Here is a 112,841-nt window from a genome sequence, read left to right as displayed (position 1 = left end):
TATCCCTTGACGGGCGTGCTGCTGCCGGAGACGCCGCATTTCAGCACGGAAGGCCATTTGACAGGCACCCTGGCGCCGCGCGGCGGCGAGTGGGTGTACGACAAATTCAGCGGCAAGGTGGGCTCCAGCGACATCAGTGGCAAGCTGGCCTTTTCCGCCAGCACGCCGCGCAAGCGCCTGACGGGTGAAGTCCATTCGCGCCTGCTGCAATTTTCCGACCTCGGCCCGCTGGTGGGCGCCGATTCCAGCGCCAGCAAGAAGGAGCGGGGCGTGCCGTCGACGCAGCCGGCCGGCCGCGTGCTGCCGGTGGAAACCTTCAAGACGGAACGCTGGACCAGCCTGGACGCCGACGTGCGCTACACGGCCGACAAGATCACGCGCGATGCCGAGCTGCCGATCAGCAAGCTCGACACGCATGTGGTGCTGACGGACGGCGTGCTCTCGCTCACGCCCCTGAATTTCAACGTGGCGGGCGGCACCCTGACGTCGCAAATCAAGCTCGACGGCAGCGGCAAAGTCATCGCCAACGGCATCGCGGCCGAACTCAAGGCCAGCGCCCGCCATCTGCACATCCAGCAACTGTTTCCCCGCCTGCCCGCCCTGCAAGCGAGCGTGGGCGAGATCAATGGCGACGCCTCGCTGTCGGCCACGGGCAATTCCGTCGCCACCCTGCTGGGCAGCTCGAACGGCGAAGTGCGCGCGCTGATCAACCGGGGCAGCATCAGCAAACTGTTGCTGGAAGAAATGGGCTTGAATATCGGCAGTGTCGTGCTGGCCAAACTGTCTGGCGACAAGCAGGTCAGGCTGAACTGCATGGCCGCCGACTTCGCCGTCACCAAGGGCTTGATGCGCACACGCCAGTTCATCGTCGACACGGATGACGCCGTCCTGAATATCGATGGCACGGTGAATCTGGCCGATGAACGGCTGGACCTGACCCTGCGGCCGGACAGCAAGGGCTTGCGCGTCTTTTCGCTGCGTTCGCCCCTGTACGTGCATGGCACGTTCAGCAAACCCGACGTGAGCGTGGACAAGGGCGTGCTGGCCCTGCGCGCCGGTGGCGCACTGGCGCTGGCCGTGGTGGCGCCCGTGGCGGCGCTGCTGCCGCTGGTGAATACAGGCCCCGTCGAAGATAGCGAATGCGCGGCCTTGCTGGCCCAGGCGCGCGTGAAACCGGTGGCGCCGAAACCGGGCAAGGCGCCGCGCAAAAGCAATTGAGAAATACGCAGCCGTGCACGATTACAATTGTTACACCCCTATGTGCGTTGCCGAACAGACCCTGCCTTGCCACAATCCTATTCTGTAATCGTGCCTGAAACACCCAAGACGTGGCGATACGAAGTCTCACCGGCCCATACCATGCCGGCGCCACGAGGTCCGAATTCATAGGAGAACTATCATGCAAATCATTAAAAAAATCGCCGCTACCACTTCCGTTGCCGCTCTGCTGCTGAGCTTGACTGCTTGCGCCAACATGTCCGGCCAGGATAAAAACACCGCCATCGGCGCTGGCGTCGGCGCCGTTGCCGGCTCCGTGCTGACGGGCGGCAGCGCTGTCGGCGCAGTCGGCGGCGCTGCCGTCGGCGGCGTGATCGGTAACCAGGTCAAGCCGAAGTAATCGTTATCTGAAAAGCGGGGTGGGTGCGCAGGCGCCCGCCCCGCTTTTTTGCGTCCGGCTTCCGTTGATGAAATTGAAAAATTATTCTGAGGAAATCAGACGAAGACGTTGGCCATGCCGATGGCGCCGCTATCCTTGACCAGCTCGTAACAGCGGCAGGAAACGGCTTCGAGGCCGGCAGAATCGAGAATCTCGATATTGCCGCGGCTGTAGGTGATGAGTTTTTGCTGTTGCAGCGCGCTGGCCGCCTTGGTCACGCCGACCCGCCGCACGCCGAGGGTGTGGGCGAGAAATTCATGCGTGAGGTGAAATTTTTCGGACTGCAGGCGGTCGCGCGTGATCAGCAGCGAACGGGCCAGGCGCGCTTCGAGCACGTGGAAGCGGCTGCATACGGCAATCTGGATGGCTTGCGCCAGCAGGGTGTCCGTGTAGCGGTACAGCAAACGCTGCAGGGACTCGAGCTGGGCGAACTCGGCGCAGAAGTCGGCCCGCGCGATACGGCTGGCCGTGCCGGAACGCTGCACCACGGCACGCACTTGCGCCAGGTCATGGCCGAGCGCGACGGACGCGCCCAGCACGCCTTCGCGGCCGACGGAGCCCACTTCCAGCGTCATGCGCCCTTCCGCCACGGCCAGCAGCGAAATCAGGCAATCGCCGGGGAAATAGATGTGGCCGATAGGCTGGCCCGGTTCGTACAGCACCTCGCCCACCTCGACCGTGACGCTATCGAACAGCGCCGTTAGGTGCCGCAAGTCGTGCTCGGGCAGGCTGGCCAACAAGCGATTGCCGGCGTCAGGCGCGCCCACGGGCGACCCCAGGCCGGATCGGCCTGCATCGCGGGAAAGGGTCATGCTGGCAGTCGTTGGTGGCATTGCTTTTCCTTGGTGTCGTTACAACTCGACATAATTTTTACTTAGCCTACGGTGCAGTACCGGCCCTGTATGTACGGTGACGCACGGAAGCGGAGCAAGCGGCACAGCACACTGGCAACAGACGCAAATAACACGCAGAACACGCATCACCCTTTTTATTATTTTAAAAAAACCAAGGAGCCTTCCATGACCACCACCACCAAATCCCTTCATCCGCTGGTGCTTGCCGCCGCCGTCGCCGTCCTGCTGTTTTGCGGCGTCGGCACGGCTGCCCTGATGGGCTGGCTGCCTTCCTCCCAGGGCGATAGCCAGCCGCTGGCGGCCAGCACCTCGGCCGAGCAAATGGCCAACCTGCAGGCGAACCAGCCGCAAGCGAACTTGCAGCCGTCCGGCGCGCAGCCGCTGGCCGCCCTGCCGCCACAGCAGCAACAGCAACAGCAACCACAGCAGCAGCCGGTGCGCCAGCCGCAGCCACAGCCACAATATGCGGCCGCCCCGGCGCCGCAGGTATGCAGCAATTGTGGCGTGATCGAAGCCATCCATGAAGTCAATACGCGCGCCGAAGGCAGCGGCGTGGGCGCGGCTGGCGGCGCCGTCGTCGGCGGCTTGCTGGGCAACCAGGTCGGCGGCGGCCACGGCAAGCAACTGGCCACCGTGCTAGGCGCCGTCGGCGGCGCCGTGGCCGGCAACCAGATCGAAGGCAGCGTGCGCGCCACGCGCAGCTACAACATCGTCGTGCGCCTGGATAACGGCAAGACACGCACCGTGCACCAGAGCGCCGCGCCAAACTGGCGCCAGGGCGACCGCGTGCGCGTCGTCAACGGCGGCTTGCGCGCCATCGGCTAAGTTGACCAAGGCAGCGGCAGCGCCGCGATGCGTTGCAAACTGAATACACGCCCGGCCTGTCCGGGCGTTTTCTTTTTAACAATGTTCGTTGGCGTACAGATGAGCTTGCCGTCGCGCGAGATGATGCATTCAGGAAAGTTCAACGAAACGTCATCAAGGAGTAGCCATGCAAGACGACAAGACAGGCAGCAACAGTATCTGGCTGGGATTGATTGGCGGCGGCTTGCTGGCCACCGCGCTGGGCTTCTGCGCGCTGGACCTGGCGCCGCAAGCGGGCAGTCCCGTGTTCGGCGTCATGCTGCTGTTGACGGGTGGCATGGTCAGCTGCCTGGCGGGCGCCGTCGGCATGGCCGGCATGCTGGCATGGGTGCCGGGCATGGCCGATGAACACGCCGACCGCTCGCGCTAGTTGAGCCTTGTGTACGACAGCGTACAGAAGGCAAGGGAAACAAAGTAGACACTTAGTCATGGCATCAGCGTTCAGCGACCCGGTCGCCGCGCAATGACAAGAACCGATGACGGCGCCACGCGCCAGCGCCTGCAAGGCCAAGGCAGTCGCCGTCATCCACACATTACTCTCGGAGGACACATCATGCTGTATACAATCGCCGTCGTACTCATTATTCTTTGGCTGCTGGGCCTGGTAACTTCCTATACCATTGGCGGCTTCATCCACATCCTGCTGGTGGTCGCCGTGATCATGGTGCTGCTGCGCCTGATCAGCGGGCGCGGTTTATAGAGGCCAATTGACTGGCCAGAGGGGCGGTGCGCGTGCGAACGGGCGCCGCCCTTTTGCGTGCGCTGGCAAGCAGGCCCATTTTGCAGTAACGTGTACGGGTAGTCCTGGGTATGTCCCAATAACAAAACAAGGAGAAAATCCATGAAAGAAACATTCAAAAAAGGCCCTGGCGCCAAATCCCTGATCGGCATGCTGGTGATCGCACTGGCCGCCAGCGGCTGTGCGGATATGTCCTCGACGCAACGTGGCACGGCCACGGGCGCCGGCATCGGCGCGGGCCTGGGCGCCTTGATCGGCGGCACCACCGGTGGCGGCAGCAGCGGCCGCACGGCCGGCGGCGCCCTGCTGGGTGCGGCAGCTGGCGCCGTGGTCGGCAATATCTGGTCGAACCGCATGGAAAACCAGAAGCGCGCGATGGAACAAGCGACACAGGGTACTGGTGTGCAAGTGTCGCAAACGGCCGATAACCGCCTGAAAATGGAAATTCCAAGCGACATTTCCTTCGACACCAACCGCGCCGACATCAAGGGCAACTTCCGCCCCATCCTCGACCGCTTTGCCGCCACCCTGAACGAAAACCCGAACACCACGGTCAGCATCATCGGCCATACGGACAGCACGGGCAGCGCTTCCATCAACGAACCGCTGTCGGTGGAACGCGCCGCCCATACGCGCGACTACCTGTCCATGCGCGGCGTCTCGCCGACCCGCGTCGTCACGGAAGGCCGCGGCGCCCGCGAGCCGATCGCCTCGAATGCGGATGCATCGGGACGCGCACGCAACCGCCGCGTGGAAATCTACGTAGCCGAAATGGCGCCGCGCTAAGTTGACATGTTTCAATAAAAAACCCGCCGGCAAGGTAACTTGCCGGCGGGTTTTTTCCATGTAAAACAGCTTATTTCGACGTCGTTGCCTTGGCGCCGCTTTCACCCTCTTTCGCCACCTTGGCGAAGTCGCCCGCCACCACCACCGAGACGGCCGCTGGCTTCAGGTATTCGCGCAGGCCCTGGTTCACTTGCGCCAGGGTCAAGGCGGCCACTTTCGCTTCCAAGTCCTTGTCGTAAGCCATGGTGCGGTCTTGCGCCAGGTAATCGGCCAGGCCGCGCGCCAGGCCGCTGTCCTGCGTGCGGCCCACTTCTTCCGATTGCAGCCAGCCTTTCTTCGCTTCGGCCAGTTCCTCTTGCGTGAAGCCGTCGGCCAGCACCTTGGCGATTTCCTCGCGCAGGGCCGCTTCCACCTTGACGGTGTTTTGCGGCGCGCTGATGGCGTACGCCATCCAGTAGCCGGCCGGTTCGCGCGACGGTACGCTCACTTGCGAACCGACGCCGTACGACAGGCCTTCCTTCTGGCGGATGCGGTCGGCCAGGCGGCTGCGCAAGGCGCCGCCACCGAGCATGTGATTGGCGATCAGCAAGGCCGGATAGCCGGCGGCGTCATCCTTGAGGGGAATCGGCTGGATGGCGAACAGCACGCTGTTGGCCTTGTCCGGTGTTTCCAGGGTGACTTTCTCGCCGCTGACGGGCTTGACGGCGTCGGGAATGCGCACGTACGGCTGCTGCGCCTTCCAGTTGCCGTACAGGCTCGCCACTTGCGCCTTCAGCGCGGCCGGGTCGAAGTCGCCCACGGCGGCAAAAGTCGCGTTCGCCGCGCCATAGTAGGCGCCATGGAAAGCTTTCACATCCGCCACTTTGACGCCCTTCCAGCCAGCCAGTTCGTCCGGCAAGGTGCTGACATGGCGCACATGGCCTTCCGGCGTGGCGTCGAGCAGGCGGCGGAAGGCGTTCACGGCCAGCGGCTGCGGCTCAGGCAATTCCTGCTCCGCGCGGCCGACGCGCTCGCGCTGCAATTCCAGGAATTCCGTTTCGTTCAGGGCCGGCTTTTGCAGCACTTGCGCCAGCAAGTCCATGGCGGCCGGCAAGTTCTCGCGCTTGCCTGTCAGCATGGCGGTCACGCCTTCGGCGCCGCCCGAAATCGCCACTTGCATGCCCAGCTGGTCAAACTTGTCCTTCACTTCCTGGCGCGACAGTTTATCCGTGCCGCGCGACAACAGATTGGCCGTGTAGACGCCTACTTGCGCCTTGCCGCGCAAGTTCTCTTCGCTGCCAATCTGCAGTTTCAACACGACGCTGACGGTGCTGCCCTTGGTTTTCTTCGGCAGCAAGGCGCCTTTCAAGCCGTTCGGCAAGGTGAAGCGCGTGGTGCGCGCCTCGATATTGTCGGGGCTCGGATCGAACGCTTCGCCCTGCGCCACGACGGCGCGTCCCGTGTAGCCGGCCAGTTGCGGCGCCACGTCGGCGTAGGCCGGCACGACCGTGCGGTCCGGCGCATCGGTGGGAATGAAGCGGCCCAGGGTGCGGTTCGAGCTCTTCAGGTATTTCTCGGCCGCCGACTGCACCTGCGCCGTCGTCAGCTTGTCGAGCTGGTCGCGCTGCAGGAAGAACAGGCGCCAGTCGCCAGCCGCCAGGGACTCCGTCAGGGCGATCGTCAGGCTGGCCGTGTTCGAGGTGGCCAGTTCGATCTGTTTGTTCAATTGCTGTTTCACGCGCGCCACTTCCGCGTCCGTGATGGGCTGCGATTTCAGCTCTTCCAGCACCTTCAGCATGGCCGTCTGCGCCGCATCGAGGTTGCCATCGAGCGGCACCAGCGCGCCGAACAGGTTGTAGCCCGGCTCCAGGTTGCTCACCGAGTTGTATTCAATCTTGCTGGCCAGCTTGGTTTCCACCAGCGCCTTGTGCAAGCGGCCGGCCGGTGCATCCGTCAGCACGTGGCCCAGCACTTCGATGGCGACGGCGTCCGGGTTGCCGGACGGCGCCACGTGGTAGCCGGCGCCGACGAACTGCGTGCCGCCGCTGCGGCGCACCGTCACGGCGCGCTCGCCATCCTGCACCGGTTCGGCCGTGTAGGTCGGCTCGATCACGCGCGTCGGTTTCGGGATCTTGCCGAACAGCTCATTGATCTGCTTCAAGACCTTGGCTTCGTCGAAGCGGCCCGCCACCATCAGCACGGCATTATCCGGCTGATAATATTTATGATAAAACGCGCGCAAGCGGGGAATGTTCACCTGCTCGATGTCGGAACGGGCGCCGATGGTCGACTTGCCATAGTTGTGCCAGTCGTAGGCGATGGCCTGGATGCGTTCGCTCGTCACGCCGATCGGGTCGCTCTCGCCCATCTCGAACTCGTTGCGCACGACGGTCATTTCGCCCTTCTGCGTCTTCGGATTCCACAGGTCGTTCTGGTCGATGGCCGCGTTGACCATGCGGTCCGCTTCCATGGCCAGCATCTGGCGCAGGTTGTCGTCGTTGGCCGGGAAGGTGGCGTAGTAATTGGTGCGGTCGTACCAGGTGGTGCCGTTGAACTGGGCGCCCGTCGAGTTCAGGATCTCGACCGGGGTTTTCGTGCCCTTCTTGACGCCGAAGTTGGCGCTAGGCTTGAACAGCAAGTGTTCCAGCAAGTGGGCCATGCCCGTTTCGCCATAGTTTTCATGGCGCGAGCCGACCAGGTAGACGATGTTGGTGGTCAGGGTCGGCTTGCTGGCATCGGGGAACAGCAGCACGCGCAAGCCGTTGGCCAGGCGGTATTCGGTGATGCCTTCGACGGATGTGACTTTGACGGCGGCGCGGCTGGGAGCAGCCTTGCCGGTTTTCTGGGTCGGCGCCGCTTCCACGGGGGTGGCGGCAAGGATGAACGAAGGCGAGAGAATGCCGGCGGCAAGCAGGAGGGCGGTAATGGGTTTCAAGGCAAATTCCTGGTAACACTACATGATCGGGCAAGGCGCAACAGCAAGCGCCATGGACTACATACTGAGTGCAAGAATGATCACGGGGCCCGCGCTGCGTCTTCGCCGCCACGTGAAATTATTGCTCTCGTAATTTACGGCATGCTTGTCACTTGCGCAAGTCCCTGTCATCAAGCTGTTATCTGCCCGTGTTATACTCCACGGTTCCAGAACTATCTGCCTGTATATGAGACGAGCTCTCGTCCTGCTCTGCCTTTTTGTTTTCATCGCTTTACCCCAGGCGTTTGCCAGCATGGCTTACGCCAGCCCTTCCCCATTCCAGCATGCAATCGCGGCCGGCGCTACCGCCACGCCCGCCTTCAGCATCGACTGTGCCGACGCCAGCCTCCATGCAGGCCTGCCTGGCGACAGCTGCGATACTGAAGAATGCGACAACGACCCCATCACGCTGTACCCGAGCTCGCGCCAGGCCGTGCCGTTTTACGCCATCATTTGGCAAGCGGGACCGGGCGCACTTGCCGAAGCGGACGTGCGGCTGGCCACCCGGCCGCCGCGCGTCCGCCTCTGAAGACATGCATGCAGCACCCACGCGTCCGGGGCTTTAGCCGCCGGGCACGCTTTACACTGATCGACTTTACAAGGTTACACACATGGAATGGTTATTTGACCCGACAATCTGGGTCGGCCTGCTGACGCTGGTCGTACTGGAAATCGTACTGGGTATCGACAACCTGATTTTCATCGCCATCCTGGCCGAGAAACTGCCGCCGCACCAGCGCGACAAGGCCAGAGTGCTGGGCCTGACCCTGGCCCTCGTCATGCGCCTGGGCCTGCTCTCGCTGATTTCCTGGCTGGTCACCCTGACCACGCCATTGTTTTCCATATTGACATTCTCGTTTTCGGGGCGCGACCTGATCCTGCTCGTCGGCGGCCTGTTCCTGCTGTTCAAGGCCACCAGCGAACTGCACGAGCGCCTCGAAGGCGTCACGCACGCCCAGACGGGCCCGAAAGTCTACGCCGGCTTCGGCCTCGTGGTGGCGCAGATCGTCGTGCTCGACGCCGTCTTTTCGCTCGACGCCGTCATCACGGCCGTCGGCATGGTGGAAAACCTGTACGTGATGATGGCGGCCGTCGTCATTTCCATCGTCGTCATGATGCTTGCCTCGAAGGTGCTGACGCGCTTCGTCAACGCCCACCCCACCGTCGTCGTGCTGTGCCTGAGCTTCCTGCTGATGATCGGCCTGTCGCTGGTGGCCGAAGGCCTGGGCTTCCACATTCCGAAAGGCTATCTGTATGCCGCCATCGGCTTTTCCATCGTCATCGAGTTCTTCAACCAGCTGGCGCGCCGCAACTTCCTCAAGCTGCAGTCGAACGCCCCGCTGCGCGACCGCACGGCGCAAGCCGTGCTGAGCCTGTTGGGCGGACGCAAGGGCCGCGAAGCCGTGGAAGAGCACGAAGTCAAGGAAACGCCCGACGTCTCCGCCTTCGGCGTGGAAGAGCGCAACATGGTCAGCGGCGTACTGACCCTGGCCGAGCGCTCGATCCGCTCCGTCATGACGCCGCGCGGCGACGTGTCGTGGGTCAACCTGAACGACAGCAGCGACAAGATGCTGCAATTGCTGCGCGAAACGCCACACAGCATGATTCCTGTCTGCAATGATGACCTCGACAACGTGGTTGGCATCGCGCGCAGCAAGGACCTCATCGAGGATCTCGTCTCGCGCGGCAAGATCGACCCGGCCAGCATGCGCGAAGCCGTCGTCGTGCCGGAAGCGGCCGGCGTGTTGAAAGCCATGGAAACGCTGAAGCGCTCGCGCGGCCAGCTGGTGCTGGTGGTCGACGAGTTCGGCACCGTGCAAGGCGTGCTCACGCCCATCGACATCTTGGAAGCCATCGCCGGCGAATTCCCCGACGAGGACGAACAGCCCGACGTGGAAGTGCTGGGCCCCGGCCACTGGCGCATCGATGGCGCGACGGACTTGCATTACCTGGAGCAAGTGTTCGAGACGGAAACCCTGGTCAGCGAAGACGGCGAGTACAACTCGCTGGCCGGCTTCCTGCTGGCACACTTTGAAAACATGCCGGCCGTGGGCGAAGTACTGGAACTCGATGATTTGCGCTATGAAATCCTCGAAGCGGATGAGCGCCGCATCGCCAGCGTGGACGTGCGCCGCATCGAACCCGATCACAGTTTGTAACACAATGGCAAGCGTGCCCCGCTTGCCATGCCGTATGCTGGGGTCTGCCTTTTCTGGAGACGCCAACATGAAACATTCTTTGCTACGCCTGAGTTTACTGGCTTGCACCGCCCTGGGCAGCCACGCCGGCGCCCAGGCCGCCTCGCCATCGGCCACCATCAAGCCGGGCCTGTGGCAAGTCGACAGCAAGATGGCGTCGCCCGACGCCGCCACCGACAACGCCATGTCCATGGTGTTGCAGCAACTGGGCAACCTTCCTCCCGATCAACGCAAACAGCTGGAAAGCATGGCGGCCAGCCGCGGCATGGCCATGCCCACCGTGGGCGCCGACGGCGCCGTGCGCGTGACGGCCTGCGTGACGCCGGACATGGCGGCGCGCAGGCAGATTCCCACGGGCCAGCCCGGCGACTGCAAATCGAAAAATACGGATATCGCGGGCGGCATGAACGTGTCGTTCACCTGCGCCAACCCGAAATCGAGCGGCGAAGGCAAGGTGCTATTCAGCGGCGAGCAGGCGTTCAGCATGCAGCTGGCGGTGACCACCAGCGCGCGCGGTGCGCCGGAACAGGTGAATGTGACGAGCAACGGCAAGTGGCTGGGGGCAAGCTGCCCTGCCCCATCGGCGACAGCAGTTCAGAAGCCGTGACGGAAGCCCAGGTTGAAGGCGGCGTCGCCGCGGCCCGCATCGCTGGCATTGCCCACCGTATAGCGGGCGCCGTTCTTGTTGTGGATTTTCGCGTAGGACGCATAGAAATCGCTGCGCTTTGACAACGAATACGTGAGGCCGACGGCCATCTGGCTGGCGTCGCGGTTGGCCAGATCGCGGTCATCCTTGCGCACCCACGACGCCAGCAGTTTGAAGCCGCCCACGGGCACGGACACGCCCAGCAAGGTGTCGCGGCTGTCCGACGACGACATCGACAGGGCCAGCGAGCTGTAGGCATTGTTCGGATCCCACGGCGAACTGCCATAGCCCTTGTTCACGCCCACGGCGGCAAAGGCGGTGGCCACTTTGAGGTCAATATTTGCCGCGATCAGGGTGTTGCGGGCCGACATGTCGATGGCGGGCAAGGTGCCGGAGGCGAGGATGAAGTTGTTCTTGCGCTGGTGCGACACGCTGACATTCACGGCGCCGGCCGAATAGCCGAGGGTGGCGCCATACGCGCGGTTGTTGGCGTTGCTGTACGGCGACTCGCCAAAGCTGTAGATGGCGCTGGCGGTCACGCCGCGCAAGGCCGGCGTCACATATTTGACGGTATTGTCATAGCGTTTCACGCTGTAGCCGGCCAGGTTGCCGGCGCTGCCGGCCATGCCGCCCTTGAACGGGTCGGCCACGTCGGTCAGGGTCAGGTATTGCAGGTTGTACTGGCGCCCCAGGGTCAGCGCACCCAGGCGGCTGTCGAGGCCCACGTAGGCCTGGCGGCCGAACAAGCGGCCCTCTTCCGACTGGCCCGTGTCGTTCTGGATGCCCGCTTCCAGGGTAAACACGGCCGTGACGTCATTGCCCAGCGCCTCGCGGCCCTGCACGCCCAGGCGCGAACCGGAGGCGACGCCGCCGGACACCTTGGCGCCGGCGCAATTGGCGGCGCAGCCCCGCTCGGCCACGATGCCCGCGTCGAGCACGCCGTACACGGCAACGTTACTGGATGCGGCACTGCCTGCGCCATCGGCAGCCTGGGCCGTCGCGCCCAGCGCGAAAGGCCCCATCCCTATCACAGCAAGCGCAAAATACGAGGTCTTCATGATAAATATCTCGGCAACGTGAATGAAACTTCCCGGTATTGATCAGGACATGCGCTGTGTGTCTGATCTCAGTGTTACCTTATCCCCGCTTTTTGTCCAGCGTCCGTGCGTTGTACAACAGAAACTTCAGCTTAGCCCCAGGAAACACGTCGCGCACTGACAACACGCAATATTGACCATGATTCAGCTAATTTGCGGCAAAATGGCGTGAAATGCAGGCCCTGCCGTAAAGCAATGTTCGGTGGCGAACGTTGCGCGATTTGACGCAGGCGGTACACTACTGGTTTTACCGACAGCGGCTCGCCCGTTTTTCTGCATGCTAGCTATCCTCGAACGCATTGACCCCAACTCCAGCAATATCGACTTGCTGGTGGAATTATTCAACTCACTGCGTCCCAAGCGCTCCCACGACAGCGCTACCGCGATTGCCAACGTGCGCACTCTGCGCCAGCTTCTCAAAGGTAACCCCGCGCAAGCGCGCGCCCTGCACGAATACGTGCTGCGCGTGCTGGCCGCGCGCCGCCATGCCAGCCTGTACACCGACATCGGCGTGCTGTCGAACAGCGGTTTCTTCACGGAATTGAAACGCCGCATCGCCTACCGCATGCTGCCGCCCGCCCTCGGCGACGAATACCTGAACGACGCGCTCGACCAGGTGCTGTACCTGAAAACCGATTATTTATGGATCAGCAACGTGCCCGCCACGGACTGGCTGGAACTGTTCGACGTGCTCACCAGCGACGACATCGAACTGGCCGTCGGCGATGGCAACATCATGCTGCCAGGCATGCTCGACGCCATCCGCACCCTGTCCTACCGCGTCTGCGCCATGGGTCTGGAACCGGAATTGACGCGTTTCCACAATGAAATCGAAGTATTCCAGTCGCCGTTCATGGTGCAGAACACGGAAGTGAACGCCTATTTGGATGCCTACACGAATCTGCTGCAAGGCGACATCGAGCACATCGAGGATGCGCGCCATCTGCTGGTGATGCTCGACCAGTGCGACGCCGTCATCGCCAAGATCCGCAAGAAGGCGCTGTACCAGGGCACCAGCATTCCCCTCACGTATTTATTGGTGGCCTTGGCGCAAAGCATCGAGCGCCTGCGCAAGCTGCTGTTCCTCGTCGACACGAGCGGCGAGCTGCCGGCGTCGAACAACGTGGACATCGCCGCCATCACGGTCGACGCCACGCAGGATTTGCTGCACCCGCAACCGGTCAGCCGCCGCCGCGCGGGCGCCGTCGGGCTGGCGCTGGAACTGATACGCGCGCATAACCACAAGTACAAGGTCAGCGACCTGTTTTCCGACAATATCAACTTGCTGGCGCGCAATGTGACGGAAAACGCCAGCCGCACGGGCGAACATTACATCGCGGAAAACCGCCGCGAAATGGGCGCCATGTTCCTCTCGTCCGCGGGCGCGGGCGTGATCATCGGCTTCATGGCCCTGTTCAAGATACTGATGTCGTATCTGCGCTCGGCGCCGCTGGTCGAAGCGTTCATGTTCAGCATGAATTACTCGATCGGTTTCATGTTCATCCACTTGCTGCATTTCACGGTGGCCACCAAGCAACCGGCCATGACAGCCTCGCGCATCGCCGCCGGCCTGCACAGCAAGGATGGCCGGAACATCGACCTCGACAGCATGGCGGAACTGATCAACAAGGTCTTCCGCACGCAAAACATGGCCGTGCTGGGCAACCTGGCGACCGCCATCCCCACGGCCTGGCTGATCGCGCTCGGCTACAAGGCGATCACGGGCCACAACCTGGTGACGCCGGAAAAAGCCATGCATCTGCTGCACGATATCGACCCCATCGGCAGCCCCGCCATCTTCTACGCCATGATCGCCGGCGTCTGCCTGTTCGTCGCCGGCCTGATTTCCGGCTACTATGACAACCAGGCCCTGTACACGCGCTGGGCCCAGCGCATCGCGCAATTGCGCGGCCTGGGCCGGGTGATCGGCCAGGAGCGCTTGCAGCGGCTGGGCATGTATCTGGAAAACAACCTCGGTGGCCTGATGGGTAACTTCTACTTCGGTATCTTGCTGGGCTCCATCGGCACCCTGGGCTTTTTGATCGGTTTGCCGATCGATATCCGCCACATCACCTTCTCGGCCGCCAACTTCGCCACGGCCCTGGTGGGCCTCGATCACAACATGAGCTGGCAACTGGCCGTCAAGTCGCTGTCGGGCATCTTCGCCATCGGCACGGCCAATCTGCTCGTCAGCTTCGGCCTAGCCCTGTGGGTGGCACTGCGCTCGCGCCAGGTGCGCTTCAAGCACGGCATGCAATTATTGAAGATTCTGGGCAAGCGTTTCCTGCGCTCGCCCATCGTCTTCTTCTTCGGCTCGAAAAACCCGCCACCGCTGGCGCTGGTCGACGAGTCGGCAAACCTGTCACTGACGAACAAGGCTCAAAAATGACCATCAGGCGCATGCAACCCTGCCTCACCGCCCTACTGCTGTGCTGGACCCTGGCTGCATGCGCCTCGCTGCCCGATGTCAAGAATCTCAATACCACCCTGGAGCCGGTGGCCAAGCCCCAGGTGATCACGGGCAAGGGCGCCTTGCTGAACGTCAACAGCCGCGCCGCCCTGCTCAACAAGCGCTGGGCCAAGTCCGGCATGGATCTGAAGGCCCAGGCCGCGCTGGAAGAGGCGGCCACGGGCGTGCCTTTGATCAAGGGCAACAAAGTGACCCTGCTGTTTGACGGCCCGCAAACCATGGCCGCCATGTTCCAGGCCATCAGCGAAGCAAAGAACAGCATCAACCTGGAAACGTATATCTTCGACCAGGATCCGCTGGGTCTGAAATTTGCCGACATGCTCATCGAAAAGCAGCAAGCGGGCGTGACGGTCAACGTCATCTACGACAGCGTGGGCACCATCGGCGTGCCGCAAGCGTTCTTTGACCGCATGCGCGCGGCCGGCGTGCACCTGGTGGCGTTCAATCCCGTCAATCCGGCCAAGCTCAAGGGCGATGACTGGAAGATCAACAACCGCGACCACCGCAAGGTGCTGATCGTCGACGGCAAGATGGCGTTTACGGGCGGCATCAACATCAGCGATACCTATGCGAAAAGCTCGCTGTTCCGCTCGAAATCGAAAGCGACCGACAAGAAGGACGTGGGCTGGCGCGACACCCACGTGAAAGTGGAAGGCCCGGCCGTGGCCGCCTTCCAGTGGCTGTTCATCCGCACCTGGGCCCAGCAAGACCAGGCCGACCTGCCTGACGCCAACTATTTCCCCGTGCTGTCGGAAGTGGGCGACAAGCTGGTGCGCGTGGTGGCCAGCGAGCCGGACGGCGGCTTTGAAATCTACAAGGCGTATATCCTGGCCATCCAGGAAGCGAAAAAATCCATCCACATCACGTCCGCCTATTTCGTGCCCGACCAGCAGACGGTCGACGCACTGGTGGCGGCCGCAAAACGGGGCGTGGACGTGACCGTGGTGCTGCCCGGCGTGTCCGACAGCGGCCTCGTGTTCCATGCGGGACACGCGCTGTACGACCAGCTGCTGGCCGGCGGCATCCGCATCTTTCACTTGAAACTGGCCGTGCTGCACGCCAAGACGGCCGTCATCGACGGCGCCTGGTCGACCGTCGGCTCGACGAATATCGACATGCGCAGCTTCCTGCACAACAGCGAACTGAATGTGATCGTGCTGGGGGACAGTTTCGGGCGCGAAATGGAAAACGCCTTCCAGGAAGACTTGCGCGACTCGGAAGAAATCACCAAAGCGAAATGGGAAACGCGGCCCATCTCGGACCGCATGAAGGAGTGGGCGGCGCGCTTCATGAACTACTGGCTATAAGCCACAGAAGTGTGCCCCGGCAGGTCGGCGTAGGTCGGCTTAGCGCAGCGTAAGCCGACATCACCACAGCCATTACCAAAGCCAACAATATTGTCGGATTACGCCCGGCTTCGCCGCGCTAATCCGACCTACAGGAAACCTACAACGGCCGCAAGCTGGCCCACACGCCGCCCTGGCGCTCGAATGCTTCCGTGCTGACTTTTTCAAAGTCGGCGCTGTCTTCATTCCAGCTGTAGCGCTCGACCCGGATGCAACTGTTTTCCACCCGCAGCACATTAAACGAGTTCGACTCGCCCCTGCCCCGCGTGGACGTGGCCGTGCCTGCCTGCACCATCAGGGCCGCGTAGCCAGCGATCTTGTAGCGCTCGGCCGTGTTGCCCGCCACGCTAGCATGCAAGTGTCCCGCCAGCAGCAAATCCACGCCGCATTCGGAAAACATTTGCAACGCCTGCGGAGCGCGGTCGACCAGATCATCCTTGTCGAAGTTTTCCGGCAAGTCAAACGGATGATGCGTGACGATGATGCGCGTCAAGCCGGGCGGCAAACTACCCAGGCGCTGACGCAGGAAATCGATCTGTTCGTGGCTGATGCGGCCATCCTTGAAGGTCAGGGAGCGGGCCGTATTGATGCCCAGCACGGCGATTTCCTCGTCCACATATTCGGGCGACAAATCGTCCGTCACGTGGCGCCGGTACTTCACCAGCGGTGTCAAAAAGCGGGAAAAGACGTTGTACAGGGGCACGTCATGGTTGCCCGGCACCACGATCTGCGGCCCCGGCAAGCTGTCGAGAAAATGCCGCGCTTCCTGGAACTGGGCGCTGCGGGCGCGCTGCGTGAGGTCGCCCGAGACCACGACCACATCCGGTTCCAGGCGCTCGACCAGCGCGCGCAAGGGCGCCAGCAGGTCCGCATCAACCCTGCCAAAATGCAAGTCGGACAAATGCACGATGGTACGCATGGCCTTACTCCCCAGAAAGTGCCGGCGCCGGCACGAGCACTGCCAGCGCGGCCGTGCGGATGCGGTACTGCAACGGCGTATTCATGATGGTCACCTCGCCATCGGTGGCCACGCGCAGACGGCGGTGATGCGTGGCGATTTCCAGGTCGGTGGCCGTCAGCACATCAAAATCCTTGGCCTGCGACAACTTGCCGAACAGCGCGTGCAAGGCCAGCTTCAGCAAGCCCAATCGGCCCGGACGCTGCGCCACGTACAAGCTCAGCTGGCCGCCATCGAGCCGCTCGCGCTCGCCGATATTCAAGCCTTCCATCAGGTATTCATTATTACCGATGAAGACGAATGGCGTGCGCCGCGCATGCACGGCGTCGTTGAGTGTCAGTTGCACGCTGAGGAAGGGATAGCGGCGCAAGGCCGCCACCAGGGCCCAGCTGAAGGCCAGCCACTTGCCCCGTCCCAGCCGGCGCTGCTGCTTTTCGCGGTCGCGCACGATGTCGGGATACAGGCCCAGGCTGGAATTGTTCAGGAAGATACGGCCATTAACTTCGCCCACGTCGACCTGGTGCGGCATGCCCTGCGCCACGTTGGCAATCGCCGCATCGAGCTCGAGCGGGATATTCAAATCCTTGGCGAAATGGTTCAAGGTACCCAGCGGCAAGACGCCGAACGGCGTGCCGCTGCCGACAACGACAGAGGCCACGGCATTGATGGTGCCGTCGCCGCCGCCGGCCACGACGATGGGCGCGCCATCGCGCAGGGCCCGTTCGGCCGTGGCGATCATCTCGGCGCCGCTTTGCGCCAGGGTGATGGCGGCGTCGAGTCCCACGGCGGCGAATTTCGCTTCGAGCTGCTGCGCCCAGTCCGGCGCATAGCCGCAACCGGCGCCTCCGTTGATGATGACTGCAATCTTGCTCAGGATCGTTTCCCCTTATTTGGTTTGCCGGATATGCCGGCGGCGGCGCAGGGTCGACACGCCGGCGATGCAGATGGCCAGCCAGCCATAGCTTTCCGCCATGGCCGCCAGCACATCGCTCAGGTAATGCGCGCCCAGGTAAATGCGGCTGAAACCCACGAGTGACGCCATCAGGAAGGCGCCCAGCGCGATGGCGATGCGCTTGCCCCAGGCACCCGGCGCCGTCTGGCAAATCAGGTAGGCGGCCAGCAAGCCGTACAGGGCTGTCGAGGTGGCCGTATGGCCACTCGGAAAGCTGTAGGTGCTCAAGGCCGTCTGCAGGATGGGCTCGTCAAAGCTGGGCCGCGCGCGGACAAAAATGTACTTTAGCAGCAGGTTCAAAAACATGACGCCCGGCATGGTGATGACCAGGGTAAACAGCCAGTAATCGGCGCCCTTGCGGTGCAGATACCAGCCCAGCAAGAGGGCCAGGGTGATGGCGCCGATCACGCCATGCATGTGCGTGACGACCAGCAGGCAACCGGTGATCCACGGCACGGCATGCTGATTGAACCAGTGCGCCACCTGCAAGTCGATCACGGTGATCTGCTCCATGCCCATCACGGCTTCGGCGATCTCGTGAAAGACCACGATGGCCACCAGCATCAGCGCCACGCCCACCGTCATATGCAGGCCCAGCTCGCCTTCGGGCGACAGGCGCGCCTCGACGAAGCGGCGCAGTTTCGTGGTCCAGCCCGTGGTCATGCCCATGTCATTTTTCTCTTGCAAACTCATCTCTCTTTCATGTCCCCGGTGATGATCAAAAAAACCACACCAGTAAAAAAATACTGTTTATTCATACAGTAGCTGTGTATTCATACAGTAGTTATGCTATTCTGATGACTCGTTCAACACATCTCCCTCAAAGGAATTGTCATGGCAACATTGAATAGCGGTTTTGGCTCACGGTTCGGCCTGGAATACGCCCCAAGCTCTTTCCTCGTCCGCATGGGCAAGCGCGAAATCCTCGTCTGCCGCGACTTCCGCAAGCGCTACTACACCGTCAATCCCTTGATCGAGTGCGGTACGGGCATCGAGCCGGGCTATGTTGAAGTGCTGCTGATGCGCCGTTGGTTGTTGATCTTATCTAAAGCGCATTAAGTTCACCTTAACCGCGTAGCGGTCCAGGTGCTCCGCCCGGCCACGCCGGGAACGCCTCAGTACCGGCCAGCGGCACGCTGGCCGCCCCCTCACTACTGTGTGCGTTCCGGCGCGGCCGGGCTGGCAGGTGTTTGCACTGGCAGCACCTTGTCAACGACATTCGCTTCGTACCACAAGGTCACGAACAGCACCATCACGACGGGGCCGATGAACAGGCCCACGAGACCCAGGGTTTCCACGCCGCCCAGAATGCCGAACAACACGGCCAGGAAGGGCAAACGAGTGGCGTTGCCGATCATGCCGGGGCGCACGAAGTGGTCTGCCACGAACAGCACGATGGTGCCCCACGCGGCTACGCCGATGGCGGCGCCGACATTGCCCTGGAAGACCAGCAAGGCGGCCGCGCACAGGTAAGCGAGCGGCGCGCCGAACGGGATGATGGCCAGGATGCCCGTGGCAAAAGCCCACAGGGCCGGTGACGGCAAGCCGGCGATGGCGTAGGCGATGCCGATCAGCACGCCTTCAGCCAGGCCCACCAGCACCAGGCCGTTGACGGTGGCGCGGATGGCGGTCGGAATCTTTTGCGCATAGCGGCCCCACCGTTCGGGGCGCAGGAAATGGCTGCCGACAGCCGTGATCTGGCGCGTCAGCGCTTCGCCATCCTTGTAAAAGAAAAACAGGCACAAGAAGGCCAAACCAAAGTCGACCAGGCGGTGGAACACGTCCGCGCCCAGCACCTTGAGCATGTCGCGCGCGGAATGAAAGCCGCCCACGGCGCTGCCCGCAAAGAAGTGGCCGAGGCCGTGAGGCTGGCTCAGAGTGGCCAGCCACCAGTCGCCGATGGCGCTGCCGGCCAGGGGAATATGCGCCACCCAGTGCGGCACGGGCAAGCCGTCGGCATTCGCATGCACGATGAAATCGGCCAGCACGGGCACTTCGCGCGCCGCCTGCGCCACGCCGGACAGCACGGGTATGATGAAGATGCAGGCAAACGCCAGGGTCAGCACGGCTGCCGCGACGATGGTGCGCTGCCCCAGCGCCGCGCGCACGCGCAGGTACAGTGGCCAGGTGGCCACGCACAGGATGCCGGCCCACACGAGCGGCAAAAAGAAACGCTGCATGACGAAGGCCGTCACGGCGATCAAGGCCAGGGAAAAGCCTGCGCTGACAATGTCGCGCTGGGTATCGGTCATGCTACTCCATTCGTGCCCCGCACACTGTAAAGGTGTGCAGGCTTATAGCGCCTAACAAAACCGTAGCGAGCGGAAGGAAAGCTCGGCGCCCCCGTTGGCCTGAGAAGCGCAACTGTACGAAGTACGGGGCCGCCGAGGCAGTGAGCATCGCAGGCCGCAAATTACGACGCACAGTAGGTTTTAATAGGTGCTAGGCTACGCGCCAGTTGCGCAGGCGTAGCGTAACACGGTGGCATTCCGATTTACACGAGCCCCAGCTCTACCGGTTTCACGCCGGCAAACACATGGTCGAGCTGCGCCGGGGTCAAGCCGAAGGTGCGGCGCAGCAAGCCGCCCAGCACGGCCCGGTATTCATTCAGCACGGGCATGTCGCGGTTCTGGAACAGCGTCGCCTGCGAAATCGCCACCTGCTCGCCCGCCACCTGCTTGCCTTTGATCCCGCCGCCCAGCACCCAGAACACGCTGCCGTGGCCGTGATCCGTGCCCCGGTTGCCGTTTTCGCGGAAGGTGCGGCCAAATTCGCTGACCACCACCACCACGGTATGGCGCCAGGCGCTGCCCATTTCCTGCGAAAACGCGGCCAGGCCCCGCCCCAGCTCCTCGAAGCGCCCCGCCAGGTAGCCGCTGGCGCCGCCCTGCCCCACGTGCGTATCCCAGCCGCCCACGTCGACGAAACCAATGTTGTATTTATCCTTCATCAAGCGGGCGATGCGCTGCGCTTCCAGTTCAAAACCCTTGGTACTGATGGCGTTGCGGTTGGCCGCCTGCATCTCTCCCGTCAATTCCTTCGTCACATCGTCGCGCACGGCAAAGCCCGCGCTGACCGGTTGCTGCAGGGGCGTGCCCTTGTACATGGCGGCGATGACCTGGCTTTGACGCGCATCAATGCCTGCCTTGCCCACGGAGCGCAGCCCCATGTTCGGCACTTGCACGCCGCCCTGGAAGATCAGGGGCAACTGGTCGGTGAAAGAAATGGCGTGGTTGCTGCTATTGAGGCTTTGCGCCAGCCGGTTCAGGAAGCCCGAGCGGAAATCGCGGCGCCCGCCGATCTCCTGTCCCAGTTCGATACTGTCCTGCGTTTCGAAATGGCTGCGCGTCAAATCCGTCGTGCCCGCGAACGGAATGAAGGCCGCCTCGCCGCCCGTGAACATGGGATAGATGGTCTCGCGCAAGGCCGGATGCAGTGCCCAGTCCGCGTTCAAGGCCAGCGCGCCGTTGTCCTCGCCCGGTTTCGCGATGGCGATATTCGGCCGCGAGGCATAGTAAAAATCACTGCCGACGGGCACCAGCAGGTTGTTCGCGTCATAGCCGCCGCGCAGGAAGACGAACAGCAGCTTCGCATCCGTGGCGGGCGCGGCCAGCAGACTGCCCGCGTGAGTGAACAAGGGCGCGGCGGCCAGGGCTTTCAGCAAGTCACGACGATTCATGGCAATTCCTTCAGTTTCAACTTAGCGGTGCATCATTTCTGGTGACGAGAGCAGGAAGGTGTTCCACTCCTGCGGCGAGGCGGCCTGCTCCAGGGCCTGGCGCGTGGCCGGGCTCAAGCCTGGCTGCAGCGACTGGTAATACAGGGCGCTGGCCAGTTGCGGGAACGCGACCTTTTCCTGCGGCTGCGGGCCTTCCGTCTTGAACAGGCCGGCGCTGCCCGAGCCGATGGTGCGGGCGATATCGAAACGCGTCGTCATCTGCCCTGGGCTGGCCCAGGAGGCGTCCGTCAGCGGATAGCCATCGGGGGTCTGGCGTCCGTACAGGGGCTGGCCCATGCGCGAAAGCCAGCTCAGCATGGGGCCCGCGTTCAGGATGGGCTTGTCGTCATAGCTGAGGCGCACGGCCGACACCACGTAATGCATGGGGTCCTTGAATTTCTTGCCCAGCGATTGCTTGAACTCGGCGCTGCTGAACATGGTTTGCAGCACGTCGGCGATCATGCCGTCGCTCTGCTGGAAGGTGGCCGCCATGCGCGCCACCAAGGGCGCGGGTGGATTGTCGCCGACGAAATACTGGGCCAGCTTGCCGCTGATAAAGTGCGCCGTGGCGGGACTGCGGCTCAAACGGTCCAGCGCTTCATCAAGCTCGGCCAGCCCCCGGCCCTTTACCGTTTTCCCGAGGAATTGTTTATCGCCGTAGTCGTGGCGGTTCGGGTTGAACTCGAACAAGCCCCGGCGCACGTATTGCGATTGCAGCGCCGGCTTGACTTTCGGCGTGTCCGCTCCCAGGTTCACGCCCACCCCGGTCAGGATGCGCGCCAGTTCCTGCACATCCGTTTGGCTATAGCCGCCGTTCACGCCCAGGGTATGCAGCTCCATCAGCTCGCGCGCATAGTTTTCATTGATGCGCTTGACGGCATTGGCTTCATTGTCCAGGTAGCGCAGCATGGCCGGATGGTGGACGGTCGCGCCCAGCAAGTCCCGGAATTTCCCCAGTGCATGTGGCGCGATGGCGTTCGCCTCGTAATCGCCCACCATGGCGCGCAAGTTGTGCTTGCCCTGGTGCACGCTGAAATGATTGAGCCAAAACCAGCTCAGTTGCTGTTGCAACTGGTTAGGCGAATACACGTCCAGCAACAAGGAGCGCGTGGCCGCCTCGCGCGCCAGGCGGTTCAGTTCCTGCTGGTACTCCTTTTGCGCCTGCTGCTTCGCCATGTCGTCCATCACGCCGGCCGACTCCTTGCGCTTTTGCTCCACCGACATGACGAGTTGATCCAGCGGCACCTGGCTGATGGTCATGGCGTCGATTTGCGCCTGAACGGCGGGCGGCAAGCTGGCTTTGCCTGGGTGCAACTGTGCCTGCAGCCAGGCGTTCCAGCCTTTGTCCTGCACCTGGCGCACGCTGACCCCGTTCACGCCCCAGCTGACCCGTTCCAGCATGGCGATGTCTTGTGCGGAACTGCTTTGTGCGGAACTGGTCTGCGCGCGATGATCGGCCTGCACGGCAGGTCCGGTCGCGGCGCAGCCGGCCAGCAAGAGCAGGGAAATCAAGGTCGTCGGCAATAGTCGGTGCGGGGTCATGGCGGTCCTTCAAGCGGTTTCATGCAGAATGCTTGAGGGTACGCCCAGGTTGACCCGCGCATGATTGCCATTTGCAACGAGTTGTAATCAAGCAGGATTGTTCGCCAGCCAAGCGCTCACGGCTACGGGCATATGATGATGATGAATAATCTCGGATAAAATGTTATCGGGAGAATTGCGTATTGCAAGGGCAGTTGCGTATTTTCTCTCGACCCAGACATTATCCATACAATACGTCCACATTTAAAAGAAATGAAAATATTATTTATCGCTGCATTAGGAATGTTATCGCTGATTCAAACGCCGTCAGCCTTGGCGGAGAATCTGAATGGGAAAACGCTGTATGTGCAGCGATGTGCCGTGTGCCATGGCGCGGAGATCAAGGGCAACGGGCCATTGGCGAATAAAAGCACGCCTCCCACACCGGATCTGACAAGCGCCGCATTCAAAAAACGCCTGAAGGATTATCCGGGCGTGATTGTATCGTCGGTCATACTGCGTCCGAATGGCGATTTGATTCCAAAGACCTTGAAAGAGAATGGCGTCAAGATCGCGCCATATGCCTGGCGGGTAAAGGATTTTCGCGATTTGAATCAATACATGAGTGAGGTGATTTTAAAAAATCGATGATGGATAGCTGCGGCGGGCACCCAGCGAAGGAAGCATCCACGGTCAATCATGCTGCTTCAATAGCTGCGCGCATTGATCGCGCAGGAAATCGCGCAGCTGCAGCACCAGCGGCGTCACCTGCGCCCGGTGCGTGCAGACCAGGTGCAAGGGCGTCGCTTCGCCCGCCACCTCGGGCAACAGCGCTTGCAAACGGCCAGCGGCCAGGTCGCCAGCCACGTCGAGCCGCGATTTGTAAGCGATGCCCAACCCCGCCACGGCCCAGCGGCGCACCAGGTCGGCATCGTCGGCGCTGCGGTTGCCGCTGACGGACACCGTCACTTGCTCGCGCTGGGGCAGGCGGTAAAAGGTCCAGCGGTCGTGCAAGCCGTCTTCCAGGGCGAAGCGCAGGCAATTGCGCTGCGATAAGTCTTCCAGCGCCAGCAACGGCCCATGCTCGCGCAGGTAGGCGGGCGCCGCCACCAGCACCCGGTCGTTGGCGGGCGCGAGCGGCATGGCGATCAGGCTCGAATCATCTTGCTGGCCATAGCGGATGGCCACGTCGACTTGCTGGCGCACCATGTCGGCCACCCGGTCGCTGACGCTGAGCTGGTAGTGCAGTTTCGGATGGCGCAGCTGGAATTCGTCGAGCCAGCCCAGCATCAGGTTGCGGCCCAGGTCCGAGGGCATGGCAATTTTCAAGGTTCCGCCGAAACTGTCCTTGCCCGCCAGCAGCGCATCGTGGCCTGCGCGCAGCAGGCGCAAGGCTTCGCGCGCGTGTTCCAGGTATTGCGTGCCTTCCGGCGTCAGGCTCAGCGAACGGGTCGTGCGGGCCAGCAGGCGCAAGCCCAGTTCCCCTTCCAGACGCTTGACGGCGGCGCTGGCCAGCGCGGGCGAAATGCCGAGCTCGCGCGCGGCCGCCGACAAACTGCCCCGGTCGGCCGTGCGCACAAATACCTGCAAGTCATCGAGTCGCAGCAATTTTCAGCATTCCTTTGAAAGTGTTTCGGTACGCGCCCCCTGTTTCCAGGCCGGCATTGCCACCATCATACGGTATCCACTCAACGAGGAAGAACATGAAAGCCATCGCCTACCATCACAGCCTGCCCATCACGGATGCCAACGCCCTGCTTGACATCGAGCTGCCCGTACCCGTCGCCACGGGACGCGACCTGCTCGTCGCCGTCAAGGCCATCTCCGTCAATCCCGTCGACACCAAGGTGCGCAAGAACCGCGCGCCGAAAGAGGGCCAGCCGGAAGTGCTGGGCTGGGATGCGGCCGGCGTCGTCACGGCCGTCGGCCCCGATGTGACCCTGTTCCAGGTGGGAGATAAAGTCTGGTACGCGGGCGCCATCAACCGCCCCGGCAGCAATAGCGAATTCCAGCTGGTCGACGAGCGCATCGTCGGCCACATGCCGGCCAGCCTGGACTTTGCGCCGGCCGCCGCCCTGCCGCTCACGGCGATCACGGCCTGGGAATTGCTGTTCGACCGCCTGCAAATTAGCCGCGACAAGAGCCTGACGGGCAAGTCCCTGCTCGTGATCGGCGCGGCAGGCGGCGTCGGTTCCGTGCTCGTGCAACTGGCCCGGCAATTGACAGGTGTCACCATCATCGGCACGGCGTCGCGCGCGGAAACGGCCGACTGGGTGAAGGAACTGGGCGCCCACCACGTAATCGACCACAGCCTGCCGCTGGCACAGGAAATCACGCGCCTGGGTTTGCCGCCCGTCGATTATGTGATCAGCCTGAACCAGACCGACAAGCATTTCGAGCAAATCGTCGAACTGATCGCGCCGCAGGGCAAGTTCGCCCTGATCGACGATCCCGAGCACATCGACGTGCGCAAGTTCAAGGGCAAGAGCGTGTCGCTGCACTGGGAACTGATGTTTACCCGTTCGCTGTTCCAGACGGCCGACATGGTCAAGCAGCATGAATTGCTCGATGAATTGGCGCAGCTGGTGGATGCGGGTGTCATCAAGACCACCCTGGCCGAGCGCTTCGGCACGATCAATGCGGCGAATCTGAAACGCGCGCATGCCCTGTTGGAAAGCAACGCGGCAAAAGGCAAGATCGTGCTGGAAAATTTCCAGTAATCAGGTAACCAATATGGCCCGGAAATCATTGACGTTGGTCAATGTCGGGCCCGTGATCACGGCGTCTCCCAGCGCCTGGAAGAAGCCGTGGCCATCGTTGTTGTCGAGGCTGTCGCGGGGTTTGATGCCCAGCGCCCAGGCCCGTTGCAGGGTATCGGGCGCCAGCACCGCGCCGGCGATGTCTTCCTGGCCATCGACGCCATCCGTGTCGCCGGCCAGCGCGTGGATGCCCGCGTGGCCATCGAGCGCGATGCCCAGCGCCAGCAGGAATTCCACGTTGCGCCCGCCGCGGCCATTGCCGCGCACGGTGACCGTCGTTTCGCCGCCCGACAGCAGCACGCACGGGGCGGGAAACGGCTGGCCCCGCAAGGCCGTTTGCAGCGCGATGCCGGCCATCACCTTGCCCACGTCGCGCGCCTCGCCCTCCAGGCTGTCGCCTAATATATATGGCGTGACGCCGGCCGCGCGCGCCACCGCTGCGGCCGCTTCCAGCGCCATCTGCGGCGTGGCGATCAGGGTCGTGCGCGTGCGCGCCAGGCGCGGGTCATCGGGTTTCACGGATTCGCCGCGCCCGCTTTCCAAGGTCTTTCGTATGCTGTCCGGCAAGTCCATGCCATAGCGGCGCACGATGGCCAGCGCGTCCTCGCACGTCGTCGCGTCGCCTACCGTGGGGCCGGAAGCGATGTCGCCCAGCTTGTCGCCAGGCACGTCGGAAATGGCCAAAGTGATGACTTGCGCCGGATGGCAGGCTGCCGCCAGCCTGCCCCCCTTGATGGCGGACAAATGCCGGCGCACGCAATTCATTTCGCCGATGCTGGCGCCCGACGCCAGCAATGCGCGGTTCAATGCCTGCTTGTCGGCCAAAGTAATGCCGTCCAGGGGCAAGGCCAGCAGCGACGAGCCCCCGCCCGAAATCAGACACAGCACCGTATCGTCGGCTTGCAAATTGCCGACCAGCTCGAGCATGCGCCGCGCCGCGTCCATGCCGGCCTGGTCGGGAACGGGGTGCGACGCTTCGACGATCTCGATGCGCTCGCACGGCACGGCATAGCCGTAGCGCGTGACCACCAATCCCGACAGCGGCCCCGGCCAGTGCTGTTCCACGGCTTGCGCCATGGCGGCCGACGCCTTGCCGGCGCCGATGACGATCAGCCGGCCCTTGGGCGCTGGCGGCAGATGGGGCGGGATGCAGTGCGATGGCTGGGCCGCTGCGATGGCGGCCTGGAACATGGCTTGCAGCAAGGCGCGCGGAGGTGGGGTCGTCGTCATGGTCAATTCCTCCGGTTCGATGGCAGCTTCGTTCAACGGTTCACGATGCGCGCGGGAACGCGCAGCACCAGTATGGCGCCCAGCAGCATGACTGCGGAAAGAATATACAGGGCCACGTCGGTGCCGCCCGTCGCATCCTTGATCCAGCCGACGAGGAAGGGGCTGACGAAGCCCGCCACCTGGCCAAGCGAATTGATCAGCGCCAGGCCGCCGGCCGCCGCCGCGCTGCCGAGAAACGCCGTCGGCAAAGGCCAGAACATGGGCAGGCCGGACAGCGCGCCCATGGTCGCCAGCGACAGGCCGATCAGGGCAATGACCACGTTGCCGTGCGCCTGGGTGGCCAGCAGCAAGCCGCACAGCGCCATCAGCAGGGGGCCGCTCAAATGCCAGCGGCGTTCCTTGTGCTTGTCGGCCGAACGGCCCACCCAGATCATGAAGATGCTGGCGCACAGGTAGGGAATGGCGCTAATCCAGCCCACGGCGACGGGGCTGGCGAAACCCAGCGACTTGACGATGGTGGGCAGCCAGAAGTTGATCGCGTACACGCCCATCTGGATGCAGAAATACACGAGGCCCAGCATCCATACGTGCTTGTTGCGCAACACGCTGGCAAAGGTGTCGGCCGTATTCGCGCTGTTGCGGCGCTGGCGTTCGTCCTCGTCGAGGTCGGCGCGCAGCAGCTGCTTTTCTTCGGCATTGAGCCACTTCGCCTGGGCGATGCCGTCATTGAGCAGCACATACACGAGAAAGCCCAGCAACACGGTGGGTATACCTTGCAGCAGGAACATCCATTGCCAGCCGGCCAGGCCGCCATGGCCCGCGAACGATTGCATCATCCAGCCCGACAAGGGGCTGCCCAGCAAGCCGGAAATGGGAATGGCCGACATGAACAGACCCATGATGCGGCCCCGGCGCGAAGCGGGATACCAGTTCGTAAAGTACAGCACAATGCCGGGGAAGAAACCCGCCTCGAACACGCCCGTGATGAAGCGCAGCGAATAGAACGCGGCCGGCGTGGTGACGAACATCAGGCAGGCCGAGGCGATGCCCCAGGCAATCATCAGGGTGCCGATGACCTTGCGCGCGCCCAGGCGGTGCAGCAGCAGATTGCTGGGCACGCCGCTGGCCACGTAGCCGATGAAGAAAATGCCGGCGCCCAGGCCGTACACGCTCTCGCTCCATTGCAGCGCATCGAGCATTTGCAGCTTGGCAAAGCCGACATTCACCCGATCCAGGTAATTGAACAGGTAGCAGATGAAGATGAAGGGAATCAGATGCAAGGTGACCTTGCGGTAGGCGCCTTCGCGCACGCGATCCTGCGCGGACGCGCCGGCGGACAGGCTGGCGCCTGGTTGGGTGGTCATGGGTGTCTCCTGACTATTTTTTATGGGATGCGACCAGCCCATCGTACAATCGACGGCAGAAACAGTCATCGTGCGGATGCCCTAAGAAACTTGGCATCCAATCGAATGATTTCATGCAAATGCACAAAACGGACCACCCCATGCCGAACATCGACCTTCCCCTGGCGCAAGACATCGTGCGGCGCACCATGCACATCATTCCCTTCAGCGTGAACGTCATCGATGCGCGCGGCGTGATCCTGGCCAGCGGCGACCCGCAGCGCGTGGGCGACCTGCATCCGGGTGCGCAACTGGCGCTGGCCCGGCGCGCCAGCGTGGAAATCGGCGCGGCCGACATGGCCCGGCTGCCCGGCACGCGGGCCGGCATCAACCTGCCCCTGACGGTGCGCGGCGAGATTTGCGGCGTGCTGGGCCTGACGGGCGAACCGGACGCCGTGCGCCAGTTCGGCGAACTGGTGCGCGCCATGGCGGAAATGATGCTGGAGCAGGCGCGGCTGGTCAGCGAGTTGCAGCACGAAAAACGCTACCGCGAGGAATTCGTGTTCCAGCTCGTCTACCGCACCGGCATTTCGGACGCCAGCATGCAGGCGTGGGCGGCGCGCCTGGCGGTCGACCTGCGCGTGCCGCGCGCCATGTTCGTGCTGGAAATACCCGCTGCGGGAGACGGCCCGGGCGAGCGGCTCGACCAGGTGCTGACGCAGCTGCAGCAAGTGCAGTCCGACCTGTCGGCCCGCTGGCCGTCCCTGCTGATGGCCGTCGTCTCGCCGGGCGAACTGGTATTGCTCGACGCCTTTCCCGCCAGCGGCCCGCAGCAGGCGCGCGCGGCGCAAGCCAGGCAGCGCCTGCTCGAACTGCACCAGGTGGCGCAGCAGGCGCTCACGCCGAGCGCCACCCTGTCCATGGGCGTGGCCTTGCCAGGCCTCGATGGCGCGACGGCCTCGTATGAATCGGCGAAGCAGACGGCGCGCGTGGGGCGCGCCCGCGATGCCGGGCAAGCTACTTTTTCCTATCTGGAACTGAGCCTGCCCGTGCTGCTGTCCGGCCTGCAAGCCGGTTGGCAGGCGGAGCAATTGCGCCAGACCCTGGCGCGCCTGCAGGCGCACGACCGCAAGTCGGGCACCCTGATGCGCACCCTGGCCGCCTGGTTCCGCCACCACAGCCACCCGATGGCCACGGCCAGGGCCCTGCACATCCACCGCAACACGCTCGATTACCGGCTGCAAAAGATCGCCGAACTGACGGGGCTGGACCTGGATGAGACGGATGACCGTTTGCTGCTGTATGTTGCCCTGCAGCTCAATGAAGGTGCGCCCGTCTACAATGGCGGCTCGACTGAAAAAACAGGAATGCAATGAACGACGCCATTGAGTGGACAGGACTGGCCCGCACCTTCGGGCTGTTTACCGTCACGGCCGTGGCCGAACTGCTGGGCTGCTACCTGCCCATGCTGTGGCTGAGCAACAAGGGCAGCGCCTGGCTGCTGTTGCCGGCCGCCATCAGCTTGCTGGCCTTCGTGTGGCTGCTGACCTTGCATCCTGCCGCCAGCGGCCGGGTGTATGCCACATATGGCGCCATCTATATCGCCACGGCGCTGGGATGGCTGTGGCTGGTGGACGGCGTCACGCCGGCCTGGACCGACATCGCCGGCGTGGGCATGGCCCTGGCCGGCGCCGCCGTCATTGCCATGGGGCACAAGACGGCTTGATGTGCCTCAGGCGGCGTGCATGCGGAAATTCGTTTCCGCCGACCATGCCGCGCTGGCGCGGGCCAGCAACACGGCTTCGCCATCGGCCAGCCAGTCGTCCGCGTCGGCGATTTTCCACATGGCTTGCAGCAGCTTGCGGCGCAAGTCCGGGTCGGCGATTTCGTCGAGCAGGCTGTCGATCACGCCATTGGCCAGCTGGACGGCGCCATGCACGGTCGAGGTCAGCATGTCGTCGCACAAGTCTTGCAGCAGTTGCTGGAAAGCGGCCGGTTCCAGGTCGATATGTTCGAGGATCTTGCTGCGGTGCATCGCTTGCAGCTCGGCGCTGGCCAGGTTGCCATCGACCACCATCATCAGGGCCAAAATACGTCCCGCTGCCTGGGGACTATTTACTTCATACGTACGCATGATTTTCTACTCTTTCTATTAGTCAATTAAAAGGCGCACCACCGCCAGGCGGGGCGCGCCGTACCGCATTTACTTCTTGTCGCTACGGGTGATGAACACGCTCGCCACGCAACTCGACACGATCAGCACTGCCACTACCAGCAACGATGCTTCCACCGGCACGTGGTACCACGGCATGATCAGCATCTTGGCGCCGATGAACACCAGCACCATCGCCAGGCCATACTTGAGCATGTGGAAACGGTCAGCCACGTCCACCAGCAGGAAATACAGGGCGCGCAATCCCATGATGGCGAACAGGTTCGACGTGAAGACGATGAACGGGTCCGTCGTGATGGCGAAAATCGCCGGGATCGAGTCCACCGCAAACACCAGATCCGTCACCTCGATCAGGATCAGCACCAGGAACAGCGGCGTGACATAGCGCAAGCCGCCCTTTGCCACGAAGAAACGCTCACCGTGGTCGCCGTCGGCCACCCGCAAGTGGCGGCGGGCAAAACGCAGCACCGGGTTGTTCGCCACGTCCGGCTCCGCGTCGGCCGCCACCAGCATGCGCATGCCGGTAATCAACAGGAAGGCGCCGAACAGGTACAACACCCAGCTGAACTCGCTCACCACCCACGCACCGGCCATGATCATCACGGCGCGCATGACAATCGCGCCCAGCACGCCATAAATCAACACGCGGCGCTGGTACTGGATCGGCACCTGGAAGGCGCTGAAGATCAGCAGAAAGACGAACACGTTATCGACCGACAGGGCTTTCTCGATCAGGTAGCCGGAGAAAAATTCCAGCGCCTTCTGGTTGGCGATCTCGGGACCGGCTGTGCCGTTCAGATACCACCACAGGCCGCCGTTGAACAGCAGGGCCAGGCTGACCCACACGAGCGACCACGTGGCCGCTTCCTTGACGCTGACCTTGTGCGCTTTGTTGCCGCCGAAGACGAACAAGTCCAGCGCCAGCATCACCAGAACAAAGGCGATGAAGCCGGCCCACATGGGTGCCGTAGCAATACTTTCCAGGCCGTTCATCGGCGGCCTCCGCAACTGTCTGTTTGTATCCTGAAGTCCATGACACTCTCCTTGCATGAATTGAGCAGCCATCATAGTCCGAATATAAACATCGAACAAATCGAATATAATTTACGAATACATCGAAAAATTCGATGAATTAATCTATCGGAAAAGCCCATGTCGACACTCAACTTCAAACACTTGCGCTATTTCTGGATGGTGGCCAAGACGGGCAGCATCGCGCGCGCGGCCGAACAGCTGCACCTGACGCCGCAATCGATTTCCGGGCAACTCAGCGAGTTTGCCGACACCCTGGGCGTGGAACTGTTCCGCCGCAGCGGGCGCCAGCTGGAATTGACGGACACGGGCCGGCGCATCCTCAGCCATGCCGAAAGCATTTTCAGCACGGGCGATGAATTGCTGGAAATCGTGCGCGACCAGTCACGCACCACGACGACGACCTTCCGCGTGGGCTGCGCCGATTCCGTGTCGAAACTGATCGCCTGCCGCCTCGTCGCGCCGGCGCTGGGACTGGCCGAGCCGCTGCGCATCATTTGCCGCGAAGGCAGGCTGGCCAGCCTGCTGGCGGACCTGGCCGTGCACCGGCTCGACCTGATCATGGCGGACCGCCCCATGCCGGCCCACTTGAGCGTGCGCGGCTTTAACCATTTGCTCGGTGAAAGCGGCATGACCCTGTTCGGCACACAAGCCCTGGCCGCCACCCTGACGGGGGACTTTCCGCAGTGCCTGGACGGCGCGCCGCTGCTGCTGCCCGGCGAAGACTTCGCCATTTACGGGCGCTTGCTGCAATGGCTGGGCGACAACAATCTGCACCCGCGCATCGTTGGCGAGTTCGACGACAGCGCCATGATGAAAGCGTTCGGCCAGTCCGGCGCCGGCCTGTTCTTCGCCCCCACCGTCATCGCGCCCCAGGTGTGCGAGCAATACGCCGTGGTGGCGCTGGGTCGGGTCGACAGCCTCGTCGAGCAAGTCTACGCGATCACCACGGAACGGCGTTTGAGCCACCCGGCCACCATCGCCATCAGCCAGAGCGCGCGGCATGAGCTGTTTGTGTAACAGCCGCAAAACCGCAAGCCATAAATACATTTGAGCAAATACATCTATATAATGGCAAGTCTTCCCGACGCCCTGCGCGCCCCTTCCTGGACTTGCCGCGATGAAGCACTTGCACGATATTCCCTCTGCCTTCAAGCATGAATTTGCCAACCCGCGCCTGTGGTGGTCGCGCGCCGTCGTCGTCGGCATGGCCGCCATCGCGGGCCTCGTCGTCGTCGGCTTTACGTGGCTGGCGGAGGAAGCGCTGGACCTGTTCCTGTTTTTTAACGGCAAGGCCTGGTGGTTCGCCCTGCTGTGGACGCCAGCCTGCGCCGCCCTGCTCGTCTGGCTGACGCGCCGCTATGCGATGGGCGCGGCCGGTTCCGGCATCCCGCAAGTAATGGCGACACTGGATCCGGCCGTGGCGCCCGAGCAGCGCTCATTGTTTGTCTCGTTGAAACTCAGTGCCGCGAAAATCGTCCTGACGGCGGGCGGCTTGCTAGGGGGATTGTCGCTGGGGCGCGAAGGCCCGTCCGTGCAAATCGCCGCCGGCGTGATGCTGGCAGCGCGCCGCTGGCTACCGCGGCACTCGCAAGTGAGCGCCCATTCGCTGCTGGTGGCCGGCGGCGCGGCCGGCATCGCGGCCGCCTTCAACACGCCGCTGGCGGGCGTCATGTTTGCCATCGAAGAACTCTCGCGCTCGCCCGAGCAGCGCAACAGCGGCCTCATCGTCGCTGGCATCGTGCTGGCCGGTATGATGGCCGTGTCCATCCACGGCAACGCCACCCACTTCGGCATCATCCACCCCGGCCCCATCGGCCTGGCGCTGGCCTTGCCGGGTTTACTCGTCACCCTGGTCGCAGGCGTGGCCGGCGGCCTGTTCGCCCGGCTGCTGCTGGCGTCCGCGAGGGGCAATCCGCTGGGAAAACTGTCCGCGTGGAGAAAGGGCCGGCCCGTGCTGTTCGCCGCCGTCTGCGGTGTGCTGGTGGCGGCCATCGGCATCGCCAGCCACGGCGCCACGTTCGGCAGCGGCACCGTGGCCACGCGCGCCATGCTGGAAGGCTCGTCCGACATGGCACCCGCTTTTGTTGCCTTCAAATATGTGGCGACGTGGCTGACCGTCTGGTCGGGCGTGCCGGCCGGCATTTTCGCGCCATCCCTGGCCATCGGCGCCGGCATCGGCCACGATATCGCCGTGCTGCTGCACTACCCGCACGCGCCGGCCCTGATCGCGCTGGGCATGGTGGGTTTCCTGGCCGCCGCCACGCAGGCGCCGCTGACGGCGTTTATTATTGTCATGGAAATGGTCGATGGCCACGGCATGGTGCTGAGCCTGATGGCCTGCGCCGTGGTGGCCAGCACGGTTTCGCGCGTACTGAGCGAACCACTGTATGGGGCGCTGGCGCAATTGCAGTTGCAGCGGCTGCCGCAGGCCAGCCGGGAAACTACATCGTAAACGGAAACGGTTGCATGCCCGCCTGCCTGTCATCGGGAGCGACGACGGCCAGCAAGGCGCTCAAGCCCTGGTTCAGGTGCGCCAGGCTGTCGGGATCCAGCAGAGCCAGCGCGCTGGGCAGCAAACCGCGCGCCGGCTGCGGCGCGCCGGCGATCACGGCCTGCCCCTCCGCCGTCAGGGTGAGCGTGACCACGCGCTGGTCGGGCTGGTCGCGCGCCTTGCGCACATAGGCTTTCTTGACTAGCGCCTCGACCAGGTTGCTTGCCGTCGTCTGGTGGATCGACATCTTGCTGGCCAGCTCGCCCATGCGCAGGCCCGGCCGTTCCAGCAATTCCTGCATCACCCACAATTGCGCGCCCGACACGCCGCATTGTTTCTCGATCTGCGCCGAGTGGCGCTGCGCCGCGCGCATGACGACGCGCATGTTTTGCAAGGCCATGCCTTGCGCCCTGGCCAACGCCGAAACTTCCGCTTCCACCACCATTGCCTCCAGTTATCCCACCGGCTTCGCGCCTGCTGGCGGGCCGGAATCCCTGCATGATACCTGCAATGGCGGCGCGGAACTAACTGCTTGTTACGGGCTGACCGTCACGCCATGCCTGCTCCAGCACCTGCTTGCCGGTCTGGTCCCACTGGCGCTCGATACCGTGCTTCTTGCCGTGCTCGTACGGCACGATCTGCCGCAGGCTGCCATCGCTGTACCAGGTTTGCAGCAAGCCGTGGCGCTGGCCTTCGACGAATGGCGTCACGCTGGCGCGCACGCCGTTGGCATGCCAGTCCGTCGTGTCGCCGTGGTCGCGCCCCTGCGCGTCTTTCTGCCACGCAAACACGGGCCGGCCACTCGGCCCCCACGTTTGCAAGCTGAGCACGGCACCTTTCTGGTACAGCGTTTTATTCGACATGACGCCATTGCCATGGCTTTCAAACGACCAGCCGTCAGGCTTGCCGTGCACCCACACGGTCCTGGCCAGCACGCTGCCGTCCTCGGCATACGTGACGAACTCGCCCTCGCGCTGGCCATCGACGTACTGTCCCCGTTGGAACAGCTTGCCATCGGCATAAAACGATTCCTGCACACCATCCATCTGACCATTGCGTCGATACGAGCGGCTGCTGACGGCCCCATTCGCGCCATACGACACCTGCTCGCCATCGGCCATCTCGTCGCCGTGATACAAGGTGCGGCTCATCAGCTGGCCATTCTCGTGATACGTTTCCGAGATGCTGTCGCGCCCGTTCGGCAAGGCCGTCACCTTTTGCTTGACCTGGCCGTTTTCAAAGTACACGCAGCCGCCGAGCAACTCCTCGCCCTGGGCATTGAAGTAGGTTTCGCGCAGCAACTGGCCATTCTCGTAGTAATACTTGCGGAAACGCACGAACCTGACCTGGCTCAGATCCAGGTCCGTGGTGTAGGTTTCAAAGGCCAGCACGCCCGGCGTGTCGGCAAATTCCAGCCGCACGTGCCAGGCGCCCAGCGCCTCGTCGCGCACGGGCGGCGTGCGCAGCGCATACACGGCGCGGCGCTGGTTGCTCGGCATGAAATTTTCATCCAGATACATGGCCTGGTCTTCCTCCTGTCGTGTGGGCGTTGGTTTTGGCGCCGCGGACTGCTCCTGTGCCGCCAGTGGCAGGGCTGCACCCATGCCCAGCGCGGCGGCCAGCAGCCAGCGCATCGTCTGTTGATTCTTCATGTTGCTCCATTGATCATATTGCTTTGCGGCCACCATCATAAAGGCAAGCGCCGTTCGCCATGGGCACGATTGCCGCCCCATGAAAAAAGGCCGGGACGAACCTGCTGGTCCGGCTCCGGCCTGGCGGGTGCGCGTGCGCAGTTTCAGCCCAAGCCATCCTTGACGGGAGACAGCTGGCTCGCATGCAGGCGCGCATACGCGCCGCCCTGCCGCAGCAAGTCCGTGTGGCTGCCCGCTTCCACCAGGCGGCCGCCCTGCATGACGACGATGCGGTCGGCGCTTTCGATGGTCGACAGCCTGTGGGCGATGACGATGGTGGTGCGGTTGCGCATCAGCACTTCCAGCGCCGCCTGCACGGAACGCTCCGACTCCGTGTCCAGCGCGCTGGTCGCTTCGTCCAGCAGCAAAATCGGCGCATCCTTGTACAGGGCGCGGGCAATGGCCAGGCGCTGGCGTTGTCCGCCCGACAGGCGCGAACCATTCTGCCCCGCCTGGGTCTCGTAGCCCTGCGGCAACTGCATGATGAAGTCGTGCGCGTAGGCGGCGCGCGCCGATGCTTCGATTCTGTCCTGGTCCGGGGCCGGGTCGCCATACGCGATATTCGCCGCCATCGTGTCGTTGAACAAAATCACATCCTGGCTGACGAGGGCGAACTGGCGCCGCAGGGCCAGCAAGGCATAGTCGCGCAGGTCCACGCCGTCGAGCAGGATCTGGCCGCCGCTGACGTCATAGAAGCGCGGCAGCAAGCCCAGCAAGGTTGTCTTGCCGCCGCCCGAGCCGCCCACCAGGGCCACCGTTTCGCCGGCGCGGATGTCGAGCGTGATGTCGCTCAAGGCCGTGGGCGCATCGGGATCATCGCTGTTGTAGCGGAAGTGCACGTTCTGCAAGGACAGATTGCCCTGCACCGTGACGGGCGCGATGGCGCCCGGGTCCGGTTCCAGCGGCGTGTCGATCAGGCCGAAGACGGACTCGGCCGCCGCCAGGCCACGCTGCAGCGGTTCATTGATCTTCGTCAAATTCTTGATCGGCGACTGCATCGCCATCAGCGCGCCCATGAAGGCGACGAAGGCGCCCGGCGTGATGGCGCCGCTTTGCGCACGCAGCATGGCGAAATAAATCACGGACGACAGGGTGATGCCGACGAGCATCATGATGAAGCCGGAATTCATGGCCGAGGTGGCCGCGTGCTTGACGGCCAGCTGGCGGTTGCGCTTGACCACGTCGACGAAGCGCGCCTGCTCATAATCCTGGCCGCCGAAGATTTTCACGACGCGCTGGCCGCCGATGCTTTCGTCGAGCACGGAGGTCAGCTCGCCCACGGCTTGCTGCGAACTCTTGCTCAGGTGGCGCATGCGGCGTCCCGCCAGAGTCACGACGATGGCCACGATGGGCATCGACGCCATGCAGAACAGGGCCAGTTTCACGTCGATGCTGAACAGCAGGATCAGATAACCGATGGTGGCGACGGAATCGCGCACCATCACGTTGAGCACGTTCAAGCCCGCCTGCGACACCTGGCTGGCGTCGAAGGCCACGCGCGACTGCGTCAAACTGGTGGTGGTGGTATCGAAAAAGCGGCTGGGCAGGCGCATGATGGTGGCGAACATTTTTTCGCGCAAATCGGCCTGCACCCGGCTCGATAGCCAGACGGAACCATAATCGCCGGCAAAGCTCGACACCATGCGCAGCACGGCCAGGCCCAGGATGGTGGCGGGAATCACCCATAAGTCCACCTGCCCCGCCTGTGCCGGCAAGAAACGGTCGATCCAGCCCTGCAACATGCCCATCACGCCGGACGCGGGCGCGACCTGCGTGCTGGCCGTCGCGCGCATGGCGTCGACGACGTTTTGCAACTGACGGATTAACAACACATCGGTGGCGGACGCCACGCCCACGGCCAGCAAGGTGGCGGCAACGATGGCGCCATAGCGGCGAAACTGGCCGGCCAGGCGGAAGAACAGGAGGCGACTTTGCTGCATGCAGGTGAGAAAAGTGAGGGTAAAGCGTGATTCTAACCGCTGCCAGACTTACCTAGAGGAAAGTCGCACCTTGCCGGCACAGAACCGGCAAGGGAACTGCACGGACGATCAGCTCTTCGCCACTTTCCACGCGCTCGTGCCAGCCTTGCAGACCTTCAGCTTGAGCGTCTGTTCCTGGCCCTTGGCGCTCAAGTCCACCTGCACCTTGCGGCAGGTTTGCGCATCCGTCTTTTCAGTGTCGCTGGCCGTGATACCGGCGGCGATACGCACGGAATTGCGCAAGCCTTCATTGCTCCATTGCACAGTTTCGCCATCTTGCTTGTCATTGAGCACGTCGGTGACGGCCTTGACGAAGACGGGCTTGTCGTTCTTGTTCAGATAGGCCATCGGCGTATCGGCCAGGAAACCCAGGCCGACGGCGGAAGCGGAAGCGCTGCAGGCAGCCAATGCCAAGGTGGCGACGATATTCTTATAGCGTGTACGCATCATGTCCAGCCCCTTAAAGTGAATTCGATATTACTTGCAATATACGCCTCGATATTACTCTCGATAAGACGTTTAACGCCGGCATTCTATATTTGTTTTCGTAAAGCAAGTGTACGCTTGACTTGCCGCCGCTGCGGGCCAACTATGGCAATAGTTTCCAATTATTAACTTTGCCTGCAGCCACTATGCTGGCGCGGCAGCGATGAAAGGATGGCGGCGATGGCCCTGGCACAAGAGCAGCATCTGATGGATACGTGGCAAACGGGCGGCTTGAAAGCGCGCGCCTGCGATTGCGGCGGCACCGTCTTCACCATCCTGCACCAGCGGGTGATGGCGGACATGCGGCGCCGGCAGTTTCTCGGTGGCGCGGCCGCCATGCTGGCGCCCTTCATCGGGCTGTCCACCAGCAGCGCCATCGCCCAGCAGCCGCAAACATCCCAGCGGCCATTGCTGCTGACCAATCTGCGCCTGTTCGACGGCACGGGCAAAGCGCCCCGCTCCGGCATCCACGTGCTGGTGACGGGCCCGACGATTACCGCCCTGCTGCCGGCCGGCGAGAAAGTCGAGGGCGCGCAAGTGATCGATTGCCAGGGCAAGCTGGTGATGCCGGGCCTGATCGACGCCCACTGGCACACCATGCTGGCCGCCATCAATCAGGTGACGGCCATGACGTCCGACGTCGGCTATCTGTATCTTGTGGCGGCGCAGGAAGCGCAGCGCACCTTGCTGCGGGGATTTACGTCCGTGCGCGATCCTGGCGGCCCCGCCTTTGCATTAAAACGCGCCATCGATGAAGGCATCGTCGACGGTCCGCGCATCTTCCCCTCGGGCGCCATGATTTCGCAAACCTCGGGCCATGGCGACTTCCGCTTGCGCTCGGAGATTCCCCGCGCGGCCAATGCACCGCTGGGCATGGCGGAAACGGCAGGCATGGCCATGATCGCCGATGGCGAGGCGGAAGTGCTGCGCCGCGTGCGCGAGCAATTGATGCTGGGCGCGACGCAAATCAAGATGATGGCCGGCGGCGGCGTCGCGTCGATGTACGACCCGCTCGACAGCACGCAATATTCGGAACGCGAACTGCGCGCCGGCGTGGAAGCGGCCGCCGACTGGGGCACCTATGTGATGACCCACGTCTACACGCCAAAAGGCATACAGCGGGCCATCCGCGCAGGCGTGCGCAGCATCGAGCATGGCCAGCTGGCGGACGACGAGTCCGTACGCCTGATGCGCGACACGGGCACGTGGTGGAGCCTGCAGCCTTTTCTGATGGATGCGGATGCGAATGTCTACCCCGATGCGGTGCGCAAGGCCAGCCAGGCCATTGTCTCGGAAGGTACCGTGAAAGCGTATGCGCTGGCGCAAAAGTACGGCATCAGGACGGGCTGGGGCACGGACATCCTGTTCAGCCCGAAAAACACGCCCACCCAGGGCCGCCAGCTGGCGAAACTCACGCGCTTTTACGATCCACTGACCTTGCTGGCGCAAGCGACGGGGCAAAATGGCGAACTGCTGGCCCTGTCCGGCCAGCGTTCGCCCTATCCGGGCACTTTGGGCAAGCTGGCCGTGGGCGCGTTTGCCGATCTGCTGGTGGCCGATGGCGACCCCACGAAGAATCTCGATTTCCTGGCCCAGCCTGAAGAAAATCTGCTGCTGATCATGAAGAACGGGCGCATCTACAAGGACAAACTGAGCGCGCCATTGGCAGGCTGACGGCAGGCGCGTTGGCAACGGCGGTGGCTTGCAGCATAATGCGCCCATGTTCAAACTGACTTTTCTCGGCACGTCTTCCGGCGTGCCCACGCGCCACCGCAACGTCACGTCGCTGGCCCTGCAAACCACGCACAACCGCGACTGGTGGATGATCGATTGCGGCGAAGCGACGCAGCACCGGCTGCAGCGCATCCCCCTGTCCGTGCACGACCTGGTGGGCATTTGCATCACCCATGTGCATGGCGACCACAGCTATGGGTTGCCGGGCCTGCTGGCCAGCGCCTCCATGACGGGGCGCAAGAAGCCTTTGCTGCTGATCGCCCCGGCCGCCATCAAGGCCTGGATCGACGCGACGCTATTGCATACGGAACTGTTCCTGACGTATCCACTGATCCACATCGACGTGGACAGCGCGCCAGTCGTGCATGAGGAAGCGGGCTTGACCATCTCACGCCATGCGCTGTCGCACCGCGCGCCGAGCGTGGGTTATCGTTTCGCGCTGGAAACGAGCCGATGGAAGCTGGACAAACCGGCCTTGCTGGCGGCCGGCGTGCCGCCCGGCCCCGCCTGGGGACAATTGCAAGCGGGCCAGGATGCGATCCTCGACGATGGCACGGTACTAGCGGCCAGCGCTTTCCGCCAGACGGACACGCAGCGCGCCACGGTGGTGATCGGCGGCGACAACGACACGCCGTCGTTGCTGGCGGACGCCTGTGCCGGCGCGCAATTGCTCGTGCATGAAGCCACCTACACGGAAGCGATGCTGCAGAAAGTGGGGCCCGGCCCCACGCACAGCTCCGTGCAGCGCGTGGCGCAGTTCGCCGAAGCGGTGCGCTTGCCAAACCTGATCCTCACCCACTTCAGCGCCCGCTATCACCATGCGGAAGGCATGGCCGAGCTGGAAGCGGAAGCCCGGCTGCATTACTCGGGCGAACTATTCCTCGCGCGCGATTTCGACAGCTATGAACTCGATGCGGCAGGTGTGCTGAGCAAGCTGCCGGCAAAGAAATCTAGTGGGGATTGACGCCGTACTGCGCAGCATATTCAGCGGCCAGCGCGCGCGCCGCCTGCTGCTGTGACGGCGTGAGGATTTCCAGCAACTGATCGCGGTTCTTGACCGATTGCGCGCTGCCCGCCTCGGCCGGCATGGCGATCCACGCATACGCCTGCACGTAATCGAGCTCCACGCCCTGCCCTTGCGCGTACAGCAAGCCGTATTCATTCTGCGCCGACAGGGAACCGGCCTCGGCCGCCTGCTTGTACCAGAACGCCGCCTCGGCAAAGTCTTGCGGCACGCCATCGCCCTTGCGGTACGCCTGCGCCAGGTTGAATTGCGACTGGCCATCGCCCGCCTCGGCCGCCTGGCGGCCATACACAAGCGCTTGCGCCGTATCTTGCGCGACGCCATCGCCGCTCGCATACATCAGGGCCAGATTGGCCAGCGATGGCGGAAAGCCCGCCTGCGCGGCGGCCGTGAACAATTCCACCGCTTTCGGCAAGTCTTGCGTCACGCCATGGCCCTGGTAATACAGGCTGGCCAATAAATGCTGGCCGGCCGGATCGCCGGTGCGCGCGGCCGCGTCGAATTGCCTGAACGCCTCGGCGTAATTATGATCGTTATACGCAAGGATGCCCGCTTCATTCAACGATTCAGGAGAGGATGTCATCAGAATTCCTTATTCGGGGATTTTTGGGCATTGTACACAGCACTGTTCCGCGCAGAATGCACGATAGGAAACGGTGTGGCGCATTGCCCAAATCATGCGTTATCATCATTCTCCGCCTGATGCAATCGGGGCATTGTGCTCCACATTGGCTCCCAGTACCCGCCCAAGAATATCGCCATGAAACTGATTGCTCTGCTTTTATCCCTGATTTCCACCTCGGCTTATTGCGGCACCTTGCACCTGGACAAAGCCGCCACAGGAAAAGTGCGGCAAGCGGCCGATATCCGTTATGCGAATCACGATGAAAAACAAACGTACCAGCTGAAAGTCGGCAGGCAGTGGATCCATGGCAGTTGCAGCACCAGCGGCACGGGCAATTTGCACGCGCTGCTGGTCGACATGAATTTCGACGGCCATGCCGACCTGTGGGTAACCGGTTACACGGATAGCCAGGGGCGCATCCGCTGTTCCGATGTGTGGCTATGGGATGCGCCGGCGAAGCAATACCGTTTCAATCAACCCTTGTCAGCGATTCCGAATCTGGATATCAGCATAAGCGATCAAAAAATCGAAGGCGGCATCCCCAATTGCGGCTGCGCAGCGCAATGCTTTTATGAAGACAGCTATGCGTGGCGGGCTGACAAATTAATCGCCACCGCCCGGCGCGAACAGGATTGCGAGCGCTATCGGGAATATCGCTTGAATGAAAAAGACGCCTTGATCATCGTCAAGGATGAAATCATCGACAGCGGCAATCCCGGCCAGCAGGCCATTGACAACGTAAAAGCATATGACTGGCAGCGCCATGCGCAAACCATGCGCAAACCCTGGGAATGATATTTATCCTGCCATCCGACACCATTGAATAAATAAAACACATGACGACACATCCAGCATCGATTACTTTCCATGCCGCCAAGGCGGAAGATACGCCCGCGTTCATCACATTGCGCGGCAAGACACGGCAAAACGCCATCCCAAAAGAACGTCTGGCGGAAGTGGGCATCACGGCCGTCACCTGGGCGGAAATGATGCGCTCGGGCAGCTTGCCTGGCCAGGTCTGCCATCACGATGGCCAGCTGGTCGGCTACTGCTTTGGCGAGCGCGACACGGGCGAAATCATCGTCCTGGCCCTGCTGCCGGAATTCGAGGGCCTCGGTATCGGCAAGACCTTGCTGGAACTGGTGATGACGGAACTGCGCGCGCAGGGTCACCAGCGGCTGTTCCTCGGCTGTTCCAGCGATCCCGCCTCGCGCTCCTACGGCTTTTACCGTTACCTGGGCTGGACGGCGACGGGCGAGACGGACAAATATGGCGACGATGTGCTGGAGTTTCGCTTTACGGCCTAAGCGGTCAAGCGGTGGGCATCCCACACGCGCATCAACTGCGTGATGGCAGCGTCAAACACGGCGTAGCCAACGCCATCGCGGGCCTGAATCGACACGCCCGATAAAAAGCTGTCGAAGACGGACGCCAGCGCAACCGCATTTGTGTCAACCGGCAATTCGCCGCTGGCCATGCCCCGCTCCACGCAGCGCGCGAAGCCGGCGCGCGTGCGGGCGCGCGAAGCCGTCAGCGGTGCAGCCACGGCCGCATGCTCGGCCGTCGGCGCGCTCATGCAGCCAAGCGCCACCATGCAGCCGGGCGGATGGCCCGGCTCGGACTGCATGCGGGCCGACTGGCGCAAGGCCAGCTCGATGGCCGCGCGCGGCGCCAGGCCATCGTCCCACAGGCATTCCGTCACGCGGGCAAACGTGTCCAGGTAGCATTGCGCCGCCTCACGGAACAGCGCTTCTTTCGAACCGAACGCCGCATAAAAGCTGGGCGCGGAAATGCCGCCGCCCAGGCTCGCCTTGAGCTGGCTCAAGGACGTCGATTCATACCCCTGCTGCCAGAATAAAAACATGGCCTGTTCGACCGCTGCCTGCCGGTCGAACGTGCGCGGCCGTCCCATTTGCGCCATCCATCGCTCCTTCTCATCTGCTCATACGCTACTTACATACTACTCGATACAGAAGTCGTTGACAACGCGGCACGCCATCGCCTATATTTATACCGATCGGCACATATGTACCGCCATAACGGTCGGGGGATTCCTGCGCCCGATTACTTGACAAGGATGTTTGCCGTGAATCACGCTACGCTCACCACCGGAACCAGCCCTGCGCTGGCCGATCGCCTCCCCGTCGCCGGCCTGCTGGCTCTGGCCATGACGGGTTTTATCTGCATCGTGACTGAAACCTTGCCCGCCGGCTTGTTGCCGCAAATCAGCGCGGGCCTCGGCGTCAGCGCCGCGCTGGCCGGGCAAATGGTCACGGCCTACGCGCTCGGCTCCCTGCTGGCCGCCATTCCGCTCACCATCGCCACGCGCGGCTGGCGCCGCCGCAACGTGCTGCTGCTGACCATCATTGGCTTTCTCGTGTTCAATACCGTCACGGCCCTGTCGCCCCACTACTGGCTGACCCTGGCGGCCCGCTTCTTTGCCGGCATGGCGGCCGGACTGGCGTGGAGCTTGCTGGCCGGCTACGCGCGCCGCATGGTGGCGCCCCATCAGCAAGGCCGCGCCCTGGCGCTGGCCATGGTGGGTGCGCCCGTCGCCCTGTCCCTGGGCGTACCGCTGGGCACCTTGCTCGGTTCCCTGGTCGGCTGGCGCGCCGCGTTCTGGATCATTTCCGCCCTGACATTGATCCTGATCGCCTGGGTGCTGGCGAAGGTGCCCGACTACCCGGGCCAGTCCGTGCATGAACGCCTGCCCCTGCGTCGCGTCTTCACGACGCCGGGCGTGCGCCCCGTGCTGGCCGTCGTCATCGCCTGGATGCTGGCGCACAACATTCTCTACACCTACATCGCCCCGTTCGTGGCGCCGGCAGGATTGACGCAGCGAATCGACCTGGTGCTGCTCGTCTTCGGCGCCGCCGCCATGGCCGGCATCTGGATCACGGGCCGGCTGGTCGAGCGCCACCTGCGCGCCACCGTGCTGGCCAGCCTGGCCGTATTCGCCGCGACGGCCTTCGTGCTGGGTGTCGCGTCGCACCTCCCCTTTGTGATCTACCTGGGCATGGCCGTCTGGGGCCTGAGCTTCGGTGGCGCGGCCACCCTGCTGCAAACGGCGCTGGCCGACACGGCCGGCAGCGGCGCCGACGTGGCCTTGTCGATGAATGTGGTGGCGTGGAATGGCGCGATTGCCGCCGCGGGCGTGGTGGGCGGCGCCCTGCTGGAAACCTGGGGCGCGGACGCTTTCCCGTGGGCCATGGTAGCTTTGCTCATGCTGGCCTTTCTCGTCGCCTGGTCGGCCCGCGCGCACGGTTTCCGGCCGGGACGACGCAGCGGCGGCGCGCCCGTGGCCGGGCATTAAACAAGGCGTTTAATCAGCCGCCGGGACGTTCAGAATGCGGGGCACGTGGCCCGTATGCGCAAGGAAATTGACCAGAATGGCATGCGACAGCGCCACTGTCGCCGTGTTGCGTAGCGGATGGGCTTGCACTGAATCAGCTTCCCATACGGCCTGGTCGAGCACCAGTTCCACCGCCTGCGCGCTGTCGTGTATCAGCGCAAACAGGCTGACGGAACCAGGCATGATGCCCAGGTGCTGCAGCAAGCGTTCGGGCGAGGCCATGCTCAGCTTACTGGCTGGCAAAAGCCGCCCCAGCGCCGCCAGGTTGATGCGCTTGTCGAAGGGCACGATGACGAGGAAATGCCGGCGGCCCTTTTCATCGCGCACGAACAGATTCTTGACCATCTGGCCAGGCATGGCCGGCACGTGGATCAGTGCTTCATCGATCGTGTGCACGGCCGGGTGCTCGACGAATGGGCAATCGCCGGCGCTGCTTGCCAGCCAGCGGGACAGGATCTCTTGCATCGGTATTTCCTCGGCTCGGATGAATGGGCGATGAGGCGATTGTAGCGGTGCGCCGCGTGGTGCGCTTGCCGTCAAGGCTTGTTTTCGTCCTGGTCGGCCTTGTCGGCCGCCGCCAGTCCCCAGTCATTCCAGCCTTCGCCAAACAGCTCGATCGGATGCTGCGTGCGTTCGGAGCCATTGCCGCAACGCATGGCGTCCGGCGGACAATACTTGTCGCAACCCCAGCAGATGCGTTCGGGGTTCTTGGGGTTTAAGGGAAAAGGCTTGGCCATGGGAGGCGATCGTGGTCGGTTGAGGGTTCCTTGTAGACTCTAGACCTGGCGCGGGGGGCGGTCAAACGAATTTCGGCTGGGAACTTGTCCAATGTCAAGCTTGTGCAGAAAATGGAGCGTCGGCATGGCGCCGCCCCCTATTCCGGATCTTTCGTGACGAATATGGCCACTTCCAGCACGGTTCGCGCGTAATTGACACCGCCGTCGACAGCCGGCTGCGCCTTCAGCTCATCCAGCACGTAGACCATCGTCACCATGGCGCCAGGCACGAACAGCCTGGTGTCCTGCTTGTCATTCGTGTAGATGCTTTCGTCGACTGTCGAGCCATCCGCCAGGCGCAAGGTGAAGCTGTTGACCTGATAGCCACGGCGGCTGTCCTGGCCCGCGAAATACGTTCGTTCGATGCTGCCCGTCACGATTTGCGTCTGGAGGCGTTTGGCCTCGATGCTTTCCCACCAGGCTTCGGAAGCGAACAGGCCGTGACTGCCTTTCAGACCCATGTGGGGTCTGGAACTGTCGCGGGTGAGGGACTGGGTTTTGGCGACGCGGCTGGGGTCTTTTGCCAGAGCTTCGGCAAGGGTGTAGACGGGTTTCATAGGGCGCTCAATATTTGCGCCGGATGACGTAGGCATTGCCTGCAGGCTCAAAACCGAGCGTCGGATAGTAAGACATGGCATCCGGGGCGGACAGCAGTATCAAGGAGACTTCGTCGCCGATGATGGCCTGGGTGCGCTTGACAAGTTCCTTGCCGATACCCAGGCCCTGGTACTGCTTGTTGACGGCCAGATCCGACAGATAGCAGCAGTAGGAATAGTCCGTCAGTGACCGGGCCAGACCCACAAGCTCATTATCCACCCAGGCCGACAGCAAAAGGCAAGGCGCGGCGAACATGCGCGCGATTCTCGGGAGATTGTCGGTAGGGCGCTTGATTCCGGATTGATCGAAGACACGCACGACATCGAGCGGATCGAGGGGAAAGTTGTGACGATATTCTACGCTGATGTTTTTCATGGATTCAAAGGTGGCAGGTAATTGGGCGCAGCTTGTTTCTGCAAACATTGCTCATATCGGCATATGCATTGAATAGTATGCCAGTTGCGACGGAGAAAGGCTGTTCCCGTCCCCGCCATGCATCTGGCGCTCAGTCAAATGCCCGGAACCTCAGAAAACGCTGGCCTTCATACGCCACCTTGCAATCAAACAGGAATCCGGCAAGCAAACGAACAAGCTGCGCTAGCTTGTGTGACAATGCACACACTGGAAATGTGGAACCTTCCATATCTCTATCTGATCTCAAACAGACTTGGCAAGGATTGTAAATATGTGGGTACCGTTACGATTGAATAAACGCATGTACACCTCCTTTGTTGCCGCCCTTTTTCTTGCTGCTGGTGCCTCATCAGCACTCGCTGGCACGCTTGACGAAGACCGGACACGCGGTGACATCCATGGCTTGTTTGAGATCAAGGATGCAGCAGTACAGTTCATGGCAGCTGAAAATGCAAAAAATGGCACAAACTGGCAAGTCCTGGAGCCGAACCGGAAGATTCTGGTGACGAAATGCGCGGTAGCGTTGCGTGTGCAATGGGTTCCGAAAAGCCATGGCCTGTCCGGACCGAATGTTGCTGTGAGTTGTGCCAAGACCGTCAAACCCACGATACAAGATAAATGGAAAGTGTTTGTGCCGATCGCCAAGGGGCCGGTGGCGCATAAATGATCAGCTCGCGAGGGTATGGCTGGAGGAGCCATCCTGACAGCAACCGATCATCGGAATTCTTCGGAGTGTCATGAATGCGATAAAAAACCAGTCAAATGACTGGTTTTTTTATTATGTCGGACTTTCTTGAAACTGTTTGGCATTATCACAAATTTCATACCATGCAGGCTTGGAGCCAACATGCACATGAAATTGTATTCTTACCTCAGGGTCATCATCCAGGCAGTTAAGCGATATTGGAAATGAATCGCTCTCTGAGCCAATCTCCCCCAAAGAAGTCCCGCATTTTTTGCAAAAAGTTCTAGCGTATTTAAAAGGAGCCTCTGGCTCATATCGTTGAATAAATTCCCGCCCCTCCAGCAAGGTAAATGCATTTTTATCCACGAAGGCCAGGGCACTCGCTCCGGCCTTCCGGCAACGCGAACAGTGACACATGCCCATCATGCCTGGGGGTGAGGCCAATTCAAACTTTACTGAGCCACAGCAGCAACTGCCTTTGATCATGAGGTGTCCTTTTTGAACGTTGATACTGTATTTTTACACAGTACTTCTGCACAAACAAGACACATCGGGAGGAATTTTTCAGCGCCGAAGCGAGGGGCAGTTCCCCCACGAGCCGCATCGCGGAATTGCTGCCACATCAATGGATCTCGGCCGACTATTCTTTGCCATCAAGGGAGGGTCAAGTCCAACTCCAGACCGCCCATCCTGATAAGGAAGAAGGTGGCGATCCCCAGGCCCACGAGCAATAGCACGAAGACTGTGACCACCTTGCCGCTTGCGCGCAGCACCGCGCGATTCTGCTTCGCCTTATCCTTGTCCTTCTTCCCTTGATCGTAATGCCACTTGATGGCGAAGAACATGCCCGTGCCGAGCACGAGAGCCTTGAACGTCACGAAGACTATAGGGGTCCAATCCAAATCCGTCATTTTGAGTATTTCCAGTCTATTACTTGACACTATCTATCGTGAGGAGCACCACCTCAAAACGCTGCATCAGCAGCTGCTGTTCCAACCTTCTCCCAGGCACCCTGTTTGACTCTGTCATTATAGCTACCGATGAAATAACAATGGCATCGGGCGCATTGATTTGCCATATGCAGATGAGAGAGGCGAAAACGTCAGCGACTGCCATACAAGGACGGTGTTGCTGCACGCTCTGATGCATACTACTTGAAAACAATATCCATACATTGGGACAAAATATCCTAGTTAAAAACCATGCAAGATGAGAATTTTGCCATCTGTTTGCCGCGCTTGGCCGGGAATAAAAGGCCAGGTTTTTGGCAGATTGCGCATGCGTTGCAGGCGGCGGTGCGGACGGATCCTTCACACCGGGTGGCCCCCTGCCTCCGCAGCGCAAGGTCGAGGAGACGGGGCGGACCAGGTTTATGCGATGCCTTCGTCCCCAACGAAAGCCGTACCTACTAACCTACCTACACAAAGGCATCGGTACAAAAAGGCTTTGCGTACTCCTCAAATACATTTCCTTCGAGCAGAGGCGCCATCTAGTCCGAAAAAACATGGCCAACTGCGATAGTCGCCGCCTTCAACGCGATCATTTCGGCCCCCGGAAGGCCCCTGTCGGCATTGCTCAGCACCGCCACATACAATTGTTTCTCGGGCAGACGCAAAGCGTAAGTAGAAAATCCGGGAATGCCGCCGCCATGTGACTGCATTGGCATACCGCGCATCTCGCGCACGCTCCATCCGTAGCCATAGGGGACACTTTTGCCGTCGGCCAGGACATAGGCGGTAAACGCTTTCTGCTGAGTGGAAGGCTGAAGCAGTTTGCCTGCGCTGACGGCGGCATCCCAGCGCGCCAGGTCGTCCACTGTGGACACGAGTGCGCCGGCCGCATACGGCAACGTCATGCTGACCGCCTTGCCTGGTTCGAAGCCAGCGCCGCCACTGCTGCGCGTATAGCCCTGGGCGCGCATCGCGCTGCCACGTTCATGGCCATCGTAAGCGCTGTTGACCATACCGAGCGGCACGAAGATGCGCTGTTCGACGAATTTTGCATACGATACCCCGGATACCTTTTCGAGAATCGCACCCAGCAAGAAGTAACCTGAATTGCTGTACGCATAGCGGGTACCCGGTTCGAACTGGAGCGTATCGTTCTTGAAGCTGTCTATCATCTGACTCACGGTCAGATCCGTGTTCATTCCCGCCTCAAAGCCCGGCTTGTTCGTATAGTTGGCGATGCCCGAAGTATGGGTCAGCAGATGTTCGATCGTAATGCGCTGGCCTCCGCTGGGGTAGTCGGGAAAGAACTTGTGGATGTCGTCGCCCAGGGCCAGCTTGCCTTCATCGACCAGCATCAAGATGCCCGTGGCAGTGAACTGTTTGGTGATTGAGGCGATGCGCATCACCGTGTCCGGGGTCATGGGCAAGCCCTTGGCCACATCGGCCATGCCATAGGCCTTGCGAAACACGGTCAGGCCATCCCGCGTGACAATGATCGTCGCGCCAGGCTCGTTGGCTTTGAACAGGGGCGCGATCTCGCTGTTGATGCGTGCGGCCAGCGCTTCTTCTTCGCCAAGTGCGGAAGCAGCGGTGGCGGTGGAGACGGAGTCAGCCTGGCTGGCAGGAGCTTGCAGTAGTAAAAGCAGTGTCAGCAGCAGCGGTGAGGCGAGGCGACGCGTGTGAAGTTTCAGCATGTGGACATCCCCGTTGAAAGGCGCGGCAGCGCGACCGTTCGCGCCAGCTCAACAAGGAAGATAAAGGAGATGGCGACAAAGAACTAACAGCTTGCGATGAACTGCGCTTTTAGCGGACCAGCGGGAGAAAAGCGTCGTTTAGTGGTGAGCGAAATAAAAACCACTGAAAGTGAACTGAACCCAAATAGTTGGACGGTTTTTTATTGCCTGGCGGAAGCGGTGAGATTCGAACTCACGAACAGTTTAACCCGTCGCTAGTTTTCAAGTCTAAAAAGTATTCATTCAATATCAATAACTTACGGTTATTTTCATTCCGTATCAAAGGTTTTCCTGACCCCTTACAACGCCCTGTTTTCGCGGCATCATACATATGATGCGGAAACAATTTTGCTGTGCAAGGACTCTCAATAGAGCAGTTACCTGTCTGAACAACAAGTATCACATACCTAATGTCGAGTATCACATGGGCCAATGCCAGCATGACCGGCATCCCAACGATGCCGGTCGAGGCCGGGCCACAATGAGTTTCGACTTAAGCTGCCAACCAGCGCGCCATTTTGGTCTGAACAGTTTCTTGCAATGCGGCGATCATGCCTGAGTTCGAGACACGCCTGCCGAGGGCCTGGAACGGCCGCTCGACGAACCTGAGCGAAAGGTACGCCGCGCCAACGCTGATTACCAAGGCTATTGCCGCACACAGCATAAGCGATTGCGTCGCAGGAAAAACCAATGAAGACAACGCAAGCAGGATCGGAAAATGCAAAAGATACAAACTGTACGAAATATCACCAAGGAACTGGACGGGCCTAGTTCTGAGCAGCGAGGTGAATGGCGAGTAAGAGATGGCGAGAATAATCAGAAACGCGGCTCCAGCGCCTACCAGGCAGTGCCAAAGCGTTTCGTTGTCCCCTACCGCCTGCACGGTGAATCGGCTTGAATAAAGGAAGAACGCGCCCGCAAGAAGCAGCGCGCCCACTATGGACGGGAGGCTACGCAGGTATGTAGCCAACGCCTGGTGCAACTTCGCAAGAATGCCGCCGGTAATGAATAGGGCAAAGTACAGGAACGCGGTGGGCTTCAAGAAGAAAAACGCGGCAAACGCCACGACAACGGCGCAGCAAAGAACGCGCGAGTTTTTGCCCTGCAGCACGTAGATGATTAACGGGAACACTGCTGAAATGATCAGTTCCAGTCGCAGCGTCCAGACAGGCGGATCAATCTTGTTCGTGTCCGGGCCGATCATCGTAATATGCCGCAAGACTTCGGCGACAGATACCTCACCTCGCCAAAAAGTGTTTATCCAGTCGCTGAGCCCATACAGGCCACCTTTTGCGAACACAAAGTGCATTAGCAAAAGCGAAAACAACAACGCCACTAGGTACGCTGGGTATATCCGGAAGACACGCCTGACCAGATAGGAGAGCAGTTGGATCGGTTTGCGCTCGCGGGTAAAGTAAGGTAGCGCCAGGACAAAACCGCTCAGGATGAAGAACAGGTACACCGCGGCGTCGCCGTCCCACAGGGAGCGCAGGAAAGAACTACTCAGGCTGGCCGGCACGATGTCCACCTTCTGCATCAGGTAGACGTGAGAGAGGAAAACCGAGAACGAAGCAAGCCCCCGAAGGCCGTCGAGTTCCTCGAACCTTGGGACAGCGGAACTTACAGTTGTGCGATTGGATTGTGAGCTGGCCATTGTGGTGATTGTTTCCTGCAGAACATTAAATTATGACAATTATAAAGGATTCTTGCTCCCCAAAACGCGATAGGGGCAGCTCGTGCGACTGCGCTACAGCCCCACCAGCGCACGAACTCAGCCCTTCGCGCACCATGCACCACCCGCACTAAAAACCGCTCAAAGTGCGTCAAAATGCGTCAAATCGCATACCCCCTCTTCGCCCTCCCGCGCTAGTCCTCATGCGCCTTTCGGGAGCGAGGGTCACGGGAGCGAGCGGGAGCGAGGGTCAGGTCCGGATTTCAGACACGGACTGAGGCGTAGGTGCTGTGAAAGCTGGCTCAGTCGAAAAGCTGTGAAATCACGAACGCGCGCCTGCGGCGCGCGGGGCTGCCGCGCAGCGGCAGCAGTTGGAGGATTCGGGGCGGGCTGGGCCGGTAGGCCCAGCCCTTCGAATCTCACACGCAGGGCGCGAAGGCGCCCTGCTCGCTTCCGCCAGGCAATAAAAAACCGCCCGAAGGCGGTTTCTTTATTTCCTGGCGGAAGCGGTGAGATTCGAACTCACGAACAGTTTAACCCGTCGCCAGTTTTCAAGACTGGTGCCTTCAACCACTCGGCCACGCTTCCAGATGGCAGCATTATACATAAAGGTCAGTGGCTTACCAATGGCTAGCACTCCCGTGGCCTTATTTCCCCCAGCGAAGCGGACAGGAGAACAGCCACGGCTCTTCGTCTGCGGGGGCAACGCCGGCGCTGGCACAGCAAAACTGAGCCTTACAGGCCCCAGTTTTCCCGCAGCGCCTTCTCGAACTCCACCGCTGGCAACGGGCGCGAGAACAGATAGCCTTGCACTTCGTCGCAGCCCGAACTCTTCAGGAAGGCCAGTTGCTCGGTCGTTTCCACGCCTTCCGCGATCACTTTATGGTGCAGTTGCTGGGCGATGCTGATGATGGTGCTGGCGATGGCGCAGTCGCTGGCGTCGGTGGGGATGCCGGTGGTGAAGGACCTGTCGATTTTTAACGTGTCGATGGGAAAACGTTTCAAATAGGACAGGCTGGAATAACCGGTGCCGAAGTCGTCCAGCGACAGGGCCACACCCAGGGCCGTGATGCGGTCCATGATGCCGATGACTCTCTCGATGTTGTGCATCAGGGTGCTTTCCGTGATTTCCAGCTCCAGCCAGGCCGCTTCCAGGCCGTAGCGGGACAGGGTCGCCGCCACCCTGGCGGGCAGGGCTGACGTGAATTCGCGGGCGGAGACGTTCACGGCCAGGCGGATCGGCGGCAGGCCGGCCAGTTTCCACGCTTGCGCCTGGGCGCAGGCCGCTTCCAGCACCCATTCGCCCACTTGCACTACCAGGCCCGTCGATTCGGCCAGGGGGATGAATTCGGCCGGCGGGATCATGCCGTGCTGCGGGTGGTGCCAGCGCACCAGCGCTTCGGCGCCGATGATGCGGCCGCTGCCCAGCGCGTATTTCGGCTGGTAGTGCAGCAGCAGTTGCTGCTCGGACAAAGCCTGGCGCAAGCCTGTTTCCAGGCGCATGCGCGCCTGCATGCCCAGGTTCATGTCCTGGCTGTAGAAGGCCACGCTTTCCGCTTCGCCGCCGCTGTCCTGTTTGGCGCGGTACATGGCGATGTCGGCCAGGCGCAGCAGGGTTTCCGCGTCCTGCCCGTCTTGCGGGTAGACGCTGATGCCGATGCTGGCGCCCACGCGCAGGTCGTGGCCTTCGATCAAAAACGGTTCCACCAGCGAGGCCAGCAGCTTTTGCGCCACCATGCTGGCCTCGAAATGCTGGCCGATGTCGAACAGGCCGACGGCGAACTCGTCGCCGCCCAGGCGGGCCACCAGGTCCTGGTCGCGCAAGGCATGGCGAAAACGCAGCGACACTTGCCGCAGCAGCTCGTCGCCGATGCGCCGGCCCAGGGTGTCGTTGATCAGTTTAAAGCGGTTCAGGTCGATGAACAGCACGCAGCCGAGCATCTTGCTGCGCTGCGCCACGGAGAGGGCCTGGTCAACCAGCTTGGCCAGCAAGGTGCGGTTGGGCAGGCTGGTCAGCGGGTCGTAATAGGCCAGGTGGTGCAGGCGCTCTTCGGCCAGCTTGCGCTCGGTGATGTCCGTCAGGTAGGCGATGAGTCCGATGGGCTTGTCGTCCAGGTCTTGCAGCGGCGACAGGGACAGGCTGGCCCAGAAGATCTCGCCCGACTTCTTTCGGCGGCGCACCTCCATCAGGCGCCCTCCCTGCTCCAGAAAGGCGTCGTGGAAACCCGTGTCTTCATCGTCGTACAGAAACAGGATGTTGCGCCCCACGGCTTCCACCGAGGTGTAGCCGAACAGGCGCTCGGCGCCCTTGTTCCAGCTGGTGATGTAACCGGTCAAATCCATCGTCAGCACGGATTCGTGCAACTGGTCGAGGATTTGCGTCTGCTGCGCCAGCAAGGCTTCCACCTGCGCGTAGGCGTGCGTGGAACGTTGCGCCAGCGAATGCACTTGCAAGACGCCGGCCGTCAGCGATGCCAGGCTGGCCAGGTGGCGACGGTCGGCGTCGCTGTACACACTGCGTCCCGCCACGCTGTAATGGCCAAAGCAATGGCCATCGAAGCTGATTTCCTGCAACAAGGCGGGCGTATCGCGGGGGAAAGGCGCGGGCGGAGCGCCGCCATCGGTGCTGGCCGCGGGCAGGAACTGGCCATGCGGACTGACCATCACGGCGCTGGCGATACGGCCCAGCTCAGTGACCAGCGCGGGGCCGCGCAAACGCACGACGGCGTCGCACAGGGCGGCGCTGTCACCAAGGAAATCCGACACCGGAAACAGGGTCATGCTAGAGGTTCCGGCTGACCTGGATGGCCCATTGGTAGGCCTGCAGCAGGCTGCGCCAATAGGTTGCTCCATCGATGCCGGCGCGGCGCAAGCCCTCGGGCGGCGGCGTGGCGCTTTCGACCAGCGCCAGCAAGGTGCCCAGTTCGCCATTGCGTTCGAGCAAGGCGGCGCTCACTGCGGGCGCCAGGTTCAGGGTGGCGATGATCTCTTCCATCGGCATGCCCAGCAAGACGTCGAGCAGGGAGAACACGCCCGCCATGAAGGCCAGGTCTTGCGCGTCGCGGTCGCCGCCACGCAGCTGGCACAGCGCTTCCATCTGCGCCGCGCGCACGGCCGCCAGCGGCAGCAGCGCGTGGATCTTGCCGTCGTCCTGTTGCCGCGCATACAGCAGCAGTTGCAGCCAGCGCTGCAGCTGGCGCCGCCCCAGCAAGGTGATGGCCTGGCTGAAACTGGTAATCGGCGCCGTGAAACCAAAGGCGGCTGAATTGACCAGTTTTAACAAATGATAGCTGAGCGATGGATCTTGCTTGAGCGGCACTTCCAGCTCGTGCGCGTCGGCATCGCGGGCCAGCAAGCCCAGCAGCGCCAGCAAGCGGCGCCGCGACGTGGCGTCTTCCGGCTCGCTTTGCTGGCGCGCATGGTGCAGGGCGTAATCGCCGGCAAACCAGCTGACGCCAAGCTCTTGCAAGGCAGCAAACTGCCCCGCGTCGGCGATGTTGTAAGCCAGGTGCGGCCCCGCCAGGGGCAGCAGCTGGTGCAGGGCCGGGTGCGCGCCGGCCGCATCAAAGCTCAGCGCGCGCGCGTCAACTTGCGCCGCCGTCACGGGACCGGCTTCGGCCCCATCGAGAAGGATGCGATAGCCGGCGTCGCGCCATTGCTGGCATTTTTTCTGGAGTTGCTTGTCGCCGGCAAGATGCGCCGGCAAACGGAAGATGGTGCGTTGCGGCGCCAGTTGCGCCAGCACAGCCTCGTCCACGCCATGCGGGTCGGCCAGGGGAATGATGCAGTCGAGCGGCGCCAGGAAGGCATACGCATCGGCGGCGGCCAGCGCCGCCAGCAGCGGCGCCGTCCAGGCCTGCGGACCATGCAGGGTGACAGCGACCCACTCGTTATGAGCATTGGCCACTGCTTGTAATCCCACCAACGGAAACAGGTTTGATTCAGACGCTGACATCGGTATCTCAGTGTGGGTAGGGCGCCATAGTAAATAAACTGACCAGCATTGGCAACCCTGGCCCGACAGGGATGCCCTCGACAGCGAGAATCATTCTATCCGAATCTCACCTGCGAAACAGTTTAATTTTGGCAATAAATGTTCAAAAAGAACATTCTCCCGCGAGACCCGCCTGCCATGCGGGTGTGGCAAAAATCCGGCACGGCGCGCGCATGCTCAGGCGCTGCCGCCATGCGCGTGCTCGACCGCATATTTGATCAATTCGGCCTGCCCTTCGATGCCGAGCTTGCGCTTGATGTTCAGCCGGTGCGTCTCCACCGTGCGCACGCTCAGATCCAGCGCGCGGGCGATCTGCTTGTTCGACTGGCCCGCCGCGATGTGCTGCAACACCTGCTGCTCGCGCGTGGTGAGGAAGGAATCGTGCACTTGCGGACGCGACAGCTGCCGCGCCAGCGCCGCGCTGTAATAGATACCGCCCGACATCACCGTCTCGATGGCGAAGACGATATCTTTCCCAGGAGCATCTTTGAGCACATAGCCGCGCGCGCCGGCGGCGATGGCTTGCGACACATATTCGAGCTTGTCGTGCATGGACAGTATCAGCACGGCAATCTGCGGAAACGCCTGCTTGAACAGGGCCGTCGCTTCGATGCCGTTGATGCCGCGCATATTGATATCCATCAACACGAGGTCCACCTGATGAAGGCGCGCCTGTGCCAGCGCCTCGTCGGCCCCGCCCGCCTCGGCCACCACGTCGAAATGCGCCACCGCTTCCAGGCGCGCACGCAAGCCGTCGCGCACGAGGGGGTGGTCGTCCACCAGCAGGATGTTGATCTTCTCGGTCATGGTTCTCTATTTTAATGTGGAGGAAAGCTCAAGCCGCGCCAGCACCACGGTGCCGGCCGGGGACGAGGTGATGTGCAGGCTGCCGCCGATGGCTTCCATGCGTTCCGTCATATTGCGCAGGCCGATGCCGCGCTGCGGATGCAGGGCGATGCCGTCAAAATCGAAGCCGCCGCCATTATCCTGGATGCGCAATTCCACGGCCTTGCCCGCTTCGAGCAAGCTCACTTCCACGCCGCGCGCGTGGGCATGGCGCTCGCAATTGGTCAGCGCTTCCTGGGCGATGCGGAACAGCACGGTATTCACCATGTCGGGCAAGCCCTCGCCCGCCGCCGCGGGACTGGCCGTGAAACTGGCTTGCGCGCTGCTGCTGTCGTTAAATTCATGCACGAGGTGGTCGAGCGCGGCGGCCAGGCCCAGGTCGTCGAGAATGGCCGGGCGCAGATTGTGCGAAATGCGCCGCACCTCGCCCAGCACCTTGTTCAGCTGCTCGGCGGCCCGCTCGAAGGTGGCGGGCGCCTTGTCTTTCTGCTCGGCATTGCCACCCAGGCGCGCGATGCCCGCCTCGATCTGCAGTTTGATCGACACCAGCCACTGGCTGATGCCGTCATGCAAGTCGCGCGACAGCCGCGCCCGCTCTTCCTCCTGCGACTCGACCACCCTCTGCGCCAGCACCTTCAGCTTGGCGTCGGCCACGCGCAATTCGCGCAAGTTCAGCACGAGGCCGCAGGCGGCCACCAGCAGGGAGCCGAGGATGGCGATGGCGGCGATCAGCTCCATGGTCGAGCGGATATTGCGCGACTGCTGGGCGTCGACCTTGGCCAGCGCCTGGTCCACGTCGTCCATATAAATGCCGGTACCCATCATCCAGCCCCATTCCGGCATCAGGATCACATAGCCGAGCTTGGGTGCGGACTTGTTGCTCGACGGCTTGATCCAGTTGTAGCGCTCGAAACCGCCGCCGCTCTTGGCCCGCTGCATCAGGCGCTGGATGGTCAGATTGCCCTCGGCGTCGCGCAATTGCCACAAATTCTGCCCCACCAGCTCGGGCTGGCGCGGATGCATCAGCGACTTGCCCTGCAAATCATAGATGAAGAAATAGCCGTCGTCGCCATAGCTGAGGGCCGACAGGATGCGCTTGGCCTCCTCTTGCGTGGCGTCATCCTTGCGCCCCGACTGGTACAGGGAGGCGATGGAATGGCTGGCCAGGGTCACGTAATGCTTGAGTTCGGCCTCCTTGCTGGCCAAGTACGCTTGCTGGATGGTGGCGCGCTGCTGCTCGGCCAGGGTGATCGCCTGATGCCGCACGGCAAACGCGATGGCGCACAGGGCGAGGATGAGCGGCGTGATGGCCAGGAAGATGACTTTCTGTCTGAGTTTCATGGCCTTGCGCGCTCCGGCGGCGTCGATGCTGGTGGGAATGCGTGATTTTACGTCGCGGCGCGGCAATCGGTCTGCGTAGTAATACTGAGCGTTACTGCGTAGTCGTGCGCTTGCATCGATTATACGATTCCTGAATACTCGCCATAAGCTGCAGATACACCCAATTCACACCCAAACTGGCGACGACCAGGCTCGGCAGCACACATCATCGCACGGCACAGCGCCCGTCAATCTCTGGAGGAAGCATGAACCGCATTTTCAAACAGCTCGGCTGGGCAGCGCTTGCGCTGGCAGGCGCTGGGTCCCTGGGCGTCGTCGCCCTGCAACGTGGCGAACCGATCAGCGCGATCTGGATCGTCATCGCCGCCGTCTGCGTCTATCTGATCGCCTACCGTTTCTACAGCCTGTTCATCGCCGACAAGGTGCTGGGCCTGGATGCCCGCCGCATGACGCCGGCCTTCAAGCACAACGATGGCCTCGACCACGTGCCGACCAACAAATATGTGCTGTTCGGCCACCATTTCGCGGCGATTGCCGGCGCCGGTCCCCTGGTCGGCCCCGTGCTGGCCGCGCAAATGGGCTATTTGCCCGGCATGCTGTGGATTTTGGCTGGCGTCGTGTTTGCCGGCGCCGTGCAGGATTTCATCGTGCTGTTCATTTCCATGCGCCGCGATGGCCGCTCGCTGGGCGACCTGATCAAGGCGGAACTGGGCGAAATTCCCGGCATGATTGCGCTCTTGGGCTGCTTCATGATCATGGTCATCATTTTGGCCGTGCTGGCCTTGATCGTCGTCAAGGCGCTGACCGGTTCCCCATGGGGCAGCTTCACCGTGATGGCGACGATCCCCATCGCCCTGTTCATGGGTGTGTACTCGCGCTTCATCCGCGTGGGCCGCATCGGAGAGATTTCCATCATCGGCTTCGTCCTGCTGATGCTGGCCATCATCGGCGGCCAGTACGTGCAGGAACACGCGGTGCTCGGTCCGATGTTCACGTTCACGGGAACGGAACTGACGTGGATGCTGATCGGCTACGGCTTCATCGCCTCCGTCCTGCCCGTGTGGCTGCTGCTGGCGCCGCGCGACTACCTGTCGACTTTCCTGAAAATCGGCACCATCCTGGGCCTGGCCATCGGCATCATCGTCGTCGCGCCCTACCTGAAAATGCCGGCCATGACCAAGTTCATCGACGGCTCCGGCCCTGTCTGGTCGGGTAATCTGTTCCCCTTCCTGTTCATTACGATCGCCTGCGGCGCCGTCTCCGGCTTCCACGCGCTGATTTCCTCGGGCACCACGCCGAAGATGATTGAAAACGAAAGCCACGCCCGCTTCATCGGCTATGGCGCCATGCTGATGGAATCGTTTGTTGCCATCATGGCCCTGGTGGCCGCATCGACCATCGAGCCAGGCATCTATTTCGCCATGAACAGCCCGGCCGCCCTGATCGGCACCACGGCCGAGTCCGCCGCTCAGGCGATCTCGCAATGGGGCTTCTATGTCACACCGGAAATGCTGACGCAGACGGCCAAGGACGTTGGCGAGCACAGCATCATCTCGCGCGCAGGCGGCGCACCGACCCTGGCCGTCGGCATGGCACAGATCCTGTCCGGCGCCATCGGCGGCAAGGCCATGATGGCTTTCTGGTACCACTTCGCGATTTTGTTCGAAGCGCTGTTCATCCTGACGGCCGTCGATGCGGGCACGCGTGCCGGCCGCTTCATGCTGCAAGACTTGCTGGGCAGCTTCGTGCCTAGCCTGAAAAAGACGGAAAACGTCATCGCCAACCTGCTGGCCACGGGCCTGTGCGTGGCGGCCTGGGGCTACTTCCTGTACCAGGGCGTGGTCGATCCATTGGGCGGCATCAACACCTTGTGGCCGCTGTTCGGCATCGCCAACCAGATGCTGGCCGCGATCGCGCTGATCCTCGGCACCTGCGTGCTGTTCAAGATGAAGCGTGGCCAGTATGCGTGGGTCACCATCACGCCGACCATCTGGCTGCTGCTGTGCACCCTGACGGCGGGCTGGCAAAAGATTTTCGACGCCAACCCGCGCGTCGGCTTCCTCGCGCACGCCAGGAAATATTCGGCGGCGCTCGATGAAGGCACCCTGCTGGCGCCAGCCAAGTCGGTGGCGCAGATGCAGCAGATCATCTTCAACGATTACCTGGACGCCGGCCTGGCCGCCTTCTTCGTCATCGTCGTCGTCAGCGTGCTGTTCTTCGGCGTCCGTACGATTCTGAAGGCGCGCGCCGACAGCCAGCCGAGCACCAAGGAAACGCCGTTCCAGGCCTTGCCCACGGTGCAATGATGATCGACGAAATCATCAAGGCTGGACGGTATCTGGGGCAAAGCATGCGGCTCATGTGCGGCTTGCCCGAGTACGACACCTATGTGGCGCACCGGGAAGTGACCCATCCCGGCGAGCCGATGATGACGTATGAAGAGTTTTTCCGCGAACGGCAGGAAGCGCGTTATGGCGGCGCGGGAAAACGCGGAGGGTGTTGCTAATGTAAGTGCTGGGGTCAGTCCCTGCGGGATCGACATGTGCCCTATTAGGGCACATGTCCCCGCCGGGTCTGACCCCATTGTTGCGCCCTCGTTGTTTCATCTTCAGTAAGTTCCCCTCCCCTCTCCTCCCTTAGACCCACATCAATATCAGGGTGTGTCTTCGCGTCTATATTTTTCCAATAGGAATTAAATAACAGTCAACGGGCGACCGGGGAAGCAGCGAATTCATGTTCAATTTCCAACGCTCCAGCATCAGCCAGAAGCTGACCATGATTTCGGTACTGTCGTCGGGCTGCGCGCTGCTGCTGGTGTTCGTGGCGTTTGCGCTGACGTCCGTGCTCAGCCACAAGAGCGATGAAGGCAAGCAGCTGCTGTCGCTGGCGGGCGTGATCGGCGCGGCCAGCGCGGCGCCCTTGCTGGCGGGAAAATCGGCGCAGGCGCAGGCGGAACAGGTGCTGGCCGCGCTGGCCGCGCGCGACGAGGTGGCCCAGGCGGCCCTGTTCGACAAGGGCGGGCGTTTGTTCGCCCTGTACCGTGCGTCGCAGCACGCAGACGGCCTGGCGGCGCCGGAAGACATGGACCCGGCCTTACTGGCCGACATGGCCGTGCAGCCCGTCACGCAAGGCTCGGGCACGACCCTGGCGCCCGCCATGCGCTTGTACCGTCCCGTCTACCGGCCAGGCGAGCCGCAACAGATCATCGGCGCCGTGCTGATCGAGGCGGACCTGAACCACATGTGGCGCGACATCGGCCGCCACGTGGGCGCCATCGGCGGCGCCACCGTGCTGTCCTTCCTGATCGCCGTCTTCCTGGCGCGGCGCTTCAAGAGCGTGATCGCCGAACCGATCACCAAGCTGATCGACACGGCGCAAAAAGTGTCGAGCAGCCAGACCTACAGCCACCGCATCGCGCACCAGCGCAGCGACGAGCTGGGCGTGCTGATCGACAGCTTCAACGACATGCTGGCGCAGATCGACAGCCGCGACAGCACCCTGGCCAATTACCGCGACCAGCTCGAGCGCCAGGTGGGCGTGCGCACGGCGCAGCTGGAAAAGGCCAAGGACGCGGCCGAGGCGGCCAGCCAGGCGAAAAGCGCTTTCCTTGCCACCATGAGCCATGAAATCCGCACGCCGATGAATGGCGTGCTGGGCATGACGGAACTGCTGCTGGCCAGCCCTTTGAGCCCGCAGCAGCGCCACTACACGAGCATGGTGCAGCGTTCAGGACAGAATTTACTGGTGATCATCAACGACATCCTCGACTTTTCCAAGATCGAGGCGGGCAAGCTGAGCGTGGAATACATCCGCTTCAATTTCCGCGAATTGCTCGACGACATAGAACACGTGTTCGCGCCGCAGGCGGAAGCGAAAAACATCAGCCTGGAATTCGACATCGCCTACGACATCCCGATCGCCATCTGCGGCGACCCGAACCGCTTGCGCCAGATCATCGTCAACCTGCTGGGCAATGCCATCAAGTTCACGGAAACGGGCAAGGTCACCGTGAAAGTGACCGTCTGCGGCGAAGACGCGCCCAGCGTGGGCTTGCGCTTCGAGGTGCACGACACGGGCATCGGCGTGTCGAGCGAAGCGCAGACGCGCATCTTCGAATCGTTCTCGCAGGCGGACGGCTCGACCACGCGCAAGCACGGCGGCACGGGCCTGGGACTGACGATCTCGAAACAGCTGGTGGAGCTGATGGGTGGCACTATCGGCGTTGATAATGCTTTAACGCAAGGGTCGATCTTCTGGTTCGAAGTAAATTTCGATAAGCGGCGGGTCGACAGCGATGACCCGTCCTTCAACCTGAAAACCACGCGAGGGTTACGCGCCTTGATCGTCGACCACACACCCGCCACGCGCGCCGTGCTGGAGCGGCAACTGGCCAGCTGGCACATCGTCAGCGACAGCGCCGGCACGGCCAGCGACTGCCTGGGCAAGCTGCGCGCGGCCGCGCAGGCGGGCACGCCATATGCCGTGGCCCTGCTCGACATGGAGTTGCCGCGCACCAGCGGCCTGGCCCTGGCCGCCAACATCAAGAGCGACCCGCTGCTGGCCGACCTCAGGCTGCTACTGCTGAGCACGGAACAGGCGGCGGCCGACCCGGTGCAGCGGCGCGAGGCGGGCGTGGCCTACCAGCTGATCAAGCCGGCCCGCGAATGCGACCTGTTCGACTGCATCGTCACGCCGCCGCGCGTCAGCGAGGGCATGCGCATCCATCCGCCGCACGCGCCCCGTCAGGTGGGCCGGCGCCAGCGCCGCCGCGTGCTGCTGGCAGAGGACAATCCCGTCAACGTGGAAGTGGCGCTGGCCATGCTCGACAGCCTGGGCCTGGACGTGGTCTGCGCGCACAACGGCCAAGAAGCCTTGCAGGCGGCGCAGGCCGAGGATTTCGATCTGATCCTGATGGATTGCCAGATGCCCGTGATGGATGGCTTTGCCGCCACGGCGGAAATCCGCCGCCACGAACAGCACTGCGGCCACGCGCGCGTGCTGCCCATCGTCGCCATCACGGCCAATGCGCTGCAGGGCGACCGCGAAGCATGCCTCGCGGCCGGCATGGACGATTACCTGAGCAAACCGTTCACGCAGCAAGACCTGGGCCACACGATCGCGCGCTGGATCACCCTGCCGCGCGCGGCCACCGTGCACCACAGCGAAGTGCCAGAGCAACAAACGCCGCCAGAGACGCCTCCCGCGCCGCAGCCCACGCCAGCCGGCCAGCCGCTGAACCGGCAAGCGCTGGAAAACATCCGCGCCCTGTCCGGCACGGATGGCGATGCGCTGCTTGAACGGGTCATCCAGGCCTTCGTCGGCGAGACGCCGCGCCAGTTGAGCGCCATGCGCGCAGCGATTGCCGGCGCCGATGCGGAAGCGCTGCGCAAGGTGGCGCACAGCCTGAAGTCAAGCAGCGCCAACGTGGGCGCCGACGGCCTGGCGCAGCTGTGCAAGGAGATGGAAAAACTGGGCCGCGCCGGCAGCACCGAGGGCGCGGCTCCCCTGCTGCTGCAGATGCAGCAAGCCTTCCTGGCCGTACGCGACTCGCTGAACGCCATCCTCGTGAAGGAACACTGACATGACAGCGCCTCTCTCCCCTCCCCGCGGCCTGGTGCTGGTGGCCGACGACGATCCCGTGATGCGCCTGCTGATGCGGCAGATGCTCACGCAGGTGGGCCTGGACGTGATCGAGGCCGAAGACGGCGTGCAGGCACTGGCCAGTTACAAGCACAGCGGCCCGGACCTGGTCATGCTCGACGTCGACATGCCGGCCATGGACGGCTTTGCCGTGTGCCGCGAAATCCGCCACCAGGAAGTGGGCGGCACGGTGCCCATCATCATGGTGACGGGCGGCGACGAACTGGAAGCCGTCACGCGCGCCTACGAGGTGGGCGCCACCGACTTCATTTCCAAACCCATCAACTGGCCCATCCTCGGCCACCGCGTGCTGTACGTGCTGCGCGCCAGCGACGCCATCGCCCGCCTGCGCATCGCCGACGCGCACAACCGCGCCGTACTGGCCGCCATCCCCGACACCTTCTTTCGCCTGAACCGCGAAGGCTTTTATCTCGACTACGAACAGGGCCACGACGCCAGCGCCGGCTTTTCCATCACCGACTGCGTGGGCAGCCATATCCGCGACGTGCTGCCGCCCGAAATCGCCGCGCGCCTGCTCGACCAGGCGCACGCCGTGCTGGCCACGCAGCATATCGGCTCGGTCGACTACACGCTCACGCACGAAGACAGCACGCGCCATTTCGAAGCGCGCCTGGTGGCGACGGGGGCCGATGAAGTCCTGGGCCTGGTGCGCGATATCAGCGAACGCAAGCGTACTGAGGAGCAGATCCGGCGCCTGGCCTACTGCGACAGCCTGACGGGCATCCCCAACCGGCAAGCGTTCCTGGAAACGCTGGAGCGCGAGCTGCTGCGCTCGAAGGAACACGACAAGAAATTCGCCGTGCTGTTCATGGACCTCGATGCCTTCAAGCGCATCAACGACACCTTGGGCCACGACGTGGGCGACCATTTGCTCAAGGTGGTGTCCGAGCGCCTGCGCGAAACCATCCGCCCCAGCGACCTGGTGCTGCGCGCCGAACACGAGTTTGAAGCCGTCTTCGGCGGCAGCAACCTGGCGCGCCTGGGCGGCGACGAATTCACGATCTTGATACCCGATCTGGAGCGCGTGGAAGACGCGCTGAACGTGGCGCACCGCGTCAAGGAAGCCATGCGCCGGCCCTTCATGATCGAGGGGCACGAGATTTTCGTCACGGCCAGTATCGGCATTTCGCTGTATCCGGAAGATGGCGAGGACTGCAACTCGCTGCTCAAATATGCGGACACGGCGATGTACCACGCGAAGAACTGCGGCAAGAACAACGCCAAGCTCTATAGTTCTTCGCTGACGATGGAAATCATGAGCCACGTCAAGATGGAAGTGGGCTTGAGGAAGGCCTTGCAGAACAACGAGCTATACCTGCTGTACCAGCCGCAGATCGACGTGCCCAGCACGCAAATCGTCGGCGTGGAAGCGCTGATCCGCTGGCGCCATCCCGAGCGGGGCATCATCTCGCCCACGGAATTCATCCCGCTGGCCGAAGAGACGGGATTGATCATGCCCATCGGCGAATGGGTGCTGCGCACGGCGTGCAACCAGGCCAAGGCGTGGCAAAACGATGGCGGGCGGGCCATCCGCATGGCCGTCAACCTGTCGGCCAAGCAATTCAAAGATGAAAACCTGATGCAAATCGTGCTCTCGGCCCTGGCTGACACGGGCCTCGATGCGCGCCTGCTGGAACTGGAATTGACGGAAGGGACCTTGATGGACGATGCGCGCGCCACCATGGTGACCCTGGAGCAATTGCGCGGCATCGGCGTGTACCTGTCGATCGACGACTTCGGCACGGGATACTCGTCAATGAATTACTTGAAACGCTTCGACGTGCGAGCCTTGAAGATCGACAAGAGTTTTATCGCCGGCTTGCCGCAGGATACGGAAAACGCGGCCATCACGCGCGCCATCATCGCCATGGCGCATGGCTTGAAAATGGTGGTGGTGGCCGAAGGCGTGGAAACGGACGAGCAACTGCTGATGCTGGAAGAGTACGGCTGCGACATGGCGCAGGGATACTTCCTGGGCCACCCGTCGCCGCACGACACGATCACGGCCATGCTGGCCAGGCAGAGGGGCCAGCTGGCCAGCCTGGAAACTAGAGCACTTCGAAGGCAAGGATTTGCGTGACTTGCTGGGCGTTGAAATTATCGTCGGAAATCATCACCAGGCTGCGGCGGCCATTTTCCAGGCGCGGGCCCCAGCTGATGCCTTCGATATTGTCGACCCGTGCCAGGCCGGTCTTTTCCAGGTCCAGCAACAATCGCTTGCGCGCCGGCACGTAGGCCGCGCCCGCCAGGGCCGGCATGGCCTGGATGTCGGTGGCGCCATCCGTGTCCATCGCATACACGCGCACGTGGTTCGTATACACACCGTCAGCATGTTCCACGCCGGCCCGCTCCACCACCAGCAACTGGTGACCGTTGACGGCAAGGATTTCCGACACGCCATTGTCCGCTTCCTTGCCTGGCGCCGGCCGCGACGCCACCGGCTCGATAGCATATGCATACTGGCCCAGCACGGTACCGGCGCGGTCCAGGCGCGTGATGCGCACGACGGAGCCGTTATCGGGCGTGGCCAGCGGGCCATCCTGGTACAGCGCCGCTTCCATGCCCAGCCACAAGCTCTTGCCATCCGACGAGAACGACAGCGCTTCAAAACTCATGTTGTTGCGCGATCCCGTTGCTTCCTGCGACACCTTGAACATGGCGGGCGTGGGCAAGGTGCTCAGGTAGTGGCCGCCGCTATCGGCATGGCGCACGAACGGGTGCAAGCCCACCTTGCGGTTGCCTTCGCTGCCGTACCACAAGCTGCCATCCTGCGGATCGACGCGGATGGTTTCGATGTCGGCCACCTGGTCGCCCTGCTCCAGCCTGGCATGCGCCAGGTTCGGATAGCGGCTGCCGTCGGGCTGCGTGAAGAAATGCACGCTGTTCAAGGTCACGCCCGTAAACGCCTTGCTGTCGTAGTGCAGCGCGGCGCGGTAGAAACGGGCTGGATTGATTGCCGAGCGGTCATCGCTTTCCATCACCCAGCTGTTGTTGGCCGCATCGTAATCGATGCCGGACAGGCCGCCCACCGAAGTGCCCTCGAACGCGTATTTGAGCGCGATGCGCTGTTCGCCGATCAGGCGCAGGCCCGTGACCGGCGCGTCGTGGGGGAAGCTGGCGCAGGCGGAGAGAAGGATGGCGGAAGACGCCAGGGCAAGCGCGGTGCGCGCGCGATGGAACAATGAAGGCATGATCGGTATCAAATAAGTCAGGAAGCACATTCCGGGGTCAGACCCGCCGGGTCTGACCCCAGCTTTAGTTCTGTGGGTTAATAGCGAATTACACCACCCCATCCGCCTTGAGCCGCGCAATGGCGGCAGCGTCATAGCCCAGCGACGCCAGCACCTCGTCGTTGTGCTGGCCCAGGGTCGGCCCCAGCCACTGGGTCTTGCCCGGCGTGGCGGACAGTTTCGGGCTGATGGCGGGCAATTTGACGGGCGTGCCGTCGGGGAACTGGTGCTGTTCGAACATGTCGCGGGCAAGGAATTGCGGGTCGCTCATCATGTCGCGCACGGAGTAGATTTTGCCGGCCGGCACGTCGGCGGCTTTCAGCACGGCCAGCGCGCTATCGATGGTGTGCGTGGCACACCAGGCGCCGATGGCGTCGTCGATTTCCTGCGTGCGCGCCACCCGGCCGTCGTTGCGCGCCAGTTGCTGGTCACCCGCCATGTCAATGCGGCCCATGGCCAGCATCAAGCGCTTGAAGATGGCGTCGCCGTTGCCGGCAATCACGATGTTTTCGCCGTCGCCCGTCGTGTAGGTATTCGAGGGCACGATGCCGGGCAAGGAACCGCCCGTGCGCTCGCGCACGACGCCCGCCTGATCGTATTCGGGCACCAGGGACTCCATCAGATTGAACACGGATTCATACAGGGCCACGTCGACCATCTGGCCTTCCCCTTGCTCGCGTCCGCCCGTCACGTCGCGGTGGCGCAAGGCCATCATGGCGCCGATCACGCCATGCAGGGCCGCCACGGAGTCGCCGATCGACACACCGACCCTGACGGGCGGACGGTCGGCAAAGCCGGAGACATAGCGCAAGCCACCCATCGATTCGCCGATGGCGCCGAAACCGGGCAAGTCCTTCATCGGCCCCGTCTGGCCAAAGCCGGACAGGCGCACCATGATCAGGGACGGTTTGATTTGCTTGAGCTGTTCATAGCCGAGATCCCACTTTTCCAGCACGCCGGGGCGGTAGTTCTCGATGATGATGTCCGCTTCCAGGGCCAGCTGGCGGGCAATCGCCCTGCCCTCGGGCGACTTCAGGTTCAGGGTTAAACTTTTCTTGTTGCGCGCCTGCACCGACCACCACAAGGAGGTGCCATCCTTCAGCACCCGCCAGGTACGGATGGGGTCGCCGCCATCGGGCGCTTCGATCTTGATCACGTCGGCGCCGAATTCGGCCAGCATGCGGGCACAGAACGGCCCCGCGATCAGGGTGCCCAGTTCAAGGACTTTGATACCTTTTAAAGGACCAGTATTCGCGGAGGATTCTGTCATAGAGATCAGTTCAGGTTGCCCTGCGGTCGAGCATCGCGCGGGCAATCGTGCCCGCGTCGACGTATTCCAGTTCGCCGCCCACGGGCACGCCGCGGGCCAGGCGGCTCACGCGCAAACCGCGCGCCTTCAGCATTTCGCTGATGTAATGGGCCGTCGCTTCGCCTTCATTGGTAAAGTTGGTGGCCAGCACCACTTCACCGACCACGCCATCGTTGGCGCGGTTCAGTAATTTTTCGAGGTGGATATCTTTCGGGCCGATGCCGTCCAGCGGAGAGAGGCGCCCCATGAGGACGAAATACAGGCCCTTGTAGGTGAGCGTCTGCTCGATCATCAGCTGGTCGGCGGGCGTTTCCACCACGCACAGCAAGCGCTTGTCGCGCTCTTCGTCGAGACAGGTCTCGCACACTTCATGTTCGGTAAAGGTATTGCACAGGCCGCAGTGATGCACGGCATCGACGGCCTGGAACAGGGCGCGCGACAGCATGGCCGCGCCTTCCCTATCGTGCTGCAACAAATGAAACGCCATCCGCTGCGCCGACTTGGGGCCGACGCCGGGCAGGCGCCGCAGCGCCTCGGTCAAAAATTCAAGCGACTTGGACATGGATCAACCTTGCCCCGTGCCACAGATCGAGCGCATGCGGTAGTGCATCAGAATGGCATTTTGAAGCCGGCTGGCAAGTTCATGCCGCCAGTCAAGCCTGCCATTTTTTCAGCGGACGTCGCTTCCGCCTTGCGCACGGCGTCGTTGAAGGCGGCGGCGACCAGGTCTTCCAGCATGTCCTTGTCGTCGGCCAGCAGCGACGGGTCGATGGACACGCGCTTGACGTCGTTCTTGCACGTCATGACGATTTTCACCAGGCCGGCGCCGGACTGGCCTTCCACTTCCACCAGCGCCAGTTGTTCCTGGGCCTTTTTCATGTTGTCTTGCATTGCTTGCGCCTGCTTCATCAGGCCAGCCAGTTGATTTTTCATCATGAGAATGCTCCGTTCAATTCAGTTTATGAGTTTTGTTAATCATCAATGCAGGGTCGGCGCGGCGGAGCCGGCCGGTGCAGGGGTAATCGTTCCCGGCACAACAAAAGCGTCGAATGCACGCTTCATGTCGAGCACGAAGGGATCGCTGGCAATGGTTTCTTCCGCTTGCAGCTGGCACGCCTCGCGGTGGGCCTGCGCTTCCGCGCTGGCCGTGTACCAGACGGCGCCCAGTTCCGTGTCTACGTTGACCTTGCGGCCGAAACGCTCGCTGAGCACGGCCGCCAGTTTTTCCACGTTGGCCGGACTGCGCCACGTGTCGATCGGCACGCGCAGGCGGAAGGTGGTGCTGTGGCCGTCGTGCAGGCATTCGATCAGCTCGGCCTGCACGGCCAATTGCTGGGCTATGCCGCGCAGGGGCAGCACGGCAGCGACGGCCGGCCAGTTGCCGTCCCAGTCCAGGCCCGGCACGGGCGTGATCACATACGGTCCGCTGGGCGCGGCTTGCTTGGCGGCGCGCTGCGGCATGATGACGGCCGGCTGCTCGCTGCTTTGCGCGGCGGGCGCCGACACGGCGGCCGAAGCGCTGTCGTCGGAAAATTCGGTGACCCACGGCGGCAAGTCGTCGTCGGCCGGCACCTGCTGTGGCGGCGGTGCGGCAGGACGTGCCTGCTGGACGGGAGCCTCCATCACGGCGACCGGTGGCGCATCGTCCCACGGCGCAGGTGCTTTCGCGGCGGCGGGCGGTGGTGGCGGCGGCGCGGCCTGGACGGGTGCAGCCGGGGCTGGCGCAGCGGCGACAGGTTCCGCTGCAGGTGCCGGTGCGGCTGGCTTGGGCGCCGACGATGGCGCCGATGGCGCGCTGCCCGGACGGCCTTTCGAGGCGGCGCGGGCCGCTTCCAGCGCCGCATTGATGGCGGCGCGGGCGGAACTGATCGGAGCGCCCGAGGTTGCCGGGGCCGCCGCAGCGGGAGCAGCGGCAGGCGGCGGCACTGCTGCTGGCGCCGGGGCGGCTACCGGTGCCGGTGCCGGTGCAGCCGCGCGTGGCGGCGGCGCTTCGCTGCGCGCCATGCTGGCGGCAGCGGCTGCGACCACGGCGGGCGGGGTCACGGCCGCGTGGCTGGCCACGCTGTTCGTGGCGGCGCGGGCTGCCGGTGCGGATGCCCCTGCCGCAGCGCGCGCGGCGGCCACGGCAGCGGGACGGTTGCCCGGTACCGATGTTGGTGCTGCGGCCGGCACGCCATCGGCGCCGCCTATGCCGGGCCGAAAGGCCAGCATGCGCAGCAAGGTCATGGTAAAGCCCGCATATTCGTCGGGCGCCAGGCCTAGTTCATTGCGGCCATGCACGGCGATCTGATAAAACAGCTGCACTTCTTCCGCGTCAAACGCGGCGGCCAAACGCACGATATCCGCGTATTCCGGCAAATCCTGCGGCAAGGCGGCGGGCACGGTTTGCGCCAGTGCAATACGATGCAGCAAGGTGCCCAAATCCTGCAAGGCGCCGTTATACGACAGGCTGCGCGAAGCCATCTCGTCAGCCACGGCCAGCAAATCGGCGCCATCCTGCTGCGCCAGCGCGTCGAGCAGGCGCACCAGGTAAGACTGGTCGAGCGCGCCCAGCATGCCTTGCACGGCGTCGAGCGTCACTTCGCCGGCCGCATACGCGATGGCCTGGTCCGTCAAGGACAGCGCGTCGCGCATGGAACCGTGGGCGCCCTGGGCCAGCAGGCGCAAGGCCGGCTGTTCAAAGGCGATGCCCTCTTGTCCCAGGATATTGTCCAGGTGGCTGATGATGTGGCCGGGCGGCATCTGCTTGAGGTTGAACTGCAGGCAGCGCGACAGCACGGTGACGGGAATCTTTTGCGGGTCCGTCGTGGCCAGGATGAACTTGACGTGCTCGGGCGGTTCTTCCAGGGTTTTGAGCATGGAATTGAACGCGTGGTTCGTCAGCATGTGCACCTCATCGATCATATAGACCTTGAAGCGCGCATTGCTTGGCGCATACACGGCTTGCTCGAGCAGCTGCGCCATTTCATCGACGCCGCGGTTCGACGCCGCATCCATCTCTATATAGTCGACAAAGCGTCCCGCATCGATCGCCGTGCACGCTTCGCACACGCCGCAAGGCTGGGCCGTGATGCCGCCCGTGCCATCGGGGCCGATGCAATTGAGCGACTTGGCCAGGATGCGCGACAGGGTCGTCTTGCCGACGCCGCGCGTGCCCGTGAACAGATAGGCGTGATGCAATCGGCCGCTGTGCAAGGCATGCGTGAGCGCGCGCACGACGTGCTCCTGGCCGACGAGCGTCTCGAAATTCTTGGGGCGGTATTTACGGGCGAGGACTTGATAGGACATGCTGAGATTTTACCATGCGATTTTGCGGGTGATCCTGCGCGGCGGGCGCAAGCCTCATGGCCGGGCCATTCCAATATGGCAAACGCGGCAAAGCAGCAATTGTATAACATGGCCACGTAGAAACAGGGAAAACACGGCAAGCCCGGCAGTGCTGCGGGCCGGCAGGAAAACGGGGCCGTAAAAGCAAAAAAGCTGCCCATGGCAGCTTGATTGTTGATCCTGATAAAACATTCCCGAAGGAGGCGAGCCTGATCTGCGGCACTCATGGTTAATAGCCGTGGCTGCTTCGTTCCCGACCTGACCAGGTTAGCCATGCCACGATGCGCAGGGGCCCGCCGGGGATAATTATAACCGACCTGCGCAAGATTGGGGAAGCAAGCTGAAATCCGGGGTCAGACCCCCGGTCAAGTTGGCAATGACCTTTGCGTCAGCGGTGTTGAGGGTCTGACCCCAGCCGTTCTACAGCCCCAGCTCTTGCCAGATCCCATCCACCTTCGCCTTCACTTCCGGCGTCATGGCAATCGTCGTGCCCCACTCGCGCGTTGTTTCGCCCGGCCATTTATTCGTCGCATCGATGCCCATCTTGCTGCCCAGGCCGCTGACCGGCGAGGCGAAGTCCAGGTAATCGATCGGCGTGTTGTCGACCAGGGTCGTGTCGCGAATCGGGTCGACCCGCGTGGTGATGGCCCAGATGACTTCTTTCCAGTCGCGGATATTCACATCTTCGTCGACCACGACGATGAACTTGGTATACATGAACTGGCGCAGGAAGCTCCACACGCCGAACATCACGCGCTTGGCGTGGCCCGCGTACTGTTTCTTGATCTGCACCACGGCCATGCGGTAGCTGCAGCCTTCGGGCGGCAGATAGAAGTCCGTGATTTCGCTGAACTGCTTTTGCAGCAGCGGCACGAACACTTCGTTCAGCGCCAGGCCCAGCACGGCCGGCTCGTCCGGCGGCTTGCCTGTATACGTGGAGTGATAGATCGGATCGCGGCGCATGGTGATGCGGTCGATGGTAAACACGGGGAAACTGTCCTGCTCATTATAGTAGCCCGTGTGGTCGCCATACGGCCCTTCCAGCGCATGCTCGTAGCCGCTCGGATGGTTTTCATCCGGATAGATATGGCCTTCGAGCACGATCTCGGCCGACGCGGGCACGCGCAGCTCGCTGCCAATCGCTTTTACCAATTCGGTGCGGCTGCCGCGCAGCAAGCCGGCGAACTGGTATTCGGACAGGCTGTCCGGCACCGGCGTGACGGCCCCTAATATAGTAGCGGGATCGGCACCGAGCGCGACGGCGATCGGATACGGCTTGCCCTTGCTTTGAATCGCGTGCTCGCGGAAGTCCAGCGCCCCGCCCCGGTGCGCCAGCCAGCGCATGATGACTTTATTACGCCCCAATACCTGCTGGCGGTAGATGCCCAGGTTTTGCCGCTTCTTGTTCGGGCCCTTGGTGATCACCAGGCCCCAGGTGATCAGAGGGGCGACGTCGCCAGGCCAGCAATGCTGGATCGGCAGGCGCGCCAGGTCGACGTCGTTCCCCTCCCAGACGATTTCCTGGCACTTCGCGCCGCGTAACTCTTTTGGCGACATATCCCACACGGATTTCACCAGCGAGCCCAGGCCAAGCAGATCCTTGAAATCCTTCGGCGGTTCCGGTTCCTTCAGGCGCGCCAGCACATGGCCGATCTTGCGCAGCTCGCTCACATCTTCCGCGCCCATGCCCAGGGCCACGCGGCGCGTGGTGCCGAACAGATTGCCCAGCACCGGCATGGCGTATCCCGTTGGATTGTTGAACAGCAAGGCCGGCCCGCCTGCGCGCAAGGTGCGGTCGCAAACTTCCGTCATCTCCAAAATCGGTGAAATGGGGGTCGAAATGGGCTTAAGTTCACCCATTTGTTGCAGTTGAGAAATAAAATCTCGCAAATCTGAATATTTCATGTGTTTTTAATTTTTTTTGACGTCGGACGCCGTTGCTGAAGGATCTATGCCAAGTAATTGATTTTATTGGCTTTTGGCACAATGCAAGTCAAAAAGTAAGACATAAAAGTAATAAAGAAACGATTCGTTAGTATTGACTTGATATAAAACGGCTTCTACAATTCGCCCAACTTGAAAGAGCACGCCGGCCCAGAGCTTGATTTTAGCGTTTCTCTTTCATTCACGGAGTCGGGGCTCCACATGACATTTTAAGGAGTGTTTTCAAAAGGCGTCTGCCTTACCCCCGGTAAAAGTTGTATTGCGACTGATCCAATACCAAAACGGGACCGATCAGCTCAAGCAAGCAATGACGGCGTTTCTCGCACGCATCCATACGCGGCGGAAACGATGATATTTCTGATGCACGGCATTGGCAGTACCCACAACACCGCGACACCGCGGAGGGACTGCCTGTTGACGCGACATTTCGGGGAACTCTATGACTCATCGTAGCACTGAAGCAGCATTGCCTGCTTCAACCATGGCTGGCCAGCCAGCGTTGGCGCGTTTGCGCGCCCGCGCACAAGCCATTTCGGCACGTGGCGTTTTGACCACGGCACAACACACACTGACAGTGTTCGGCATTTCCGCCCTGGCACTGATCGCCCTGCTGATGTTCCGCCCTGACCTGGGCAAGCAACTGACGCACAGCCTGTTCCCGCTGCCGATGGCAGAGGCACAAGCCGTTGAAGCGCCGGCCCTGTCGGCACTGATGGAAGCGCCTGCTTCCGTGCAAACGGCCGCCGCCAGCGACGCGCCGCTGAGCAAGGAAGAAAAAGCCTTGCTGGGCACGCAAAAGCAGCAGCAATGGGTCACCAACTGGCTCTCCAAGCGCTACCGCGTGGCCAACGACGCGACCAATATGCTCGTCTCGACGGCTTACCTGACGGCCCGTGAAATCAAGCTGGACCCGCTGCTGATCCTGGCCGTGATGGCCATCGAATCGGGCTTGAATCCATTCGCGGAAAGCCCCGTCGGCGCGCAAGGCTTGATGCAAGTCATGTCGAAAGTGCACCATGAGCGCTTCCAGGAAATGGGCGGTGTGCAAGCAGCCTTGAACCCGGTCGCCAACATCCGCGTCGGCTCCCTGATCCTGAAAGACTACGTCACGCGTGGCGGTTCCGTCGAAGCGGGCCTCAAAACCTACGTGGGCGCCGCCAACTTCGCCACCGACTCGGGCTACGGCTCGCGCGTGCTGGCTGAATACCGCCGCCTGAAACAAGTGTCCGCCGGCCAGCGCGTGCCGACCACGACGCCGGTGATGGCATCGAACACGCCAGCGCCAGCCAAGGCCCCTGCAGCGGAAAGCGGCATCACCATCAAAGTACTGCCTCACAACGAGATCGCCGGCCTGTGACCCTTTAAAAGCCCTCACAGGGGCATCCAAAAAGCAGCACTCGAAAATAGCACCCAATGAAAAAGCCACCGCACGCAAGTGCCGGTGGCTTTTTTACTGCCCTGCGGCAACAGCCGCAGAAACTACTTACTCGATCACTTGCGCTTGTTGGCGTTGACTTCTTCCTCGCGGAATTTCACTGCCAGCTTGTCGAGCACGCCGTTCACATACTTATGGCCGTCGATACCGCCAAACGACTTGGCCAGCTCGACCGCTTCGTTGATGACGACGCGGTACGGAATTTCCATGTTGTTCTTCAACTCGAAAGCGCCGATCAGCAGGATGCCGTGTTCGATCGGCGACAGTTCGGCGATATTGCGGTCGATCAATGGTGCCATGCTTTCGCGCAGCGCCAGCGAATCCTTGATGGCGCCGTACAGCAGCACCGTGAAATGATCGCCATCGGCCTTGTCGAAACCGTGGGCCGCGCGAATATTGTTCACGACGGTAGTCGCGTCTTCATTGTTCAGCAGCCACTGGTACAAGCCCTGCAGCGCAAACTCGCGCGCGCGGTGACGCGGCGTGCGGTTTTTGCTGGGATTGGCGAGCAAATTTTTCTCAGTCATGATTGTTACCTGTTTTTAAGTACTTGTTCATTACAAATTCCGACGAGACACTGCGGCACGCTTTTAGGCAGCGCAGCCGCAATTCAAGCGTGCGTGAGAAGGATGTCAGGGCAAGGCGCGAGGCCGAAGACAGTACGAAAGTACGGCGAGGCCTTGCAACGCAGCCATGGCATTCTTATCACACGCGCTTAATCTTCGTCGGTGTCCTGCAACTCTTCTAGCGCTTGCGCCAGATTGGCCATTTCCACTGCCACGCGTGCCGCTTCGGCTCCCTTGACCAGCATGCGCACTTCCGCCTGCTCGTCGTTTTCGGTCGTCAACACTGCGTTGGCGATGGGGATGCCGTAATCGAGACCGACGCGCGTGATGCCCGCGCCCGATTCGTTCGATACCAGCTCGAAGTGGTAGGTTTCACCGCGAATCACGGCGCCCAGTGCGATCAGGGCGTCGAATTGCTCGGTTTCCGCCATTTTTTGCAGAATCAGTGGGATTTCCAGGGCGCCCGGCACGGTCACGTGCAGGATATCTTCATCGGCCACGCCCAGCTTGCTCAACTCTTCCAGGCATGCCGACAGCAAGCCACCACCGACGATTTCATTGAATCGTGCCTGGACGATACCGACGCGCAAACCTTCGCCGGCAAAATTGGTTTCGTATGCTCCTACGGTCATCATATGCCTCTTTATAAGTGATCAACGGCGGCGCCATGCGCCAGGCTGCTGAATAGTGTTAATTAATTACTGCTGGCCAGGATGGCACTGAAAACCTGTTACTTCGAGGTCGAAACCGGCCATCGACGGCATTTTGCGGGGGCTGGCCAGCAATTGCATCTTGCTCACGCCCAGGTCGCGCAGAATTTGCGCGCCGATGCCGTAGCTGCGCAAGTCCATGCTGGCGGCGCGACCTTTCGGCTTGGCTTGCGGCGTGTCCAGGGCGGCGAACTGGGCAAACAGCTCGCTCGACGTCTCGCCACAGTTCAGCAAGACCATCACACCCCGCTCGGCCTGCTTGATGGCGGCCATCGAAGCGGCCACCGTCCACGAGTGGGTGGTCGCTTCGCTTTCCAGCACGTCCAGCAGGGAAACGGGCTGATGCACGCGCACCAGCGCTTCCAGGCCAGGGGCCAAATCGCCATGCACGAGAGCCAGGTGGGCCGACGCGCTAGGCTTGTCGCGGAAGGCGATCAGGCGGAATTCGCCGTGCGCCGTGTGCAGGGTGCGCTCGGCAACGCGCTCGACCAGGGATTCCGTCTGGCTGCGGTAATGGATCAGGTCGGCAATCGTGCCGATTTTCAGGCCATGTTGCTCGGCAAACACCAGCAAGTCCGGCAGGCGCGCCATGGTGCCGTCGTCCTTCATGATTTCGCAAATCACGGACGCGGGCGTCAGGCCGGCCATGGCCGTCAGGTCGCAACCGGCTTCCGTATGGCCTGCGCGCATCAGCACGCCGCCTTTTTGCGCTTTCAGCGGGAAGATATGGCCGGGCTGGACGATATCGCTGGGCTGCGTGCCCTTGGCCACGGCCACCTGGATGGTCTTGGCGCGGTCGGCGGCGGAAATGCCCGTCGTTACGCCTTCGGCCGCTTCGATGGACACAGTAAAGTTGGTGCCGTAGGCAGTGCCGTTGCGCGACGTCATCATCGACAGGTTCAGCTCGTCGCAACGCTCTTCCGTCAAGGTCAGGCAGACGAGGCCACGCGCATGCGTGATCATGAAATTGATGGCTTCAGGCGTCACGAAATCGGCGGCAAGCACCAGATCGCCTTCATTTTCCCGGTCTTCTTCATCGACCAGTATCACCATGCGGCCGGCGCGTAATTCAGCGACGATCTCTTCGGTGCTTGATATAGACATTGTTCATCCTCTTATGACGCCTGGCCAAACCTGCTGCGCGACGGTTTTGCCGGGCGTTGTTAGTGAAACTAAAAACTGCAACATCAAGTGCGAATATTCCTCAGATTTCCGGGAATTTTCTTATAACCTGCTATTTTAAAGGATTTAGCGCTTGCAGACCTGAAATAAGACAGCTTTGCGGCACGGATGCCGCAGTCTGCATCACAAAGCGCCGCTTCGCCGATCCTGCGCACACGGCGGAGGCAAGGCGCGCGCCGCCGGCCTTGCAAAGAGCATAAGATCAGCCAGTCACCGCCACGGCGCTGATACCCCACTCGCAGCGACACCCCACACAGGAGCGGCAATATGAAAACCAACGGATCGGCCATCTGGTCAGGCGGCATCAAGGATGGCAAGGGCGCCATCAGCACGCGCAGCGGTGCCTTGCAGGAATATCCCTACGGCTTTGCCAGCCGCTTCGAAGGCAAGCCCGGCACGAATCCCGAGGAATTGATCGGCGCCGCGCATGCGGGCTGCTTCACCATGGCCCTGTCGCTGATCCTCGGTGAAGCGGGCCTGACGGCGGAAAAGATGGAAACGACGGCCGAAGTCACCCTCGACAAGGTGGACGACGGTTTCGCCATCACGGCCGTCCATTTGATTCTGAAAGCGAAGATCCCCGGCGCCGACCAGGCGAAGTTCGATGAATTGACGGCCAAGGCCAAGGCCGGCTGCCCCGTGTCGAAGCTGCTGAAAGCCAACATTACCCTGGAAGCGACCCTGCTGCCCTAGATTTTCGTCACGGGTTTGACGGGCTCCACAGGGGCCACCGGCGCCACCAGCGGCAGGCGCGAGTCGCTAGCCGGCAATGGCCGGTTCATCAAGCCGGGGTTCAAGGCTGCATTGTTCAGGTTATAGGCGGCGATGGCTGCCGCCACGGACGGATCTTGCGACGAAGGCGGCGGCACGGCCATGCCCGCGTTTTGTGCAGCCAGCTCTTGCGCCTGGGCATTTTTCTGGGCCAGCTGGGCTTGCGCCGTCGCCAGGCCCGCATCGGCTTGCCCCTGCGCCGCGCGCGCCAGCGACTGCGCCCGGTCACTGGCCGCCTGGGCCGCTAGCTGCGCGTCGCTGGCGGCCAGCTGCGCCCGCGCCGCATCATCCGCCGCCGCTTGCGCCCGCTGCTGCAAGCCCTGCTGCTGCACTTGTCCCTGGCGCAGCTCGTCCACCCGTTCTGCGTCCTGCTGCTGCGCCTGTTGATCGGTATTGATGCGTTCGCTATCCAGCAGTTCGGCCTCCAGGCGCTGAGTATTGACGCGCTGATTGTCCGCGCGCTGCGTCTGCAGCAGTTCCGCTGCATCGGCGGCTTGCGCCGAAGGCTGGGGCCGCAGCTCCTGCAAGTCCAGGTTCAGCTCTTCCGCTTCCAGTTGCTGCTGCAGTTCCAGCTGCCGCTGCGCAATGGCGATCGTCTGCGGCGGCGCCTCGTCGACGACCTGCGGCTGCGCGGCTTGCGCGGCATTGGACGGCAGTGCTTCACCCGTCAAATCCGCTTCGACACTGGCCGCTAGCGGCGAGCCCTGCTGCCGGGCCAGCACGGCGCCCACCTGCGCCAGCACGTCCGTTCCCTGTTGCAAGGCGTCCAGGGTGGCATTGCTGTCGGCCGCATACGCGGCCTGCAACGTTATCGCATCGACATCTTCATTGCGCAGATCGATGCCGATGCGGGCCAGTTGCGCTTGCGTGAGCAGACTGCCGTCCTGCGCCAGCGCGGCGGCCGCATCCATCGTGCCATCGCCCGCCAGCAAATCGTAGCGCTGCGCCAGGCTGCCCGGCGTGTCGCCGGCCGTCGCCAGCTGGCTGGCATCGATGCCGCTCGTTTGCAGCTGGGCGAACGATTCCGTCAGCTGCCGCGCCAGCGCCAGCAAGTCGTCATTGACATTCACGGGGGTATTGGCGGCCCTGGCGTCCTCCGTGGCGCCCTGCAGGGCCAGCAGTTGCCGGCGCGACAAGGCTACGCCGGACAGGAACTGGCCCAGCGGGGAGATATCGACCTGGGTCGATGACAGGATGGCAAGGGCCGCCGCCGCGCCGGAGGACGGCACGGGCTGCGCGGGTGCCAGCGGAACCGTCTCGCCCACGCGGGACGTGGCCGGGATGGTGTTGGGCACAGTTGCGCGCGAAATCGGGTCCATGGCTAGCCTCCACTGCGGAAAGCTTCATAGTATGCGCGTCTGCAAGAAAAGCAACACACGCTTGGCAGGGCGCAAAGGCCGGCAGGTGTGTTGCTCTTTTCAGCTACCGTGTCAGGCGGCAGCCTTGTCCAGCGACAACATGCGCTCGACATAGCGGGCGATCAGGTCGATTTCCAGGTTGACCTTGCCATCGACCGTCAAGTGTTTCAAGGTCGTCATGGCGATCGTGTGCGGAATCAGGTTGATCGAGAAGCGGCAGCCGTTGACGGCGCCCGCGCCCAGGTCTTCCACTCTGTTGACGGTCAGGGACACGCCATTGACGACGACGGAACCTTTGAAGGCCAGGTATTTCGCCAGTTCGTGCGGCGCCTCAATCACCAGCTCCCACGATTCGCCCACGGCTTCGAACTTGCGCACGATACCCAGGCCGTCGACGTGGCCGGAGACCAGGTGGCCGCCCAGGCGCTCGGCCAGGGTCAGGGCTTTTTCCAGGTTCACTTCCGTGGTGGTATCGAGACCCACGGTGCAATTGAGGCTTTCGCGCGAGACATCGACGGCAAAGCCCGTGTCCGATTTTTCCACCACCGTCATGCAGGCGCCATTGATGGCGATCGAGTCGCCCAGGGCCACATCGGCCAGCGGCAAGCCGCCCGCATGGATGTTCAGACGCACGCCTGCGTCGAGGCCGCCGTCGAGTGCTTGCACGGTTTCAATCTTGCCGATGGCGGCAACAATTCCTGTAAACATGAACTAACCCTATAAAAGTGTGAAGTATTAATTGCGCTGGGCGAATCTTGCAAGGATACGCACATCTTCGCCCACTTGCTGAACCTGGTGAAATTGCAAAGTGCGCTGCTGCTTGATATCCGTCAAGGCGGGCAAGGCAAACATGCCTTGCGCGTCGCCCAGCAGGGTGGGCGCCAAGTAGACCAGCAGCTCGTCGACGCAGCCTTCGCGGATCAGCGAGCCGTTCAGTTTGGCGCCGGCCTCGACGTGGACTTCATTGCATTGCCGGCGTCCCAGTTCCAGCATCAGCGCGGCCAGATCAACCTTGCCGTCCCCGTTCGGCAGCAGGATGACTTCCGCGCCCAGGGCGCGCAGCTGCGCTTCCTTTTCCGGATTGGCAACGGCCGCCACGATCCACGTGCCGCCGCCCTGCAAGATGCGCGCGTCGAGGCTGATGTCGAGCCGGCTGTCGACGACGATGCGGCGCGGCTGGCGCGGCGTCTCGACGGCGCGCACGTTCAGTTGCGGATCGTCCGCCTTGACCGTGCCGATACCCGTCAGGATGGCGCAGGCGCGCGCGCGCCACGCGTGGCCATCGGCGCGCGCTGCGGGCCCCGTGATCCACTGGCTTTGGCCATTGTGCAAGGCCGTCATGCCGTCCAGGCTGGCAGCCGTTTTCATGCGCACCCACGGCTTGCCACGCTGCATGCGCGAAAAGAAGCCGATATTCATTTCATAGGCCTCGTCGGCCAGCACATCCGTGGTGACGGCGATGCCGGCCGCCTGCAGCTTGGCCAGCCCCTGTCCCGCCACCAGCGGGTTCGGATCCGTCATGGCGGCCACGACGCGGCCCAGTCCCGCGCGCACGAGCGCATCGGAGCATGGCGGCGTGCGGCCGTGATGGTTGCACGGCTCCAGGGTGACATAGGCGGTGGCGCCGCGCACGTCGTTGCCGCGCGCCGCCGCATTGGCCAGCGCTTGCACCTCGGCATGATCCTGCCCGGCCGCCTGCGTCACGCCGGCGCCGATCACCTGGCCATCCTTGACGATGACGCAGCCGATGCGGGGATTGGGCGAGGTCGTGTACAAACCGCGCGCCGCCCATTCCAGCGCCAGGCGCATGCCATCGATATCGTTGAGTATTTCCACGGGCTTCTTTGCTTGAAGGTGAGTAATTGATAAGTCGTGCTACGAACTGTCGGCCACGCCGCTGCAATTGGCCGCCTGCTGCTGCGGATCGCACACGCGCACCCTGCCCAGCATATTGATTTTAATATGCCGCACCTGCTTTCCCAAAGCCAGGGACAAGGTACCCCAGCGCGCCGCCAGGCTATTGGTCGCGCTGCAACTGCGTCCTGCGCCATTGTAGGCGATATAAAACGGCGCCGTGGCCGACGAAAACACAAACTGGGCCGTGATCCCCTCCGACAGCGGTCCCTGGCGGAACAGCAATTCGTCATCGCCATCGAACACGAGGTTGGCATTGCGGTCAACGAAGATCAGCCAGCCCGTGCGCCAGTCCGTGCCACCGGACCCGGCCGGCATCAGCAGCACGCGCTGCCCGCGCGCCATCGCCTGCGCCCGCGTCAGTTCGATGGCCGAGAACAAGTCGGTCGCCGCCGCGCGCACCTGCTGGCGCGCCAGCAGGTGCTGCAAGCTGGGCATGGCAGCGGCCGCCAGCAGCGCGGCAATCGCCAGCACGGCCAGCAATTCGAGCATGGTGTGCCCGAGGGTGCGGCCGAGGGTGCGCCCGAATTTGTGCCTGCTCCTCGGTAGCCGCTTGCACATGGCCATGGCCTAGGGCCAGCAATGGCTGGCGGGGCCGCTGCTGCCGCGCTGGCCCGTGCTGCTGAACGACAGGACACCGCAATCGGCATCCTGGAACTGCGCATCAACCTTGGACGTGCCCGGCATGGCGCGCAACAGTACGCATTGCCCGATCGTCAGGCCGGGACAGGCCAGCGCCTCGATTTCATACGCGCTGCCAGCCGCGCCCCCTTCGCCCGACCACCATGGGAATTGCTGCGACTGCTGCGCCGGCGACGCCGAGGAAAAGGCCAGATAGCGGTTATTTTGCGAGTAATAGCGCTCCTGCTGCTGCATCAGGCGCAGCAGGGCCGCCTGCCCCTGCACCCGTTTGGCACGCACGACGTGACCATGATAAGCGGGCACAGCCAGCGCCAGCAGCAGGCTCATGATCGCCAGCGCGGACAGCAGCTCGATCAGGCTGAAGCCCTGCGGGTTGGCAGCAGGAGTTCCACCGTTTGCAGCGAACCCATTCCGCCTTGCCAGCGTCCCCATGCGATCTCCCTCTTTCCCAAAAAGCGCCAGCCGGTACGATGCGCGTGCCTTGCCTGGGCCTATTTTTTCTTGGCCGCCTCGTGCAATTCGCGCCAGTTCGCCACTTCGCGCCAGCTCAGGCGCCGGGCCGGCAGCGGCGCGCTGACGACCTTGAGCCCCGCAACGCTGGCCGCGCCGGGCAAGCCAGGCTGCAGCACGGCCAGTTCCTTGCGCCCCTCGGCCCGCCCGGTGGCCGTCGCGGCACCCACCGTGCTGTTCAGCTCCAGCGCCAGCGGCGGCGCGCGCGCCAGGCCATCGAACAAGCGTCCCGTCTGCTCGCCCGCCTGCACGACACCGGCGCCATCGGCGGCAAAGCCGCTCAGCACGTCGAGCACGTACAGGCGCGTGGCCGGCCTGGCGCAAGGGTCGCGCCCCGGCAGGACGGTGTTGAACAGCACCTTGCCGGCGGCCAATACGGGACTGCTGATGCTGCGTTCGCCCGTCTGCGCGGTGTCCATAAAATCGAGGTACCAGCCGCGCATGGCGTCGCTGCCCGTATAGCGCAGCTCGGCGCCGTCGACGCGCACGCCACCGGCCGCCGCACCCAGGCTGCGCTGTTCCAGGTCGGCCCGGCTGCGCGTGGGCGAACTTGCCCGCACATCGTCGTGAACGGCGTAAAACGACTGCGACAGGAAGGCGGCGGGCCAGGTATCGGCCGCTTCGACCAGCTTGCCCGTGCCGAACAGCAGCAGATAGCCGCCACCGGGCGCGTACGCCACGCTCACCGGCTGCGTCACGGGCTGGCGCCGGCCCTGGGTATCGCGCGCAACAAAGACCAGTTTGCGTCCCTGTCCGTCCTTCCACGGCGGCCCTCCAGCCATGTCGAGGCGCCAGATATTGCCCTGCAAATCGCCCACATACAGATAAGCCAGCGCGCCATCGCTGCCGGGCACCACGGCGGGCGGGCCCAGCGCGTGGGGGGCGGCATCGGCGCCCGTATCCGTATCATGGCCGCTATCACCACCGCCACCGCTGGCCACAGGCACCTTGAGGCGGAAGTAATTACTTCCCAACGTCCATGGCGTGCCGGGCGCCTTGTCCAGCGCCAGCAGGAAGATGGCGGCCGCCGCGGCGGGCGCCGTCGTGTCCTTGCCGTCGTTGACATGGTTGTTGTAGCCGCTGGCGACGATGGCAAAGTCGCGGTAGGCCGGCGCCCCCTCCTTGCCGCCCATGTTGATGCGGGCAAACGCGGGCGGCGCGCGCACGTTGCCCATCAGCCTGTCGTCGCGGTCCGTAAACTCCCACAGTGCCCCGTCTTGCGCGAAGCGGGCCGGATCGGTGATGTCGAGCGCAAACACGCCCTGCGCCCCGCCGCCCATGCCCGACACCAGCACCGTCTTCCAGCGCCCCAGCGCGAGCACTTCCGCCGTGGCTGCCGCGCCGTCGAGCAGCGGGCCGGGGCTGTAGTGAGTGCTCGCAGCGGCTGGAGCAAGGTGCAGCAACGCCTGCGGCAGATAGGCAAACAATTCGCTGCCCGTGCGCGCATCGAAGGCATGCAGCAAACCGTCGTTGGCGCCAAGGTAGAGCATTTTGCGCCGCTGCAGCAGCGCCTGGCGGTGCAAGCCATAGCCGGCGCCCGGCATGCCCAGTCCGGGCGCGCCCACGTACAGCAAATTGCCGTAGGCTGCCGCCCCCAGGCTGCCTGACCTGCGCCGCAGAAAACCGCCCGGCTGGCCCACCTCGTGCGTGCGCTGGCCCAGCAGGTACGCCAGGCGTACATCCCCTTGACCATCACCGCCATCGAATGCGCCGCGCTGTTCCGCATCGAGCCGCTTCCAGGCCAGCGGCATCAGGGCGCCCTTGGCGTCGGGCGTATAGACGGGACGCAAGGACGCGGGCGTGCCATCCGGCACGGGCTTCTCTTGTCCGCCAGCGGTCCACGATGGCTTGCCGGGAAGCAGTGCCCCATCGGCCCCCACGGCAAACGCGGTGCGCGACAAGGTCATGCCGCCATCGGCCAGGCGCAGCTGCGTCTGGAACCAGTATGCCTCTTCCGTCCCGCTGGCCAGCGCCATCAGGGCCGGCCCGGCGAGCGTCGCCGGCAAGGTAGCCTTGTCGGCGGCAGCAAAGGCCGCGCGCAGTCCCGCGATCAGGGCGACCGGATCGCTGCCGGGCAAATAATGGGCGGGCCAGCGGCCATCCAGGCTCCATTCATCGAACGCGCTGCCAGTTGCGCTCTTGAATGGGTTGGCGTCGCCGTTCGCATCGAGAAAACCGCCATATTTGGCCGCCAGCAGCAAGGGTGTGGTGACGGGAGTGGCGGCAGATTCGCCCGCCGGGTCGCCCTGGCGCAAGTCGCCCGCGTAATGCTCGACCTTGGCAACGCCGTCGTTCTTGCCGGGACGCAGGGCCCGCACATGCGACCAGTAGGCCAGGCCTGCCGCATGGTAGCTGGCGCCGCCCGCCCCTTCGGCCAGCCATTCCAGTGCAGCCAGGTCGGGCCGTGGCGCGGGATTGCCCTGCGCGCCGCCGCTTTCCAGGCTGCCCACCGCATGCGTCCAGGCCATCGCATCGAACGGCGGCGGCGCAAAGCCATCGGCGGCGCGGGCGCGGTCGCCGCTTGATGCGGGAGTGTGCGGGACATTGCCGGGCACGTAACGGTCGCCCGCCATGCCCGCATCGCCGAGACTGACGACGACATGGCGCTGGCAACTGGCCGTTTGCGGGTCGCTCCACGCAATCACGACCGGCAAGCCGTCATTGATGGCAGGCGGGGCCGTGGCGGGTGGCACGACGGCGCTTGCTTGCCGCCCCTGCAGGTAACGCAGCGATTCGTACAGCAATTCGGCCAGTGGCGCCGCGCTGGCGTACGCGCCGGGATGCCCGGCATTGCCGCGGCCCAGACCATTGATGTAAGCGGTCACCCCGCCGCCAGGGCCGGCGCTCTGGGACGCATACACACCGGTGGCGGGATTCCATTCGGCACCGGCATTGTCTTGCGGCATAAAGTCGGGCGCCGTCCAGCGCTGCGTGCCCACGTGGCCCAATGGCGCGCGCAGCACGCCGCCATACACGGGGCCGGCGCCGGAGCTCACGCCGTTCAAATGGCCAAACACGCCCACGCGCACCCTGCCGCCATGGCGCTGCACGGCGCCGACCGGCTTGTAGTTCTTGCCGTACGCGAGGCATAAATCGTCGCGCAGCGGTCCTTCTTCCGCGTCGCAGACGCGCACGCGCGCGAGGAACACGCCGTGCGTGGCAGCAACGCCGGGCGCGTCGCAATTGCCGCCCGGAGGCAAGCTGGCATCGCCGAACAGCAGGCGGTTACGGCAGGAAACGATGGCCAGTTGCGGCAGCGCAAACGGTGTCGCCGCCGCCACGCCTTTCTGCAGAACCTTGCGCGGGAAAAAGACGGGGTGGGCAAAGAAGTCGATAGGGCTGTCGGCATCGGGCAGGTAGGCGCGCTGCAGCACCGTCTTGCGCACCTCGTCGATGACGCGGTCGCCGCCCGTCAGCGCATAGCGGACGAGGTCGAGCATGCTGGTGCTGGCCCAATTGAGAAAGTTGCCGCTAAAACTGTCGCCGCCGCAGCCGTGCAGCGCATCGGCCGGCTTCAGCACGGAGAAGTAAGCGGTCGCTACGCGCAAGTCCGGCAGCATGGCGCCGTCCTTGCTGCGGTAAGGATAGCTGTAGCACATGCGCGCATGGAAGTACCCTGCGTACTCGCGCTGCGGTGCATACTCGCCGCCATGCGCGGCAGCGACCGCCGCATGCGTGAAGGACAGGTTGAGCAGCAGATTCGGCGGGACCCTGGCGCCGTACAAGCCCGCGTCGGCCCGTGTCAGCACCACAGGAGGGGCAGCTGCGGCAAAGGCGCCGCCGCAAACGAGGAAAAACCAGCCGAGCAATAGCCAGGCAAACGACAAAGCCCTCATGGCCCCGCTCCCGCCGCTTGCTTGCGGTAATAACTTTGCAGCACGACTTGCGTGCTTTCCTGCGCGCCAAAACCGATGGCCGTGATGCGGTACACATAGCTTTCCGCCACCAGGCCACCAGCGACCGCCGTGGCCTGCGCGCCGGGCGGATGAAACGGCAGCAGTTCAATCAGGTAGCGGGGCCGGCGCGATGGCAGGAAGCCCTGCCCCGTCTGCATGACGGCGCCCGTAAACTGGCCATACGGCACCGTGCGGCTACCCGCTTCGGCGCCATCGAGGTCCGTACTTAACCAGAGCGCCGGAGCGTCCGGGACTGCTGGCAGACACAGGCCCAGCGCGCCTGCCTCGCCGCAGCCGTCCGCGAACCCGGCCGCGCTGCCTGGCGCGAAGAGGCTGCTGCGCCCGGGCGCACCGGGCAAGCCTTCGATATCGTTCTGCGCATCCATCAATGCTTCCTCCGCCGCCTGAAACGCGATCTGCCGGTCGCGCTCGCCGCGTGCCGCCTTTTCGCCCTGCAAGGCCATCTGCGCCGCCGATATGCCCAGCAGCAAAATGATCACCAGCAGGCACAGCACATATACGAGCGTGGCGCCACCGCAGCGCGCACAAGATGCGCAACAAGGTAGGCAACGGCGGACGCCCGCGTCGGCCATCGCGTCGCCCGCCTAGGCCGGTCCGTTGCGCAGCATGATGCTCGTCTGCACCAGTTGCCGCAGCCGCGAGCGCGTCGCGGCGGGCAGGGACGCGCGCGCGATGCGCACGCCCGTGTCGCCGGCGCCGTGCGCCTCGGCATACGCCTTGCCGAACAGGTCGAACTGCGCCGGCCCCAGTTCCGCCATCTTGTCCGCCTGGCCCGCCTCGCCATGCAACAACAACGCCACGCGCACGCTGGCCACGCGCTTCCAGTGCGTGCGACGGTGAAAATCGCGCTGGCGCGCGGCCGCGTCCGCCCCCTCCAGCACCAGCGCCGCATCGTCGGCGTCGAGTGCGCTGGCGTTGACATAGCGGTTCGCCACGCCGTCGGGAGGCGTATCCGTGTCGAGGCCATACAGCACCTGGAAGCCGTCGACGCCACGGATGATGGCGTCCGCGCCCCAGCCGTTCGCGCCCCGGTATTTGCAGCGCAGCTCGCCCTCGCCATCGGCGCCTTGCGCTACATAGAAAATGCTCCACCCCCGCTGCGCCTGCGTTTGCGCGGCGCCCACGCCAAAGCCCGCGCAATTGAGCACGGAGCCGTCGCCGCCCTCTTCCTTGCCGGCGCCGTAATAGCGCAAGGCCAGCACGTCGCTGCCATGCAGGGCGCCGGGCAAAGCGCCACTGATGCCTTCGCTGTTCTTGCCCAGGCTGCGCGCGTCGAGCCCGGCGACGTTGGCGCTGTCAAAATCGGCATGGACGACGGGCGCGGCGCTGCTGTCCCAGTTCACGTACGCCGTCTGGCGCACGGCGCGGGCGATGGTGTCGAGCGCATAGCGGCCGTTGTCGTCGAGGCGCGCGCTGGCGGACTGGTCGCCATAACTGCCGCTGGCCGCCAACAGCACGCTACTGGCGGCCAGCATCAGCAGCGCGCCCAGCGACAGGGACACCAGCAATTCGACCAGGCTCATGCCACGATGCCAGTGCAGGACAGTGTTCATGCGCCGCCTCCGCCCAGCTGGAATGCCAGCCTGGGCAGCGACTCGCCTGCCGCATTCTCGGCGGGCGAGCCATCGGGCAGGCGGGCGCGCCAACCCAGCTTGATGACGATGGGTGCGCCCTTGCCGCCGCTGCACGTCCATTGCAAGCCTTGGGCGGCGGCATCCCATGCGGCAGTGTCGCGGCAAATGCGCAGGCGCGCGCCGGGCAAGGCCGCTTGCAGCCGCTGCTGCCATTCGGCGATATCGAATTGCGCCAGTTCGGCCGCGCTACAGGCGGTGGTGCCGAGGCAGTCGGGCGCGCCGCCGCCCGCTTCCGCGCCGTCCGCCGCCGTGTAGGCCACGTTCAGGTAGGGGTTGCCCGTATCCGGTCCATGCATGAGCACGCTGTTTGCGCGCATGCGCTCGGCCATGCCGGCCGCCAGTTGCACGCCCGCCGACAACAGCGCCGACTCATGGCGCGCGCGCAGGGAGTTCAGTTGCAAAATGCTGGCACCGAGCAGGCCCAGCGCCAACAGCAGCAGCGACACAAGCACCTCGACGAGGCTGCTGCCACCCGCAGGAAACATAGTGCGACCGCCCTTGCCCATGCGCTACTCCCTTCCGCAGACAGAGTCGCAGGAACAGGCGGCCCAGCTACAAGATAGGCGTGCGCAAAAAGCCGGGTCTGCGCTAGCGCAAACAGCACGGCGATAAGGTGAGAAGAACAGCGTTGGTGTTGATCAGGCCGCTTGCCAGGCGAACCTGGGCGTGGTGAGCAAGAAGGCGAGCAAGAAGCCCAAGGTCAGGGCTTGCGCGCCTGCCCCACTTCGGCAATCGCATCCTGGAACTCGGCCAGGTCTTCGAAGTTCTTGTAGACGGAGGCGAAGCGGATGTAGGCGATCTTGTCCAGGCGCTTCAATTCCTGCATGACGAGTTCGCCGATATAGCCGGAATCGACTTCGCGCAAGCCACTGGTCAGCAGCTTTTCCTGGATGGATGCGATGGCCGTATCCACGGAGGCGGCCGCGACGGGACGCTTGCGCAAGGCCAGCATCAAACTGCCGCGCAACTTATCCGCAGCGAACTCCGTCCGGCTGCCATTCTTTTTGACGACGGCCGGCATGATAAGTTCAATGCGCTCGTACGTGGTAAAACGCTTGTCGCATTTGCCGCAGCGGCGGCGGCGCCGAATGGCATCCCCTTCCTCCGATACGCGCGTATCGAGAACCTGGGTATCGCCGTGCTGGCAAAATGGACATTTCATGGGCTGGCTACAACTTTATAGTAATAATTACGGGAAATCGCCGCCCTTGTACAAAGGGCGCCCGAATCACTCCGGGCGCCCTTGGGCACGAAGGAATGTGTCATACAGAATCTTACTCCGTATGACACATTCTGGACAAATAATTATGCAGCGTACACAGGGTGCGCGTCGGCCAGGACTTTCACGGCCGCTTTCACGCGCTCGATGGTGGCGGCGTCATGCGGATTGTCCAGCACGTCGGCGATCAGGTTGCCCACTTCTTCCGCTTGCGCTTCCTTGAAACCGCGCGTCGTCATCGCCGGGCTGCCCAGGCGGATACCCGAGGTGACGAATGGTTTTTGCGGGTCGTTCGGGATGCCGTTCTTGTTGCAGGTGATGTGCGCGGAACCGAGGATGGCTTCGGCTTCTTTGCCCGTCAGGTTCTTGGCGCGCAGGTCGACCAGCATGACGTGCGATTCGGTGCCGCCGGAAACAATGCGCAGGCCGCGCTTGATCAGGGTTTTCGCCAGCACGTCGGCGTTCTTGATCACTTGCTTCTGGTATTCGACGAATTCAGGGCTCAGCGCTTCCTTGAAGGCGACAGCTTTGCCGGCGATCACGTGCATCAGCGGGCCGCCCTGGATGCCAGGGAAGATGGCCGAGTTGATGGCTTTTTCGTGTTCGGCCTTCATCAGGATGATGCCGCCGCGCGGGCCGCGCAACGATTTGTGCGTGGTCGAAGTAACGAAGTCGGCGAACGGCACCGGGTTCGGGTACAGGCCGGCGGCGATCAGGCCGGCGTAGTGGGCCATGTCGACCATGAAGTAGGCGCCAACTTCCTTGGCGATCTTGCCGAAGCGTTCGAAGTCGATCTTTTTCGAGAATGCCGACGCGCCGGCGATGATCAGTTTTGGCTTGCGTTCGCGGGCCAGGCGTTCCATCGCCTCGTAATCGATGTCTTCTTCCGCCGTCAAGCCGTAGGAGACGACGTCAAACCATTTGCCGGACATGTTCAGCGGCATGCCGTGGGTCAGGTGACCGCCTTCGGCCAGCGACATACCCATGATCAGGTCGCCTGGTTTCAACATGGCGAAGAACACGCCCTGGTTCGCCTGCGAGCCGGAGTTCGGCTGCACGTTCGCGCATTCGGCGCCGAACAACTGTTTCACGCGGTCGATGGCCAGTTGCTCGGCCACGTCGACATATTCGCAGCCACCGTAGTAGCGCTTGCCTGGGTAGCCTTCGGCGTATTTGTTCGTCAGCTGCGAGCCTTGCGCTTCCATTACGGCTGGCGACGTGTAGTTCTCCGACGCGATCAGTTCGATATGGTCGTGCTGGCGCGTATTCTCTTTTTGAATGACGGCGAACAATTCAGGATCGACGTTGGCGAGGTTGTGATCTTTTGCAAACATGTAAAAACTCCAAGTATGAGGGTGCTTGTACTGGCAGGTTGGATCGAATGAGGGGAGCCGGCGTTAAGTGAATAACAACATTGGACAGGCAGCCTCTTCGTGCTTTTCCATAGTGGCTACCCAGGCGAACGGCTGATGAAAAATCTCACGTTTCCCGGTGGATGCCCACCTTTCGCCGGTTTGCCGATCACCATTCATGGAGATCGCCCGACTTTTCGCCAGTCACGTGAGACGTAATGGAAGCCAAATTGTAAGTTAAGTGCCCAAATTGAGCAAGGAATGCAACCGTGCGGCTATAATCGCCGCGCGCCACCCCAGCCAGGGTGCGGCCACAAGCTGCCCCGGGGCATGGCTGCGGCTTTTAAGCTGGACTTAAACCTGGCCATGGCATGTAAGCGTATGTTACGAAGCTTGCCATTGCACACGCCGGATTTACAATGCTGCGGTGCAACTTATATGCAGCTTTTGCATGGCTTTCCAGCAAGCGCCCACAGTCACAAGAAGAAAAATCGCGTAAAATGTTGCTCAATCTCACTACTGGCGCAATGAACATGCCTTCAGTCTTTACCTGGAACGTACGTGTCTACTATGAAGACACCGACGCCGGCGGCATCGTCTATTACGCTAACTACCTGAAATTCTTCGAACGCGCGCGTACCGAATGGCTGCGCGCCATCGACGTGGGCCAGCAGGAATTGCTGGAGCAGCACGATGCAATGTTCGTTGTCAAAAGCGTCAACGCCGACTATCATGCGCCAGCCAGGCTCGATGACACGGTAAGATTAACCTTAAGTATAGAAAAAATGGGGCGCGCCTCCATCGTTTTCCTGCAACAAGCCTGGTGCGGCGACCGCCTGCTCAACACGGCCCGCGTCAAGATCGGCTGCGTCGATTCGGCACTGCGCCCGCGCGCCGTGCCTGATGCAGTCGCGGCCCGCATGCGCGCCGCCTGAGCCCTACCCGCCACCCCCGGACAATTCACCCAACAGACTGCCAGCCAATGAACGTTACACAAGATCTTTCTTTCCTCGCGCTCATCTCCAATGCCCATTTGATCGTGCAACTGATCATGGCCCTGCTGCTGCTGATTTCCCTGACCAGCTGGACCTACATTTTCCGCAAGATGTTTGCCGTGCGCCAGGCGCGCAAGCAAACCATCGAATTCGAACGCAGCTTCTGGGCCGGCGGCAACCTGCATGCGCTGCACCAGAACGCCAGCGGCAACCGCGACCAGAGCGGCGCGCTGGCCCGCATCTTCGATGCCGGCATGGGCGAATTCATCAAGGGCAAGGCTTCCTACGGTTCGCGTGAAGCGCTGGACGTCGGCGCCGTGCTCGACGGCGCACGCCGCGCCATGCGCGCCGCCTTCCAGCGTGAAATGGACGTGCTCGAATCGCACCTGGCCTTCCTCGCTTCCGTCGGCTCCGTCTCGCCCTACATCGGCCTGCTTGGCACCGTGTGGGGCATCATGAACGCCTTCCGCGGCCTGGCCAACGTGCAGCAAGCCACCCTGGCCGCCGTCGCGCCCGGTATCGCCGAAGCGCTGATCGCCACCGCCATCGGCCTGTTCGCCGCCATTCCCGCCGTCGTCGCCTACAACCGTTTTTCGCATGACATCGACCGCCTGGCGATCCGCTTCGAAAGCTTCGTCGAGGAATTCTCCAACATCTTGCAGCGCCAGTCGCGCTAAGAGGGAGCAGCGTCCATGGGTTCCTCATTCAATAGCGGTGGCATGCGCGGCGGCCGTGGCCGCAAGTTCAAGTCCGAGATCAACGTCGTGCCGTACATCGACGTGATGCTGGTGCTGCTGATCATTTTCATGGTGATGCCGTCGTCGAACAATCCCAGCGTGGTGAACTTGCCCAACGCGGAAAAGTCGGCCAAACCGCCTGATGACTATATTCAGATCGTGCTGAAGCCGAATGGTTCGCTGTCGATTGGCGTCATCGGCAAAGAACAGCTGTCGCCGGAAACGGAACCGAACCGCGACGCCCTGCTGCGCAAGCTGCGCGGTTTGCACGAGAGCAATCCCGACTATCCCGTGATGATCGCGGGCGACAAGGAAAGCAAGTACGACGACGTGATCCAGCTCATTTCGGAAGCGAAAAAGATGGGCATTACCAGAGTCGGCCTGGCCACCAAGTAAACGCAGCACCCTGTTTCCAGACTTGACCGTTTTTAGATAGACTAGACTTTGCAGAACAAACAAATCGACCATGTACTCGGCAAGCCCTACAGCGTGCCGCGCGAACGCAGCCGCTGGCCCTCGCTGGGCCTGGCGCTGGCGATGCACCTTGGGCTGCTGTTTTTCCTGTGGGTGGGCGTACACTGGCAAAATACGGAACCTGTCGCTGTCGAAGCGGAAGTGTGGGACATGAAAGTGCAGACGGCCGCGCCGCCGCCTGAAGTGGCGACGGAACCGGAGCCGACACCAACGCCGCCGCAACCGCAAGTGGAACAGCCGGCCCCGCCGCCACCGCCGCCCGTGGCAGCGCCCGAGCCGAAGGTCGACCTGCGCGAAGCGGAGATCGCACTCGAGCGCAAGAAGGCCAAGCTGAAAGAAGAAAAAGACAAAGCGGCAGCGGAAGAACGCCGCAAGCAGGAACAGAAGGAACGCGAGGAAGAAAAGCGCGAACTGGAAAAACAGAAGCAGAAAGAAAAAGACAAGGCTGACAAGCTGGAAAAAGAAAAGGCCGACAAGCTGGAGAAAGCCAAGGAAGCCAAAGAGAAAGCGGCGGAAGAAAAAGCCGAGAAAGAACTGGCCGATAAAAAAGCGGCGGCCGAAAAAGCGGCCAAGGCGAAAAAAGCGGCGGCGGAAAAAGCCGCAGCCGACAAATTGCGTGCCGATGACATGAAGCGGATGATGGCGCAGGCAGGCAATGGCACAACGGGCACGGCCGCGAAAGCGACCGCGCCACGCAAGGACAGCGGCTATGTCGCTGCCCTGACGAGCAAGATCAAGAGCAATATCGCGTACAGCGGTAGCACGGACGTGCCGGGCAACCCGCGCGCCGTGTTCAAGATCGAGCAACTGCCAACTGGGGAAATTATTTCGGTCCGAAAGATTAAAAGTAGCGGCCTGCCGGCGTATGACAGCTCGGTGGAAAACGCCATTAATAAATCCTCGCCACTGCCAAAGAAAAAAGACGGCACCGTGGAACGCGAGATTGAACTCATATTCGAGATGAAGGATTTGCCTAAATGATGACCATGAAAAAAATGAGCTATGTCGTGCTCTGCGCCAGCCTGGTGCTGGGAGCGTCAAGCGCCCAGGCACAGCTGCGCGTGGAGATTACGGGGATCGGCAGCAACCAGATCCCGGTGGCTGTCGCCAGCTTCGTCAATGAATCGGCGGCGCCGCAATCGCTGTCGGGCATTATCAAGGCCGACCTGGCGCGCAGCGGCGTGTTCAAGCTGATCGACGCCGATGCACCCGTGTCGGAAACGGCGCCCGTCAGCTACGAGCAATGGAAGTCGCGCGGCGCCGACGCGCTGGCGGCCGGCACCGTGCAAAGCATGGCCGATGGCCGCCTGGACGTGCGCTACAAGCTGTTCGACACCATCAAGGGCGCGCAGATTTCCAGCATGAACAATGCGGCCGCGCCGCAGTTCAACCGCTTGCTGGCGCACAAGATCGCCGATGACATCTATGAAAAGCTGACGGGCGTCAAGGGCGCGTTTGCCACGCGCATCGCCTACGTCACGCAATCGGGCCGCGAATACCGCCTGGAAATCGCCGACGCCGATGGCGAAGGCATCCAGGTCGCCCTGCGCTCGAACGAACCGATCATTTCGCCATCATGGTCGCCGGACGGCACCAAGGTCGCGTATGTATCGTTTGAAAAGAAAAAACCGATCGTCTACGTGCAAAACCTGGTAACGCGCCAGCGCACCATCGTCTCGAATGAAAAAGGCAGCAATTCGGCGCCGAGCTGGAGCCCGGACGGCTCGCGCCTGGCCGTGGCCCTGTCGCGCGATGGCCATACCCAGGTCTATACCGTCAATGCCGACGGCAGCGGCTTGCGCCGCGTCAGCACCAGCAGCGGCATCGATACGGAACCCCAATTCTCGGCCGATGGCCAAAGCATTTACTTCACCAGCGATCGCAGCGGCGGACCACAAATCTACCGCATGTCGACCAGCGGTGGCGAAGCCAAGCGCGTGACGTTTGGCGGCTCCTACAACATCAGCCCGCGGATTTCGTCCGACGGGAAGACACTTGCTTATATTTCCCGTCGCGACGGCAATTTCCAGCTCTACGCGCTCGACCTGGCTAGTGGCCAGGAACTGCGCCTGTCGGACACCGCCAACGACGAATCACCGAGCTTTTCGCCCAACGGGAAATATATCATGTACGCGACCGAATCCGGACGACGCAAGTCGCTGGCAGTGGTATCGGTGGATGGCCGCGTCAAACAGCGTTTGACTACGCAAGCTGGCAATATCAAGGAGCCCACCTGGGGTCCTTTTATGAAGTAAATGCTGTACAGTTTCACCTTTAACCATGACCCGGAGAATAAAAATGAGTAACTTTAAAAGTTTGGCTTTCATCGCCGCTACCGCAGCCCTGCTGTCCGCCTGCAGCACCCCAGTCAAAGTAGCCGAGACCCCAGTGGTTGAGCGCGCTCCTGAAAAAGTCGTTGCTCCAGTTGACACCCGTCAAGTTCAGCCAGTGACGACCGCATCGGTCGATCCACTGGACGATCCAAAAGGCGTGCTGGCTAACCGCAGCATCTACTTCGACTTCGACAAATACGTCGTGCGCGAAGCGGACACCCCAGTCGTGCAAAACCACGCTGGCTACCTGGTGAAAACGCCTAGCCGCAAGATCCTGATCCAAGGTAACACCGATGAACGCGGTGGCGCTGAGTACAACCTGGCCCTGGGCCAGAAACGTGCTGAAGCCGTGCGCAAGTCGATGGCAGCTCTGGGCGTACCAGAAGGCCAAATGGAAGCCGTGTCGCTGGGCAAAGAAAAGCCTAAAGCACAAGGCAGCAACGAAGCAGCATGGGCAGAAAACCGCCGCGCTGACATCGTTTATTGATGTTGACAGGTGAGCGCGGCAGCATTGACGCTTACCTAACTGGCCAGTCATAGGCATAATAATGGGGCGCAGCGCGGTGATTCACCGCCCGGCGCCCCGTTTGCATGTTTGCGTAACCTTAGAAAGCCCGACCCATGATGACATTCTCGAAAGCCGGCGTCGCCGCCGCCTTGATGGCCGCGTTTGCCTACCTGCCCCTGCACGCCAACGCCGCCCTGTTCGATGACGACGAAGCACGCAAGGCCATCCTCGAGCTGCGCGCCAAGGTCGACGCCATGGCGCGTGACCTGAACAGCCGCATCGACGCCAAGGCGGACAAGACCAGCACCTTGAGCCTGATCAACCAGCACGACCAGACCATGCAAGAGATCGCCCGCCTGCGCGGCCAGATCGAAGTGCTGGGCAACGACCTGGCGAATGTGCAAAAGCGCCAGAAGGATTTCTACACCGATATCGACGCGCGCCTGCGCAAGCTCGAACCGCGCCAGGTGACCATCGACGGCCAGGAAGCGGCCGTGGGCGTATCCGAGCAAAGTTCATACGAATCCGCGTTCGGCCTGTTCAAGTCGGGCGACTACAAGGGCGCCGTGACGGCCCTGGACGGCTTCGTCAAGCGCTATCCAGAATCGGCCTACGCGGCTAACGCGCAATACTGGCTGGGTAACGCCTATTACGCCCAGCGCGACTGCAAGAGCGCCATCACGGCCCAGCAGGCAGTGCTGAAACACTACCCGGACAGTCCGAAGGCGCCCGACGCCATGCTCAACATCGCCAGCTGCTACACGGAGCTGAAAGACAAGCCGAACGCGACCAAGACGCTGAACGCCCTGATCTCGCGCTACCCGGACTCCAGCGCGGCCCAGGCCGCCAAGGAACGGGCCGGTAAAAAGTAAAAGCGGGGAAAAAGTTGCCCGTTAGGTTTGACAGAATCCCGGGCACCCCCTATAATCTTTCTTCTTCGGGTCGTTAGCTCAGCTGGTAGAGCAGCGGACTTTTAATCCGTTGGTCGCAGGTTCGAATCCCGCACGGCCTACCACGAATACGCAGTACTGATCTGCTTGCGAGTTGTTATAGCAAGCATTTTTTTACGGCACAGTGTTACCGAAGTTGTTGTAAAAAGTTTTTGGGTCGTTAGCTCAGCTGGTAGAGCAGCGGACTTTTAATCCGTTGGTCGCAGGTTCGAATCCCGCACGGCCTACCAAATACGTCAGATAAGCCAACCGTTCGCGGTTGGCTTTTTTGTTTTCAGCACAATACCCCTTCCCTACACACACAGCAAATCCACCACACTCCAACTTGTTGAGTTGCATATTTTAAAAATATATTTGACAATATAATTTCCCTAAATTAATATTACAGCACAGGACAAAATGTTCTGCTGCCGTGTTTTCGCTCTTTAAAAAGTATACGAGTATTGCTGAGATTGACTTGGTGTCCAAGTTGAGTCCTTATTTCCGGGATTCAACGATATCACTTGATATCTCTACCGGGACGTTGGCCTGCATGCGACGCGCATCGCGCGCCGCATGTGGCACAAATTCCCGGCGCCTTATAACAACAGTAGTAAGACGATAAAAGTGACGGAGTTCGCCCCAACCAGGTTACACCTCACCATTAGTCAAAAATAGATTCTGAAGGCTAGGCGACCTATCCACTTTGGATAGGCTCAACCCCTGAAAGGAAATTTCCGTGAATCTATTAATCACAAAACTCAAGCAATCTCGTATTAACCGCATTGTTTGGCCGGAAGCCAAACAATTTGCGTGGCAGGCGTGGTTGGGGCTTAAAAAAACAGTAGGTGAAGACCTATTACGACTGTTCTTTCGTTTAATAGTCAATGCTCTAATCAGAGAAAGTCTAGATTTTTTGATGAATCTGCTTAGTAATTTGTCTTAACAACACTCCGTCAACTTTAATTATGAATATTAGCTACTCACATCCACCGATAGGAAGCATTTCCAAATTAGCAAAAATGCTTGATGTGTCTGAGGCATATTTATATCAAGTTGCAAAAAATCCAGAGAATTTTTACGCATTTTCAGAAATCCCCAAAAAAAATGGTGACTTTCGAACAATATCCGATCCAGTCAAAGAACTTAAGATAGTTCAACGTAGAATTATACGTAGGATTTTCTGCAATTGCATTTTCCCAACGTATTTATTTGGATCAATTAAAGATATAGAAAATCCACGTGACTTTGTAAGAAATGCACAATTTCATTCAAATGCAAACGAAGTAATGGCTTTCGATATTGATTCATTTTTTCCATCAATACAAGCAAAGTATGTGAAACTTGTATTTAAATACTTATTAAACTTTCCAAATGACGTTTCCGATCTACTGGTAAAGCTAACAACTTTAAATGGCAGCATTCCTCAAGGTGCGCCAACAAGTCCTTATATTGCCAATTTGGTTTTCTATGATCAAGAACCAAAGCTGGTAAAATTATTTACAGACAAAAAACTGCGCTATTCTCGACTGGTTGACGATATAACAATTAGCTCAGAGAAACCAATAACCTCCGGAAACAAAACCTTTATATACGAACAGGTAAAAAAATTACTTGACTCGAAAAGTTTAAAAATAAACAAAAAGAAATATCAAGTAACAAATACTTCCAATTCTGGGAAGAAAACGATTGTTACCGGATTGATCATCGAAAACAATATAGTCAAGCTTCCTAAGGAAACTATAAAATCGATTAGCAGGCAAGTTTACACACTCAATCGAATGGCAGATGTTGCGACTACAGACGTTAAATACCACAAAGCACATGGATCAACTTCTGGATTAGTCGCATTATATAGCCGGTTAAGCAAAGAGAAATCCGATGTCCACCGACTATCACTTAGAGGAATAAAACCGACGTATAGTCCCTCAAGATTGAAAAAAATAGCTTCCCTTTGTCGACGATTCATTAAGTACGGTGAATCACACACAAAAAAACACGGGGATGAGGACTACGCTAAAAAATATTATAAGTACAAGCACAAAATTAGCATAATTCGAAGAACCGATAAAAAAACTGCGTACAGATTAGACTTAGCACTAAAACCGATAAAACCTTTACATCTATTATCCAGCTACCATGAATGAAGGCAGAATAAAAAATTTTGACATACTAAAGGGCTTTGGGTTCATCACACGGCCAAAAGGTAAAGAACTTTTTTTCCATTGGACAGATGTTAAATCTCACCATCAAGGCGCAGCAGTCTTAGTTGGCGCTCTCGTTAATTTTGAAATTAGCGAAGAAAAACCTAATCGAGCAAAGAATGTAATTTTAGTAACGTGATATAAGAAAATTTGATAAATCTATTGCGGATAGTTCTGCTTTTCCTCTGTCTGTAAAATACTACGGGGCAGTCAAGAAAAATACTAGTATGGTCAGTATTTATTGTCTGCGACTAACGCTCATTTCCGTCACGGTCTCCGATACCAGCTACATGTTTAGTTTCATGCGATCATATTCCTCGTCGCAGCATGGCCCTGTTTCGCGCCAGAGCACGGAAGCAGCGGAAGCAGGGGCAGTTCCGCCATTCGTACACGACCCCAGCCTTGCAAGCACCAAAGTAAGCCACTACGCCCGCCGCGCCCGCAGCCACTCCTTCAACGCATCATTCATGCGCGTCTGCCACCCATCTCCGGTCGCCTTGAACGCGTCGAGAATTTCAGCGTCGAAGCGTATGGTCGTGCTGACCTTGCCGCCGCTACCAGCAGGCCTGCCGCGACGACGCGCCATTTCTTGCTGCGCCTCGAGACGGGAAACGGGCTTGTCGCCCACTTGCCAGACGCCTTGCTCAAAAAAACCATCCGTCAATTCAGGCGCATCATCGGGATCAACCCAGGCCTTGCTTGTATTTGTCGATTTCGCGTTCATTTGCCTTCCTCATGCTGATGATTCTGCGCGCCAAGCCACGCGGCGTCCAGACCAGGACTACCAGGCGGTCGTCGAGCCAGCCTGCTGTGATAAAGCGAGGCTCGCCATAGTCCTGGCGCTGGTCCGGCAGCGTAATGGTGAGCCCGTCAAACACTTCGCGCGCACGGGCAAAGTCGAGACCACGCTCCCTGAGCGTCTTTTCACGCTTGGCAGCATCAAAAGTAATTCTCATTATTTATTGTAGTAACAAATAATAGAAACAGCCAGCCCTGTTTCGCGAGCAAGGGCGCCATCGGGACTGCTACATCGCCAGCCTTAACGCGACACCAGCGCCGGCCGCCCGGCCAGATGCGCCACCACGCCACCCATCACCCGCCCCAGCGGCACCTCCACCCAGCGGTAAAACGCGGCACCGGCCGCCAGACTGGCGCCCCAGGCCGTCAGCATGCCCAGCGCCTGCCACTCGGGCTCGAGCGGGACATAGCTGATAAACAGCGCATTCACCAGCAGGCTGACGGGAAAGTGGACGAGAAACACGGCATACGAGATGCGGCCGAGGGTATTGATGATGTTCCAGGCGCCGCCGCGGAACTGCGTGCGGGCGCGGCCGAACAGGAACAGGGCGCAGGCGACGATCAGGGCCAGGGCGATGCGGCTGCGGTAATCGACGGCCAGGGCCAGCAGGACGGGCACGGCGGCCATGGCCATGAGCACGGTCATGGCACCGGGCTTGCGGGCCGGATCACTGGCCCACCAGGCCAGCATGCCGAGGCCATAGCTGCCGAAGAAATACGGCGCCCAGTTGTCCCAGTCCGCGTCGAGATTGAAATACAGCAAGGAAAAAGTGATGCCCACGGTGACGGCCAGCGGCATCAGCCAGTGCCGGCGCCGATGGCCCGCCACGCGGCCGCCCAGCCACAGCAGCGATACCGTCAGCAGGTAGAGCTGGAAATCGATGGCCACGTACCACGCGCCGGCCGACAGCGATTCATAGCCCAGCACGCCATGCAGCAGCAAGGCATGGGCGCTCAGCTGGCCCAGGGTGACGGCGGCCGACATGGAATCGTGCTGCATCCAGATGCCTGCCACGGGCGTGATGATGGCAGCGAGCAAGGTGGCGGCCAGGAAAGGCGGCGCCAGCTTGGCATAGCGGCGCCAGATCGCCTGCAGCGGGGTGGCAATGCCGGGACGGCCGGCGGGAGAGAGCGATTTGGCGACGAGAAAGCCGCCGATGACGAGAAACACTTGCACGGCGATGCGCGCGCTGCCGCCCAGCCAGCCCAGCAACTCCGGCCACAGCGGCTGCACGTAATCGGACATGGGCCCATAAAACGCCAGGTGGTGCAACACGATCAATTGCGCCGCGCCCGCCTTCAAACCATTGATCCAGCCAAACTGCGGACGATGTGCCAAGTCCGCCTGTGATACCACTGCTGCTGCCGTCATTCCCTATCCTTGCCGTGCCAGGTAGTATCGCCAGCCCATCGCGCAACAGGCGCGCGGCTGAGGATTTACCGAAAGGCCGACATCATAGCCGAGCCTGGCAAATGGCGGGGCACGGCAGGCGGCTAGACTCCCCGCCCGCCCGCGTCCGGCGCCTCGGGCGCCACTGGCTGCTGCGCCAGGATGGCGTCGAGCAAGCCGGGAAAACGGCTCTCGATATCGGCGCGGCGCAAGGTGTTCATGTGCGTCGTGCCCGCGTTTTCCGTGTGGACGAGGCCCGCTTCGCGCAAGACCTTGAAATGGTGGGAGACGGTCGACTTCGGCCGCCCGCCGTCGAGGTCGCCACAAGCGGCCGCGTCAACTCTGGCCAGGTGGCGCACGATGTCGAGGCGAATGGAATCGCTCAAGGCGTACAGCACTCTTTCAAGCACGAATTCGCTGGCGGGAGGATGTTTGTGTGGGCGCATGAGCAGAATCATACAGCATGCGCTATACTAATTCCATTCTTCGAATATTTACGAACTACCGAATCAGTATTTCCATACACCACCATCAACAAAGGCCACCATGTCCGCCCTCTTCCAGCCCTACACCCTCAAAAACGTCACCCTGCGCAACCGCATCGCCGTGCCGCCCATGTGCCAGTACATGGCCGTCGATGGCGTCGCCAACGACTGGCATCTGTCGCATTACGCGGGCATGGCCCGTGGCGGTGCCGGCCTGGTGATCGTAGAAGCGACGGCCGTGGCGCCGGAAGGCCGCATCACGCCCGGTTGCACGGGCATCTGGAACGATGACCTGGCGCAAGCCTTCGTGCCCATCGTCAAAGCCATCAAGGCGGCCGGCTCCGTGCCCGGCATCCAGATCGCCCACGCGGGCCGCAAGGCCAGCGCCAACCGCCCATGGGAAGGCGACGACCACATTCCTGAAGGCGACGCGCGCGGCTGGCAAACCATCGCCCCTTCCGCCATCGCCTTTGGCGGCGGCCTGCCGAAAGTACCGCGCGCCATGGACCTCGACGATATCGCCCGCGTGAAACAGAACTTCGTCGACGCGGCCGTGCGCGCCCGTGAAGTGGGCTTCGAATGGCTGGAGCTGCACTTTGCCCACGGCTACCTGGCGCAAAGCTTTTTCTCGGCCCACTCGAACCAGCGCGACGATATCTATGGCGGCAGCCTGGAAAACCGCAGCCGCTTCCTGCTGGAAACATTGAAAGCCGTGCGTGCAGTGTGGCCCGAACACCTGCCGTTGACGATCCGCTTTGGCGTGCTGGAATTCGACGGCCGCGACGAGCAAACCCTGCTTGAATCCATCGGCCTCGTGCGCCAGTTCAAGGATGCCGGCATGGATATGATCAGCGTCAGCATGGGTTTTACCATTCCCGACGTATCGATTCCGTGGGGCCCGGCCTTCATGGGTCCGATTGCCGAGCGCGTCCGCCGCGAAGCGGGCGTTCCCGTCTCGTCCGCCTGGGGCTTCGGCACGCCAGCCATTGCCGAGCGCGTCGTCAAGGAAGAACAGCTGGACGTGGTGATGGTCGGCAAGGCGCACCTGGCCAACCCGCACTGGGCATACTTTGCCGCCAAGGAACTCGGCGTGGAACGCGCTTCGTGGACCCTGCCGGCGCCGTACGCGCACTGGCTCGAGCGCTACTGATCGTCCTTGACCGTTGCCGGATGCCCCTCCAGGGGCAGTTCCGGCAGGAACAACAGGAAGACCAGTCCCAATAGCAGCAGCACGGCGCCGGCGCCAAACACGCTGGCGATCGCATGGCGGTAGACGTCCACCGTCTGCGTCGCCGCCTGCGCACCCAGCGCCGAGACGGCTTCCACGCCGTGCTTGTGCAACTGATGTGCAAGGATGGCGCCGGAAGCCGTCACGCCCAGCAAGCCGCCCAGCGAGCGGAAAAAGGCCAGCATGGCCGTGCCCACGCCGCGGCGCGCCAGCGGCAAGGCATTTTGCACGGCAATCGTCATGTTCGGCATCACCAGTCCCAGCCCCGTGCCGAGCAAGAAGATGGCTGGCTCAATGACCCAGTAACCGCGCGACGTTTCCATGCCCCAGGCCAGCACGGCAAACGCCAGCAGCGCCACGGCTAATCCCATCACCTGCACCATTTTGTACTTGCCCGAGCGCGACAGCACGCGGCCGTTGAAGATCGACGACGCCACCAGCCCCACCATCATCGGCACCGTCATCACGCCGGACTCCGCGGGACTCGTGCCCATCACCAACTGGAAGAACAGGGGAAAGAAGACGCTGGCGCCCATCAGGCCCATGAAGGTCACGGCCATCACCAAGCTGGCGATATTGAACGTGCGGTTCTCGAACAGGTCGGGCGGCAGCACGGGCTCATCCACCCGCCCCACGTGCACGGCCAGCCAGAGACCCAGCAGCACGGCGACGCCGCCGCACACCTTGATGGCCAGCGCATCCCACGGCCACTCGGTGCCGCCCAGCGCCAGCACCAGCAGGGCCGCCGTGACGGCGCCCGTCAGCAATGCCGAGCCAAGATAGTCGATCTGGTGCGCATGCGTGCGCACGGGTTTGCGCATGGCGCGCGCGAGGATGACAAAGGCAGCCGCGCCAATGGGCAGGTTGACATAGAAAATCCAGTGCCACGACCACGCATCCGTGATCACGCCGCCCAGCACGGGACCCAGCACGCTGGTGACGGCATACACGATGGGCACCATGCCTTGCCGCTTGCCCCGCTCGGCCGGCGGCACGATGTCGCCGATGATGATTTGCGCCAGCGGCATGAAGCCGCCCGCACCGAGGCCCTGGATGGCGCGGAAAATGATCAGCTCCGTCATGTTCTGCGCCAGCCCGCACAGCACGGAACCGAGCAGAAAGGTCAGCAGGGCCGTGAAGATCATGGGACGGCGGCCGTACTGGTCGGCCAGCTTGCCGTACAGGGGCATGGTGGCCGTCGAGGCCAGCACATACGCCGTCACCACCCACGACAGATGCGCCATGCCGCCCAGGTCATCGACGATGCGCGGCAGGGCCGTGGCGACGATGCTCTGGTCCAGCGCACCGAGGCCCAGCACGGCCATCAGGCCCAGGTAGATGGCGCGCACTTCGCGTTCGGTGACGGGTTTGGCAGGTTCTTTTTCCGCGCCAGCAGCCGGATGATGGGCGCTCATGCCTGACCTATTTCAAGCAGCGGCTGCATGGCCGCTTCCAGCGCATCGATCTGCTGCGGCGACAGGCGGGCGATACGCTGCGCCAGCGCATCGCGGCGCCGTGCACGCAGGGTTTCGAGGATGGCCAGGCCTTGCGCGGACACCTGTAGCCCCGAGCGCCGCCGGTCTTGCGGATCAGGCGCGCCGCGCTCGACCAGCCCCGCCTCTTCGAGCGACTTAACCTGCGCGCTGACGGTCGGCCCGCGCACGTTCTGCAGGCGCGCCAGCGCGGCCACTCCAATGCCGGGCTGCTCGTGAATCAGGGCCAGCAGCATGTATTGCATCATCGATACACTACCTTCCAGCTCGCCCCCTTCGCGCTGCATGGAGCGCAGCAGGCGCTTGAACGCCGTGCGCAATTCATCGGACAGCGCCAGCGCGCGCTCGGGGATGGGAAGGTCTTCGGTAGTGGACATGGAAATATATAAGTAGGTAGGCTATCTACCTATATTAGTGCACCCCCGAGCGCTGCGCAAGGTTTTTTCCATCCCCGCCCTTCCCAAAACCGCCGTTGGCCGTCATAATAGCCGCCCTTGGGTCGTTAGCTCAGCTGGTAGAGCAGCGGACTTTTAATCCGTTGGTCGCAGGTTCGAATCCCGCACGGCCTACCAAGATTCAGTCGTCATCATGCAAGCATGCTGATATGACACAGTGTCACCGCAGCAAGTAGTCAAAGTTTTTGGGTCGTTAGCTCAGCTGGTAGAGCAGCGGACTTTTAATCCGTTGGTCGCAGGTTCGAATCCCGCACGGCCTACCAAATACTTCAGAGAAGCCCACGAATTTCGGTTCGTGGGCTTTTTTGCGTCTGGTCGCTCTCTGGTCGCTTCCGCCAAACCGCTCCCTAGCCGTAACCCTAAGCGGCATCTAGACCGTCACCAATCCACTCGGAGATCATTCACTAAGGCAATCTCGTAGATCGCCAGTGCTACAATGGCTCTACCTAGCATACGCTATAGCATAGGCCATCGACCAATACTAGGGGCCGAAGCATGAAAAAGGTGGTAGAGACAAATCCTGAATTAGCTGGCGCAATCTGGCAACTACTCCCAGATATTGACGACGATCTCAATCTGATTGGTTGTCCGTTGTGGAAAAGAACGATGGACGCTACCAATATCCTGCTATCAGATTTTCTCACTGTAGAGCCGAAGTCGGACAAGCCACCATTCGAACAGAAATGGTTTGCAATTATTTTCGCAATCGTTGCAGATTGGTTTGAGACACGATACGGCCAGGCACTTAAGGACAAACAAGGGGAACTACTCGGAATCGTTGAAATTCACAGCCTCCCCTTCAAGGTCGGCATCACGCCAAACTACGGGCAAGCCCACCCATCCGGAGAACAATCGACTCTTTTTTTCGGACCAAAACTAGGTGAATTCGAGTGCCCTCGTGACTGGATATCTGCGCCGCCAGCCTTGCTCAATTTAACCGCAAGCGAATCGTTACGTCTCGACCATGACCTCAGGTCGCTGACGGCACAACTCCGCTCAATCAATCTCTATCTTAAGATGGGTTATCCTGCACCAGACAGATACGTCCAGCACAGAAACGCTACCCTCTTATCGGTAAGGAAAGCTGCGGAGCATATCGCCAGACGCACGGAAGAAGACTATGCATCGGCCGCGTGGGAGATCCACTTCGCAATCGAAAATGTGATTAAGACGCTGATCTCGCAGACTGGAGCAGTCCCCGTGCAAGAGCACAAATTGACTGAGCTGATCAGGCAAGTAAAATCGTTAAATATCCCTCTCGATATCGAAGGAAAAACTGGCTTTCTCCCTAGCGCTAATCGAGCCATTCAATCCCGATATGGACACCCTTTCCCGGGCGGATATCGAGCGGTGATTACTCTGTATAAGAAATCCCTTCCGCTAATTGTCGAAATATCCTCTCACGTTAAGCGCGCTCACATAGGCGATGATGCAGCAATAACCATGCGAAAGCCGCCTTGGTTCGAATTCATGGAGTAGCTCGTTCAGCTTCGGACAGGGTTTGCCGACGGCTGGAGCGATGGCAAGGCTGAGCGGTTAGAATCTTCTCGTAGCCACGCCACTATATGGAGTGCAGCCTGTGCAGTTCTTGCATTACCGGCCTCCACTTAGTAAGCCCGCTCTAGATCATTGCGCCGACGACTCCTGTACTGCGGGTCAGGTTCAAGTCCGGCATTCTTACACGATTTCAGCCTTAACCATCTTTATCTGCAGCAAGTGGCGCTTTATCAAACACCGATATTGCTCGATTCACTGCCATCCCCATACCTCCCCGGCGTCACGCCCATCACCCGCTTGAACATGGCGATGAAGGCGCTGACATTATCGTAGCCCAGGTCCAGCGCAATCGTCGTGACGGGCTGGCCGCCGGCCAATAGCTCCAGGGCGCGCAGGATGCGGGCGCGCTGGCGCCAGGCCGAGGGGGTAAAGCCGGTCTCCTGAGTAAAACGGCGCGCCAGGGTCCGCGGCGACACGCCTGCCCAGGCGGCCAACGCTCCCATGCCCCGCTCGTCGGCCAGGTCATCGAGGATGGCGCGCGCCACGCGCAGCAGGCGCGGGTCCGTGGGCAGGGGCAAGCCGAAGGGCTCGTGCGGCGCGGCGGCGATTTCGTCGAGTATCACGGCCGCGACCCGCTCCTGCCGCGCGTCGAGCGGACCATCGTCCCAGGCGCTGGCGCGGCCCACCGCTTCGCGCAGCAGGCCCGAGACGCGCATCACGCACGGCGCGGCGGGCAAGTCGGCGCAACTGGTTTCGTCCACATACACGCTCCAGCCCGCAAACGGGCCATGCGAACGCAACGCATGGACGTGATGGGGCGGCATCCACACGCAGTGGCTGGCCGGCACCACCCATTGCCCGCTGTCGGCGGCAACGGAGAGCAAGCCCCGCATGGCGCCGAACAGCTGGCCGCTGGCGTGGCGGTGCGCCGCCGTCACCCGCTGCTGCGGCTGGGAAATATGCATGGCGCGCAGCGGCAGCGATGGCGACAAGATTGGCGGATTTGACGTATTGAATGACATAAACAACGCAGGCAAGACAATCTTGCCATCATACAGTGAAGTCTTTCCAACATTCAAGAGTTCACCATGCGCGCAGAAGACGTATTGCCGGATCAACAAAACCAGGGCCAGTTCAATGGCGTGACCGTACGCAAGGGCACGGTGGGCGCCTTCCTGGCCAATGCCCGGCTATGGCTGGACGAGTCCAGCGGCATCGACGAAAAGGCCGTCGCCGAGCGCGACATTGTTGACGCCTTGCCCGCTCTGCACGCGCTGGGACTGTTCGATATCGTGCAAGTGCGCGATGCGGCGCTGCGCGAACTGGTGGCCGCCCCCACAGCGCGAGCGGACTGACTCGTCCCCGGCGCGCATTTCCTCTATCATGCTGCTTTGCCCGCCTTCGCACCCGCCATGCCGTTTACCATTGCCACTCCCGTCCACAGCGAACTGATCATCAAGAAAAGCCGTTTCATCGGTTGCGTGCAGCCAATGACGGACCGCGCCAGCGCGCAGCAGGTGGTCAATGACTTGAAGGCGCAGCATCCGGGCGCCTGCCATGTGTGCTGGGCGCTGCTGGCGGGCGGGCAGTCGGCGGCCGTCGATGATGGCGAACCGAGCGGCACCGCCGGGCGACCCATGCTCGACGTGCTGCGCCACCAGGACCTGGAAGGCGTGCTGGCGACCGTCGTGCGTTACTTTGGCGGGATCAAGCTGGGTGCGGGCGGCCTCGTGCGCGCCTACACGGACAGCGTGGCGCAGGCACTGCTGCAGGCGGAAAAGACGGCCATCGTGCGCCAGCGAACCCTGCGCTGCACGGTGCCGTATGCGATGGAAGGCATGCTGCGCCGCGAACTCGATGGCGCTGGCGCCACCTTGCTGAACGTGGAACACGGCGAGCACGTGCTGTTCGACTTCAGCCTGGCGGAAGCGGCCGCCACCGCCCTGCTGGCCCATCTGCATGAGGCGGGCAATGGACGGATAGCCTGGCTGAAAGCAGAAGCAGAAGCCGAAGAGGAAGAATAAAACTTACAAATTGGGTGGGCGCTTGATCTGCAGCAAGATGAAATGCGTCCACGCCAGCGCCGGCAGCACCAGCAACAGCAGCATCAGTCCAGCCGGCATGTCCGGCACGAAACGCACGAAGCAGCCGAGGAAACCGGCGATGGCCAGCCAGAAGCGCCAGTTGAATGCGTATGCCTTGCGCGCCACGGTCGCCAGCGCGATGCGCCAGAATTCCAGCAAGGCCCACACCCCGCCCGTCAGCAGCAGCGCGGCCAGCGCATTGGCGCCGGGGGCGTCGGCCCAGGTGCGCACCAGGTTGTACAACAGCACAGGATAGCCGGCCGTGATGGCCAGGGTGGCCGGGCCGGCGGCGATGACAGCTTCAAACAGCTGCCCTTTGGAACGATGATCCACTGATACTCCTCAAGCCACGACGCCGGAATGGGCGGCGATCACTTGCAGCGCGCCGGCCGCGTCCTGCGCCCAGACGCGCGTAAAACGGAAGTCGCCATGCGTTTCCACGTCGTGATAGCGGCCCGTTAGCTGCATGCGCACGGAGACGACGGCCACGTTGCCGCTGATGCGCACATGGCGCTCGGATGCGCGCAGATCCGTGATGGCCAGCAGGCGCTGCTCGTGCGCGGCCAGGTCCGCATGTTTGCTCAGCAAGTGGCCCAGGTGATTGGTAAACAACAAGTCGTCGGCCAGCAAGACATTCAACGCGGCAACGTCGGAGGCCATCATGGCCAGGCGCAAGCGCTCTTCCGCATCGAGTACTTGTACTTCCGTTAAAGCATTCATCTTTTTCCTTCAAATATATGCACGACATTGATAAATAGGCAAAACATGCTGGCATGAAATCGGGTTTTTCACAATCCGCCGGAAGACTTATGCCTGTGGAGCATATTTATATAGCGTAATATTCGCAGCGGTATTGCGCAAAACGCCACCATAGTACTGTACAGTGCTTGCCCTTCCGCCCCGGGCTGGGGCAGCTGTCAGTTGTAGTACTGTTTTATGTGCTCCGTGCAGTCTCGAATAAAACCAAGATAAGGCCCCTTCATGGCAATTAACATCATCCTGAACCTGCTCGTTGCGTTGCTCGTCTTCGCTTTCATGTTCCACCAGCAACGCAAACATGCGACGTTTACCGTGCGCGTCTTCACGGGCCTTGGCCTGGGCGTGCTGCTCGGTGCGGCCGTGCAGTGGCTGTACGGCGCCGGCTCGCCCGTCATCGCGGGCACCAATGAATACATCGACATCGTCGGCAGCGGCTACGTCAAACTGCTGCAGATGATCATCATGCCGCTGATCATGGTGTCCATCATTTCCGCCATCCTGAAACTCAAGGACGCGAGCTCGCTGGGCAAGATCAGCGCGTTAACCATCGGCACCCTGCTCATCACCACCACCATCGCCGCCGCGCTGGGCATCCTGATGGCCAAGCTGTTCGGCCTGACGGCTGTCGGCCTGACCTCGAGCGCTGCCGAAGTGGCGCGCGGCGTGCAGCTGCAAGGCTCGCTGGAAACGGCGAAGGCCCTGTCGCTGCCGAAACTGCTGGTCAGCTTCGTGCCGACCAACCCCTTCCTCGACATGACGGGCGCGCGCAAGACGTCGACCATCGCCGTGGTGGTGTTCTCCATCTTCATCGGCATCTCGGCCACCGGCATCGCCGCGAAAAAGCCGGAAATCTTCGCCTCGTTCGAGAACTTCATGAAAGTGGCGCACGCCATCGTCATGCGCATGGTCACCCTGGTGCTGCGCCTGACCCCGTACGGCGTGTTCGCGCTGATGTTTGAAGTGGTCGCTTCGTCCAGCTACACGGACATTTTAAAATTGATCAACTTCGTCGTCGCTTCGTACAGCGCGCTGATATTGATGTTCCTCGTGCATCTGGCCATCATCGCCGGCGTGGGCCTGAACCCGCTGCGCTTCGTGAAAAAAGTCTTCCCCGTGCTGGCCTTCGCGTTCACGTCGCGCACGAGCGCAGGTTCCATCCCGATGAGCGTGCAGACGCAAACCCAGCGCCTGGGCACGCCGGAAGGCATCGCCAACTTCGCCGCCTCGTTCGGTTCGACCATCGGCCAGAACGGCTGCGCCGGCATCTATCCGGCCATGCTGGCCGTCATGATCGCCCCGACCGTCGGCGTCGACCCGTTCACGATCAGCTTCCTGCTGCCCTTGCTGGCCATCATCACCATCGGTTCCGTCGGCGTGGCCGGCGTAGGCGGCGGCGCCACGTTTGCCGCCCTGATCGTGCTGTCGGCGATGGACTTGCCCGTCGCGCTGGCCGGCTTGCTGATCTCGGTCGAACCGCTGATCGACATGGGCCGTACGGCCCTGAACGTGAGCGGCTCGATCACGGCCGGCACCGTCACCAGCCGGGTCATGGGACAGACCGACCTGGCCGTCTACAACAGCGACGATGCGCCGGACCTGGACGAAGCGGAACACGCCGCCTAAGAACGTATCCAGCGGCGCGCCGCGCCTTGCCGCTTTCCTCTATATTTATCAACAATAAATGCAGAGGAAGGCGCAAGGCAATGGAACAGAAATGGCCGCAGCAAATCTGGATCGTGCGTCACGGCCAAAGTGCCGGCAACGTGGCGCGCGATGCCGCCGAAGCGGAAAAGCAGTTGTTGATCGCCATCGCCGAACGCGATGTCGACGTCCCCCTCTCAGAACTGGGCACGCGCCAGGCGCAAGCCCTCGGCGACTGGTTCGCCACCCTTCCCCCTGAACAACAACCGACCGTCGTGCTGTATTCGCCGTACGTGCGGGCACAGCAGACGGCGCAAGCCGTGCTGGCGCGCATCGATGCGGACAGCTTGAGCTCCGTGGTGGCCGACGAGCGCCTGCGCGAAAAGGAATTCGGCATCCTCGACCGGCTGACCGTGCACGGCATCGCCAGCAAATACCCGGAATTGCACGAGCAGCGCCAGCACGTGGGCAAGTTTTACTTCCGTCCGCCGGGCGGCGAAAGCTGGTGCGACGTCATCCTGCGCTTGCGCAGCGTGCTCGACACCATTACCCGCGAATACCGGGGAGAACGGGTGCTGATCGTCGGCCACCAGGTCATCGTCAATTGCTTCCGCTACCTGCTGGAACGCTGCGACGAGCAAGCCATCCTGGCCATCGACAAGGCGGCCGACGTGCCCAACTGCGGCGTCACCTCGTACGCCTTCAACCCCGCCCTGGGCAAGCACGGCAAGCTGCAGCTGGACCTGTGCAACTTCGTCGCGCCTTTGGTCGAATCGGGCACACCCGTCACGGCCCAGCCCGACATGCCGGCCGCGCCCAAATCCTAGTCCCAAATCCTAGTTTTTTCGGAGGCCATGCATGGACACCACCGACATCACGCCTACCCTGCTGCGCTCCTGGCCCCTGCCCATGCCCCAGCCCGATGGCGACAAGGAAGTGCGCGGCCATTTGCTGATCGTCGCCGGCTCGACGGAAATGCCAGGCGCCATCCTGCTGGCAGCCACGGCCGCCCTGCGCGCGGGCGCGGGGAAGCTGACCCTGGCGACGGGCGCATCGGTGGCGGCGCAAGTGGCCGTCGCCATGCCCGAGGCGCGGGTCATCGGCCTGGACGAAACGGCGCTGGGCGGCTTCCGCCATGAAGCGCAACATCAGCTGGCGCCGCTGGCCGGCAAGGTGGACGCCGTGCTTGTCGGGCCAGGCATGTGCGACACGGCCGCCAGCTGCGAACTGATGCGCCATTTGCTGCCTCTGTTTGCCGGCAGCCGGCTGATCCTTGACGCCTGCGCCATGCAGGTCGTGCGCAAGCCCCCGCACTTCCGTTTTGATCAGCCCGTGCTGCTGACGCCGCATGCGGGTGAATTGGCCCAGCTGATGGGCCTGTCGAAGGACGCCGTGCTGGCCGACCCACATGCTTGCGCCATGGACGCGGCGCGGCGCTGGAACGCCATCGTCGCCCTGAAAGGCGCGCTGACCGTCCTCGCCATGCCCGATGGCACCAGCTGGACACATGCGGGCGGCAACATCGGCCTGGCCATTTCCGGTTCCGGCGACACCCTGGCCGGCATCATCACGGGCCTGGCCGCGCGCGGCGCGCCGTTGGAACAAGCTTGCGCCTGGGGCATCGCCCTGCATGCGCTGGCGGGCGAACAGCTGGCCCTGCGCTTCGGCATTCTCGGCTACCTGGCGCGCGAAATCCCGGCCGAGATTCCCGCCCTGCTGCGCAATCTGACGGCATAAAAACAACAGCATAAGCATATCCAGAAAGAATCGTTAGCGCCGGCGCATGCGTCCCTTAAGCTCATTGCAACTGTTTCCACACGAACACTAATCGAGCCCAAAGGACACCGCCTTGTATCCGCGCCATTCAACTACCACGCCTTCCCTTCCCGCCACGCCGCTGCGCGCCATCGTGCTGGCCTGCGCCATGCTGGGCACCGCGCCCGCCTGGGCACAGGACGCGCAAACCAGCACCAGCACAGGTACCGCCGCTGAAACGGCCGGCGCCAGCATCGACCAGGTCACCGTCGTCGGTTCGCGCGCGCGCAACCGCACCGTGTTCGACAGCAGCGTGCCCATCGACCGTTTCGGCGCGCGCGAAGTGAGCAATGCGCTGTCGACGGGCGACGTGGGCGCGGCCCTGCAAAACCTGTCGCCGTCGATCAACTTCCCCCGCATCGAGTCGAGCGGCGCGTCGGACTCCGTGCGCGGCATCCAGTTGCGGGGACTGGCGCCCGACCAGGTGCTGGTGCTGATCAACGGCAAGCGCCGCCACACAAGCGCCGTGCTCGACACGGAAAGCAGCTTCGCCGGCACCGTACCGGTCGACATCAACGCCATCCCGCCGAACGCCATTGACCACATCGAAATCCTGCGCGACGGCGCCGGCGCCCAGTACGGCAGCGATGCCGTCGCGGGCGTCATCAACATCGTGCTGAAAAAGGCGCGCACAGGCGGCGCCGCC

109 protein-coding genes, 5 tRNA genes, 1 other RNA gene and 1 riboswitch (2 of these 116 only partly in view) are annotated in these 112,841 nt (G+C 62.1%); of the genes, 52 read left to right on the top strand and 63 right to left on the bottom strand.

Features of this window, described 5'->3' with window-relative positions:
• A protein-coding gene (locus FG13_RS27450; protein WP_035826242.1) for an AsmA family protein crosses the window boundary here: on the top strand, positions 1-1,218 show its 3' portion. 822 nt of this gene lie to the left of the window's left edge; 1,218 of the gene's 2,040 nt are visible here — the last part of the coding sequence; its start codon lies beyond the left edge, outside the window; its stop codon occupies positions 1,216-1,218.
• Between the two features lie 181 nt (positions 1,219-1,399).
• Positions 1,400-1,618, top strand: a complete 219-nt coding sequence (locus FG13_RS27445; RefSeq protein ID WP_034758955.1) for a glycine zipper 2TM domain-containing protein — start codon at positions 1,400-1,402, stop codon at positions 1,616-1,618.
• Between the two features lie 95 nt (positions 1,619-1,713).
• On the opposite strand, the gene FG13_RS27440 is transcribed toward FG13_RS27445, so the two are convergent.
• On the bottom strand, positions 1,714-2,490 hold the full coding sequence (locus FG13_RS27440; RefSeq protein WP_081922740.1) for a Crp/Fnr family transcriptional regulator: 777 nt from the start codon (positions 2,488-2,490) through the stop codon (positions 1,714-1,716).
• A gap of 186 nt (positions 2,491-2,676) precedes the next feature.
• Here FG13_RS27440 and FG13_RS27435 point away from each other — a divergent pair, with 186 nt between their 5' ends.
• From FG13_RS27435 to FG13_RS27425, 4 genes are all read left to right on the top strand, one after another.
• A complete protein-coding gene (locus FG13_RS27435) occupies positions 2,677-3,336 on the top strand; it encodes a glycine zipper 2TM domain-containing protein (protein WP_035826240.1) in 660 nt (219 codons plus the stop codon).
• 166 nt (positions 3,337-3,502) lie between these two features.
• Positions 3,503-3,745, top strand: a complete 243-nt coding sequence (locus tag FG13_RS27430) for a hypothetical protein (protein ID WP_035826237.1) — start codon at positions 3,503-3,505, stop codon at positions 3,743-3,745.
• Between the two features lie 183 nt (positions 3,746-3,928).
• Entirely contained in the window at positions 3,929-4,075 is a 147-nt protein-coding gene (locus FG13_RS30325) for a lmo0937 family membrane protein (RefSeq protein ID WP_010396376.1), read from the top strand.
• Between the two features lie 189 nt (positions 4,076-4,264).
• Positions 4,265-4,900, top strand: a complete 636-nt coding sequence (locus FG13_RS27425) for an OmpA family protein (RefSeq protein ID WP_035828878.1) — start codon at positions 4,265-4,267, stop codon at positions 4,898-4,900.
• Between the two features lie 70 nt (positions 4,901-4,970).
• On the opposite strand, the gene FG13_RS27420 is transcribed toward FG13_RS27425, so the two are convergent.
• Positions 4,971-7,814: a M16 family metallopeptidase gene (locus tag FG13_RS27420; protein ID WP_035826235.1), complete on the bottom strand. Its 2,844-nt coding sequence runs from the start codon at positions 7,812-7,814 to the stop codon at positions 4,971-4,973.
• A gap of 292 nt (positions 7,815-8,106) precedes the next feature.
• Between FG13_RS27420 and FG13_RS27415 the strand changes: the two genes are divergently transcribed.
• From FG13_RS27415 to FG13_RS27405, 3 genes are all read left to right on the top strand, one after another.
• The gene (locus FG13_RS27415) at positions 8,107-8,382 is read left to right on the top strand and encodes a hypothetical protein (RefSeq protein ID WP_035826233.1); all 276 of its coding nucleotides are present in this window, start codon (positions 8,107-8,109) and stop codon (positions 8,380-8,382) included.
• Between the two features lie 82 nt (positions 8,383-8,464).
• Entirely contained in the window at positions 8,465-10,012 is a 1,548-nt protein-coding gene (locus tag FG13_RS27410; protein ID WP_035826230.1) for a TerC family protein, read from the top strand.
• Positions 10,013-10,079: 67 nt separating this feature from the next.
• Complete coding sequence (locus tag FG13_RS27405) at positions 10,080-10,658, top strand: DUF3617 domain-containing protein (protein ID WP_035826227.1); 579 nt, start codon at positions 10,080-10,082, stop codon at positions 10,656-10,658.
• Here the strand turns inward: FG13_RS27405 and FG13_RS27400 are convergent.
• Positions 10,646-11,755 carry a porin gene (locus FG13_RS27400; RefSeq protein WP_035826224.1) on the bottom strand — a complete coding sequence of 370 codons (1,110 nt, stop codon included), beginning with the start codon at positions 11,753-11,755 and terminating at the stop codon, positions 10,646-10,648. The genes FG13_RS27405 and FG13_RS27400 overlap by 13 nt on opposite strands.
• Positions 11,756-12,071: 316 nt before the next feature.
• Here FG13_RS27400 and FG13_RS27395 point away from each other — a divergent pair, with 316 nt between their 5' ends.
• Positions 12,072-14,183: a site-specific recombinase gene (locus FG13_RS27395; RefSeq protein ID WP_035826217.1), complete on the top strand. Its 2,112-nt coding sequence runs from the start codon at positions 12,072-12,074 to the stop codon at positions 14,181-14,183.
• An 11-nt stretch (positions 14,184-14,194) separates the two neighbouring features.
• Positions 14,195-15,571 (top strand): cardiolipin synthase, encoded by a 1,377-nt coding sequence (cls, locus tag FG13_RS27390; RefSeq protein WP_423221831.1) that lies wholly within the window; start codon positions 14,195-14,197, stop codon positions 15,569-15,571.
• A gap of 139 nt (positions 15,572-15,710) precedes the next feature.
• Here cls and FG13_RS27385 read toward each other — a convergent pair whose 3' ends face one another.
• The 3 genes from FG13_RS27385 to FG13_RS27375 are packed head-to-tail and all read right to left on the bottom strand — an operon-like array spanning position 15,711 to position 18,213.
• The gene (locus FG13_RS27385) at positions 15,711-16,529 is read right to left on the bottom strand and encodes a metallophosphoesterase family protein (protein ID WP_035826214.1); all 819 of its coding nucleotides are present in this window, start codon (positions 16,527-16,529) and stop codon (positions 15,711-15,713) included.
• A gap of 4 nt (positions 16,530-16,533) precedes the next feature.
• Positions 16,534-17,442 (bottom strand): diacylglycerol/lipid kinase family protein, encoded by a 909-nt coding sequence (locus FG13_RS27380; protein ID WP_152598877.1) that lies wholly within the window; start codon positions 17,440-17,442, stop codon positions 16,534-16,536.
• A 12-nt stretch (positions 17,443-17,454) separates the two neighbouring features.
• Complete coding sequence (locus FG13_RS27375) at positions 17,455-18,213, bottom strand: phosphatase PAP2 family protein (RefSeq protein ID WP_235211817.1); 759 nt, start codon at positions 18,211-18,213, stop codon at positions 17,455-17,457.
• A gap of 141 nt (positions 18,214-18,354) precedes the next feature.
• Between FG13_RS27375 and FG13_RS27370 the strand changes: the two genes are divergently transcribed.
• Positions 18,355-18,579: a hypothetical protein gene (locus FG13_RS27370; protein WP_010396348.1), complete on the top strand. Its 225-nt coding sequence runs from the start codon at positions 18,355-18,357 to the stop codon at positions 18,577-18,579.
• A 92-nt stretch (positions 18,580-18,671) separates the two neighbouring features.
• Here FG13_RS27370 and FG13_RS27365 read toward each other — a convergent pair whose 3' ends face one another.
• From FG13_RS27365 to FG13_RS27355, 3 genes are all read right to left on the bottom strand, one after another.
• Positions 18,672-19,772: an AI-2E family transporter gene (locus FG13_RS27365; protein WP_035826209.1), complete on the bottom strand. Its 1,101-nt coding sequence runs from the start codon at positions 19,770-19,772 to the stop codon at positions 18,672-18,674.
• Between the two features lie 242 nt (positions 19,773-20,014).
• On the bottom strand, positions 20,015-21,199 hold the full coding sequence (locus FG13_RS27360) for a DUF1501 domain-containing protein (RefSeq protein ID WP_035826206.1): 1,185 nt from the start codon (positions 21,197-21,199) through the stop codon (positions 20,015-20,017).
• Between the two features lie 21 nt (positions 21,200-21,220).
• The gene (locus FG13_RS27355) at positions 21,221-22,780 is read right to left on the bottom strand and encodes a DUF1800 domain-containing protein (protein WP_035826204.1); all 1,560 of its coding nucleotides are present in this window, start codon (positions 22,778-22,780) and stop codon (positions 21,221-21,223) included.
• Positions 22,781-23,032: 252 nt separating this feature from the next.
• Between FG13_RS27355 and FG13_RS27350 the strand changes: the two genes are divergently transcribed.
• On the top strand, positions 23,033-23,410 hold the full coding sequence (locus FG13_RS27350) for a cytochrome c (protein ID WP_035826201.1): 378 nt from the start codon (positions 23,033-23,035) through the stop codon (positions 23,408-23,410).
• A gap of 42 nt (positions 23,411-23,452) precedes the next feature.
• Here the strand turns inward: FG13_RS27350 and FG13_RS27345 are convergent, their stop codons facing one another.
• Entirely contained in the window at positions 23,453-24,367 is a 915-nt protein-coding gene (locus FG13_RS27345) for a LysR family transcriptional regulator (RefSeq protein WP_035826199.1), read from the bottom strand.
• 95 nt (positions 24,368-24,462) lie between these two features.
• Here FG13_RS27345 and FG13_RS27340 point away from each other — a divergent pair, with 95 nt between their 5' ends.
• Positions 24,463-25,479, top strand: a complete 1,017-nt coding sequence (locus FG13_RS27340; protein ID WP_035826197.1) for a zinc-binding alcohol dehydrogenase family protein — start codon at positions 24,463-24,465, stop codon at positions 25,477-25,479.
• Here FG13_RS27340 and FG13_RS27335 read toward each other — a convergent pair whose 3' ends face one another.
• On the bottom strand, positions 25,480-26,748 hold the full coding sequence (locus FG13_RS27335) for a glycerate kinase type-2 family protein (protein WP_035828875.1): 1,269 nt from the start codon (positions 26,746-26,748) through the stop codon (positions 25,480-25,482). It lies immediately after the preceding gene.
• A 32-nt stretch (positions 26,749-26,780) separates the two neighbouring features.
• Positions 26,781-28,112, bottom strand: a complete 1,332-nt coding sequence (locus tag FG13_RS27330) for an MFS transporter (RefSeq protein ID WP_035826195.1) — start codon at positions 28,110-28,112, stop codon at positions 26,781-26,783.
• Positions 28,113-28,225: 113 nt separating this feature from the next.
• Between FG13_RS27330 and FG13_RS27325 the strand changes: the two genes are divergently transcribed.
• A complete protein-coding gene (locus tag FG13_RS27325) occupies positions 28,226-29,467 on the top strand; it encodes a sugar diacid recognition domain-containing protein (protein ID WP_235211816.1) in 1,242 nt (413 codons plus the stop codon).
• Positions 29,464-29,817, top strand: a complete 354-nt coding sequence (locus FG13_RS27320) for a YnfA family protein (RefSeq protein WP_035826192.1) — start codon at positions 29,464-29,466, stop codon at positions 29,815-29,817. Before FG13_RS27325 ends, FG13_RS27320 begins: the two co-directional genes overlap by 4 nt.
• A 6-nt stretch (positions 29,818-29,823) precedes the next feature.
• Here FG13_RS27320 and FG13_RS27315 read toward each other — a convergent pair whose 3' ends face one another.
• Positions 29,824-30,225, bottom strand: a complete 402-nt coding sequence (locus FG13_RS27315; RefSeq protein ID WP_035826189.1) for a tellurite resistance TerB family protein — start codon at positions 30,223-30,225, stop codon at positions 29,824-29,826.
• A 69-nt stretch (positions 30,226-30,294) separates the two neighbouring features.
• A complete protein-coding gene (locus FG13_RS27310) occupies positions 30,295-31,257 on the bottom strand; it encodes a TerC family protein (RefSeq protein WP_035826186.1) in 963 nt (320 codons plus the stop codon).
• 159 nt (positions 31,258-31,416) lie between these two features.
• On the opposite strand from FG13_RS27310, the gene nhaR reads away from it, so the two are divergent.
• The gene (nhaR, locus tag FG13_RS27305; RefSeq protein WP_035826183.1) at positions 31,417-32,316 is read left to right on the top strand and encodes a transcriptional activator NhaR; all 900 of its coding nucleotides are present in this window, start codon (positions 31,417-31,419) and stop codon (positions 32,314-32,316) included.
• A 100-nt stretch (positions 32,317-32,416) separates the two neighbouring features.
• Entirely contained in the window at positions 32,417-33,751 is a 1,335-nt protein-coding gene (locus tag FG13_RS27300; protein WP_035826180.1) for a chloride channel protein, read from the top strand.
• Here the strand turns inward: FG13_RS27300 and FG13_RS27295 are convergent.
• From FG13_RS27295 to FG13_RS27275, 4 genes are all read right to left on the bottom strand, one after another.
• Positions 33,741-34,190, bottom strand: coding sequence for a MarR family winged helix-turn-helix transcriptional regulator (locus FG13_RS27295; RefSeq protein ID WP_235211815.1), 450 nt, complete (start codon positions 34,188-34,190; stop codon positions 33,741-33,743). The two genes, FG13_RS27300 and FG13_RS27295, sit on opposite strands and share 11 nt — an antisense overlap.
• Positions 34,191-34,314: 124 nt before the next feature.
• On the bottom strand, positions 34,315-35,442 hold the full coding sequence (locus FG13_RS27290; RefSeq protein WP_161784215.1) for a toxin-antitoxin system YwqK family antitoxin: 1,128 nt from the start codon (positions 35,440-35,442) through the stop codon (positions 34,315-34,317).
• Between the two features lie 143 nt (positions 35,443-35,585).
• Positions 35,586-37,421 (bottom strand): lipid A export permease/ATP-binding protein MsbA, encoded by a 1,836-nt coding sequence (msbA, locus tag FG13_RS27280; protein ID WP_035826174.1) that lies wholly within the window; start codon positions 37,419-37,421, stop codon positions 35,586-35,588.
• Between the two features lie 108 nt (positions 37,422-37,529).
• On the bottom strand, positions 37,530-37,910 hold the full coding sequence (locus FG13_RS27275; protein WP_035826171.1) for a hypothetical protein: 381 nt from the start codon (positions 37,908-37,910) through the stop codon (positions 37,530-37,532).
• A gap of 216 nt (positions 37,911-38,126) precedes the next feature.
• Between FG13_RS27275 and FG13_RS27270 the strand changes: the two genes are divergently transcribed.
• Both FG13_RS27270 and FG13_RS27265 read left to right on the top strand, forming a co-directional pair.
• Positions 38,127-39,620: a metal-dependent hydrolase family protein gene (locus FG13_RS27270; protein WP_235211814.1), complete on the top strand. Its 1,494-nt coding sequence runs from the start codon at positions 38,127-38,129 to the stop codon at positions 39,618-39,620.
• A gap of 46 nt (positions 39,621-39,666) precedes the next feature.
• Positions 39,667-40,644 carry a ribonuclease Z gene (locus tag FG13_RS27265; RefSeq protein WP_035826166.1) on the top strand — a complete coding sequence of 326 codons (978 nt, stop codon included), beginning with the start codon at positions 39,667-39,669 and terminating at the stop codon, positions 40,642-40,644.
• Here the strand turns inward: FG13_RS27265 and FG13_RS27260 are convergent.
• Positions 40,631-41,287: a tetratricopeptide repeat protein gene (locus tag FG13_RS27260; RefSeq protein WP_081922739.1), complete on the bottom strand. Its 657-nt coding sequence runs from the start codon at positions 41,285-41,287 to the stop codon at positions 40,631-40,633. The two genes, FG13_RS27265 and FG13_RS27260, sit on opposite strands and share 14 nt — an antisense overlap.
• Before the next feature lie 177 nt (positions 41,288-41,464).
• Between FG13_RS27260 and FG13_RS27255 the strand changes: the two genes are divergently transcribed.
• Positions 41,465-42,124 carry an XAC2610-related protein gene (locus FG13_RS27255; RefSeq protein ID WP_152598875.1) on the top strand — a complete coding sequence of 220 codons (660 nt, stop codon included), beginning with the start codon at positions 41,465-41,467 and terminating at the stop codon, positions 42,122-42,124.
• Between the two features lie 41 nt (positions 42,125-42,165).
• A complete protein-coding gene (locus FG13_RS27250) occupies positions 42,166-42,636 on the top strand; it encodes a GNAT family N-acetyltransferase (RefSeq protein ID WP_035826158.1) in 471 nt (156 codons plus the stop codon).
• On the opposite strand, the gene FG13_RS27245 is transcribed toward FG13_RS27250, so the two are convergent.
• Positions 42,633-43,250 (bottom strand): TetR/AcrR family transcriptional regulator, encoded by a 618-nt coding sequence (locus FG13_RS27245; protein ID WP_035826157.1) that lies wholly within the window; start codon positions 43,248-43,250, stop codon positions 42,633-42,635. The genes FG13_RS27250 and FG13_RS27245 overlap by 4 nt on opposite strands.
• A 156-nt stretch (positions 43,251-43,406) precedes the next feature.
• Here FG13_RS27245 and FG13_RS27240 point away from each other — a divergent pair, with 156 nt between their 5' ends.
• A complete protein-coding gene (locus FG13_RS27240; protein ID WP_035826155.1) occupies positions 43,407-44,642 on the top strand; it encodes an MFS transporter in 1,236 nt (411 codons plus the stop codon).
• A gap of 9 nt (positions 44,643-44,651) precedes the next feature.
• On the opposite strand, the gene FG13_RS27235 is transcribed toward FG13_RS27240, so the two are convergent.
• The 4 genes from FG13_RS27235 to FG13_RS27220 form a co-directional block, all read right to left on the bottom strand.
• Positions 44,652-45,146: a prolyl-tRNA synthetase associated domain-containing protein gene (locus FG13_RS27235; protein ID WP_035826153.1), complete on the bottom strand. Its 495-nt coding sequence runs from the start codon at positions 45,144-45,146 to the stop codon at positions 44,652-44,654.
• Between the two features lie 71 nt (positions 45,147-45,217).
• Positions 45,218-45,418, bottom strand: coding sequence for a DUF3079 domain-containing protein (locus tag FG13_RS27230; RefSeq protein ID WP_035826151.1), 201 nt, complete (start codon positions 45,416-45,418; stop codon positions 45,218-45,220).
• A 137-nt stretch (positions 45,419-45,555) separates the two neighbouring features.
• Positions 45,556-46,014 carry a hypothetical protein gene (locus FG13_RS27225; RefSeq protein WP_200880322.1) on the bottom strand — a complete coding sequence of 153 codons (459 nt, stop codon included), beginning with the start codon at positions 46,012-46,014 and terminating at the stop codon, positions 45,556-45,558.
• Positions 46,015-46,021: 7 nt separating this feature from the next.
• Complete coding sequence (locus FG13_RS27220) at positions 46,022-46,429, bottom strand: GNAT family N-acetyltransferase (RefSeq protein ID WP_035826145.1); 408 nt, start codon at positions 46,427-46,429, stop codon at positions 46,022-46,024.
• Between the two features lie 340 nt (positions 46,430-46,769).
• On the opposite strand from FG13_RS27220, the gene FG13_RS27215 reads away from it, so the two are divergent.
• Entirely contained in the window at positions 46,770-47,135 is a 366-nt protein-coding gene (locus FG13_RS27215) for a hypothetical protein (RefSeq protein WP_035826144.1), read from the top strand.
• A gap of 111 nt (positions 47,136-47,246) precedes the next feature.
• Here FG13_RS27215 and FG13_RS29775 read toward each other — a convergent pair whose 3' ends face one another.
• The 9 genes from FG13_RS29775 to FG13_RS27170 all read right to left on the bottom strand — a co-directional run bounded on the left by FG13_RS29775 (position 47,247) and on the right by FG13_RS27170 (position 57,689).
• Positions 47,247-47,639: a GFA family protein gene (locus FG13_RS29775; RefSeq protein WP_081922738.1), complete on the bottom strand. Its 393-nt coding sequence runs from the start codon at positions 47,637-47,639 to the stop codon at positions 47,247-47,249.
• A gap of 167 nt (positions 47,640-47,806) precedes the next feature.
• Positions 47,807-48,064, bottom strand: a complete 258-nt coding sequence (locus FG13_RS27210) for a hypothetical protein (RefSeq protein WP_035826142.1) — start codon at positions 48,062-48,064, stop codon at positions 47,807-47,809.
• 578 nt (positions 48,065-48,642) lie between these two features.
• Positions 48,643-49,797, bottom strand: coding sequence for a serine hydrolase domain-containing protein (locus FG13_RS27200; protein ID WP_035828870.1), 1,155 nt, complete (start codon positions 49,795-49,797; stop codon positions 48,643-48,645).
• Between the two features lie 532 nt (positions 49,798-50,329).
• Positions 50,330-51,490 carry an acyltransferase family protein gene (locus FG13_RS27195; RefSeq protein ID WP_035826138.1) on the bottom strand — a complete coding sequence of 387 codons (1,161 nt, stop codon included), beginning with the start codon at positions 51,488-51,490 and terminating at the stop codon, positions 50,330-50,332.
• 516 nt (positions 51,491-52,006) lie between these two features.
• Positions 52,007-52,096: transfer RNA gene (locus FG13_RS27190), tRNA-Ser, on the bottom strand.
• A gap of 147 nt (positions 52,097-52,243) precedes the next feature.
• A complete protein-coding gene (locus FG13_RS27185) occupies positions 52,244-54,289 on the bottom strand; it encodes a putative bifunctional diguanylate cyclase/phosphodiesterase (protein WP_035826136.1) in 2,046 nt (681 codons plus the stop codon).
• Between the two features lies 1 nt (position 54,290).
• Positions 54,291-55,415: an EAL and HDOD domain-containing protein gene (locus FG13_RS27180; protein ID WP_327062588.1), complete on the bottom strand. Its 1,125-nt coding sequence runs from the start codon at positions 55,413-55,415 to the stop codon at positions 54,291-54,293.
• 264 nt (positions 55,416-55,679) lie between these two features.
• Entirely contained in the window at positions 55,680-56,309 is a 630-nt protein-coding gene (locus FG13_RS27175; RefSeq protein WP_035826133.1) for a response regulator transcription factor, read from the bottom strand.
• Between the two features lie 6 nt (positions 56,310-56,315).
• Complete coding sequence (locus FG13_RS27170) at positions 56,316-57,689, bottom strand: cache domain-containing protein (RefSeq protein ID WP_035828866.1); 1,374 nt, start codon at positions 57,687-57,689, stop codon at positions 56,316-56,318.
• A 245-nt stretch (positions 57,690-57,934) separates the two neighbouring features.
• Between FG13_RS27170 and FG13_RS27165 the strand changes: the two genes are divergently transcribed.
• The 4 genes from FG13_RS27165 (at position 57,935) to FG13_RS27150 (ending at position 65,430) form a co-directional block, all read left to right on the top strand.
• A complete protein-coding gene (locus tag FG13_RS27165; protein ID WP_035826130.1) occupies positions 57,935-59,995 on the top strand; it encodes a carbon starvation CstA family protein in 2,061 nt (686 codons plus the stop codon).
• Complete coding sequence (locus FG13_RS27160; RefSeq protein WP_010396213.1) at positions 59,995-60,195, top strand: YbdD/YjiX family protein; 201 nt, start codon at positions 59,995-59,997, stop codon at positions 60,193-60,195. Before FG13_RS27165 ends, FG13_RS27160 begins: the two co-directional genes overlap by 1 nt.
• Positions 60,196-60,422: 227 nt before the next feature.
• Positions 60,423-63,269: a hybrid sensor histidine kinase/response regulator gene (locus tag FG13_RS27155; RefSeq protein ID WP_035826128.1), complete on the top strand. Its 2,847-nt coding sequence runs from the start codon at positions 60,423-60,425 to the stop codon at positions 63,267-63,269.
• Between the two features lies 1 nt (position 63,270).
• Positions 63,271-65,430 (top strand): putative bifunctional diguanylate cyclase/phosphodiesterase, encoded by a 2,160-nt coding sequence (locus FG13_RS27150; protein WP_035826126.1) that lies wholly within the window; start codon positions 63,271-63,273, stop codon positions 65,428-65,430.
• Here the strand turns inward: FG13_RS27150 and FG13_RS27145 are convergent.
• The 7 genes from FG13_RS27145 to ubiD all read right to left on the bottom strand — a co-directional run bounded on the left by FG13_RS27145 (position 65,399) and on the right by ubiD (position 73,121).
• Positions 65,399-66,541 carry an esterase-like activity of phytase family protein gene (locus FG13_RS27145; protein WP_035828865.1) on the bottom strand — a complete coding sequence of 381 codons (1,143 nt, stop codon included), beginning with the start codon at positions 66,539-66,541 and terminating at the stop codon, positions 65,399-65,401. The two genes, FG13_RS27150 and FG13_RS27145, sit on opposite strands and share 32 nt — an antisense overlap.
• Positions 66,542-66,629: 88 nt before the next feature.
• On the bottom strand, positions 66,630-67,850 hold the full coding sequence (locus FG13_RS27140) for a CaiB/BaiF CoA transferase family protein (RefSeq protein WP_035826124.1): 1,221 nt from the start codon (positions 67,848-67,850) through the stop codon (positions 66,630-66,632).
• Positions 67,851-67,860: 10 nt separating this feature from the next.
• Complete coding sequence (gene recR / locus FG13_RS27135; RefSeq protein ID WP_034786598.1) at positions 67,861-68,451, bottom strand: recombination mediator RecR; 591 nt, start codon at positions 68,449-68,451, stop codon at positions 67,861-67,863.
• A gap of 47 nt (positions 68,452-68,498) precedes the next feature.
• Positions 68,499-68,825 carry a YbaB/EbfC family nucleoid-associated protein gene (locus FG13_RS27130; RefSeq protein WP_034759121.1) on the bottom strand — a complete coding sequence of 109 codons (327 nt, stop codon included), beginning with the start codon at positions 68,823-68,825 and terminating at the stop codon, positions 68,499-68,501.
• Between the two features lie 42 nt (positions 68,826-68,867).
• Positions 68,868-71,177, bottom strand: a complete 2,310-nt coding sequence (gene dnaX, locus FG13_RS27125) for a DNA polymerase III subunit gamma/tau (RefSeq protein ID WP_035826122.1) — start codon at positions 71,175-71,177, stop codon at positions 68,868-68,870.
• Between the two features lie 238 nt (positions 71,178-71,415).
• Positions 71,416-71,514: signal recognition particle sRNA small type (gene ffs, locus FG13_RS29770), an RNA gene on the bottom strand.
• 122 nt (positions 71,515-71,636) lie between these two features.
• Entirely contained in the window at positions 71,637-73,121 is a 1,485-nt protein-coding gene (ubiD, locus tag FG13_RS27120) for a 4-hydroxy-3-polyprenylbenzoate decarboxylase (protein ID WP_035826120.1), read from the bottom strand.
• Positions 73,122-73,599: 478 nt separating this feature from the next.
• Here ubiD and FG13_RS27115 point away from each other — a divergent pair, with 478 nt between their 5' ends.
• Positions 73,600-74,517, top strand: a complete 918-nt coding sequence (locus tag FG13_RS27115) for a transglycosylase SLT domain-containing protein (RefSeq protein ID WP_051959491.1) — start codon at positions 73,600-73,602, stop codon at positions 74,515-74,517.
• A gap of 134 nt (positions 74,518-74,651) precedes the next feature.
• Here the strand turns inward: FG13_RS27115 and nusB are convergent, their stop codons facing one another.
• The 3 genes from nusB to ribBA all read right to left on the bottom strand — a co-directional run bounded on the left by nusB (position 74,652) and on the right by ribBA (position 76,975).
• Positions 74,652-75,122, bottom strand: a complete 471-nt coding sequence (nusB, locus tag FG13_RS27110; protein ID WP_034759129.1) for a transcription antitermination factor NusB — start codon at positions 75,120-75,122, stop codon at positions 74,652-74,654.
• 188 nt (positions 75,123-75,310) lie between these two features.
• Positions 75,311-75,793 carry a 6,7-dimethyl-8-ribityllumazine synthase gene (gene ribH, locus FG13_RS27105; RefSeq protein WP_034759563.1) on the bottom strand — a complete coding sequence of 161 codons (483 nt, stop codon included), beginning with the start codon at positions 75,791-75,793 and terminating at the stop codon, positions 75,311-75,313.
• Positions 75,794-75,859: 66 nt separating this feature from the next.
• Positions 75,860-76,975 (bottom strand): bifunctional 3,4-dihydroxy-2-butanone-4-phosphate synthase/GTP cyclohydrolase II, encoded by a 1,116-nt coding sequence (gene ribBA / locus FG13_RS27100; protein WP_035826115.1) that lies wholly within the window; start codon positions 76,973-76,975, stop codon positions 75,860-75,862.
• 345 nt (positions 76,976-77,320) lie between these two features.
• Between ribBA and FG13_RS27095 the strand changes: the two genes are divergently transcribed.
• The gene (locus tag FG13_RS27095; RefSeq protein WP_035826112.1) at positions 77,321-77,746 is read left to right on the top strand and encodes an OsmC family protein; all 426 of its coding nucleotides are present in this window, start codon (positions 77,321-77,323) and stop codon (positions 77,744-77,746) included.
• On the opposite strand, the gene FG13_RS27090 is transcribed toward FG13_RS27095, so the two are convergent.
• From FG13_RS27090 to glyA, 11 genes are all read right to left on the bottom strand, one after another.
• Positions 77,743-79,143, bottom strand: coding sequence for a hypothetical protein (locus FG13_RS27090; RefSeq protein WP_035826110.1), 1,401 nt, complete (start codon positions 79,141-79,143; stop codon positions 77,743-77,745). The two genes, FG13_RS27095 and FG13_RS27090, sit on opposite strands and share 4 nt — an antisense overlap.
• Before the next feature lie 111 nt (positions 79,144-79,254).
• Positions 79,255-79,890, bottom strand: a complete 636-nt coding sequence (locus FG13_RS27085; RefSeq protein ID WP_035826106.1) for a riboflavin synthase — start codon at positions 79,888-79,890, stop codon at positions 79,255-79,257.
• A gap of 27 nt (positions 79,891-79,917) precedes the next feature.
• Positions 79,918-81,018, bottom strand: a complete 1,101-nt coding sequence (ribD, locus tag FG13_RS27080; protein ID WP_035826103.1) for a bifunctional diaminohydroxyphosphoribosylaminopyrimidine deaminase/5-amino-6-(5-phosphoribosylamino)uracil reductase RibD — start codon at positions 81,016-81,018, stop codon at positions 79,918-79,920.
• 39 nt (positions 81,019-81,057) lie between these two features.
• Complete coding sequence (locus tag FG13_RS27075) at positions 81,058-81,588, bottom strand: GspH/FimT family protein (protein ID WP_035826100.1); 531 nt, start codon at positions 81,586-81,588, stop codon at positions 81,058-81,060.
• A gap of 78 nt (positions 81,589-81,666) precedes the next feature.
• Positions 81,667-82,170 (bottom strand): type IV pilin protein, encoded by a 504-nt coding sequence (locus tag FG13_RS27070; RefSeq protein WP_051959490.1) that lies wholly within the window; start codon positions 82,168-82,170, stop codon positions 81,667-81,669.
• 59 nt (positions 82,171-82,229) lie between these two features.
• On the bottom strand, positions 82,230-86,084 hold the full coding sequence (locus FG13_RS27065) for a pilus assembly protein (protein WP_081922737.1): 3,855 nt from the start codon (positions 86,082-86,084) through the stop codon (positions 82,230-82,232).
• Complete coding sequence (locus tag FG13_RS27060; protein ID WP_051959489.1) at positions 86,081-86,737, bottom strand: pilus assembly PilX family protein; 657 nt, start codon at positions 86,735-86,737, stop codon at positions 86,081-86,083. The genes FG13_RS27065 and FG13_RS27060 overlap by 4 nt, the downstream gene beginning before the upstream one ends.
• Positions 86,738-86,749: 12 nt before the next feature.
• Positions 86,750-87,718 (bottom strand): PilW family protein, encoded by a 969-nt coding sequence (locus FG13_RS27055; RefSeq protein ID WP_035826094.1) that lies wholly within the window; start codon positions 87,716-87,718, stop codon positions 86,750-86,752.
• Entirely contained in the window at positions 87,715-88,284 is a 570-nt protein-coding gene (gene pilV, locus FG13_RS27050; protein ID WP_035826090.1) for a type IV pilus modification protein PilV, read from the bottom strand. Before pilV ends, FG13_RS27055 begins: the two co-directional genes overlap by 4 nt.
• Before the next feature lie 215 nt (positions 88,285-88,499).
• Positions 88,500-88,961 carry a transcriptional regulator NrdR gene (gene nrdR, locus FG13_RS27045; protein WP_034759169.1) on the bottom strand — a complete coding sequence of 154 codons (462 nt, stop codon included), beginning with the start codon at positions 88,959-88,961 and terminating at the stop codon, positions 88,500-88,502.
• A 143-nt stretch (positions 88,962-89,104) separates the two neighbouring features.
• Entirely contained in the window at positions 89,105-90,352 is a 1,248-nt protein-coding gene (gene glyA, locus FG13_RS27040; protein ID WP_035826086.1) for a serine hydroxymethyltransferase, read from the bottom strand.
• 111 nt (positions 90,353-90,463) lie between these two features.
• Positions 90,464-90,588, bottom strand: a riboswitch (ZMP/ZTP riboswitch).
• A 315-nt stretch (positions 90,589-90,903) separates the two neighbouring features.
• Between glyA and ybgC the strand changes: the two genes are divergently transcribed.
• From ybgC to FG13_RS29760, 12 genes are all read left to right on the top strand, one after another.
• Positions 90,904-91,305, top strand: a complete 402-nt coding sequence (gene ybgC / locus FG13_RS27035) for a tol-pal system-associated acyl-CoA thioesterase (protein ID WP_046682324.1) — start codon at positions 90,904-90,906, stop codon at positions 91,303-91,305.
• A gap of 47 nt (positions 91,306-91,352) precedes the next feature.
• The gene (gene tolQ / locus FG13_RS27030) at positions 91,353-92,042 is read left to right on the top strand and encodes a protein TolQ (protein WP_034759183.1); all 690 of its coding nucleotides are present in this window, start codon (positions 91,353-91,355) and stop codon (positions 92,040-92,042) included.
• A 15-nt stretch (positions 92,043-92,057) separates the two neighbouring features.
• Entirely contained in the window at positions 92,058-92,498 is a 441-nt protein-coding gene (locus FG13_RS27025; RefSeq protein ID WP_223278896.1) for an ExbD/TolR family protein, read from the top strand.
• A 48-nt stretch (positions 92,499-92,546) separates the two neighbouring features.
• Complete coding sequence (gene tolA / locus FG13_RS27020; RefSeq protein ID WP_081922736.1) at positions 92,547-93,557, top strand: cell envelope integrity protein TolA; 1,011 nt, start codon at positions 92,547-92,549, stop codon at positions 93,555-93,557.
• Between the two features lie 5 nt (positions 93,558-93,562).
• Positions 93,563-94,831 (top strand): Tol-Pal system beta propeller repeat protein TolB, encoded by a 1,269-nt coding sequence (gene tolB, locus FG13_RS27015; RefSeq protein WP_035828861.1) that lies wholly within the window; start codon positions 93,563-93,565, stop codon positions 94,829-94,831.
• Positions 94,832-94,874: 43 nt separating this feature from the next.
• The gene (pal, locus tag FG13_RS27010; RefSeq protein WP_034786578.1) at positions 94,875-95,396 is read left to right on the top strand and encodes a peptidoglycan-associated lipoprotein Pal; all 522 of its coding nucleotides are present in this window, start codon (positions 94,875-94,877) and stop codon (positions 95,394-95,396) included.
• A 134-nt stretch (positions 95,397-95,530) separates the two neighbouring features.
• Positions 95,531-96,289, top strand: a complete 759-nt coding sequence (gene ybgF, locus FG13_RS27005) for a tol-pal system protein YbgF (protein WP_035826081.1) — start codon at positions 95,531-95,533, stop codon at positions 96,287-96,289.
• 67 nt (positions 96,290-96,356) lie between these two features.
• Positions 96,357-96,432, top strand: a tRNA-Lys gene (locus FG13_RS27000).
• 89 nt (positions 96,433-96,521) lie between these two features.
• A tRNA-Lys gene (locus FG13_RS26995) sits at positions 96,522-96,597 on the top strand.
• A gap of 488 nt (positions 96,598-97,085) precedes the next feature.
• Complete coding sequence (locus FG13_RS30320) at positions 97,086-97,292, top strand: hypothetical protein (RefSeq protein WP_139179360.1); 207 nt, start codon at positions 97,086-97,088, stop codon at positions 97,290-97,292.
• 22 nt (positions 97,293-97,314) lie between these two features.
• Positions 97,315-98,493, top strand: coding sequence for a reverse transcriptase family protein (locus tag FG13_RS29765; RefSeq protein ID WP_081922734.1), 1,179 nt, complete (start codon positions 97,315-97,317; stop codon positions 98,491-98,493).
• A complete protein-coding gene (locus FG13_RS29760; protein ID WP_081922733.1) occupies positions 98,486-98,689 on the top strand; it encodes a cold-shock protein in 204 nt (67 codons plus the stop codon). The genes FG13_RS29765 and FG13_RS29760 overlap by 8 nt, the downstream gene beginning before the upstream one ends.
• Before the next feature lie 285 nt (positions 98,690-98,974).
• Here FG13_RS29760 and FG13_RS26990 read toward each other — a convergent pair whose 3' ends face one another.
• From FG13_RS26990 to FG13_RS26975, 4 genes are all read right to left on the bottom strand, one after another.
• Positions 98,975-99,274, bottom strand: a complete 300-nt coding sequence (locus FG13_RS26990) for a BrnA antitoxin family protein (RefSeq protein ID WP_035826079.1) — start codon at positions 99,272-99,274, stop codon at positions 98,975-98,977.
• Positions 99,234-99,506 (bottom strand): BrnT family toxin, encoded by a 273-nt coding sequence (locus FG13_RS26985; RefSeq protein ID WP_035826077.1) that lies wholly within the window; start codon positions 99,504-99,506, stop codon positions 99,234-99,236. Before FG13_RS26985 ends, FG13_RS26990 begins: the two co-directional genes overlap by 41 nt.
• Before the next feature lie 83 nt (positions 99,507-99,589).
• The gene (locus FG13_RS26980; RefSeq protein ID WP_035826075.1) at positions 99,590-100,720 is read right to left on the bottom strand and encodes an acyltransferase family protein; all 1,131 of its coding nucleotides are present in this window, start codon (positions 100,718-100,720) and stop codon (positions 99,590-99,592) included.
• Between the two features lie 122 nt (positions 100,721-100,842).
• On the bottom strand, positions 100,843-101,184 hold the full coding sequence (locus FG13_RS26975) for an ArsR/SmtB family transcription factor (protein ID WP_051959677.1): 342 nt from the start codon (positions 101,182-101,184) through the stop codon (positions 100,843-100,845).
• A 100-nt stretch (positions 101,185-101,284) separates the two neighbouring features.
• On the opposite strand from FG13_RS26975, the gene FG13_RS26970 reads away from it, so the two are divergent.
• On the top strand, positions 101,285-102,373 hold the full coding sequence (locus FG13_RS26970) for an NADH:flavin oxidoreductase/NADH oxidase (RefSeq protein WP_035826073.1): 1,089 nt from the start codon (positions 101,285-101,287) through the stop codon (positions 102,371-102,373).
• On the opposite strand, the gene FG13_RS26965 is transcribed toward FG13_RS26970, so the two are convergent.
• Together FG13_RS26965 and FG13_RS26960 are read right to left on the bottom strand one after the other, a co-directional pair.
• Entirely contained in the window at positions 102,367-103,866 is a 1,500-nt protein-coding gene (locus tag FG13_RS26965) for an MDR family MFS transporter (RefSeq protein WP_035826071.1), read from the bottom strand. The two genes, FG13_RS26970 and FG13_RS26965, sit on opposite strands and share 7 nt — an antisense overlap.
• Positions 103,863-104,321: a MarR family winged helix-turn-helix transcriptional regulator gene (locus tag FG13_RS26960; protein ID WP_035826069.1), complete on the bottom strand. Its 459-nt coding sequence runs from the start codon at positions 104,319-104,321 to the stop codon at positions 103,863-103,865. Before FG13_RS26960 ends, FG13_RS26965 begins: the two co-directional genes overlap by 4 nt.
• A 119-nt stretch (positions 104,322-104,440) precedes the next feature.
• Here FG13_RS26960 and FG13_RS26955 point away from each other — a divergent pair.
• From FG13_RS26955 to FG13_RS26945, 3 genes are all read left to right on the top strand, one after another.
• A tRNA-Lys gene (locus FG13_RS26955) sits at positions 104,441-104,516 on the top strand.
• A gap of 70 nt (positions 104,517-104,586) precedes the next feature.
• Positions 104,587-104,662 (top strand) — tRNA-Lys (locus FG13_RS26950).
• A gap of 232 nt (positions 104,663-104,894) precedes the next feature.
• On the top strand, positions 104,895-105,878 hold the full coding sequence (locus tag FG13_RS26945) for a HEPN domain-containing protein (protein WP_152598874.1): 984 nt from the start codon (positions 104,895-104,897) through the stop codon (positions 105,876-105,878).
• 248 nt (positions 105,879-106,126) lie between these two features.
• On the opposite strand, the gene FG13_RS26940 is transcribed toward FG13_RS26945, so the two are convergent.
• Positions 106,127-106,891, bottom strand: coding sequence for an AraC family transcriptional regulator (locus FG13_RS26940; RefSeq protein WP_442905223.1), 765 nt, complete (start codon positions 106,889-106,891; stop codon positions 106,127-106,129).
• Positions 106,892-106,984: 93 nt separating this feature from the next.
• On the opposite strand from FG13_RS26940, the gene FG13_RS26935 reads away from it, so the two are divergent.
• Together FG13_RS26935 and FG13_RS26930 are read left to right on the top strand one after the other, a co-directional pair.
• Positions 106,985-107,251 (top strand): hypothetical protein, encoded by a 267-nt coding sequence (locus tag FG13_RS26935; RefSeq protein WP_035826065.1) that lies wholly within the window; start codon positions 106,985-106,987, stop codon positions 107,249-107,251.
• Between the two features lie 57 nt (positions 107,252-107,308).
• A complete protein-coding gene (locus tag FG13_RS26930; protein ID WP_035826064.1) occupies positions 107,309-107,920 on the top strand; it encodes an IMPACT family protein in 612 nt (203 codons plus the stop codon).
• Positions 107,921-107,923: 3 nt separating this feature from the next.
• On the opposite strand, the gene FG13_RS26925 is transcribed toward FG13_RS26930, so the two are convergent.
• Positions 107,924-108,313 carry a hypothetical protein gene (locus FG13_RS26925; RefSeq protein WP_035826062.1) on the bottom strand — a complete coding sequence of 130 codons (390 nt, stop codon included), beginning with the start codon at positions 108,311-108,313 and terminating at the stop codon, positions 107,924-107,926.
• Between the two features lie 9 nt (positions 108,314-108,322).
• Positions 108,323-108,700, bottom strand: a complete 378-nt coding sequence (locus FG13_RS26920) for a nuclear transport factor 2 family protein (RefSeq protein ID WP_035826060.1) — start codon at positions 108,698-108,700, stop codon at positions 108,323-108,325.
• A gap of 261 nt (positions 108,701-108,961) precedes the next feature.
• On the opposite strand from FG13_RS26920, the gene FG13_RS26915 reads away from it, so the two are divergent.
• From FG13_RS26915 to FG13_RS26900, 4 genes are all read left to right on the top strand, one after another.
• A complete protein-coding gene (locus tag FG13_RS26915) occupies positions 108,962-110,362 on the top strand; it encodes an L-cystine transporter (RefSeq protein ID WP_035826058.1) in 1,401 nt (466 codons plus the stop codon).
• Between the two features lie 80 nt (positions 110,363-110,442).
• Complete coding sequence (locus FG13_RS26910; protein WP_035826056.1) at positions 110,443-111,207, top strand: histidine phosphatase family protein; 765 nt, start codon at positions 110,443-110,445, stop codon at positions 111,205-111,207.
• A 31-nt stretch (positions 111,208-111,238) separates the two neighbouring features.
• Positions 111,239-112,117, top strand: coding sequence for an NAD(P)H-hydrate dehydratase (locus FG13_RS26905; protein ID WP_035826053.1), 879 nt, complete (start codon positions 111,239-111,241; stop codon positions 112,115-112,117).
• A gap of 112 nt (positions 112,118-112,229) precedes the next feature.
• Positions 112,230-112,841, top strand: the 5' end (the start) of a protein-coding gene (locus tag FG13_RS26900; protein WP_035826051.1) for a TonB-dependent receptor plug domain-containing protein. 1,902 nt of this gene lie beyond the right edge of the window; the window shows 612 of its 2,514 coding nt (coding positions 1-612); its start codon is at positions 112,230-112,232; its stop codon lies off the right edge, out of view.

Origin of the sequence: Janthinobacterium sp. RA13 (assembly GCF_000745325.1) — a bacterium.
GTDB classification, from domain to species: Bacteria; Pseudomonadota; Gammaproteobacteria; order Burkholderiales; family Burkholderiaceae_D; genus Janthinobacterium; species Janthinobacterium rivuli.
The sequence above is the reverse complement of the archived record's forward strand: the minus strand, read 5'-3'. Positions and strand labels throughout refer to the sequence as shown.

Excerpts from the sequence above, each read along its gene's own strand:
- FG13_RS27445 (WP_034758955.1), top strand. The coding sequence starts at position 1,400 with ATGCAAATCATTAAAAAAATCGCCGCTACCACTTCCGTTGCCGCTCTG.
- FG13_RS27440 (WP_081922740.1), bottom strand. The coding sequence starts at position 2,490 with ATGCCACCAACGACTGCCAGCATGACCCTTTCCCGCGATGCAGGCCGA.
- FG13_RS27435 (WP_035826240.1), top strand. The coding sequence starts at position 2,677 with ATGACCACCACCACCAAATCCCTTCATCCGCTGGTGCTTGCCGCCGCC.
- FG13_RS27430 (WP_035826237.1), top strand. The coding sequence starts at position 3,503 with ATGCAAGACGACAAGACAGGCAGCAACAGTATCTGGCTGGGATTGATT.
- FG13_RS30325 (WP_010396376.1), top strand. The coding sequence starts at position 3,929 with ATGCTGTATACAATCGCCGTCGTACTCATTATTCTTTGGCTGCTGGGC.
- FG13_RS27425 (WP_035828878.1), top strand. The coding sequence starts at position 4,265 with ATGCTGGTGATCGCACTGGCCGCCAGCGGCTGTGCGGATATGTCCTCG.
- FG13_RS27415 (WP_035826233.1), top strand. The coding sequence starts at position 8,107 with ATGGCTTACGCCAGCCCTTCCCCATTCCAGCATGCAATCGCGGCCGGC.
- FG13_RS27410 (WP_035826230.1), top strand. The coding sequence starts at position 8,465 with ATGGAATGGTTATTTGACCCGACAATCTGGGTCGGCCTGCTGACGCTG.
- FG13_RS27405 (WP_035826227.1), top strand. The coding sequence starts at position 10,080 with ATGAAACATTCTTTGCTACGCCTGAGTTTACTGGCTTGCACCGCCCTG.
- FG13_RS27400 (WP_035826224.1), bottom strand. The coding sequence starts at position 11,755 with ATGAAGACCTCGTATTTTGCGCTTGCTGTGATAGGGATGGGGCCTTTC.
- FG13_RS27395 (WP_035826217.1), top strand. The coding sequence starts at position 12,072 with ATGCTAGCTATCCTCGAACGCATTGACCCCAACTCCAGCAATATCGAC.
- cls (WP_423221831.1), top strand. The coding sequence starts at position 14,195 with ATGCAACCCTGCCTCACCGCCCTACTGCTGTGCTGGACCCTGGCTGCA.
- FG13_RS27385 (WP_035826214.1), bottom strand. The coding sequence starts at position 16,529 with ATGCGTACCATCGTGCATTTGTCCGACTTGCATTTTGGCAGGGTTGAT.
- FG13_RS27375 (WP_235211817.1), bottom strand. The coding sequence starts at position 18,213 with ATGAGTTTGCAAGAGAAAAATGACATGGGCATGACCACGGGCTGGACC.
- FG13_RS27370 (WP_010396348.1), top strand. The coding sequence starts at position 18,355 with ATGGCAACATTGAATAGCGGTTTTGGCTCACGGTTCGGCCTGGAATAC.
- FG13_RS27365 (WP_035826209.1), bottom strand. The coding sequence starts at position 19,772 with ATGACCGATACCCAGCGCGACATTGTCAGCGCAGGCTTTTCCCTGGCC.
- FG13_RS27360 (WP_035826206.1), bottom strand. The coding sequence starts at position 21,199 with ATGAATCGTCGTGACTTGCTGAAAGCCCTGGCCGCCGCGCCCTTGTTC.
- FG13_RS27355 (WP_035826204.1), bottom strand. The coding sequence starts at position 22,780 with ATGACCCCGCACCGACTATTGCCGACGACCTTGATTTCCCTGCTCTTG.
- FG13_RS27350 (WP_035826201.1), top strand. The coding sequence starts at position 23,033 with ATGAAAATATTATTTATCGCTGCATTAGGAATGTTATCGCTGATTCAA.
- FG13_RS27340 (WP_035826197.1), top strand. The coding sequence starts at position 24,463 with ATGAAAGCCATCGCCTACCATCACAGCCTGCCCATCACGGATGCCAAC.
- FG13_RS27335 (WP_035828875.1), bottom strand. The coding sequence starts at position 26,748 with ATGACGACGACCCCACCTCCGCGCGCCTTGCTGCAAGCCATGTTCCAG.
- FG13_RS27330 (WP_035826195.1), bottom strand. The coding sequence starts at position 28,112 with ATGACCACCCAACCAGGCGCCAGCCTGTCCGCCGGCGCGTCCGCGCAG.
- FG13_RS27325 (WP_235211816.1), top strand. The coding sequence starts at position 28,226 with ATGCAAATGCACAAAACGGACCACCCCATGCCGAACATCGACCTTCCC.
- FG13_RS27320 (WP_035826192.1), top strand. The coding sequence starts at position 29,464 with ATGAACGACGCCATTGAGTGGACAGGACTGGCCCGCACCTTCGGGCTG.
- FG13_RS27315 (WP_035826189.1), bottom strand. The coding sequence starts at position 30,225 with ATGCGTACGTATGAAGTAAATAGTCCCCAGGCAGCGGGACGTATTTTG.
- FG13_RS27310 (WP_035826186.1), bottom strand. The coding sequence starts at position 31,257 with ATGAACGGCCTGGAAAGTATTGCTACGGCACCCATGTGGGCCGGCTTC.
- nhaR (WP_035826183.1), top strand. The coding sequence starts at position 31,417 with ATGTCGACACTCAACTTCAAACACTTGCGCTATTTCTGGATGGTGGCC.
- FG13_RS27300 (WP_035826180.1), top strand. The coding sequence starts at position 32,417 with ATGAAGCACTTGCACGATATTCCCTCTGCCTTCAAGCATGAATTTGCC.
- FG13_RS27295 (WP_235211815.1), bottom strand. The coding sequence starts at position 34,190 with ATGGCCTTGCAAAACATGCGCGTCGTCATGCGCGCGGCGCAGCGCCAC.
- FG13_RS27290 (WP_161784215.1), bottom strand. The coding sequence starts at position 35,442 with ATGAAGAATCAACAGACGATGCGCTGGCTGCTGGCCGCCGCGCTGGGC.
- msbA (WP_035826174.1), bottom strand. The coding sequence starts at position 37,421 with ATGCAGCAAAGTCGCCTCCTGTTCTTCCGCCTGGCCGGCCAGTTTCGC.
- FG13_RS27275 (WP_035826171.1), bottom strand. The coding sequence starts at position 37,910 with ATGATGCGTACACGCTATAAGAATATCGTCGCCACCTTGGCATTGGCT.
- FG13_RS27270 (WP_235211814.1), top strand. The coding sequence starts at position 38,127 with ATGGCCCTGGCACAAGAGCAGCATCTGATGGATACGTGGCAAACGGGC.
- FG13_RS27265 (WP_035826166.1), top strand. The coding sequence starts at position 39,667 with ATGTTCAAACTGACTTTTCTCGGCACGTCTTCCGGCGTGCCCACGCGC.
- FG13_RS27260 (WP_081922739.1), bottom strand. The coding sequence starts at position 41,287 with ATGACATCCTCTCCTGAATCGTTGAATGAAGCGGGCATCCTTGCGTAT.
- FG13_RS27255 (WP_152598875.1), top strand. The coding sequence starts at position 41,465 with ATGAAACTGATTGCTCTGCTTTTATCCCTGATTTCCACCTCGGCTTAT.
- FG13_RS27250 (WP_035826158.1), top strand. The coding sequence starts at position 42,166 with ATGACGACACATCCAGCATCGATTACTTTCCATGCCGCCAAGGCGGAA.
- FG13_RS27245 (WP_035826157.1), bottom strand. The coding sequence starts at position 43,250 with ATGGCGCAAATGGGACGGCCGCGCACGTTCGACCGGCAGGCAGCGGTC.
- FG13_RS27240 (WP_035826155.1), top strand. The coding sequence starts at position 43,407 with ATGTTTGCCGTGAATCACGCTACGCTCACCACCGGAACCAGCCCTGCG.
- FG13_RS27235 (WP_035826153.1), bottom strand. The coding sequence starts at position 45,146 with ATGCAAGAGATCCTGTCCCGCTGGCTGGCAAGCAGCGCCGGCGATTGC.
- FG13_RS27230 (WP_035826151.1), bottom strand. The coding sequence starts at position 45,418 with ATGGCCAAGCCTTTTCCCTTAAACCCCAAGAACCCCGAACGCATCTGC.
- FG13_RS27225 (WP_200880322.1), bottom strand. The coding sequence starts at position 46,014 with ATGAAACCCGTCTACACCCTTGCCGAAGCTCTGGCAAAAGACCCCAGC.
- FG13_RS27220 (WP_035826145.1), bottom strand. The coding sequence starts at position 46,429 with ATGAAAAACATCAGCGTAGAATATCGTCACAACTTTCCCCTCGATCCG.
- FG13_RS27215 (WP_035826144.1), top strand. The coding sequence starts at position 46,770 with ATGTACACCTCCTTTGTTGCCGCCCTTTTTCTTGCTGCTGGTGCCTCA.
- FG13_RS29775 (WP_081922738.1), bottom strand. The coding sequence starts at position 47,639 with ATGATCAAAGGCAGTTGCTGCTGTGGCTCAGTAAAGTTTGAATTGGCC.
- FG13_RS27210 (WP_035826142.1), bottom strand. The coding sequence starts at position 48,064 with ATGACGGATTTGGATTGGACCCCTATAGTCTTCGTGACGTTCAAGGCT.
- FG13_RS27200 (WP_035828870.1), bottom strand. The coding sequence starts at position 49,797 with ATGCTGAAACTTCACACGCGTCGCCTCGCCTCACCGCTGCTGCTGACA.
- FG13_RS27195 (WP_035826138.1), bottom strand. The coding sequence starts at position 51,490 with ATGGCCAGCTCACAATCCAATCGCACAACTGTAAGTTCCGCTGTCCCA.
- FG13_RS27185 (WP_035826136.1), bottom strand. The coding sequence starts at position 54,289 with ATGACCCTGTTTCCGGTGTCGGATTTCCTTGGTGACAGCGCCGCCCTG.
- FG13_RS27175 (WP_035826133.1), bottom strand. The coding sequence starts at position 56,309 with ATGACCGAGAAGATCAACATCCTGCTGGTGGACGACCACCCCCTCGTG.
- FG13_RS27170 (WP_035828866.1), bottom strand. The coding sequence starts at position 57,689 with ATGAAACTCAGACAGAAAGTCATCTTCCTGGCCATCACGCCGCTCATC.
- FG13_RS27165 (WP_035826130.1), top strand. The coding sequence starts at position 57,935 with ATGAACCGCATTTTCAAACAGCTCGGCTGGGCAGCGCTTGCGCTGGCA.
- FG13_RS27160 (WP_010396213.1), top strand. The coding sequence starts at position 59,995 with ATGATCGACGAAATCATCAAGGCTGGACGGTATCTGGGGCAAAGCATG.
- FG13_RS27155 (WP_035826128.1), top strand. The coding sequence starts at position 60,423 with ATGTTCAATTTCCAACGCTCCAGCATCAGCCAGAAGCTGACCATGATT.
- FG13_RS27150 (WP_035826126.1), top strand. The coding sequence starts at position 63,271 with ATGACAGCGCCTCTCTCCCCTCCCCGCGGCCTGGTGCTGGTGGCCGAC.
- FG13_RS27145 (WP_035828865.1), bottom strand. The coding sequence starts at position 66,541 with ATGCCTTCATTGTTCCATCGCGCGCGCACCGCGCTTGCCCTGGCGTCT.
- FG13_RS27140 (WP_035826124.1), bottom strand. The coding sequence starts at position 67,850 with ATGACAGAATCCTCCGCGAATACTGGTCCTTTAAAAGGTATCAAAGTC.
- recR (WP_034786598.1), bottom strand. The coding sequence starts at position 68,451 with ATGTCCAAGTCGCTTGAATTTTTGACCGAGGCGCTGCGGCGCCTGCCC.
- FG13_RS27130 (WP_034759121.1), bottom strand. The coding sequence starts at position 68,825 with ATGATGAAAAATCAACTGGCTGGCCTGATGAAGCAGGCGCAAGCAATG.
- dnaX (WP_035826122.1), bottom strand. The coding sequence starts at position 71,177 with ATGTCCTATCAAGTCCTCGCCCGTAAATACCGCCCCAAGAATTTCGAG.
- ubiD (WP_035826120.1), bottom strand. The coding sequence starts at position 73,121 with ATGAAATATTCAGATTTGCGAGATTTTATTTCTCAACTGCAACAAATG.
- FG13_RS27115 (WP_051959491.1), top strand. The coding sequence starts at position 73,600 with ATGACTCATCGTAGCACTGAAGCAGCATTGCCTGCTTCAACCATGGCT.
- nusB (WP_034759129.1), bottom strand. The coding sequence starts at position 75,122 with ATGACTGAGAAAAATTTGCTCGCCAATCCCAGCAAAAACCGCACGCCG.
- ribH (WP_034759563.1), bottom strand. The coding sequence starts at position 75,793 with ATGACCGTAGGAGCATACGAAACCAATTTTGCCGGCGAAGGTTTGCGC.
- ribBA (WP_035826115.1), bottom strand. The coding sequence starts at position 76,975 with ATGTCTATATCAAGCACCGAAGAGATCGTCGCTGAATTACGCGCCGGC.
- FG13_RS27095 (WP_035826112.1), top strand. The coding sequence starts at position 77,321 with ATGAAAACCAACGGATCGGCCATCTGGTCAGGCGGCATCAAGGATGGC.
- FG13_RS27090 (WP_035826110.1), bottom strand. The coding sequence starts at position 79,143 with ATGGACCCGATTTCGCGCGCAACTGTGCCCAACACCATCCCGGCCACG.
- FG13_RS27085 (WP_035826106.1), bottom strand. The coding sequence starts at position 79,890 with ATGTTTACAGGAATTGTTGCCGCCATCGGCAAGATTGAAACCGTGCAA.
- FG13_RS27075 (WP_035826100.1), bottom strand. The coding sequence starts at position 81,588 with ATGCTCGAATTGCTGGCCGTGCTGGCGATTGCCGCGCTGCTGGCGGCC.
- FG13_RS27070 (WP_051959490.1), bottom strand. The coding sequence starts at position 82,170 with ATGGGGACGCTGGCAAGGCGGAATGGGTTCGCTGCAAACGGTGGAACT.
- FG13_RS27065 (WP_081922737.1), bottom strand. The coding sequence starts at position 86,084 with ATGAGGGCTTTGTCGTTTGCCTGGCTATTGCTCGGCTGGTTTTTCCTC.
- FG13_RS27060 (WP_051959489.1), bottom strand. The coding sequence starts at position 86,737 with ATGGCCGACGCGGGCGTCCGCCGTTGCCTACCTTGTTGCGCATCTTGT.
- FG13_RS27055 (WP_035826094.1), bottom strand. The coding sequence starts at position 87,718 with ATGAACACTGTCCTGCACTGGCATCGTGGCATGAGCCTGGTCGAATTG.
- pilV (WP_035826090.1), bottom strand. The coding sequence starts at position 88,284 with ATGTTTCCTGCGGGTGGCAGCAGCCTCGTCGAGGTGCTTGTGTCGCTG.
- nrdR (WP_034759169.1), bottom strand. The coding sequence starts at position 88,961 with ATGAAATGTCCATTTTGCCAGCACGGCGATACCCAGGTTCTCGATACG.
- glyA (WP_035826086.1), bottom strand. The coding sequence starts at position 90,352 with ATGTTTGCAAAAGATCACAACCTCGCCAACGTCGATCCTGAATTGTTC.
- ybgC (WP_046682324.1), top strand. The coding sequence starts at position 90,904 with ATGCCTTCAGTCTTTACCTGGAACGTACGTGTCTACTATGAAGACACC.
- tolQ (WP_034759183.1), top strand. The coding sequence starts at position 91,353 with ATGAACGTTACACAAGATCTTTCTTTCCTCGCGCTCATCTCCAATGCC.
- FG13_RS27025 (WP_223278896.1), top strand. The coding sequence starts at position 92,058 with ATGGGTTCCTCATTCAATAGCGGTGGCATGCGCGGCGGCCGTGGCCGC.
- tolB (WP_035828861.1), top strand. The coding sequence starts at position 93,563 with ATGAAAAAAATGAGCTATGTCGTGCTCTGCGCCAGCCTGGTGCTGGGA.
- pal (WP_034786578.1), top strand. The coding sequence starts at position 94,875 with ATGAGTAACTTTAAAAGTTTGGCTTTCATCGCCGCTACCGCAGCCCTG.
- ybgF (WP_035826081.1), top strand. The coding sequence starts at position 95,531 with ATGATGACATTCTCGAAAGCCGGCGTCGCCGCCGCCTTGATGGCCGCG.
- FG13_RS29765 (WP_081922734.1), top strand. The coding sequence starts at position 97,315 with ATGAATATTAGCTACTCACATCCACCGATAGGAAGCATTTCCAAATTA.
- FG13_RS29760 (WP_081922733.1), top strand. The coding sequence starts at position 98,486 with ATGAATGAAGGCAGAATAAAAAATTTTGACATACTAAAGGGCTTTGGG.
- FG13_RS26990 (WP_035826079.1), bottom strand. The coding sequence starts at position 99,274 with ATGAACGCGAAATCGACAAATACAAGCAAGGCCTGGGTTGATCCCGAT.
- FG13_RS26985 (WP_035826077.1), bottom strand. The coding sequence starts at position 99,506 with ATGAGAATTACTTTTGATGCTGCCAAGCGTGAAAAGACGCTCAGGGAG.
- FG13_RS26980 (WP_035826075.1), bottom strand. The coding sequence starts at position 100,720 with ATGACGGCAGCAGCAGTGGTATCACAGGCGGACTTGGCACATCGTCCG.
- FG13_RS26975 (WP_051959677.1), bottom strand. The coding sequence starts at position 101,184 with ATGCGCCCACACAAACATCCTCCCGCCAGCGAATTCGTGCTTGAAAGA.
- FG13_RS26970 (WP_035826073.1), top strand. The coding sequence starts at position 101,285 with ATGTCCGCCCTCTTCCAGCCCTACACCCTCAAAAACGTCACCCTGCGC.
- FG13_RS26965 (WP_035826071.1), bottom strand. The coding sequence starts at position 103,866 with ATGAGCGCCCATCATCCGGCTGCTGGCGCGGAAAAAGAACCTGCCAAA.
- FG13_RS26960 (WP_035826069.1), bottom strand. The coding sequence starts at position 104,321 with ATGTCCACTACCGAAGACCTTCCCATCCCCGAGCGCGCGCTGGCGCTG.
- FG13_RS26945 (WP_152598874.1), top strand. The coding sequence starts at position 104,895 with ATGAAAAAGGTGGTAGAGACAAATCCTGAATTAGCTGGCGCAATCTGG.
- FG13_RS26935 (WP_035826065.1), top strand. The coding sequence starts at position 106,985 with ATGCGCGCAGAAGACGTATTGCCGGATCAACAAAACCAGGGCCAGTTC.
- FG13_RS26930 (WP_035826064.1), top strand. The coding sequence starts at position 107,309 with ATGCCGTTTACCATTGCCACTCCCGTCCACAGCGAACTGATCATCAAG.
- FG13_RS26920 (WP_035826060.1), bottom strand. The coding sequence starts at position 108,700 with ATGAATGCTTTAACGGAAGTACAAGTACTCGATGCGGAAGAGCGCTTG.
- FG13_RS26915 (WP_035826058.1), top strand. The coding sequence starts at position 108,962 with ATGGCAATTAACATCATCCTGAACCTGCTCGTTGCGTTGCTCGTCTTC.
- FG13_RS26910 (WP_035826056.1), top strand. The coding sequence starts at position 110,443 with ATGGAACAGAAATGGCCGCAGCAAATCTGGATCGTGCGTCACGGCCAA.
- FG13_RS26905 (WP_035826053.1), top strand. The coding sequence starts at position 111,239 with ATGGACACCACCGACATCACGCCTACCCTGCTGCGCTCCTGGCCCCTG.